This is a genomic window from Enterococcus sp. AZ156, assembly GCF_051714165.1.
Lineage (GTDB): Bacteria > Bacillota > Bacilli > Lactobacillales > Enterococcaceae > Enterococcus_B > Enterococcus_B pernyi.
This window is the reverse complement of sequence record NZ_JBIORI010000001.1, coordinates 2,980,687-3,066,791: the sequence shown is the minus strand read 5'-3', so window position 1 is coordinate 3,066,791 and position 86,105 is coordinate 2,980,687. Positions and strand designations below refer to the sequence as shown.

At 39.0% G+C, this 86,105-nt stretch carries 64 protein-coding genes, 10 tRNA genes, 3 rRNA genes and 1 other annotated feature (1 of these 78 running past the window's edge); of the genes, 56 read left to right on the top strand and 21 right to left on the bottom strand.

What is annotated here, in order from left to right:
• The first annotated feature begins 539 nt into the window (after nucleotides 1-539).
• The 4 genes from rpmH to jag all read left to right on the top strand — a co-directional run bounded on the left by rpmH (nucleotide 540) and on the right by jag (nucleotide 2,725).
• Nucleotides 540-674: a 50S ribosomal protein L34 gene (rpmH, locus tag IGJ95_RS14475; protein ID WP_002293121.1), complete on the top strand. Its 135-nt coding sequence runs from the start codon at nucleotides 540-542 to the stop codon at nucleotides 672-674.
• Between the two features lie 118 nt (nucleotides 675-792).
• A complete protein-coding gene (gene rnpA, locus IGJ95_RS14470; RefSeq protein ID WP_010734564.1) occupies nucleotides 793-1,149 on the top strand; it encodes a ribonuclease P protein component in 357 nt (118 codons plus the stop codon).
• Nucleotides 1,146-1,967 (top strand): YidC/Oxa1 family membrane protein insertase, encoded by an 822-nt coding sequence (locus IGJ95_RS14465; protein ID WP_010734565.1) that lies wholly within the window; start codon nucleotides 1,146-1,148, stop codon nucleotides 1,965-1,967. Before rnpA ends, IGJ95_RS14465 begins: the two co-directional genes overlap by 4 nt.
• Before the next feature lie 14 nt (nucleotides 1,968-1,981).
• Nucleotides 1,982-2,725: an RNA-binding cell elongation regulator Jag/EloR gene (gene jag, locus IGJ95_RS14460; protein ID WP_077152055.1), complete on the top strand. Its 744-nt coding sequence runs from the start codon at nucleotides 1,982-1,984 to the stop codon at nucleotides 2,723-2,725.
• Between the two features lie 160 nt (nucleotides 2,726-2,885).
• On the opposite strand, the gene IGJ95_RS14455 is transcribed toward jag, so the two are convergent.
• Nucleotides 2,886-3,224 carry a heavy metal-binding domain-containing protein gene (locus IGJ95_RS14455; protein ID WP_010734567.1) on the bottom strand — a complete coding sequence of 113 codons (339 nt, stop codon included), beginning with the start codon at nucleotides 3,222-3,224 and terminating at the stop codon, nucleotides 2,886-2,888.
• 339 nt (nucleotides 3,225-3,563) lie between these two features.
• Here IGJ95_RS14455 and mnmE point away from each other — a divergent pair, with 339 nt between their 5' ends.
• Both mnmE and mnmG read left to right on the top strand, forming a co-directional pair.
• A complete protein-coding gene (gene mnmE / locus IGJ95_RS14450; RefSeq protein WP_153830009.1) occupies nucleotides 3,564-4,961 on the top strand; it encodes a tRNA uridine-5-carboxymethylaminomethyl(34) synthesis GTPase MnmE in 1,398 nt (465 codons plus the stop codon).
• A 14-nt stretch (nucleotides 4,962-4,975) separates the two neighbouring features.
• Entirely contained in the window at nucleotides 4,976-6,877 is a 1,902-nt protein-coding gene (gene mnmG / locus IGJ95_RS14445) for a tRNA uridine-5-carboxymethylaminomethyl(34) synthesis enzyme MnmG (RefSeq protein WP_137073068.1), read from the top strand.
• A gap of 79 nt (nucleotides 6,878-6,956) precedes the next feature.
• On the opposite strand, the gene IGJ95_RS14440 is transcribed toward mnmG, so the two are convergent.
• Nucleotides 6,957-7,316 carry a VanZ family protein gene (locus tag IGJ95_RS14440; protein ID WP_438762182.1) on the bottom strand — a complete coding sequence of 120 codons (360 nt, stop codon included), beginning with the start codon at nucleotides 7,314-7,316 and terminating at the stop codon, nucleotides 6,957-6,959.
• 439 nt (nucleotides 7,317-7,755) lie between these two features.
• Between IGJ95_RS14440 and IGJ95_RS14435 the strand changes: the two genes are divergently transcribed.
• From IGJ95_RS14435 to guaB, 10 genes are all read left to right on the top strand, one after another.
• Nucleotides 7,756-8,274, top strand: coding sequence for a hypothetical protein (locus tag IGJ95_RS14435; RefSeq protein ID WP_023520590.1), 519 nt, complete (start codon nucleotides 7,756-7,758; stop codon nucleotides 8,272-8,274).
• Nucleotides 8,274-9,623 carry a lipase family protein gene (locus tag IGJ95_RS14430; protein WP_438762181.1) on the top strand — a complete coding sequence of 450 codons (1,350 nt, stop codon included), beginning with the start codon at nucleotides 8,274-8,276 and terminating at the stop codon, nucleotides 9,621-9,623. The genes IGJ95_RS14435 and IGJ95_RS14430 overlap by 1 nt, the downstream gene beginning before the upstream one ends.
• A gap of 286 nt (nucleotides 9,624-9,909) precedes the next feature.
• Nucleotides 9,910-10,623: a 16S rRNA (guanine(527)-N(7))-methyltransferase RsmG gene (gene rsmG, locus IGJ95_RS14425; RefSeq protein ID WP_010734577.1), complete on the top strand. Its 714-nt coding sequence runs from the start codon at nucleotides 9,910-9,912 to the stop codon at nucleotides 10,621-10,623.
• Between the two features lie 11 nt (nucleotides 10,624-10,634).
• Entirely contained in the window at nucleotides 10,635-11,402 is a 768-nt protein-coding gene (locus IGJ95_RS14420) for a ParA family protein (RefSeq protein WP_010734578.1), read from the top strand.
• Nucleotides 11,389-12,279: a ParB/RepB/Spo0J family partition protein gene (locus IGJ95_RS14415; protein ID WP_010734579.1), complete on the top strand. Its 891-nt coding sequence runs from the start codon at nucleotides 11,389-11,391 to the stop codon at nucleotides 12,277-12,279. Before IGJ95_RS14420 ends, IGJ95_RS14415 begins: the two co-directional genes overlap by 14 nt.
• Before the next feature lie 18 nt (nucleotides 12,280-12,297).
• Nucleotides 12,298-12,489, top strand: coding sequence for a DUF951 domain-containing protein (locus IGJ95_RS14410; RefSeq protein ID WP_010734580.1), 192 nt, complete (start codon nucleotides 12,298-12,300; stop codon nucleotides 12,487-12,489).
• A gap of 8 nt (nucleotides 12,490-12,497) precedes the next feature.
• Nucleotides 12,498-13,598: a redox-regulated ATPase YchF gene (ychF, locus tag IGJ95_RS14405; protein ID WP_010734581.1), complete on the top strand. Its 1,101-nt coding sequence runs from the start codon at nucleotides 12,498-12,500 to the stop codon at nucleotides 13,596-13,598.
• A gap of 80 nt (nucleotides 13,599-13,678) precedes the next feature.
• Nucleotides 13,679-14,374, top strand: a complete 696-nt coding sequence (locus IGJ95_RS14400; RefSeq protein ID WP_010734582.1) for a DUF1129 domain-containing protein — start codon at nucleotides 13,679-13,681, stop codon at nucleotides 14,372-14,374.
• A gap of 249 nt (nucleotides 14,375-14,623) precedes the next feature.
• On the top strand, nucleotides 14,624-14,956 hold the full coding sequence (locus tag IGJ95_RS14395; protein WP_023520588.1) for a hypothetical protein: 333 nt from the start codon (nucleotides 14,624-14,626) through the stop codon (nucleotides 14,954-14,956).
• Between the two features lie 277 nt (nucleotides 14,957-15,233).
• A complete protein-coding gene (gene guaB, locus IGJ95_RS14390; RefSeq protein WP_010734584.1) occupies nucleotides 15,234-16,718 on the top strand; it encodes an IMP dehydrogenase in 1,485 nt (494 codons plus the stop codon).
• Between the two features lie 69 nt (nucleotides 16,719-16,787).
• On the opposite strand, the gene serS is transcribed toward guaB, so the two are convergent.
• The 3 genes from serS to IGJ95_RS14375 all read right to left on the bottom strand — a co-directional run bounded on the left by serS (nucleotide 16,788) and on the right by IGJ95_RS14375 (nucleotide 20,230).
• Nucleotides 16,788-18,059: a serine--tRNA ligase gene (gene serS, locus IGJ95_RS14385; protein WP_010734585.1), complete on the bottom strand. Its 1,272-nt coding sequence runs from the start codon at nucleotides 18,057-18,059 to the stop codon at nucleotides 16,788-16,790.
• A gap of 51 nt (nucleotides 18,060-18,110) precedes the next feature.
• Nucleotides 18,111-18,316, bottom strand: a binding site (T-box leader).
• 32 nt (nucleotides 18,317-18,348) lie between these two features.
• Nucleotides 18,349-19,554 carry a sensor histidine kinase gene (locus IGJ95_RS14380; RefSeq protein ID WP_023520586.1) on the bottom strand — a complete coding sequence of 402 codons (1,206 nt, stop codon included), beginning with the start codon at nucleotides 19,552-19,554 and terminating at the stop codon, nucleotides 18,349-18,351.
• Nucleotides 19,541-20,230 (bottom strand): response regulator transcription factor, encoded by a 690-nt coding sequence (locus IGJ95_RS14375; protein WP_010734587.1) that lies wholly within the window; start codon nucleotides 20,228-20,230, stop codon nucleotides 19,541-19,543. The genes IGJ95_RS14380 and IGJ95_RS14375 overlap by 14 nt, the downstream gene beginning before the upstream one ends.
• A gap of 934 nt (nucleotides 20,231-21,164) precedes the next feature.
• On the opposite strand from IGJ95_RS14375, the gene IGJ95_RS14370 reads away from it, so the two are divergent.
• The 18 genes from IGJ95_RS14370 (at nucleotide 21,165) to gor (ending at nucleotide 34,052) form a co-directional block, all read left to right on the top strand.
• A 16S ribosomal RNA gene (locus tag IGJ95_RS14370) occupies nucleotides 21,165-22,725 on the top strand.
• A gap of 77 nt (nucleotides 22,726-22,802) precedes the next feature.
• Nucleotides 22,803-22,875 (top strand) — tRNA-Ala (locus IGJ95_RS14365).
• A gap of 181 nt (nucleotides 22,876-23,056) precedes the next feature.
• A 23S ribosomal RNA gene (locus IGJ95_RS14360) occupies nucleotides 23,057-25,971 on the top strand.
• A 90-nt stretch (nucleotides 25,972-26,061) separates the two neighbouring features.
• Nucleotides 26,062-26,177: ribosomal RNA gene (gene rrf / locus IGJ95_RS14355) — 5S ribosomal RNA — on the top strand.
• The 16S, 23S and 5S rRNA genes sit together here with 10 tRNA genes alongside, the layout of an rRNA operon.
• 12 nt (nucleotides 26,178-26,189) lie before the next feature.
• Nucleotides 26,190-26,262, top strand: a tRNA-Val gene (locus IGJ95_RS14350).
• Between the two features lie 3 nt (nucleotides 26,263-26,265).
• A tRNA-Lys gene (locus tag IGJ95_RS14345) sits at nucleotides 26,266-26,338 on the top strand.
• Nucleotides 26,339-26,345: 7 nt separating this feature from the next.
• Nucleotides 26,346-26,427, top strand: a tRNA-Leu gene (locus tag IGJ95_RS14340).
• Nucleotides 26,428-26,453: 26 nt separating this feature from the next.
• Nucleotides 26,454-26,526, top strand: a tRNA-Thr gene (locus IGJ95_RS14335).
• A gap of 10 nt (nucleotides 26,527-26,536) precedes the next feature.
• Nucleotides 26,537-26,608, top strand: a tRNA-Gly gene (locus IGJ95_RS14330).
• A gap of 17 nt (nucleotides 26,609-26,625) precedes the next feature.
• Nucleotides 26,626-26,711: transfer RNA gene (locus tag IGJ95_RS14325), tRNA-Leu, on the top strand.
• Nucleotides 26,712-26,721: 10 nt separating this feature from the next.
• A tRNA-Arg gene (locus tag IGJ95_RS14320) sits at nucleotides 26,722-26,795 on the top strand.
• A gap of 17 nt (nucleotides 26,796-26,812) precedes the next feature.
• Nucleotides 26,813-26,886: transfer RNA gene (locus IGJ95_RS14315), tRNA-Pro, on the top strand.
• A gap of 63 nt (nucleotides 26,887-26,949) precedes the next feature.
• Nucleotides 26,950-27,023: transfer RNA gene (locus IGJ95_RS14310), tRNA-Arg, on the top strand.
• Nucleotides 27,024-27,188: 165 nt separating this feature from the next.
• Nucleotides 27,189-27,656, top strand: coding sequence for a CtsR family transcriptional regulator (locus IGJ95_RS14305; RefSeq protein ID WP_010733901.1), 468 nt, complete (start codon nucleotides 27,189-27,191; stop codon nucleotides 27,654-27,656).
• Between the two features lie 7 nt (nucleotides 27,657-27,663).
• Complete coding sequence (locus tag IGJ95_RS14300) at nucleotides 27,664-30,138, top strand: ATP-dependent Clp protease ATP-binding subunit (protein WP_010733902.1); 2,475 nt, start codon at nucleotides 27,664-27,666, stop codon at nucleotides 30,136-30,138.
• Nucleotides 30,139-30,376: 238 nt separating this feature from the next.
• Nucleotides 30,377-31,300, top strand: a complete 924-nt coding sequence (locus IGJ95_RS14295) for a peptidase U32 family protein (protein WP_438762179.1) — start codon at nucleotides 30,377-30,379, stop codon at nucleotides 31,298-31,300.
• Nucleotides 31,301-31,318: 18 nt separating this feature from the next.
• The gene (locus IGJ95_RS14290; protein ID WP_023520582.1) at nucleotides 31,319-32,560 is read left to right on the top strand and encodes a peptidase U32 family protein; all 1,242 of its coding nucleotides are present in this window, start codon (nucleotides 31,319-31,321) and stop codon (nucleotides 32,558-32,560) included.
• Nucleotides 32,561-32,705: 145 nt separating this feature from the next.
• The gene (gene gor, locus IGJ95_RS14285) at nucleotides 32,706-34,052 is read left to right on the top strand and encodes a glutathione-disulfide reductase (RefSeq protein ID WP_010733905.1); all 1,347 of its coding nucleotides are present in this window, start codon (nucleotides 32,706-32,708) and stop codon (nucleotides 34,050-34,052) included.
• Nucleotides 34,053-34,134: 82 nt separating this feature from the next.
• On the opposite strand, the gene IGJ95_RS14280 is transcribed toward gor, so the two are convergent.
• On the bottom strand, nucleotides 34,135-35,565 hold the full coding sequence (locus tag IGJ95_RS14280; RefSeq protein WP_226077367.1) for a helix-turn-helix domain-containing protein: 1,431 nt from the start codon (nucleotides 35,563-35,565) through the stop codon (nucleotides 34,135-34,137).
• A gap of 394 nt (nucleotides 35,566-35,959) precedes the next feature.
• Between IGJ95_RS14280 and IGJ95_RS14275 the strand changes: the two genes are divergently transcribed.
• The 10 genes from IGJ95_RS14275 to IGJ95_RS14230 all read left to right on the top strand — a co-directional run bounded on the left by IGJ95_RS14275 (nucleotide 35,960) and on the right by IGJ95_RS14230 (nucleotide 51,391).
• On the top strand, nucleotides 35,960-37,381 hold the full coding sequence (locus IGJ95_RS14275; protein WP_153830625.1) for a helix-turn-helix domain-containing protein: 1,422 nt from the start codon (nucleotides 35,960-35,962) through the stop codon (nucleotides 37,379-37,381).
• Nucleotides 37,382-37,907: 526 nt separating this feature from the next.
• The gene (locus tag IGJ95_RS14270; protein WP_226077363.1) at nucleotides 37,908-40,718 is read left to right on the top strand and encodes a hypothetical protein; all 2,811 of its coding nucleotides are present in this window, start codon (nucleotides 37,908-37,910) and stop codon (nucleotides 40,716-40,718) included.
• A gap of 53 nt (nucleotides 40,719-40,771) precedes the next feature.
• On the top strand, nucleotides 40,772-42,469 hold the full coding sequence (locus IGJ95_RS14265) for a VirD4-like conjugal transfer protein, CD1115 family (protein ID WP_137073100.1): 1,698 nt from the start codon (nucleotides 40,772-40,774) through the stop codon (nucleotides 42,467-42,469).
• A gap of 412 nt (nucleotides 42,470-42,881) precedes the next feature.
• Complete coding sequence (locus IGJ95_RS14260; RefSeq protein ID WP_023520576.1) at nucleotides 42,882-43,109, top strand: hypothetical protein; 228 nt, start codon at nucleotides 42,882-42,884, stop codon at nucleotides 43,107-43,109.
• A 34-nt stretch (nucleotides 43,110-43,143) separates the two neighbouring features.
• Entirely contained in the window at nucleotides 43,144-43,968 is an 825-nt protein-coding gene (locus tag IGJ95_RS14255) for a hypothetical protein (protein WP_023520575.1), read from the top strand.
• A 9-nt stretch (nucleotides 43,969-43,977) separates the two neighbouring features.
• A complete protein-coding gene (locus tag IGJ95_RS14250; protein ID WP_023520574.1) occupies nucleotides 43,978-44,328 on the top strand; it encodes a PrgI family protein in 351 nt (116 codons plus the stop codon).
• Complete coding sequence (locus tag IGJ95_RS14245; protein WP_438762176.1) at nucleotides 44,325-46,667, top strand: VirB4-like conjugal transfer ATPase, CD1110 family; 2,343 nt, start codon at nucleotides 44,325-44,327, stop codon at nucleotides 46,665-46,667. The genes IGJ95_RS14250 and IGJ95_RS14245 overlap by 4 nt, the downstream gene beginning before the upstream one ends.
• 33 nt (nucleotides 46,668-46,700) lie before the next feature.
• Nucleotides 46,701-49,790, top strand: coding sequence for a lysozyme family protein (locus IGJ95_RS14240; protein ID WP_226077358.1), 3,090 nt, complete (start codon nucleotides 46,701-46,703; stop codon nucleotides 49,788-49,790).
• Between the two features lie 59 nt (nucleotides 49,791-49,849).
• Nucleotides 49,850-50,785: a hypothetical protein gene (locus IGJ95_RS14235; RefSeq protein WP_010733911.1), complete on the top strand. Its 936-nt coding sequence runs from the start codon at nucleotides 49,850-49,852 to the stop codon at nucleotides 50,783-50,785.
• Nucleotides 50,786-51,391, top strand: coding sequence for a hypothetical protein (locus tag IGJ95_RS14230; RefSeq protein WP_096081859.1), 606 nt, complete (start codon nucleotides 50,786-50,788; stop codon nucleotides 51,389-51,391).
• A 186-nt stretch (nucleotides 51,392-51,577) separates the two neighbouring features.
• Here the strand turns inward: IGJ95_RS14230 and menA are convergent, their stop codons facing one another.
• From menA to pplA, 3 genes are all read right to left on the bottom strand, one after another.
• Complete coding sequence (menA, locus tag IGJ95_RS14225; RefSeq protein WP_010733913.1) at nucleotides 51,578-52,531, bottom strand: 1,4-dihydroxy-2-naphthoate polyprenyltransferase; 954 nt, start codon at nucleotides 52,529-52,531, stop codon at nucleotides 51,578-51,580.
• Between the two features lie 12 nt (nucleotides 52,532-52,543).
• Nucleotides 52,544-53,641, bottom strand: a complete 1,098-nt coding sequence (locus IGJ95_RS14220; protein WP_010733914.1) for an FAD:protein FMN transferase — start codon at nucleotides 53,639-53,641, stop codon at nucleotides 52,544-52,546.
• A 230-nt stretch (nucleotides 53,642-53,871) separates the two neighbouring features.
• Nucleotides 53,872-54,825, bottom strand: a complete 954-nt coding sequence (gene pplA, locus IGJ95_RS14215) for an extracellular electron transfer flavoprotein PplA (RefSeq protein WP_438762173.1) — start codon at nucleotides 54,823-54,825, stop codon at nucleotides 53,872-53,874.
• A gap of 305 nt (nucleotides 54,826-55,130) precedes the next feature.
• Between pplA and IGJ95_RS14210 the strand changes: the two genes are divergently transcribed.
• The 4 genes from IGJ95_RS14210 (at nucleotide 55,131) to IGJ95_RS14195 (ending at nucleotide 59,306) form a co-directional block, all read left to right on the top strand.
• Entirely contained in the window at nucleotides 55,131-57,062 is a 1,932-nt protein-coding gene (locus IGJ95_RS14210) for an NAD(P)/FAD-dependent oxidoreductase (RefSeq protein WP_438762171.1), read from the top strand.
• A gap of 242 nt (nucleotides 57,063-57,304) precedes the next feature.
• The gene (locus IGJ95_RS14205; RefSeq protein WP_010733917.1) at nucleotides 57,305-57,715 is read left to right on the top strand and encodes a NusG domain II-containing protein; all 411 of its coding nucleotides are present in this window, start codon (nucleotides 57,305-57,307) and stop codon (nucleotides 57,713-57,715) included.
• Between the two features lie 12 nt (nucleotides 57,716-57,727).
• Nucleotides 57,728-58,294 (top strand): Gx transporter family protein, encoded by a 567-nt coding sequence (locus IGJ95_RS14200; RefSeq protein WP_010733918.1) that lies wholly within the window; start codon nucleotides 57,728-57,730, stop codon nucleotides 58,292-58,294.
• 22 nt (nucleotides 58,295-58,316) lie between these two features.
• Nucleotides 58,317-59,306 (top strand): polyprenyl synthetase family protein, encoded by a 990-nt coding sequence (locus tag IGJ95_RS14195; RefSeq protein ID WP_153830619.1) that lies wholly within the window; start codon nucleotides 58,317-58,319, stop codon nucleotides 59,304-59,306.
• A 627-nt stretch (nucleotides 59,307-59,933) separates the two neighbouring features.
• Here IGJ95_RS14195 and IGJ95_RS14190 read toward each other — a convergent pair.
• The 5 genes from IGJ95_RS14190 to IGJ95_RS14170 form a co-directional block, all read right to left on the bottom strand.
• Nucleotides 59,934-60,701 (bottom strand): hypothetical protein, encoded by a 768-nt coding sequence (locus IGJ95_RS14190; protein WP_438762169.1) that lies wholly within the window; start codon nucleotides 60,699-60,701, stop codon nucleotides 59,934-59,936.
• 226 nt (nucleotides 60,702-60,927) lie between these two features.
• Nucleotides 60,928-61,800, bottom strand: coding sequence for a hypothetical protein (locus IGJ95_RS14185; protein WP_153830618.1), 873 nt, complete (start codon nucleotides 61,798-61,800; stop codon nucleotides 60,928-60,930).
• A 597-nt stretch (nucleotides 61,801-62,397) separates the two neighbouring features.
• Nucleotides 62,398-62,964: a hypothetical protein gene (locus tag IGJ95_RS14180; protein ID WP_153830617.1), complete on the bottom strand. Its 567-nt coding sequence runs from the start codon at nucleotides 62,962-62,964 to the stop codon at nucleotides 62,398-62,400.
• A 35-nt stretch (nucleotides 62,965-62,999) separates the two neighbouring features.
• Complete coding sequence (locus tag IGJ95_RS14175) at nucleotides 63,000-63,434, bottom strand: hypothetical protein (RefSeq protein ID WP_153830616.1); 435 nt, start codon at nucleotides 63,432-63,434, stop codon at nucleotides 63,000-63,002.
• Nucleotides 63,435-64,664: 1,230 nt separating this feature from the next.
• On the bottom strand, nucleotides 64,665-65,648 hold the full coding sequence (locus IGJ95_RS14170; RefSeq protein ID WP_023520563.1) for a biotin--[acetyl-CoA-carboxylase] ligase: 984 nt from the start codon (nucleotides 65,646-65,648) through the stop codon (nucleotides 64,665-64,667).
• A gap of 478 nt (nucleotides 65,649-66,126) precedes the next feature.
• On the opposite strand from IGJ95_RS14170, the gene rpoB reads away from it, so the two are divergent.
• From rpoB to msrA, 3 genes are all read left to right on the top strand, one after another.
• Nucleotides 66,127-69,744, top strand: a complete 3,618-nt coding sequence (gene rpoB, locus IGJ95_RS14165; protein ID WP_010733925.1) for a DNA-directed RNA polymerase subunit beta — start codon at nucleotides 66,127-66,129, stop codon at nucleotides 69,742-69,744.
• Nucleotides 69,745-69,824: 80 nt separating this feature from the next.
• On the top strand, nucleotides 69,825-73,478 hold the full coding sequence (gene rpoC, locus IGJ95_RS14160; RefSeq protein ID WP_023520562.1) for a DNA-directed RNA polymerase subunit beta': 3,654 nt from the start codon (nucleotides 69,825-69,827) through the stop codon (nucleotides 73,476-73,478).
• Between the two features lie 287 nt (nucleotides 73,479-73,765).
• Nucleotides 73,766-74,290 carry a peptide-methionine (S)-S-oxide reductase MsrA gene (msrA, locus tag IGJ95_RS14155; protein ID WP_010733927.1) on the top strand — a complete coding sequence of 175 codons (525 nt, stop codon included), beginning with the start codon at nucleotides 73,766-73,768 and terminating at the stop codon, nucleotides 74,288-74,290.
• An 89-nt stretch (nucleotides 74,291-74,379) separates the two neighbouring features.
• Here msrA and IGJ95_RS14150 read toward each other — a convergent pair whose 3' ends face one another.
• A complete protein-coding gene (locus tag IGJ95_RS14150; protein ID WP_153830614.1) occupies nucleotides 74,380-75,054 on the bottom strand; it encodes a prepilin peptidase in 675 nt (224 codons plus the stop codon).
• A 56-nt stretch (nucleotides 75,055-75,110) separates the two neighbouring features.
• Between IGJ95_RS14150 and IGJ95_RS14145 the strand changes: the two genes are divergently transcribed.
• The 3 genes from IGJ95_RS14145 to IGJ95_RS14135 all read left to right on the top strand — a co-directional run bounded on the left by IGJ95_RS14145 (nucleotide 75,111) and on the right by IGJ95_RS14135 (nucleotide 79,531).
• The gene (locus IGJ95_RS14145) at nucleotides 75,111-76,664 is read left to right on the top strand and encodes a gluconokinase (protein WP_194180056.1); all 1,554 of its coding nucleotides are present in this window, start codon (nucleotides 75,111-75,113) and stop codon (nucleotides 76,662-76,664) included.
• 166 nt (nucleotides 76,665-76,830) lie between these two features.
• Entirely contained in the window at nucleotides 76,831-77,298 is a 468-nt protein-coding gene (locus IGJ95_RS14140) for a Dps family protein (RefSeq protein ID WP_034689491.1), read from the top strand.
• A gap of 202 nt (nucleotides 77,299-77,500) precedes the next feature.
• Nucleotides 77,501-79,531, top strand: a complete 2,031-nt coding sequence (locus tag IGJ95_RS14135) for an EndoU domain-containing protein (RefSeq protein ID WP_438762165.1) — start codon at nucleotides 77,501-77,503, stop codon at nucleotides 79,529-79,531.
• Between the two features lie 18 nt (nucleotides 79,532-79,549).
• Here the strand turns inward: IGJ95_RS14135 and IGJ95_RS14130 are convergent, their stop codons facing one another.
• From IGJ95_RS14130 to IGJ95_RS14120, 3 genes are all read right to left on the bottom strand, one after another.
• Nucleotides 79,550-80,524: a hypothetical protein gene (locus tag IGJ95_RS14130; RefSeq protein ID WP_153830612.1), complete on the bottom strand. Its 975-nt coding sequence runs from the start codon at nucleotides 80,522-80,524 to the stop codon at nucleotides 79,550-79,552.
• Nucleotides 80,525-80,682: 158 nt separating this feature from the next.
• Nucleotides 80,683-82,068, bottom strand: coding sequence for an argininosuccinate lyase (gene argH / locus IGJ95_RS14125; RefSeq protein ID WP_438762163.1), 1,386 nt, complete (start codon nucleotides 82,066-82,068; stop codon nucleotides 80,683-80,685).
• 101 nt (nucleotides 82,069-82,169) lie between these two features.
• Nucleotides 82,170-83,381 (bottom strand): argininosuccinate synthase, encoded by a 1,212-nt coding sequence (locus IGJ95_RS14120; RefSeq protein WP_438762161.1) that lies wholly within the window; start codon nucleotides 83,379-83,381, stop codon nucleotides 82,170-82,172.
• A gap of 377 nt (nucleotides 83,382-83,758) precedes the next feature.
• On the opposite strand from IGJ95_RS14120, the gene rplM reads away from it, so the two are divergent.
• Both rplM and rpsI read left to right on the top strand, forming a co-directional pair.
• Complete coding sequence (gene rplM / locus IGJ95_RS14115) at nucleotides 83,759-84,187, top strand: 50S ribosomal protein L13 (RefSeq protein WP_153830627.1); 429 nt, start codon at nucleotides 83,759-83,761, stop codon at nucleotides 84,185-84,187.
• 15 nt (nucleotides 84,188-84,202) lie between these two features.
• Nucleotides 84,203-84,595: a 30S ribosomal protein S9 gene (rpsI, locus tag IGJ95_RS14110; RefSeq protein WP_010733940.1), complete on the top strand. Its 393-nt coding sequence runs from the start codon at nucleotides 84,203-84,205 to the stop codon at nucleotides 84,593-84,595.
• 68 nt (nucleotides 84,596-84,663) lie between these two features.
• Here the strand turns inward: rpsI and IGJ95_RS14105 are convergent, their stop codons facing one another.
• The 3 genes from IGJ95_RS14105 to IGJ95_RS14095 form a co-directional block, all read right to left on the bottom strand.
• Nucleotides 84,664-85,704, bottom strand: coding sequence for a tyrosine-type recombinase/integrase (locus tag IGJ95_RS14105; protein ID WP_311877804.1), 1,041 nt, complete (start codon nucleotides 85,702-85,704; stop codon nucleotides 84,664-84,666).
• 96 nt (nucleotides 85,705-85,800) lie between these two features.
• Complete coding sequence (locus IGJ95_RS14100; protein ID WP_438762212.1) at nucleotides 85,801-85,992, bottom strand: DNA-binding protein; 192 nt, start codon at nucleotides 85,990-85,992, stop codon at nucleotides 85,801-85,803.
• An 18-nt stretch (nucleotides 85,993-86,010) separates the two neighbouring features.
• Nucleotides 86,011-86,105: the final stretch of a rolling circle replication-associated protein gene (locus tag IGJ95_RS14095; protein WP_438762210.1), read on the bottom strand. It continues 568 nt past the right edge of the window; the window shows 95 of its 663 coding nt (coding positions 569-663); its start codon lies off the right edge, out of view — the gene reads right to left on this strand; its stop codon occupies nucleotides 86,011-86,013.

Below are 86,105 nucleotides of genomic sequence, written 5' to 3'. Positions count from 1 at the left end.
ACAAGGCCTCCTCCTTCATTAAAAGTAAATAGCTAGTACTAATTTAGCATTTTTTACAAAAGTTTTCCACAGAAAGAAAAGAAAAAAATTTTTTATAACAATTATCCACATTATCCAGAAGAAAAAAAAAGAAGAAAAACACAGGGAGGAAAAAAAGATATCCACAAGAGTAATCAACAGGTGGATAAGTGGTACAAAACTAGAGATTTACCCAGTGGGTTGTGGATAAAAAAAGTAATAATGACAGTACTTACAGAAATTAATGCACAGGAAATTATGAAATTGTGGATTACTTATTTTCAGCTGTTTATTCTGTGTAAAAACCAAGGGTAAATTACTGTGGAAAACTTCTGTGTATAACTTTATCCACATTGAAAACACAGCGCGAAAAATACCGTTGTGGATAAAATGAGAGAATTATTTTCGAATAAAAGCTTTTTTTTATATTGACAAATCACCTAAGTACTCGTTATACTATCAAAGTATGTCTGTGTTTAATTCATGTACATGTAGATAAGAATTTCTGGAGGTGGAACAAGATGAAAAGAACATACCAACCAAATAAACGTAAACGTCAAAAAGTTCACGGATTCCGTAAACGTATGAGTACTAAAAATGGACGTCGTGTTTTAGCTAGCCGTCGTCGTAAAGGAAGAAAAGTTCTTTCAGCTTAGACCACTGGGGTTACAGTGGTTTTTTTTATGCCCTTTTTTAGAGGAAAAGGTGAAAGACTTATAGGAAATATGGTATGATTGGGAGCGTAAGTGAGAGATAGAAAAGGAAAGAAAACGAATGAAAAAAGCGTATCGAGTGAAAAAAGAACGAGAGTTCCAAGCGGTGTTTCAAACCGGCGCTTCCTTTGCTAACCGTAAGTTTGTCGTGTACCGTTTAGAAAAGAAGGAACAACCGCATTTTCGTGTTGGCTTATCTGTAGGTAAGAAAGTCGGAAACGCTGTATGTCGCAATGAAGTAAAACGAAAAATCCGTGCGGCGATCTATTCATTGAAAGAAGAGATCGAGCCGGAATTAGATTTTATTGTGATTGCTAGACCAAGCATCAAAGGACTGACTTACGATGAGATTCGCTCCAACTTAGTCCATGTCTTAAAGCTTGCAAAAATAATCGACAGAGAGGAAAAGAGTAAGTGAAGAAATACAAACGTTTACTTTTGATGGCCGGACTTGTCGGTCTGATCATCGTCTTATCCGGTTGTGGAACTGGAGAAGTCAGCGCACAAAGTACAGGAATTTGGGATCGCTACATTGTTTATTATTTTGCAGAAGCGATTAAAGCATTGTCATTTGGAAATGTTGGGATCGGGATCATTTTATTCACGATCATCATTCGCGTAATTTTATTACCATTAATGCATTTCCAAACAAAAAGTATGCGTAAGACCCAAGAACTTCAACCAAAACTAAAAGCGATCCAACAAGAATATAGTTCAAAAGATCCTGAAACACAAAGTAAGTTAAGAGAAGCACAACAACGGTTATATGCTGAAAATGGTGTAAATCCATATGCAGGTTGTTTGCCTTTATTAGTACAAATGCCAATCTTAATGGCTTTATGGCAATCAATTTCTCGTGTTCCTGCGTTGAGTCAAGGTCACTTCTTATGGTTGAACTTAGGGAACGCTGACCCAACCTTTATTTTACCAGTGTTGGCTGCCATCTTTACATTTGCAAGTACGTATTTATCAAGCATGAGCCAAGTGGAATCGAACGCTTCATTGAAAGTCATGAATTTTGCGATGCCAGTGATGATCTTAGTTATGGGGGTCAATTTAGCCAGTGGACTTTCATTATACTGGGTAGTATCAAATGCTTTCCAAGTGTTCCAAACACTATTGATCAATAATCCATTTAAAATCAAACGTGAGCGTGAAGAAGAAGCACAACGTATCCGTGAAAAAGAACGTGCTTTGCGTAAGGCACAAAGTCCTAAGAAAAAACGTAAAAAATAAGGGAGGGAATGCAAATGCCGATTTATGAAGCTGCAACCGTAGATGAAGCTGTTGAAATTGGATTGAATGAGTTAGGACTAGCAAAAGAGCAAGTCGCTATTGAGATACTTGATGAAGGAAAAAAAGGATTTCTCGGAATGGGAAAAAGAAATGCCAAACTTTCAATCGAACCGAATATCAGCGAAGTTGTCTCTGAAACGATCGAAGAAACCGTAGAAGAAGTGTTGGAAGAAACATCTGTTCAAACAGAAGATACGGGTGAAATCGAACCTGAGGACTTGATTGAAGAAAAAAGTGAATTAGGTGACGAAGCAGCTTTATCGGAATTAGCAACCTATCTCACTGAGATCTCCCAGCAACTAAATGCACCAGCTGTAGTAAAAATGACACGAGAAGCGAACTTGATCGTCTTCCATTTAGAAACGGATAAACAAGGTCTGTTGATCGGCAAACATGGAAAAACGTTAAATGCTTTGCAATATTTGGCGCAAGTGTTCATTCATCGAGTAGCCGGTAATAAACTCTCTGTCGTGGTAAACGTGGGCAACTATCGTGAAAAACGACAAGAGATCATCCAACGTTTAGCTGAGCGCACCGCAGAAAAAGTCTTGCGTACGGGACATCCTGTATTTTTAGAACCGATGCCTGCGTTTGAACGCAAACAAATCCACGCGGCATTAAGTAAACATGAGGGAGTACAAACCCACTCAGAAGGTGATGAACCATATCGTTACTTAGTTGTCGAACCAGCTAGATAGCGATTACGCAGAGAAGAACCAAAATCTTGCGATCAGATTGACAAACTTTTCCAAACAAAGTATATTTTATTAGAAATCATTCTTATCGGAGTATACGATGGTAGTCTTTACTTTGGTAGAAAAAACGTGCAGAGCGAAAGCTCTGCACGTTTTTTTGTGATCAGCCAATCGTTGTTTGGACAAATTGGATCACGGTACCGTAAGCAAAAAGTTCGATGATCTGTTTGCCATCTCGGGGTTTTTGTTGATATTCAAAGTGACAATTGATGACTGCATTTGCGCCATAATCTAACACTTTCTTTTTTAATTTTTGTTTTGTTGTCAAGAACATGTCATCACTATTGAATGTAGGGTCGAATAAGTCTCCTTCAATACATTCTGCGACAAATACGATATCTCTGACGATATATTTTTGATTGATATTCCCTGTCGATAACACCACTTCATTGATTCGTGGATCATCTACTCCGTCTACTGCACTAGGCTTAAATTGGGCCATAATTTTTGCTCCTTTCGGTAAAGAAAAAGTATGTAGATACCGTTACCATTTAAGTGTAACGTTTTTTGGAACAAAGATAAAGATATAAGAGTAGATTTACTTCTATAGAGAGTGATCTAATGATAGTTTCAGTCAAAAGAACCCTGTGCAGAAAAAGTTTAAGATTGATTAGTGACTCTCATAAAAATAAATAAAAAAGCTTGATTACTAGAATTAGATATGATAGTCTATGACCAGAATTTAAACAGAACAAGCAGTCAAAGTGCGAAGTTCACCATTTATTGCAAAGGGTGAAGTGGGCACTTTTTTTGTGCGTAAAATGAAAAAGGAAGTGAAAAAATGGCTGAAATAACCTTAGAATTTGATACGATTGCAGCAATCTCTACGCCACCAGGTGAAGGGGCGATAAGTATTGTGCGTTTAAGCGGTGATCAAGCGTTGACCATTGCCAATAAAGTCTATCAAAGTGGCAATAAACAGTTGTTGGATGTTCCTAGTCATACGATTCATTATGGGCATATCGTCGATCCCAAAAGTGAACAATTAGTCGATGAAGTCATGGTATCCGTCATGCGCGCACCACGAACATTTACCCGAGAAGATGTTGTAGAAATCAATTGCCATGGGGGCATCGTTGTCGTCAATCAAATTTTACAGCTTCTATTAAGAGAAGGCGCACGTTTAGCAGAGCCAGGAGAATTTACAAAGCGTGCCTTTTTAAATGGACGAGTTGATTTATCCCAAGCTGAAGCAGTCATGGACCTGATCCGTGCGAAAACAGACAAGGCGATGGGTGTCGCGTTGAACCAATTAGATGGAAATCTGTCTGCATTGATCCGTTCCCTTCGACAAGAAATTTTAGAGACATTAGCACAAGTCGAAGTGAATATCGATTACCCTGAATATGATGATGTCGAAGAATTGACGACAAAACTTCTATTAGAAAAAGCGCAGATGATCCAACAACGTATCGAAGTTCTTTTAGCAACATCACAACAAGGCAAGGTCTTACGAGAAGGATTAAGTACGGCCATCATCGGTCGTCCAAACGTTGGTAAGTCAAGCTTACTGAACCATTTATTACGAGAAGAAAAAGCCATCGTGACAGATATTGCGGGAACGACAAGAGATGTGATTGAAGAATACGTCAATGTTCGTGGCGTACCGTTGAAACTGATCGACACAGCAGGTATTCGGGAAACAGAAGATATCGTGGAACAAATCGGTGTTGCTCGTAGTCGTAAAGCTTTGGCAGAATCTGAATTGATCTTACTTGTCTTGAATCAAAGCGAGCCGTTGACGATTGAAGATGAACAGTTGTTGGAAGCAACAAAAGGATTGAAACGGATCATTCTATTGAATAAAACTGATTTACCGAAACAATTAGAGGAAGACAAGCTTTTATCATTGATCGAGGATGAACCAGTATTCGCTGTTTCGGTTGCCAATAATGAAGGATTAGACCGATTAGAAACGGCCATCTCTGAGTTGTTCTTTGGCGGGCAAACTGGCGAAAGAGATGCAACTTATGTATCCAATACCCGTCATATTGCCTTGCTCGAAAAAGCGGCCATCTCTTTACAAGAAGTGATCGCAGGAATCGATGCGGGTATGCCTGTTGACCTAGTTCAAATGGATATGATTCGCTGTTGGGATTACCTTGGTGAAGTCGTAGGAGATAGTGTCCAAGATGAATTGATCACACAATTGTTTAGTCAATTTTGTCTTGGAAAATAAAGGAGGAACAGTTCTTGAATCATTATCAAGCAGAAGAATATGATGTGATCGTTGTCGGTGCAGGACATGCTGGTTCAGAAGCCGCTTTGGCTGCTGCACGTATGGGGTCAAAAACGTTACTATTAACGATCAATTTAGATATGGTGGCATTTATGCCATGTAACCCTTCCGTCGGCGGTCCAGCCAAAGGCGTTGTCGTACGCGAGATTGATGCACTAGGCGGCGAAATGGGTAAGAATATTGATAAGACATACATTCAAATGAGAATGTTGAACACTGGGAAAGGACCTGCTGTCCGAGCATTACGTGCACAAGCAGACAAGCATGCCTATGCCAGTGAAATGAAACATACAATTGAAAAAGAAGAGAATTTGACACTAAGACAAGGAATCGTTGAAGAATTGATCGTTGAAGATGGGGTTTGTCATGGTGTAGTCACTTCAACCGGTGCAAGCTATCGTTCAAAAGCAGTCGTTATCACTGCAGGTACCGCATTACGTGGTGAGATTATTATCGGTGAATTAAAATATTCATCTGGTCCGAATAACTCACAACCATCAATTGGTTTAGCCAATCACTTAAAAGAATTAGGTTTTGCCATTGATCGTTTTAAAACCGGAACGCCTCCACGTGTGAAATCAAGTACGATCGATTACTCTGTTACAGAAGAACAACCGGGAGACAAGGAGCCAAATCATTTTAGCTTTGCCACACCGGACAGTGCCTATAACTTAGAACAAGAACCTTGTTGGTTGACTTATACAGGTGAAACGACCCATCAAATCATTCGTGACAATCTTCACCGCGCACCAATGTTTACAGGAATCGTTGAAGGCGTCGGCGCACGTTACTGCCCATCGATCGAAGACAAAATCGTCCGTTTTGCAGACAAACCACGTCATCAACTCTTTTTAGAACCAGAAGGATTGAATACAGAAGAAGTGTATGTTCAAGGGCTTTCAACTTCACTTCCAGAAGACGTCCAAGTGGATATGTTGCATTCGATTGCTGGATTAGAAAAAGCAGAAATGATGCGTACGGGCTATGCCATTGAGTACGATGTGGTCGAACCACACCAGTTACGTCCAACATTAGAAACGAAAGTCGTAGAAAATCTTTATACGGCCGGTCAAACCAATGGGACAAGTGGATATGAAGAAGCAGCGGGACAAGGGCTGATTGCAGGAATCAATGCAGCATTGAAGGTTCAAGGAAAAGAGCCATTAGTCATCAAACGTAGTGACGGCTATATCGGTGTCATGATCGATGATTTAGTCACAAAAGGAACGAATGAACCTTATCGCTTACTGACGTCCCGAGCAGAATATCGTTTACTTCTTCGTCATGATAATGCTGATCTACGCCTAACGGAAATGGGTCACCAGATCGGTTTAGTAAAAGAAGATCAATATGCTGCTTACTTGAAAAAGAAAGCAGCAGTTGAACAAGAAATCAAACGTTTGATGAACGTTCGTATCAAACCGACAGCAGAAGTCCAAGCCTTTTTAGCAGAATTAAATGCTGCACCATTAAAAGATGGTGTGCTAGCAAGTGATTTCTTGCGTCGCCCAGAAATCACCTATGCCGATCTATTACGATTTATTCCAGAAAATGCGGAGTTAACACGTAAAGAAATCGAGCAAGTTGAAATTCAACTAAAATACGAAGGATACATCAAAAAAGCATTAGAAAAAGTAGAAAAACTAAAACGGATGGAAGCCAAACGTATCCCAGAAAACATTGACTACGCTGCGATCAACGGATTAGCAACGGAAGCAAAACAAAAGCTTCAAAAAATCCGTCCAGAAACCATCGCACAAGCAAGCCGCATCAGCGGTGTCAATCCAGCGGACCTAAGCATCTTGATGGTCTATATCGAACAAGGGAAGATTGCGAAAGTGGAAACATCTGCTTAAATAAAGCACTAAACAAAAAAAGAGCCGACGAATGATTGATTCGTTGGCTCTTTTTTTGTTAGCAAGAACATAGAGTAAATTACTTATGTAAAAAAGAAGAAACCTGAATATCCCATCGACTGATCAGCCACCTATTTATACATGCACCAATAAGAAACCCACAAGTATTTACAAAAACATCCCCTAAATCAAAAATACCTAGGTAAAAGAAATATTGGATCCATTCAACGCCTAAGACAGCTGAAAGGACTAAGATAGTATTCTTCCAACTTACTGGTAAAATCCAGCCTAAAGGTAGAAACAGTAAAATATTAAACAGAACAATCATTGGATCTCCATAAATCAAATCCTTCACCCACGAAAATAGCTGAAATTCTAGGCCTCGTATCCCGATATTTTTTAAGAAAAGTAGATAAATAAGAAAGGTGATGTACAGCAAAGAAAAAAAGACCAGCTATTCCCGATAGATGTTTCTTGTGAAAGCACAGTGAAGACTGACATAAAGGAATAACGTAATGATTATCACTAAGAAGAAAGGAACCCAAAAATCGACAGGGCCAGATGGTGGAAAAAGCGTAATAGAATAATAATAGAGATAACGCATGAAAAACCATCGAGAAAAAAGCAGGCAAGAAAGTAGCATTAAAAATTTTAAAAATAACATTTTAATTTTATTTTTGATCTAAAAAACCTCCTTATTTTTGTTATAATCAATTGAGATTAACTTTATAAAAAATATACGTCACAACACTTGTCTTTCTCTCTATAAGTATACATAAAATAACTTAATATTGAAATGTGATCGCAGAATAAAATGAAATATACGTATCTTATTGTGAAGCATTGACAAAAATAGTAGCTAACTGAAAGGAGGATCTATGAACAAACGGCTTTGGTTAGGTGTATTAGTGATCATTATCTTAGGAGGAATCGGAGGAAAGATCTACATGGATAAAAGAGAAGAAGATCTTCAAGAATTGCTGGAAATACAGAAGGATCTGGCAAATTATGTGTATAACAATTATCGTCTCTATGTAAACAATCGGGAGAAAGAAGAAGAAATTTTCAGAAAGTATGACTGCGGACAAGGTGAAATGACCACGGAAGAATATTTGAAAGCATTGTTAGAGGTCAGAGAATATAAGGAGATAACTAAAATTGAATTTACTGGATATTCAGTGAGTCCGATGAATTTTTTGACCATTTATTTCACTGTTAATGGAGTATATGAGGAGGAAGTAAGTTTAAGTACTATTTCCGCAGAAACAAATAAACCTATATACATGATTTCTGATAGCACTGGAACTGGTCCTTATTATATTACAAAAAGAAAAGAAAAAATTAATTCGATTATGGCAGATGAACAAATTATCTATTACGAAGGAGGGATAGATTGATGGATCAAAATAGGTGGCTATCTGATTCTGTGTATAAAGTTGAAGATGGATTGATAAAAGTAAATCATCTAGTAAAAGAAATCCCTTATATAGTCATAAAAACAGTAGATACAAATAAAGAAAAAATCGGTAATGAATCTAAGCCAAAGAAAAATAGTATGCAAGCAATGGTAGTTGCTAAAATAAAAGAGGAATATCTTGGGTACAATGAAGAGCAATTAAAAAAAGTACCTGGCTTCCCTGACTCCGTCATCACCAAAAACCTTACGATTGCCTATGCTGGCACGACTTCGCTCAAAGATTGGCATACTAACCTTGAGGAAATTGGTCGAAGTAATAAACACTCAAATGGTGCATTTGCTTCTGCCTTGAACTATGCCCGTGAAATTGAAAAGCAGTATCCCAAATCAGATGGCTATACGATCTCAACGACAGGACACTCATTAGGTGGCGCTAAAGCACTTTTTGTCGCAGCGATCAATGGTTATGATAGTGTGACGTACGGCGCGGCAGGACCAGGGCTTGCACAAGCCTTATTCGATAATCACAACGGTACCCTGATCAATATCTACGACACTTCGGATGTCGTCACGAGTGGGCTTTTCACTGGTGGGAAAGGGATGCTTCCAATCAATAGTTTTGGGATTGATAACCCGGGGTGGCAAACAGCAGGGCATTCATTGGATCAATTCAGGGTTGATAAAGAAGGAAATTATATCGATAAGCATGGACAGATCATCGTATACGTCGATGGCAATGGGGGGATCTTGTTAGCCCCAACTTTGTGGCAACAAACGCTTTTGGAAAACGAAGCAATGATCAAACTACTAGCAGTCAGTGGCGAACATACGCTAGATGAAATCAAGCGTTTGAAAGAAGAAAATGAGTGGCTCAAGGTTCAAATCAAAGAATTCTTGACCTTAAAAGAGTTAGGTAAGAAGCTGACTGCAAGTGGCGGCGGACTTTCTCAATCAGAAAAAATTTATTTAGAGGATAGCCAAGCATTTGCTGTAGTACGGACCGCAGCAAGTAAATTTGATGAGGCGATGAGCAATGTTCGCGTGATTTACCAAAACGGGATCACGGAGTTGGAAGAGTTATGGAATGACTGGTTGGGAAGAGTACGCAATTATACCCCACATTTGACGTACAACGAGGTAATTGAAACATTAGCCGAAGTTAATTGTACAAAATGGGAGATTGTCGATGAGCCAACACAGGAATTTAGAGATAAAATCCGGCAGATCGATCAGATGTCAGAACAGTTTCAAACACTCGCCGATGAAATCACCCAAAAAATCAATGAAATGGTGGCACGTGACAAAGAATTAGCGAATCAATTGTTCTAACCCTTGCTACAAAAGTGAACGATCGATAAAAGCACTATTGAGAAGTGATTGTTGTCTAACTAAATAATAGAAAATAAAGGAGTGTGAGCAATGGGCAGCACACTCTTTTTGTGTTGTCCGAGGGCGGATTATTTTTTTATTGTAGAACAAGAATTTACCTACTTCCGAATTTGGCATAACCTCCTTTAAATTTATATATAGAAAGATTGCAACTCGACTCATTTTGCGTTAAAGTAGGAAGAGATTCTGTGAAACAATTAGCTGTTTCACAATGAAAGGAAAAATTATGACACCAGAAGAATTTCGCCAAGTCTTGGCAGAAAAAGACATTCATTTATCGGATAAGCAAATGGCGCAGTTTGACCGTTATTTTCATTTATTAGTGGAGTGGAATGAAAAAATGAATTTGACGGCGATCACTGATCGAGAAGAAGTTTATTTAAAACACTTTTATGATTCATTGACGTTGGCATTTGATGTTGATTTTTCAACTGGCCTGACTTTATGTGACGTCGGCTCAGGAGCTGGGTTCCCAAGTATTCCTTTAAAAATTGCTTTTCCTGAGTTACAAATAACGATTGTTGATTCCTTGAATAAGCGAATCACTTTTTTAACTGAGTTAACGAATCAATTAGAAATCGATGCATCTCTTTATCATGATCGTGCAGAAACATTTGGGCAAAATCCGCAATTCCGTGCATCATTTGATTTTGTGACTGCTCGTGCAGTGGCACGTTTGAATGTATTGACGGAACTGTGTTTACCATTAGTGAAACAAGAGGGCTATTTCTATGCACTGAAAGCTGCGAAAAGCGAAGAAGAATTGGCAGAAGCGAAACCAGCGATTGCGCAATTAGGTGGTAAATTTATCGGAGAGCAAGCAATTGAACTACCTAAAATCTCGGACAAACGCCACATTCTGATTATACAGAAGAAGAAACCAACACCGAAGAAGTATCCAAGAAAACCTGGGTTGCCGAATAAGCAACCAATCAAGTAGGAGGAGAAGAGATGGCACAAATTATATCCGTTGCAAATCAAAAAGGCGGCGTTGGTAAAACAACGACAACTGTAAATCTAGGTGCTTGTTTAGCAAGTTTAGGTAAACAAGTGTTGCTTGTAGATATGGATGCACAAGGAAATGCCACTAGCGGAGTAGGCATTCGTAAACCTGATGTGACACAAGATATTTATGATGTATTAGTCAATGAGTTACCAATTGCTGAAGCGACAATTGCTACTGAACATGAAAACTTGAGTATTGTGCCTGCCACTCTTCAATTAGCGGGAGCGGAAATTGAATTGACCTCAATGATGGCAAGAGAATCACGTTTAAAAAGTTCACTGGCTGAAGTCAACGATCAGTATGACTACATTTTAATTGATTGCCCGCCATCTTTAGGTCATCTAACCATCAACTCATTTACTGCAAGTGATTCGATTTTGATCCCTGTGCAGTGTGAATACTATGCGTTAGAAGGGTTAAGTCAATTGCTGAATACTGTTCGCTTGGTACAAAAACACTTCAACCCTGAATTGGAAATCGAAGGGGTATTATTGACGATGTATGACGCTCGAACGAATCTAGGGAATGAAGTGGTGGAAGAAGTACGGAAGTATTTCCGTGAAAAAGTGTATGACACAGTGATTCCTCGAAACATTCGTTTGTCAGAAGCACCAAGTCATGGAAAACCTATCATTGATTATGATCCGCGTTCCAGAGGCGCTGAAGTGTATCAAGCATTAGCAAAGGAAGTGGTCGATCGTGAAGAAAAGTAAAGGACTAGGCCGGGGAATCGACGCGCTGTTTCAAGATTTGGAAAATTTAGAAACAGTCAACGTGAAAGATGAAACTGTCATTCAGTTGCCACTAAACGAATTGCGTCCTAATCCGTATCAACCACGTAAAACATTTGAAGAAGTATCATTGCAAGAATTAGCGAACTCGATCGAGTACTCCGGTGTCTTTCAACCGATCATTGTTCGTCGTTCGTCGGTGAAAGGTTATGAGATCATCGCAGGTGAACGTCGTTTCCGGGCGTCTAAGTTAGCTGGCAAAGAAACGATTCCTGCAATTGTCAGAGATTTCGACGAAGAAGCGATGATGCAAGTTGCAGTTTTAGAAAACTTACAACGTGAAGACTTGAATCCTTTAGAAGAAGCAGAAGCTTACGAGATGTTGATGAAGAACTTAAAGTTGACACAAGCTGAAGTCGCAAGTCGTTTAGGGAAAAGTCGTCCTTATATCGCAAACTATTTGCGTTTATTGACATTGCCTGATTTGGTGAAAGAAATGGTCCAAGATCAACGATTATCTATGGGACAAGCTCGTACGTTACTTGGATTAAAAAATAAACAATTGATATTAAAATTAGCCAATCGTGTCGTAACAGAAAATCTAACGGTTCGACAATTAGAGCAGATCGTTTCCGAGCTGAATCAAAATGATGGGCAAGAAAAGAAAAAAATCCCACGTTTAGCAAAGGAAAAACCGTATTATATCCGTGAGAGTGAAGATCGCTTGATGGATAAATTTGGAACAAGTGTCGCCATCCAAGAAAAGAATGGGAAAGGTAAAATCGAAATCGAATATCTTTCACAAAATGATTTAACTAGAATTCTTGATATTCTAAATATTCAATTTGATGAAGAATAAACAGAGGGAGGCTATGTTATGTACGACTTACATGATATCGTAGAAATGAAAAAACCTCATGCTTGTCAAACGAACCGTTGGGAGATCATCCGAATGGGCGCTGATATCAAAATCAAATGTATGAATTGCGGTCATATCGTGATGATGACCCGTCGAGAATTTGAGAAAAAAATGAAAAAAGTACTTGAAAAAAATGTAGAGAAAGAGTGAATGAATTTATGGCATTAACTGCTGGAATTGTGGGTTTACCCAACGTAGGAAAATCAACTTTGTTCAATGCAATTACAAAGGCGGGAGCAGAGGCTGCCAACTATCCTTTTGCGACTATTGATCCAAATATTGGAATGGTTGAAGTACCTGATTGGCGTTTACAACGTTTAACAGAATTAGTAAAACCAAAGAAAACTGTACCAACAACCTTTGAGTTTACAGATATTGCTGGAATCGTTAAGGGTGCAAGTAAAGGTGAAGGATTAGGAAACCAATTTTTAAGTCATATTCGCCAAGTAGATGCAATCTGTCATGTCGTTCGTTGTTTTGACGATGACAACATCACACACGTAGAAGGACGTGTCGATCCTTTAGCAGATATCGATACGATCAATCTAGAGCTTGTCTTAGCAGATTTAGAGTCAGTGACGAAGCGCTATACACGTGTGGCAAAAATTGCAAAAACAAAAGATAAAGATGCAGTCGCTGAATTAGCGGTGTTAGAGAAAATCAAACCAGTATTAGAAGATGGACGTTCAGCACGTTCGATCGAATTTACAGAAGAAGAACAAAAAATCGTTAAATCTTTATTCTTGTTAACAACAAAACCGATCTTGTATGTTGCGAATGTGGCAGAAGATGAAGTAGCAAATGCAGATGCGAATGAATATGTTCAAGCAGTCCGCAATTTTGCTGCAGAAGAAAATGCAGAAGTGATTGTCGTTAGCGCCAGAGCAGAAGAAGAAATTGCTGAGCTTGACGACGAAGATAAAGCAGAGTTTCTTGAAGCATTAGGCATTGAAGAGTCAGGGTTGGATCAATTGATTCGTGCGGCGTATGACCTATTAGGATTAGCAACATACTTTACAGCAGGTGAACAAGAAGTTCGTGCGTGGACGTTCAAAAAAGGAATCAAAGCGCCACAAGCTGCAGGAATCATCCATACCGATTTTGAACGTGGCTTTATCCGTGCAGAAACAGTCTCATTTGAAGATTTAGACCAATACGGAACGATGCACGCAGCGAAAGAAGCCGGACGTGTACGATTAGAAGGGAAAGACTATGTCGTTCAAGATGGCGACGTTATGTTATTCCGTTTTAATGTATAAAAAGGCTATCATACGGTGTATGTGATATGTTAAAATGTCTTTTGTGACAACCGTCAGCGTCTAAGGAGGACTGTAAAATAATGGAAGCAGAACAGTTACGCGAAATCGTAAAAGAAAATGCGCAGTTAGAAGAACAACTAACAAAACGTAATCAACAATATATTTTTGACTTAAAAAAGTCGCTAGAAGCAGCGAATTTATCAGAAGAAGAAAAAGTAACGGCTTTGCATGAGATGTTACCCGTTTTAGTATCCGAACAAAAAGGTGGGAAAACAGCCCGCCAATTATTTGGAACGGTATCTGAAAGAACAGAAGCAATCATCAATAAACCGGTTGAAGTGAGAACTTCTTCGACACCAACGTTGATGTGGTTGGACAATACCTTACTCTTACTCGGATTATTGAGTGTCATGATCGCAATCACTGGATTGTTTTCACGTGAAACAACACCTGCTTATGGAATCACCACACTTGTACTAGGTTCAGCTATTGGTGGATGGGTCTTTTACTTGATGTACAAGTATATTTACCAGTATGAGTATCCAGGTGCTGATCGTAGTAAAAAACCTGGAATGGGTAAAACCTTGTTGATTTTGGGTGGAACGACATTGATCTGGGTCATTGCTTTTTCAGCAACAACCTTGTTGCCACCAATCGTTAACCCGTTATTAGATCCAGTGGTGATCATCATCATCGGTGCAGCAGCTCTTGCGTTGCGTTACTATTTAAAGAAAAAATATGGCATCGTTGGCAGTCTTTCTGTTCCAAGAAGATAATTTATTGGACTTAGAAATTATGTGACTTACGAGACGAACAAAAAAAAGAGAATGTGTTAGCATTACGCTGCACGTGCTCTTTTTTATTGTTTATTTCTATTGATTTGACAGTGACGACCATGATCTCAAAACGTTTTTTTTATTATTATAAAAAATAATAAAAGAGTGTTATTATCAAATAATAGAGATGATCACTGATGTTATAAAATATGTTGAGCGAGATAGTTAAACGATAAGGGGTGAATGAATATGAAAAAAGTCAAATGGATATTTTCTATCAATGCTGACGGAGTGCCTCTGTTTGGTTATGCCGGAATCAAAACTGGACAATTTATTCTTGGGCATGGAAAAAAGTTTCAAAAAGAAATGCGGTCTGTTTTAGGGCCAGAAATCGAGCTGGATTTCATTAGCTATAATACAAGAAACCCAGAGACACTAACTGCTGATTTATTTGTGTATACAGATGTCGATGAAAAGTATCTTGACGAAGAGACGAAGAAAAAAGGCTTAAGCATTCCCTATAAACTATATTATTTGAATGAAATTGAAAAGATCAAAGAATCGATCGAAGCAAATGTTTAAAAAGTGAATTGCATCTTTTCTTTCTTGAAGTGTACTCGTTTCAGTTTAGTAAAAATATTGAGTAAGAAAAAAGAACGTGCAGTGTAAGACGAAAGCGCTAACTAACATTTGATTTTGATCAAACATTAGGAGACGCTTCATTATGCTGGTACGTTCTTTTTTTAGGATTCACTGAGTAGTTCCTTAGAAAAAACAAGGGATTAGTAGAAGTTGTTGACTTACAAAAGAAAATCGATTATTTTAGTAGATAAACTAAACAAGAGGAGTGGTACTAAAAATGTCCAACTGGGAAACAAAGTTCACGAAAAAAGGATTTACTTTTGATGATGTCTTATTGATACCAGCAGAAAGTCACGTGTTACCAAACGAAGTGGATATGAGTGTACAATTAGCAAAAAATATCAAATTGAATATTCCTATCATCAGTGCAAGTATGGATACAGTTACTGACAGCAAAATGGCGATTGCTATGGCAAGACAGGGTGGTCTAGGTGTCATCCATAAAAACATGACAATCAGCGAACAAGCAGACGAAGTACGTAAAGTGAAACGTTCTGAAAGTGGTGTAATCATCGACCCATTCTTCTTGACACCACAACACTTGGTCGCAGATGCTGAAGAATTAATGAGCAGATACCGTATCAGTGGAGTTCCAATCGTCGAAACATTGGAAAATCGCAAATTAGTAGGAATCATTACAAACCGTGATATGCGTTTTGTTACAGACTTCCATATCGAAATCAGCGAAGTCATGACAAAAGAAAACTTAGTAACAGCCCCAGTAGGCACTTCTCTAAAAGATGCAGAAAAAATCTTACAACAACATAAAATCGAAAAACTACCGATCGTTGATGATGCAGGTCGATTAAGTGGTTTGATCACGATCAAAGATATCGAAAAAGTAATCGAGTTTCCAAATGCAGCAAAAGATGAACATGGTCGTTTGTTGGTAGCTGCCGCAGTTGGTGTCACTAGCGACACCTTTGAACGTGCACAAGCTTTACTTGATGCTGGCGCAGATGCCATTGTCATTGATACGGCGCATGGACATAGCGCAGGTGTAATCCGTAAAATCCAAGAAATTCGCACAACATTTAAAGATGCAACATTGATTGCTGGTAATGTAGCAACAGCAGAAGCAACAAAAGCGTTATACGATGTAGGTGTTGACGTGGTGAAAGTAGGTATCGGACCAGGTTCGATTTGTACGACACGTGTGGTTGCTGGTGTGGGTGTTCCCCAATTAACAGCCATTTACGATGCAGCTTCAGTTGCGCGCCAATATGGAAAAACCATTATTGCAGATGGTGGGATCAAATATTCTGGTGATATCGTCAAAGCTTTAGCAGCGGGTGGTCATGCGGTTATGTTAGGTAGTATGTTGGCAGGAACCGATGAATCTCCAGGTGAATTTGAAATCTATCAAGGTCGTCGCTTCAAGACATATCGTGGAATGGGTTCATTAGGCGCCATGGAAAAAGGATCAAAAGACCGTTACTTCCAAGGTGGCACGAATGAAGCCAATAAGTTAGTGCCAGAAGGTATTGAAGGCCGTGTAGCGTACAAAGGAAGCGTAGCAGACATTCTCTTCCAAATGATCGGTGGCTTAAAATCAGGGATGGGTTATGTTGGCTCTGCAAACCTAAAACAATTAAGAGATGATGCACAGTTCATTCAAATGAGTGGCAGTGGTTTGAAAGAATCTCACCCACATGATGTACAAATTACGAAAGAAGCACCAAACTATTCTGTAGAATCATAATCAAACTTCTTGAACATAAAAAAGCAGCTAAGCAATTCGTGCCAACGAATCACTTAGCTGCTTTATTGTTTATTTGATTACTTTTAGGTTCCCCATGTAAGGCACGAGTACTTCTGGAACTGTGACTGAACCATCTTCATTTTGATAGTTTTCAAGGATGGCAGCAACCGTACGGCCAACTGCTAAACCAGAACCATTCAATGTATGTGCATAATGGATTTTTCCATCTGCATCTCGGTAACGGATCATCGCACGGCGCGCTTGGAAATCTTCACAGTTTGAGCAAGAACTGATTTCACGATACGTATCTTGTGCAGGGATCCATACTTCTAAATCGTACGTTTTCGCTGCTGAAAAGCCCATATCTCCAGTTGATAATGTCATAACACGGTAAGGTAAGTGTAATTTTTTCAAAATGTCCTCTGCGTCAGCGGTCATTTTTTCAAGTTCTTCATATGAATGTTCTGCATCAGCGAATTTCACCATTTCTACTTTATTGAACTGATGAAGACGAATCAATCCACGAGTATCACGACCGGCACTACCTGCTTCTGAACGGAATGCTGGGCTAAGTGCAGTGAAGTAAACAGGTAAATCTTCTTTTGCTAAGATTTCATTGCTGTAGTAGTTTGTTAAAGGAACTTCAGCTGTTGGGATCAAAGTTAAATCTGTATCAGCTAATTGGAAAACATCTTCTTTAAATTTAGGGAATTGACCAGTACCAAACATGGCTTGGCTATTTACAGCGTAAGGCGTCATCATTTCAGTATAGCCATGTTCATAGACGTGTTGATCTAACATAAAATTATAAAGGGCACGTTCTAAGCGAGCACCTAATCCTTTATAGTAAACAAAGCGGCTTCCTGATACTTTTGCCCCACGTTCAAAATCAAGAATACCTAGATTTTCAGCAATTTCCCAGTGAGGTTTTGGTTCAAAAGCAAATTGACGAGGTTCACTCCAGCGACGAGCTTCCACGTTATCCTCTTCATCTTTACCTACTGGCACGGAATCATGAGGTAAATTAGGAAGAGTTGTAGCGATTTGTTGTAATTTTTCATCCACTTGTGCAACTTCTTCGTCTAGTGCTTTGATTTTCCCACCGACTTTTTTCATTTCAGCGATCTTCGCAGTTGCATCTTCTTTATTACGCTTTAATTGGGCGATTTCAGCAGATACATCATTACGGTATTTTTTCAATTCTTCACTTTCAACCAACAATTTTCTGCGAGATTCATCTAACTCCACAAACTCCGCTAAGACTTCTTTTTTAACGCCACGTGACGTTAATTTTTCTTGTACATAGTCAACATTTTGACGGATCATTTTAATATCTAACATTTCTTTTCCTCCTTTTTTTGTATAAAAAAAACCAGCTCATCCAAAGAAATATCTTGGGACGAACTGGTTTGAGTTTCGCGGTACCACCCAAGTTCAGTCTATCGAGACTGCACTTGTAAACAGATAACGGCTGTTACCGACCTTTCTTATTTCGAAAGGCACATTGGGTGAACTGGAACTTCGAAATTATTTTTTACTGATTTGCACCAACCATCAGCTCTCTTGAAAAAAATAAAATGTACTGGGTTCACTGTTTTCTTCTATTTGTATTCTAAGAATAGCGAAAAATTTAGTTTCCGTCAATATGTTCTGTCAGATTGCCGACTAACTTTTCATTTTTTTTAAGCGGGAAATGCATGATAAAAGACGTCCAATCTTGATCTGACTTCGCATAGATATAGCCACCGTGCAATGCTACGATACTTTGTGCAATGGCTAGACCAAGCCCTGTCCCGCCAGTTTCTTGTGAACGGGATTCTTCCACACGGTAAAATCGATCAAATAGATTGTCAATGGCTTGTTGAGGAATCATGGCACCATTGTTTTTGACAACAACGATGACTTCTGAACCAAGTTGTTCAATTTCAATGATGATTTTAGTAGCTCCTTTGCCATATTTTAGGGCATTGGTTAATAAATTATTGAATACGCGAACCAACTTTTCGGTATCACCATCCATGATCAGTGAATTGATTGGAGATTCAACAAAAATTTGAATATCCTTTTTAGAAGCTTCTAGTTCAAAATCAGCTGCCAATTGTTCAATCAATTGGATCAAATCAAATGCAGAAAAATTCACAGGAACCGCCGGCTGACGTACCTTGGTATACTCGAACAGATCTTCTACCAATGATTTCATTTGTTTCGCTTTGACATAAGCAGTGTGAGTATATTTCAACAGATCTTCTTCTGTTTGATATTGACCATCTTCAATAAGACCTAAATAGCCAATAATTGATGTTAAAGGTGTGCGAATATCATGACTGACGTTTGTAATCAGTTCGTCTTTTGATTTTTCGATTTTACGTTCGTCTTCAATCGCCGCTACCGTACTGTCCACTAAGCCATTGATACTTTTGACTACACGACTAAGATCGCCACTTAATTCGAAAGGGATACGATGGTCATAATTGCCATTAGCGATATAATGCAATTCACTAATAATGTGTCGTAATTGCATTTGTCGGTAGCGACGAATCAATCGCCAGTATAATACACCAACATCTAATAGAAAGAACACAGGAAAAATAAAATTTCGGCCATTCCAAAACAAATCACTATCTAAACGCTGGGCAAAGATATTTTTAGAATCCCAAATAGCGTTTGTCAAAGAAGGTGAACTACTGATGATCGAACTGATAATAACCAACATCGCTACATTCAATAGAAGCAGAAGGATGATCGTAATGATTCCTTCTGCTAATAATTCACTGATTTCTTTAGATGTCAGATTGATCCGGCGTCGTTTTTCGATCACTTTTTTATCTTGCATCAATTTTATAGCCCACTCCCCAAACGGTTTGAATGACTTTTTCTCCACCAGTTGCTTCTTCAATTTTATCTCTTAGATGACTAACATGAACCATTACTGTTTTAGCAGAAACGATACTTTCTTGTTTCCAGACACGTTCAAAGATCTCATCTGCACTGAATACATGGTTAGGATGACTTGCAAGGAGATATAGAATACCAAATTCTAAGGCAGTCAGTTGGATTTCTTTTCCATCGATTGTTTTGACTTCATGGGAATCTTTATTGATGATCAAGGCATTTACTTCTAGGACATCCGGTTGATCTGGTGTCACTTGCATTTTTGTGCGACGTAACAAAGATTTCACACGAGCCATTACTTCAAGAGGATTAAATGGTTTTGTTACGTAATCATCCGCTCCAGCTACTAATCCTTTGATTTTATCCATATCAGTCGTTTTCGCTGTTAACATGATGATCGGGATTTGTGATTCTTTTCTTAATTCTTTTACTACTTGCATGCCATCCATTTCAGGCATCATGATATCTAGAATAAGTAATTCAATATCAGGGATTGTTCGTACTTTTGATAATGCTTCTTTTCCATCATAGGCTTTTACTGCTTCGTAGCCTTCATTGTGTACGTAGATACTAAGTAATTCAACAATTTCCTTGTCGTCATCTGCGATTAATATTTTCATAAATAGATCCTCCATCGATTAATGTGTTTACTCTTAATATTTTAGCAAAAAAAAAGATAAATAGATAAAAGCAGCGCTTTGTTAAGGAAAATTTTAGAAGAAGAGGGGGTAGAAGAGGTGGAAACCTAAGATAAAGGAGGAAACAAAAATAGAAAGTGATTTAAATCAAGGAGAAACATCATTTAAACGAAGTAATAAATTGAGAACACTTATACAGCAATAGTAAGAAAAAATAAATTTGATCAAACAAACTAAAAGATGAACATTATCTCGGTGGAACTAGTTTAAACAGGAGAAAAAACACGTAAAAACGAATGATTTTGTGCTTCCTGTTTTTAATGATCGACTCTCTTAAAAATGTTGATAAATCAGCCTTTTTTTAGTTGACTTTCAAAATTGATGTTGGTATATTATTATTTGTTCGAAAGAACGGAAAACAAACAAATCGATTCTTAAAATTAGTGATTGACATGTTTGTTAACACATGATAAGATAACGAAGTTGCTTTTGAGTGATTCACTGATTGAAGTTAGTTTCGCAAAGAAAAAAACAAAAAAAGTGATTGACAAATAACAAACAACAAGTTATTATAAGTGAGTTGCTAAAACGACCTCGTGAAAAACGAGTTAAAAAAACTTTTAAAAAATAGTTGACAATCATCCGAGAGTTTGCTAAGATATAAAAGTTGCTACGGCAATCACAAACGATAAGTTGAGGCAGTTGTGTTTCAATTATCACGTAGACCTTTGAAAACTGAACAAAGTAAGACAAACCAAATGTGTAGGGCGTCTTGATTCAATTCAAGACAACAAACATTTTTAACAAGCAAGCAATATGCTAGCAAACAATTGAGCTTAACAAATGAACTATATGATGTTCGAAAGTAAATTTCGAACTACAGTTCCACATCAGCTTTCGCTGTGAGGAACTAGCATATTATGAGAGTTTGATCCTGGCTCAGGACGAACGCTGGCGGCGTGCCTAATACATGCAAGTCGAACGCTTCTTTTCCCACCGGAGCTTGCTCCACCGGGAAAAGAGGAGTGGCGAACGGGTGAGTAACACGTGGGTAACCTGCCCATCAGAAGGGGATAACACTTGGAAACAGGTGCTAATACCGTATAACAATCGAAACCGCATGGTTTCGTTTTGAAAGGCGCTTTACGGTGCCGCTGATGGATGGACCCGCGGTGCATTAGCTAGTTGGTGAGGTAACGGCTCACCAAGGCCACGATGCATAGCCGACCTGAGAGGGTGATCGGCCACATTGGGACTGAGACACGGCCCAAACTCCTACGGGAGGCAGCAGTAGGGAATCTTCGGCAATGGACGAAAGTCTGACCGAGCAACGCCGCGTGAGTGAAGAAGGTTTTCGGATCGTAAAACTCTGTTGTTAGAGAAGAACAAGGGTGAGAGTAACTGTTCACCCCTTGACGGTATCTAACCAGAAAGCCACGGCTAACTACGTGCCAGCAGCCGCGGTAATACGTAGGTGGCAAGCGTTGTCCGGATTTATTGGGCGTAAAGCGAGCGCAGGCGGTTTCTTAAGTCTGATGTGAAAGCCCCCGGCTCAACCGGGGAGGGTCATTGGAAACTGGGAGACTTGAGTGCAGAAGAGGAGAGTGGAATTCCATGTGTAGCGGTGAAATGCGTAGATATATGGAGGAACACCAGTGGCGAAGGCGGCTCTCTGGTCTGTAACTGACGCTGAGGCTCGAAAGCGTGGGGAGCAAACAGGATTAGATACCCTGGTAGTCCACGCCGTAAACGATGAGTGCTAAGTGTTGGAGGGTTTCCGCCCTTCAGTGCTGCAGCTAACGCATTAAGCACTCCGCCTGGGGAGTACGACCGCAAGGTTGAAACTCAAAGGAATTGACGGGGGCCCGCACAAGCGGTGGAGCATGTGGTTTAATTCGAAGCAACGCGAAGAACCTTACCAGGTCTTGACATCCTTTGACCACTCTAGAGATAGAGCTTCCCCTTCGGGGGCAAAGTGACAGGTGGTGCATGGTTGTCGTCAGCTCGTGTCGTGAGATGTTGGGTTAAGTCCCGCAACGAGCGCAACCCTTATTGTTAGTTGCCATCATTTAGTTGGGCACTCTAGCAAGACTGCCGGTGACAAACCGGAGGAAGGTGGGGATGACGTCAAATCATCATGCCCCTTATGACCTGGGCTACACACGTGCTACAATGGGAAGTACAACGAGTCGCGAAGTCGCGAGGCTAAGCTAATCTCTTAAAGCTTCTCTCAGTTCGGATTGTAGGCTGCAACTCGCCTACATGAAGCCGGAATCGCTAGTAATCGCGGATCAGCACGCCGCGGTGAATACGTTCCCGGGCCTTGTACACACCGCCCGTCACACCACGAGAGTTTGTAACACCCGAAGTCGGTGAGGTAACCTTTTTGGAGCCAGCCGCCTAAGGTGGGATAGATGATTGGGGTGAAGTCGTAACAAGGTAGCCGTATCGGAAGGTGCGGCTGGATCACCTCCTTTCTAAGGAATATTACGGAGACTACACACGTTTGTCGATACTTTGTTCAGTTTTGAGAGGTCTACTCAAAATTTAACTCGGGGCCTTAGCTCAGCTGGGAGAGCGCCTGCTTTGCACGCAGGAGGTCAGCGGTTCGATCCCGCTAGGCTCCATTAACAACGTATGTTGTTATATACTTGTTCATTGAAAACTGGATATTGAAGTAAAAATGTAAGTAATACAAACCGAGAACACCGCGTTGAATGAGTTTTTTAATAAGTTCAATTGCTTATTTTTCTTGATTGGACTTCTATCGCTAGAAGAAAGATCAAAACCCAACCGCAAGGTTGATAAGGTTAAGTGAATAAGGGCGCACGGTGGATGCCTTGGCACTAGGAGCCGATGAAGGACGGGACTAACACCGATATGCTTTGGGGAGCTGTACGTAAGCTATGATCCAGAGATTTCCGAATGGGGGAACCCAGCATCTTTTATAGGATGTTACGTATACGTGAATACATAGCGTATACGAGGTAGACGCAGAGAACTGAAACATCTAAGTACCTGCAGGAAGAGAAAGAAAATTCGATTCCCTGAGTAGCGGCGAGCGAAACGGGAAAAGCCCAAACCAATGAGCTTGCTCATTGGGGTTGTAGGACTCCAATATGGTAGTTCTTTCAGATAGTCGAATGACTTGGAAAAGTCAGTCAGAGAGGGTGAAAGCCCCGTAGATGAAATTTGGAAGGCACCTAGGAGGATCCTGAGTACGGCGGAACACGAGGAATTCCGTCGGAATCCGGGAGGACCATCTCCCAAGGCTAAATACTCCCTAGTGACCGATAGTGAACCAGTACCGTGAGGGAAAGGTGAAAAGCACCCCGGAAGGGGAGTGAAATAGAACCTGAAACCGTGTGCCTACAACAAGTCAAAGCCCGTTAATGGGTGATGGCGTGCCTTTTGTAGAATGAACCGGCGAGTTACGATTGCATGCGAGGTTAAGTTGAAGAGACGGAGCCGTAGCGAAAGCGAGTCTGAATAGGGCGTTTGAGTATGTAGTCGTAGACCCGAAACCATGTGATCTACCCATGTCCAGGTTGAAGGTGCGGTAAAACGCACTGGAGGACCGAACCCACGTACGTTGAAAAGTGCGGGGATGAGGTGTGGGTAGCGGAGAAATTCCAAACGAACTTGGAGATAGCTGGTTCTCTCCGAAATAGCTTTAGGGCTAGCCTCGGAATTGAGAATGATGGAGGTAGAGCACTGTTTGGACTAGGGGCCCATCTCGGGTTACCGAATTCAGATAAACTCCGAATGCCATTCATTCATATCCGGGAGTCAGACTGTGAGTGATAAGATCCATAGTCGAAAGGGAAACAGCCCAGACCACCAGCTAAGGTCCCAAAATATATGTTAAGTGGAAAAGGATGTGGGGTTGCACAGACAACTAGGATGTTGGCTTAGAAGCAGCCACCATTTAAAGAGTGCGTAATAGCTCACTAGTCGAGTGACCCTGCGCCGAAAATGTACCGGGGCTAAACATATTACCGAAGCTGTGGAGTACACCTTTAGGTGTATTGGTAGGAGAGCGTTCTAAGGGCGTTGAAGGTAGATCGTGAGGACTGCTGGAGCGCTTAGAAGTGAGAATGCCGGTATGAGTAGCGAAAGACAGGTGAGAATCCTGTCCACCGAATGACTAAGGTTTCCTGGGGAAGGCTCGTCCGCCCAGGGTTAGTCGGGACCTAAGCCGAGGCCGACAGGCGTAGGCGATGGACAACAGGTTGATATTCCTGTACTCGTTGTTTTTGTTTGAGCAATGGAGGGACGCAGGAGGCTAAGGAATGCAGACGATCGGAAATGTCTGTCCAAGCAGTAAGTCTTGATAGGAGTCAAATGCTTCTAACTTTAAGGACAAGCTGTGATGGGGAGGGAAATAATAGTACCGAAGTTCCTGACGTCACACTGCCGAGAAAAGCTTCTAGTGAGAAAACAACGACCCGTACCGCAAACCGACACAGGTAGTCGAGGAGAGAATCCTAAGGTGAGCGAGAGAACTCTCGTTAAGGAACTCGGCAAAATGACCCCGTAACTTCGGGAGAAGGGGTGCTGATCGTCAGATCAGCCGCAGTGAATAGGCCCAAGCGACTGTTTATCAAAAACACAGGTCTCTGCAAAATCGTAAGATGAAGTATAGGGGCTGACGCCTGCCCGGTGCTGGAAGGTTAAGAGGAGTGCTTAGCGTAAGCGAAGGTACGAATTGAAGCCCCAGTAAACGGCGGCCGTAACTATAACGGTCCTAAGGTAGCGAAATTCCTTGTCGGGTAAGTTCCGACCCGCACGAAAGGCGTAACGATTTGGGCACTGTCTCAACGAGAGACTCGGTGAAATTTTAGTACCTGTGAAGATGCAGGTTACCCGCGACAGGACGGAAAGACCCCATGGAGCTTTACTGTAGTTTGATATTGAGTGTCTGTACCGCATGTACAGGATAGGTAGGAGCCGTAGAAATCGGAACGCTAGTTTCGATGGAGGCGCTGGTGGGATACTACCCCTGCGTTATGGCCACTCTAACCCGCACCACTTATCGTGGTGGGAGACAGTGTCAGATGGGCAGTTTGACTGGGGCGGTCGCCTCCTAAAGAGTAACGGAGGCGCCCAAAGGTTCCCTCAGAATGGTTGGAAATCATTCGAAGAGTGTAAAGGCAGAAGGGAGCTTGACTGCGAGACCTACAAGTCGAGCAGGGACGAAAGTCGGGCTTAGTGATCCGGTGGTTCCGCATGGAAGGGCCATCGCTCAACGGATAAAAGCTACCCTGGGGATAACAGGCTTATCTCCCCCAAGAGTCCACATCGACGGGGAGGTTTGGCACCTCGATGTCGGCTCGTCGCATCCTGGGGCTGTAGTCGGTCCCAAGGGTTGGGCTGTTCGCCCATTAAAGCGGCACGCGAGCTGGGTTCAGAACGTCGTGAGACAGTTCGGTCCCTATCCGTCGCGGGCGTTGGAAATTTGAGAGGAGCTGTCCTTAGTACGAGAGGACCGGGATGGACTTACCGCTGGTGTACCAGTTGTTCTGCCAAGGGCATTGCTGGGTAGCTATGTAGGGAAGGGATAAACGCTGAAAGCATCTAAGTGTGAAGCCCACCTCAAGATGAGATTTCCCATTTCTTTAAGAAAGTAAGATCCCTGAGAGATGATCAGGTAGATAGGTCAGGAGTGGAAGTACAGTGATGTATGGAGCGGACTGATACTAATCGATCGAGGACTTAACCAAAATAAAATGAAAAACTCGGAGAGTTTCTTACTGATACTTCAAATCCAGTTTTGAGTGAACAAGATTTACTCAAACATAGATAACACCAAGTGTGGTGGCGATGGCGAGAAGGATACACCTGTAACCATGCCGAACACAGAAGTTAAGCTTCTTAGCGCCGATTGTAGTGAGGGGTTGCCCCTTGTGAGAGTAGGACGCCGCCACGCTTTGTTATCTTTGGAGGTTTAGCTCAGCTGGGAGAGCATCTGCCTTACAAGCAGAGGGTCAGCGGTTCGATCCCGTTAACCTCCATATGAGCCGTTAGCTCAGTTGGTAGAGCATCTGACTTTTAATCAGAGGGTCACAGGTTCGAGCCCTGTACGGCTCATATTTTTGCGGGTGTGGCGGAATTGGCAGACGCACTAGATTTAGGATCTAGCGCCTTACGGCGTGGGGGTTCAAGTCCCTTCACCCGCATCATATGATTGTTTCTATTTTTTTACGCCGGCTTAGCTCAGTTGGTAGAGCATCTGATTTGTAATCAGAGGGTCGAGGGTTCAAGTCCTTTAGCCGGCATCGTAAATACGCGGAAATAGCTCAGTGGTAGAGCACCACCTTGCCAAGGTGGGGGTCGCGGGTTCGAACCCCGTTTTCCGCTTTGCCAATGTACTACGCGCCGGGGTGGCGGAACTGGCAGACGCACAGGACTTAAAATCCTGCGGTGAGTGATCACCGTACCGGTTCGATTCCGGTCCTCGGCATTACAAATATGCGCCCATAGCTCAATTGGATAGAGTGTTTGACTACGGATCAAAAGGTTAGGGGTTCGACTCCTCTTGGGCGCGTAGTCTTTTTATTTTTTCGGGAAGTAGCTCAGCTTGGTAGAGCACTTGGTTTGGGACCAAGGGGTCGCAGGTTCGAATCCTGTCTTCCCGATTTTTTTTATTTGTTGCAAAGTTATACGTTCTATTGTATGATTATTTTTAATTAATTGAATATGCGCCCATAGCTCAATTGGATAGAGTGTTTGACTACGGATCAAAAGGTTAGGGGTTCGACTCCTCTTGGGCGCGTTGGAAAAACTGGGACTTCATTGAATTCCTAGTTTTTTTTATTTACATAAAAAAATTGTCGCTTATCGTTATTCTTCGAATCAAATATCTAACAAGCGTTCTCCTTTCATTCTACCTGTAAATTCGCTATAATTAAGGTCAATATTAGTCAAAGGAATGAGTGGGATGGCACAACAAAATACTTCGGATCTAATTGAATCATATATAAAAAAGATCCTGGAAAAAAACGAGATGATCGAGCTTCGAAGGATTGAATTGGCAGATCTATTTAACTGCGTTCCTTCACAAATCAATTATGTGATCAATACACGCTTTACGATTCAACGTGGCTATTTGGTTGAGAGTAAACGTGGTGGTGGTGGGTATATCCGCATTGCTAAAGTGAGAATGTCGGATAAAAAACAAATGCTTGAACGAATCAACTTGCTATTTGGCGAAACAATCAATGAAAAAAATGCCTACGCCATTATTCAGAAACTATATGAAGACCAAATCATTACCAAAAAAGAGGGAAACTTGATGTTGAGTGCGATTGCTAAAAATACATTGAACATCAACGAGACAGAAGATTATACGCGTGCTCGAATTCTACGAGCCTTTTTAGAACGATTAAGCTATGAAGATGGGGAGTGAAATTTAAATGGCAGAAATATTTACAGAAAGAGCACAACGTGTGTTAGAAATTGCCCAAGAAGAAGCAAAACGCTTCAAACATCAAGCGGTAAGTTCAGAACATATATTATTGGCTTTAGTGATCGAACCCAACGGGATTGCTGGGAAAGTATTACGAGATATGAAATTGAATGAAAAAGATATTTATGAAGAAATCGAGCATTTAGTCGGTTATGGTACAGTGAAAACTTATGCAAAAGGTGTATTTCTCCCTTATTCTCCTCGAATGAAACAAATTTTTGCTTTGGCAAATAGCGAAGTAAATAAAATGGGTGCACAAAAAGTGGGGACTGAGCATATTTTACTTAGTCTACTAAAAGATGAGAGTATCATGGCTACTCGTATCATGATCAACTTAGGAATCAGTTTGAGCAAAGTTCGTCAGTCATTGAAACGTACGATGGGTACGGACACGAGTACCGGTGGTATTCGCCGTCGAAATCCACAAGAAAAGCGAGCAATGACACAAGGTACTCCTACGTTGGATTCATTAGCTAGAGACTTAACTAAGTTAGCCAAAGAAAACAGATTAGATCCAGTCGTAGGGCGTTCAAGAGAAGTCAAACGGTTGATCCAGATACTTAGTCGCCGAACAAAAAACAACCCTGTTTTAGTTGGAGAACCCGGGGTCGGTAAAACTGCGATTGCAGAAGGATTGGCTCAAAAAATCATTTTAGGTGAAGTACCTGAAGAGATGAAAGCAAAACGTCTGATGATGTTAGACATGGGGGCGTTAGTCGCTGGGACGAAGTATCGGGGAGAATTTGAAGATCGAATGAAAAAAGTCATTGATGAAATTTATCATGATGGTCAAGTTATTCTCTTTATTGATGAATTACACACATTGATTGGTGCTGGTGGCGCAGAAGGTGCCATCGATGCATCGAATATTTTGAAACCAGCGTTAGCACGTGGAGAATTACAGACGATTGGTGCGACAACATTAGACGAATACCAAAAATACATTGAAAAAGACTCGGCATTGGAGCGACGCTTTGCACGTATCCAAGTAGATGAACCGACAGCAGATGAAGCGGAAGAAATCTTACGTGGTTTACGTTCACGCTATGAGGAACATCATCATGTGGAGATCACCGATGAAGCAGTACGAGCGGCAGTCAATCTTTCTGTTCGATATATCACTTCCAGACAGTTACCAGATAAAGCGATCGACTTGATTGATGAATCGGCAGCGAAAGTTCGATTGGAACAAGCGGACGATTTGTCAGAAACGACGATACTGAAACAAGAGATCGATCAAGTGAATAAAGAAAAAGAACAGGCGATTCAAAAACAAGATTTTGAAACAGCTGCGCATTTACGTAGACAAGAAAAAAGCTTAATGAAAAAACTAGAAAAACGTTTAGCGATTGAAGCAAAACATAAAAATGGTTTTGCGGATCGGGTGACTGAAGAAGATGTAGCTACAGTTGTTTCGGAGTGGACAGGTGTACCATTGCAACAGTTAGAAAAGAAAGAAAGTCAACGATTACTGGAACTAGAAGCATTGCTTCACGAACGTGTTGTTGGACAAGATGAAGCGGTCAAAGCTGTTTCTCGTGCGATCAGACGGGCGCGTAGTGGCTTAAAAGATCCAAATCGCCCGATTGGTTCCTTTATGTTTTTAGGCCCAACAGGAGTCGGAAAAACAGAATTGGCGAAAGCATTATCAGAAGTAATGTTTGGGGAAGAGGACGCATTGATTCGTGTCGACATGTCTGAATTCATGGAGAAGTATAGTACGAGTCGTTTGATCGGTTCGCCTCCAGGCTATGTGGGTTATGATGAAGGTGGACAATTGACGGAAAAAATTCGTCAAAAACCTTACTCAGTTATCTTGCTAGATGAAGTGGAAAAAGCTCATCCAGATGTCTTCAATTTATTATTACAAGTGTTAGATGACGGTCATTTAACAGATGCTAAAGGAAGAAAAGTAGACTTTAGAAATACGATCATGATCATGACTTCTAATATTGGCGCTACTCAAATCCGTGAGGAAAAAAATGTTGGATTCAACGTCCAAGATATTACTAAAGATCATCAAGCGATGCAAAAACGGATACTTGAAGAGCTGAAGAAAGCTTTCCGCCCTGAATTCTTGAACCGTATTGATGAGACAGTCGTTTTCCATTCATTAACAAAAGATGAAGTCCATGCGATTGTTCAAATCATGAGCCAATCGATCGTCAAACGGTTGAAAGAACAAGATATCTTAGTGAAAATCACGCCAGCAGCAGTTGATGTGATTGGGAAAGTCGGTTTTGATCCAGAGTATGGTGCACGACCACTAAGACGGGCATTACAAAAAGAAGTAGAAGATCGTTTGAGCGAAGCTTTGCTTGGAGGAGAAATCCATTTAGGCGATCAAATCACTGTTGGCGCTTCGAAGGGCAAAATCACAGTGAATGTGCGTGAACCTAAGAAAATAACTGTTAAAGTATAATGACAGAGTGAGATCGCAACAGAAATAGCTAGCTCTGATAGACAAGCCAGAAACCCAAAAATCATTTGAATTTTTGGGTTTTTTGGTTTTCTAAAGGAGTTATTTCTAAATCAATGGTGAAACAATAGATAAGCCAGAAATTATTTTACAGTATCGTTACAATCAATAATAAATGTAAGAAGTATTGGAAAGTTTTCAGAGCTGTGCTACTATTATGGAGTTGTAGGAGGAGGAAATGATGATCGAAATCATAACTACTATAGAATCAATGAAACAAGCAGAAGAATTGCTTGAAGCAGGAGTGGATACCTTATATTTTGGGGAAGAACGCTTCGGTCTACGCTTACCAGCTTCTTTTACAAGAGAAGAACAACGCGAATTAGTTGCGCTGGCACATCGTTACGGTAAAAAAGTAAATATAGCTGTCAATGGGATCATTCATCCTGAAAAAATGAAAAAAGTCCCAGAGTATCTGCAATTTTTAAAAGAAATCAATGTGGACATGATCACAGTTGGTGATACTGGGATTATCTATACAATGAGAAAAAATCCAGAGTTGAGTATCCCTTATGTTTTTGATGCAGAAACATTAGTGACGAGTGCACGTCAAATCAATTTTTGGGCAAAAAAAGGGGCGATTTCTGCTGTTTTAGCACGTGAAGTGCCATTTGATGAGATGAAAGAAATGGAAAATAAGTTACAGATTCCTGTAGAAACACTTGTGTATGGAGCTACATGCATCCATCAATCGAAACGTCCACTGTTACAAAATTACTATAACTACACGCAACAGGACGAAAAAAAAGATCGTGAAAGAGGACTCTTTCTCGCTGAACCTAAAAAAGAAGATACACATTATTCGATTTATGAAGATTCACATGGTACGCATATTTTTTCGAATAATGACATCAATTTAAGTAATGAACTCCCACAGCTTTATGCCCATCATTTCCGTACCTGGAAATTAGATGGCGTTTTTACGCCTGGTGAAGCATTTGTTGAGATCACTAAATTATTTGTTGAGGCAAAAAAAGCATTATTAGCAGACACATGGACAGAAACGTTAGCACAAGAAATGACGAATAAGATCAACGGATTACATCCAACGAATCGAGGACTTGATACAGGTTTCTTTTATATTGATCCTGAATCTATCAAGTAAGGAGTATGGTGAAATAAAATGACAACAAAAAGAAAATTAAAACGTCCGGAAGTTTTAGCACCAGCCGGTACGCTTGAAAAACTAAAAACAGCTATTCATTATGGTGCAGATGCTGTGTATATTGGTGGTAATGCTTATGGGTTACGTAGTCGCGCAGGAAACTTTACCTATGAAGAAATGGCAGAAGGCGTTGCATTCGCAAAAGAACATCAAGCGAAAGTGTATGTAGCAGCAAATATGGTCACACATGAAGGAAATGATGAAGGAGCCGGTGAATTTTTCCGTAACCTGCGCGATGTGGGGATTTCCGCAGTGATCGTCTCTGATCCAGCACTTATTGAGATCTGTGCTACAGAAGCTCCTGGCTTACCTATCCATCTATCGACTCAAGCTTCTGCTACCAACTATGAAACATTGGAATTCTGGAAAGAAGAAGGCTTGGAACGTGTAGTTTTAGCTCGGGAAGTTTCGATGGAAGAAGTCGCTGAGATACGTCGACATACGGATGTAGAGATTGAAGCATTTATTCATGGAGCAATGTGTATCTCTTATTCAGGACGTTGTACATTGTCGAATCATATGTCGATGCGTGATGCCAATCGTGGAGGCTGTTCACAATCTTGTCGTTGGAAATATGAATTGTATGATTTGCCATTTGGACAAGAGAGAAACTCTTTGACAGATGCTGGCGAGATTGAAGAAGAGTTTTCGATGAGTGCGGTAGATATGTCGATGATCGAACATATTCCTGACTTGATTGAAAATGGCGTAGATAGTTTTAAGATCGAAGGTCGAATGAAGTCGATCCACTATGTATCAACTGTCGCAAATGTTTATAAAGCAGCTGTAGATAGTTATATGGAAGATCCTGAAAACTATGTTTGCAAACAAGAATGGATCGATGAGTTATGGAAAGTGGCTCAACGAGAACTAGCAACAGGATTTTATTACGATACACCTAGCGAAAATGAACAATTATTTGGTGAACGTCGTAAGATCCCTGTGTATAAATTTGTCGGAGAAGTCTTATCTTATGACGAGGAGACGAAACAAGCGACAATCCGTCAGAGAAACCTCTTTTCTGTAGGGGATGAAATCGAATTTTATGGGCCTGGATTTACTCACTTTAGTCAAATGGTTGAGGTGATGCGCAATGAAGAAGGAGAATCCATTGATCGCGCACCAAATCCTATGATGATTTTGACCATGCCAGTCACACAACCAGTTAAACCTGGAGATATGATTAGAAAAAGAAAATAATTTTTTAAGCAATCAAGCGAAATGAGCATCTCGTCAACAGAATGACTAGAAACGTGCTACACTTATTTTTTGTAAGAGATGATAAAAAAGTTTATAGAAAAATAAGCGGTAGGATGTGGCATCAGCTGCTAAAAGGAGGAACAAGATGAAAACATATGATTATATTGTCATTGGCGGAGGATCTGGAGGCATTGCTTCAGCGAATCGTGCCGGTATGCATGGAGCGAAAGTATTATTGATTGAAGGCAATGAACTAGGTGGCACGTGCGTCAATGTCGGATGTGTTCCAAAAAAAGTCATGTGGCAAGCAAGTACGATTTTAGAAACGATCGAACGTGATGCTTCAAGCTATGGTATCCAAGCAGACGTCAAACATGTTGACTTTAAAGAACTGGTAGAGAAGCGTGAGAAATACATTGATTTCCTTCATGGCGCTTATCAAAGAGGCTTAGATAGTAATAACGTTGAAGCAATCAAAGGATATGCTCGCTTTGTCGATAGTCAAACCGTCGAAGTAAACGGTGAAAGCTATCAAGCGAATCATATTTTGATTGCAACTGGTGGTAAGCCAAGCAAAATGACGATTCCTGGTGGAGAATATGCCATTGATTCAAACGGCTTTTTTGCATTGGCAGAATTACCAAAATCGACGATCGTATTAGGTGCTGGTTATATTGCAGCTGAACTTTCAGGTGTGTTAAATGGCTTGGGAAGTGAAGTGATGTGGGCGTATCGTAAAGAACGTCCATTACGTACGTTTGATAAAATGTTATCTGATAACTTGATTGAGATGTATCAAGAAGCAGGAATCCACACTTATGCAAACTTTACGGCTAGCGAAATAACAAAGAACGGGGATGTCTACACCGTTACCTTTGAAAATGGGGAAACACTAATGGCAGAGTGTGTGTTATTTGCTGGCGGACGTGTACCGAATACAGATGCATTAGGCATCGAAAAAACGAACGTTGAATTAGATGAAAAAGGATTTATCAAAGTGGATAAATTCCAAAATACAACCGATTCACATATTTATGCTATTGGTGATGTCATTGGTAAAATCGACTTGACGCCAGTAGCGATTGCTGCAGGTCGTCGTTTGTCTGAGCGACTGTTCAATGGCAAAGAAAATTCTTATTTAGACTATGATTTAGTTCCAACAGTCGTCTTTACTCATCCACCGATTGCGACCATCGGATTGACCGAAGAGCAAGCGTTGACGACATACGGTGAAGGACAATTGAAAATCTATCGTTCACGATTCACGCCAATGTATTTTGCTTTAAACGATTATCGACAAAAATGTGAAATGAAATTGATCTGTGTGGGTGAAGAAGAAAAAATTGTTGGGCTGCATGCCATCGGTGTAGGTGTCGATGAAATGTTACAAGGTTTTGCAGTAGCGATCAAAATGGGAGCAACCAAAGCAGATTTTGACAATACAGTAGCCATCCATCCAACAGGCGCAGAAGAATTTGTTACAATGCGTTAAGTCGTTAGTAAGTTGCGGAAATACCCATATAGAAAAAGCAGACGGAATATACGTCTGCTTTTTCTGATTTATGCAGATAAAACTATGTATAAAGAACTGTTTCAATGTTATTCCAAAATGAGGTTGTTGGTATTTTAGAAATTTTGATCATTTTAGCTTTCGTTTTAGCTTGGTTCAGTTCGATGTCTGTTAAAACTAAATCATATTGATTGACTGTGTCGTAGTTTACTTGAAAAATGTTATCAGTATATGTATGGATACTATGAATCGCAGGGATTTTTTTGAATAACAGTTGCTTATACAGTGCAAGTGTTCTTTCTTCCTGATAAGAAACAATCAAGATAGACACCTTCTTCTTGTAAGGAAAAACGGTCGTCAGTAAAGCAGGTGATAATGAAATCAATTCTAATAGTAACTCTTCATAGAGTAATTGATTCCGTTTGATCATCATTAATCCAGCATGGTCAATGGCTTGATTATATGCTTTTAGTATCTGAGGCGAATGCGTAAATAGGATTTCAGATAAAATCTGTAGATATGTTGTTTTAAAGAATTGTCGGTTTTTATTGTAATTGATCAACTCACTCAATTTCTGAATACCTTCTTGATTCAAAGAGAAGTCTTGAGATAATGAACGATAAAAGTACTCTGAAAATTGTCGAATCCGTTGATATTCCCCCTGACTACTAGGTGCTGACTGAACACAAGGGAAATAGATTTTTTTGTCTAATAGATTTGAGACAGTTGTGGTTGTCACATTAAAACCGTATTCTTTTTCAATGATTGAACAAAACACTGTATTATTTTTTATTATTTCAAAAAAAGAAGGATCATTGATTGGATTTCCTTTATTTTCTGAGATCAAATGGCCTTGTCCGATCCGAATGATTGCTGTGTAAAGATAAAAACTATTTATAATCACTTTATATGTACTAATTGTTTGATGTGTTGCTTGCTTTTTATAGTAACGTTGTAACACATCGAATATGTGATAAAAATGGGGCAATTGCTGTGGCGTATATTGCTCACGAAACATACTACAGAAGAATTGCCTAATGTAACTTTCATCCCCAATGATTTTGAGTTTTGAGGAGATATGTATGGATAATGGCGCATTGATCTCGCAGAAGTAAGTATTGATATTTGCAATGATCCGGCGAATACTTGTTTCACTTAAATATAATTTATTTGCTAATTTAGATAACGTTGGCTCTACTTCAAAAATCACCTGTAGTATTTGTACATTCGTTGATTGATTGAGTATTTGTTTGATTAAATCTTCCAAATTGATTTCTGGTGGTAATAGTAAAGAAGCCACTTGATATTTATCGGTGTTGATGCAAACTGGTGTATATGTATGGTTAAAAAACGCAATATCGGTCAATAATGTTTTTTTTGTTACCTCAAGTTGTTCTGCTAAAGTCGAACAGTCAATAGCGGCCATGCCTAAGAGTAAAGCTAGTTTGATCTGCCTTTCAGAAGTCTTTTCAAGCATATTTGTTCGTTTTATCATACTTTTCAGATCTTCTAAAAATAGAAAATCTGTTTTTTCACATCCTTTATCCATGTTATAAACATTATTTTATCATACTTTTCTAATTATTCGAATTTTTCTTTTTATTATAATCAGTGGTTATTTAAAAGTGAAATTGCCTTCTTTATTTAATAAGTATTATTTAAAAAAACAACATATAATAATCTGAATAACTAGAAGTAGTCAATTGACACACGCAAAAGTAAAATTTTCTGATACATGTTTGTTTCACTTACAAATTCTTAACTATAACATCCGAGCAATGTGAGCATTGAACATGTTTTTTATAAAACAGAAAAACTAATATTAAGAAATTATCGAAAAAGCTGTACTATACATTATAGGTTTTTTAAAAGAAAGGAGCTTGTTGACTATGGGTGTACTTGAGAAACAATTAGAGAGACAAATCTCATTGCTTTATTTGCTAAATATTGAGTCATCGAATATTAGTAATCTAGCCAAAGAATTGAGTATTACAGATAAAACGATTGTAGCAGATATCGATAGTTTCAATACAGCTTGTTTTCCCGCTCGTATTGAAACTAATCAGCACAAAGAGGTATCGCTTTCGATACCAAAGAAATTGAATTTAGATGATATATTTGTCAGGATACTTAATAATTCAACAAATGTGAAAATTTTAAAGTACATATTCATTACAGAACCTTCTCTTTCTGAGATTGCGACAAAATTATTTTTAAGTAAAACGAGTATCCGCAGGATCGTCGCCAAAATCAATACATATTTCTTGAAAGAAAAAATCAATGTCCAAATTAATTTAGAGAACAAACTAACGATCACTGGAAATGAAATCGAGATTCGACGTTTATTTGCTAGTATGTTCAAGGAAATTTATAAAGTAAAAGAATTTCCTTATTTCGATACGATTTATCAGATGCTCAGACGTTGTTTGAAGGCACAAAAAAGAACGGTTAGTACACCAAAAGTGATGTATTCGGTGTATTATATTTATTCTTCGATTATTCGAATTGGTAATAAACATCTTATTCCTGAGAAAGAATTGATCCACAATGAGCAAATCGTGGGTACCATCTTGGAGATTATCCAAAGTGATACAGTTTTTTGTACGTTAATGAGTCAAAAATATAAATTCAACGTCACACAAAAAAATGTTTCTAATATTCTCACTTCCTATTTTGGTCTAATGTTTACAGAGGTCCAACATCGTGATCAGAGATTAGAGCAGAATATTGAAAAGTTTCTTCAAAGTTTTTACAGTCTATTAGCGATTGACATGTCGATCAACACTACGGAAATCGAATATTTTTTTGATTTTATCAATTTTTATAAAGAATTAGCCATTTTTAAAGTAAGCTATGCAGATATATTCTATAAAAAAATGATGGAGAACAACCCTAAGATCTGGCAAGCCTATCAAAAATCTTTGCAAATTGCGCAATTAAATTTTGTTGAGCAAAGCGAACTATTGCATAAAGAATTATTACTCGAATTAATCATTTTTTCCAATGATTTGTTACGGATGATTGAACCCAAAATACAAGAGAAGTCGATTTTATTATTAAGTTCTCAAGAAATTGGCTTATCTCTTTTATATAAAAATTTGATTTTACATAAGCATCCATTTTTAAAAAATATTGATATCTATGAGAAGGACGTTTTTTCTATTGATTACCAATTAATCAATCAATACGATTTGATCTTGACTGATCTATCCTTAAATTTTGATCGGATCACGTCCGAAATTTTGAAAATCTCTAAAGTTCCTACTTCGATTTTTTGGAATAATTTTGAGCAGTGTCTCTATTCTTCTTAACAGAAATCGTTTTGTTGAACGTTTTTTTCATCTTTTTATCAATTTTGAAAAAATAGATAGTAGTGGTAGTCGAAATTCAGGTACGCTTAAAGCAACCGCTAGTTGGTGTTGGATAGGATAGGCATTTTATGAGAAAGTGAGCTGGAAAATTCGTTGAATAAGTTAGCAATATTTTTACTGATTGGGGTATACAGTATAGCATTCAAGGCATTATCTTTAATATTTAAAATACTTTGGTTAGTCACCAAAGCACTTGGAAAGTTCATTGGAAAAATGGCTAGAAAGGGATGGGAAAAAAGGGCACAAAAAAGGCGCTTACACGTTCACGTGAAGTAGCTTCACAGCAAAGAGGAAATAACTTAGATCGTACGTCTATCCGTTCAAGCATATCGCAAGAGAGTCGATTGAATACGCGAGTATCACAAGCCCAACAACAAACGACTCGGCTGCGTACCTATTCTGGCCAATCTCTAACGACAGGACACTCGAGATAATACAAAGGAAAAGAGAGAGGAGTGAGTGATGGATGTCTATAGAAGATATATCTAAAGAAAAGATGCTTAGAGAAGACAAGCTTAAAGAAAATAATAAAAGTAATATCAATGAATCATTTCTATCTATATTTTCATATAAAAATGAAGCAATCATCAACAGAATCATTGGATCTCCAATTGATGAAAAAATCAGAAATGAAAGCAAAGACATAAATTTTGATACGACGCATAATGAGTTAATCCGTGATAAGAAAGAAAATATTACCAAAGAGCTTAAAATCCTTGATTACCAATTAGAAATTATTCGTCTACAACGAGACATAGCGACCATCAAGGGGATTGGAGCCATCAGCTTTTCTGAGCAACAGGCTATCGACGATGAGTATGCCGGAAAACACGCGGGGTTAAAAAAAGTTCAAACGACTCTGGAAAGTCATCAAAAAGAATTAGACAAATATGGAAGTGGTCAAAGTGTTTTAAAAATAAATACAAAAGACCAGCAAGTTGATTCAGCAATCGTTCTCGCATTGATCAAAAAAGACGAATTTAAAAAAGAATTGACCGCCCATAGAGTAGGACTAGTAGCAAAAGAAGATGAGGTCAATAAGTTAAGGGCTGAAATTGGAAAAATAAAGAAAAGTAAAAAGACAGTCCTTGAACAAAAGGTCCAATTAGCTGAAGAGAAAGTTAAAAAAATTGAGATCGTCCAAAAAGAATTAAAGGATAAGATAGAGAAAGTTGCGGTAGACACAGATCAACTAGAACCTTTGCGACGTTCCAATTCTTTTTCTGAATTTACAGTAAATAAAAATGATTCAGACGAAGTGTTAATGTCAAAATTTCAAGCAATTAGTGCAATAAAAGAAGGATATCAAAATGAAATTGCTGAAACAAAAGGCTTGATTGATTATACCGATAAGGTTGAAATAGAAATCGTTCGTTCGGTAGAAGTGAAAGCGGAGCAAGCAAAGGAAGCAGTTGTCCTAAGTAAGGCTGATCGTGAGGCGACTGTTGTTACACCTACGATTGAACGCGAGCCAACTCCAGTGATTGCGGAAGAACCAAAAAAAGATGAAGTCGATAGTGCTACTGTTGAAAAAAACCCGCCTCCGATAGAGGTCAATGTGATCGTGAACGAGGCGCCAGAAAAAACGAAGCTACAGAAAACAATAGTGGAAGAACCTAAAAAAGAATCTGTTGTAAGCGAAAATCTTGAAAGTAAAAAAGCAGAGCTTATCAAAGCGTATGTCGAAAATCTTCAAGCAAAAGTAGAGTTGATCGAAGCTAAAAACAAGAATACTGATGACTTATTAAAGCGGATCAAACAGAGCAATACGACCGAGGATGTGCAGTTTTTAAAGGAACTTAAAGCGGTTTTGGCTGATCCTGAAAAACTGCAAAAATTGACCAAAGATTTATCTACTGAAAGTGTAAAACAGATGGATAAAGATATCAAAGGCTTACAAGAAGAAACTCGTGGAATAAAAGAACAAACGAAAAAGTTGAGTGAATTAGATCATTCAAAATTAAAACAATCATTTTTCAGAAATTCCCGAAAAATCCGTGCAGCTAGATGGTTGTTGAATCTATGGCCGATTGCCATGTTACCATTAGGTATGTCATGGGTGGGTTCCATATTACCATCTACAGCTATGACTATTTTTGGGCAACAGTTTGTGAATGCTGCAGTTGGTTTTGTCACTGCCAGTTTTTTTGGTTCAAAAGCAATTATTTATGCGAAAAAGAAAATTCCGCAAGCATTCAATAAGTTAGTACAGAAGTTCCCAAGAGTATTTGGTCCAATTGCTCGTGGATTGTCGAAAGTACGCGAAAAATTGACTTTTGGAAAACAAAAACAGCCAGCGGAACAAATGAAAGATGCAACTCCAGTAAATGAGAAATTGGTAGAAGGAATAGAGAAATCTGAAGTAACAAAAGAAAGATTAGCTTCTAAGGATCTCAAAGGCAAAGTTGTAGCGATGGAAGCACCAACCAAAGAAGGTGCAAACATAGCTGAAATAGAAGAAAAACAGTCAAGAGCCAAACGTGCGTGGGAAACAGTCCGTCATGCGCCGAAGCGGATGTTTGATTATGTGATGAAAAATAAATTATCCTTATTTATCATGTTGGCTGTACCACTGGCTCTAGGGATAGGTGGAATGTTTGCCCTATCTGCGCTAGTGCCGATGCTTGCAACCTCTATGGCTGCGCCATTCTTGATGCAGTTAGGTGCCGTGGCTTTGATTGGTGTCAGTATTGGAATCGGTATCCAATTATTAGACAAGTTTGTGTTCAAACGAATTGAAAGTCGTGTAGCCAAAAGAGAGGATTTGGCATTTGAAAAAAAAGTTAACGAAAAAATTTTAGAAGGCCAAGAGTTAGGGAAGTGTCAATCTTTAGATTCAAAAGAATTTAGAGAGAAAGTATCTGCGATCGCTGGTCTTGATGAAAAAGCGAAAGCACCTGAGCAAGCCCTGACCAATGAGCAACAAAAAACGACAGAAAGATCTGAACGAACCACTGAGACGGCGAAAGAATCGAAAGTCATTGAGATGAAACCAAGAGATAGTACACAACCTCAGCTAAGTACATCGCAAACGAAGGTAGAACCAACACCCTCTGGCTCGAAAGAACCAGTCGCATTGACAAACAGAGGAAATCAGCTAATCGAACGTCGCGCAAGTTTTTCCGGTACGGGTCCAGACATCGGACGACAAGCAAGCTTTGAGTCATTAAGAAGAAACTCATTGCAATTATCAAATGAGCGAAATAACCGAGCACGTAGTCAGCAAACGCAGGTTCAAATTCAAAATAATAAGAAAACTATAACGACACAATTATAAAAAATAACTTTGACTGAAAGGAAATAAAAAATTTGAAAAATTCCCGGCAGCTTATGGTAGTGCATGTGTTAGTAATTGGTATTCTGCTTTATGTGAGTAATCGTATTGGTTATTTATTTTTAGCAGAGAATACGGGGAATTTATCATTTGCAGATAATTTACTAACGACATTCAACCGAACATTTGAAGAACTTTCTAGATTTGCTCCGCAATTTTCTTATGAACCGATATCATTAGGGATAGCAGCGGTTGTTGCTATTTCCTATGTACTTTTTATCTTATATAAGACGTTTGATGAGAAGAATACCCGCCCTAATGAAGAATATGGAAGTGCACGATGGGGAAAGTACAGCGACATCCGTGCATTTCTTGATAAGAAAAAAGATTTCAATATCTTGTTGACGAAGAGCGAAAGCTTATCATTATCAGGACGTATGAAGATTACACGAAACGATAATTTCAACCGAAATAAAAATGTCGTTGTGGTGGGAGGAGCCGGTAGTGGTAAGACGCGATTTTATGTAAAACCTAACTTGATGCAAATGCATTCCTCTTATGTCGTCAGTGATTCTAAAGGCTTATTATTAGCTGAAACAGGCAAAATGTTTGAAGAAGCGGGTTATCAAATCAAGATTTTTGACTTGATCAACCGAAGAGATACGCATCAGTACAACCCGTTTCAATATATTCAAACTGAGGATGATATCTTGAAAATCGTGAACAATCTCATCAAAAATACGACGAACCCGGATAAAAAAGGCGGAGACGATTTTTGGGAAAAAGCTGAAACAGCCCTATTGATGGCTATTTTTAGCTATTTGATTCAAGAAGTAACCGCAGAAGATCGGACGTTAGGAAACGTGATTGAATTAGTCCGTTTAGCAGATATTGAAGAAGATGTGCCTGGCTATGTCAGCCCACTAGATATTTTATTCAATGAGTTAGAACAAAAAGATCCGACAAACTTTGCGGTATCACAGTACAAGATTTTTAAACTTTCTGGTGATAAAACGACAAAAAGTATTTTAGTCAGTCTAGGCGTGCGGTTGTCACCATTTGATATTCCAAGTATCAAGGAACTCGTTTCGCAAGATACACTTGAGTTAGATACAGTTGGTGATGTCAAAACGATTCTCTATATTTTATTGCCTGATACAGATACCAGTTTCAATTTTTTAGCGAGTATGATGTATCAGCAATTGTTTGACATGTTAGTTTATAAAGCAGATAACGTTTATAAGGGACGATTACCTTGTCATGTCCGTTGTATCCTAGATGAGTTTGCCAATATTGGACAAATTCCTGATTTTGAAAAAGTGATTTCGGTTATTCGAAGCCGTGAAATCTCCACAAATGTCATTTTACAAAATATCAGTCAGTTAAAAACTTTGTATAAAGATACGTGGGAAACGATTATTGGGACCAGTGATGTCTTTTTATATTTAGGCGGAATGGAACAAAGTACGCACGAATATATCTCAAAATTGCTAGGGAAACAAACGATTGAACAAAGAAATACAAGCGTCACCAAAGGAAGCAATGGTTCTTTTAGTGAGAACTTCCAGAAATTAGGAAGGAACTTGATGGACCCCGATGAAGTAGCAAGTCTCAAAGGACAGGAATGTATCTTAAAAATTCGCGGAGTCCATCCATTTTTATCAAAGAAATATGATATTGTGAAACATAAAAACTATAAGAAGTTAGGCGATGTGACGGATTCCTATATGTATCAACGAAATCTATCTGCTTAACTAGTTCGATCAATGAATCACTCATAATAAATAGAAAGCACCTTCATTCGAATGATAGACTGAGAATGTGGTGCTTTTTATTAGCTAAAAAAGGCTGGTTCACTGAAAAGAACAGTGAAATTTGGCCATTTCATTCATCGTAGGTTGAAGCAATATAAAAATAGCCAGTAAGAATAACATATAATCGGTTTATTATCGAAGGTTAATTGTAAATGATGGTTCTAGTCCTAAAAATAAGATTCATTTGATAATAGGCGATTATCCAGTTTATCTCCTAAAGTAATGGTCGTAATTATTCTAAAATTTCTAATGGAAGAAATAACTGATACAAGTAAACACAGAATTTCGCATATACTAAATTTATGAAATAAGATAAAAAATTATTATTATAAAAAAGGAGATTAGCAAAATTATGAATGCACAATTATTAGAACAAGTATTTGGATTAGTTTCACAGTTTACATTAATTGGTGGTGGACTATGGTTGATTTGGGGAACAATTATCCTAGCTGGTGCGTTAAAAGATAAAAATGGCCCTCAATTACAACAAGGGATTTGGCAGATTGTTGGTGGTGGATTGATTCTAGTCGCTGCAGGTTGGTTTGCTACTTCATTTGATATTGGTTCGTTTTTACCATAATCGTTACGCAAAAAGAAGAGTAGGAGTATAGTATATGGAATCTGCAATTATGACCATCTTTGATCAAATCATGACATTTCTTAATGGGGACGATCTAAAAAATATTTTAGGAATGGATTTACGAAGTTACATATATGATGCCTACAGTTTAGTGGAACGACTACAGCAACACGTAGTTGGGCCACTTGCTTTATCCATTCTAGCAATTTTTATTCTATTAGAGTTTCAAAAAATCTCAACGAAAGTTGAAGGTGCAGGTGGAGCTCCCATGTTAGGATTTGAGATGATTATCAAAGCATTGATCAAATTCGTCATTTGTTACATAGTTATTTTAAGAATTCAAGACATTTTAGATGGTATGGTTATCATTGCTGGCAATTTAACCACTAGGATTTTAACGGTTGGAAATGCATCAGCTGTAAGAGATACAGCTGATGCAGTGAGACAGGCGGTCTCTCAACTAAGTTGGTGGTCACAATTAGTTGTACTACTCGTGATGTGTATCCTGTTTTTAGCATCCCTTGTTGTTCGCGTATTGGTTCAAGTAACTATTTATCTTCGTTTTTTGGAGATGTATATATTTTGTGCAATGGCACCAATTCCGATGAGTGCCTTACCAAGCCAAGAGTTTTCAGTGATGAGCAAGGGGTTCTTCAAGAATTTCGCTGCCCTCGGTCTGCAGGGCACATTCATCGCGTTAGTACTGGTGATTTATCCGACGATCTTCCATCGTATTATGGAAGAAGTTGGTTCAGGTATTTTTGGAATTATTTTAGGTTTGACAGTTTACATGATTGCTTTATTACTTTCTGTAAATAAAACTAAAGGATGGGCAAAAACATTGATGTCAGCATCGTAAGGAGGAACTATGGCAGTTGAGGTAAAGATACCAAAGGATATTAAAGAATATAAAGAAAAGGTAATTGCGGGAATGAATTTAAAGCAGCTGCTTTGTTTAGCTATTGCAGCTGGAGTAAATGTCTTGATCAGTTTGATTTTCATTGCAGGATTAAAGATTCCTATGGAAATCACAAGTTGGTTGATGATTCTTTCATCCATTCCAATCGTTTCATTTGGCTGGTTTAAAAGAAATGGCTTGACATTTGATATCTATCTTAAACAATTTTTCAAATACCACGTGGCACCAGGGACACGAAAAAAGAAGCCTAAGGAAGAAATGAATAAAGAAATTGAAGATGTAGGCGGGCAAGAAACATGATGAAGTTAAAAGCGCTCAAAGCGTTAAAACCAACTAAAAAACCAAAAGATGAGGAAAAAGAATTTATTAGCAAACCTAAATCGAAGAAGAAAGAGGAGATTGATCCTTTCAGAGATACGTTTAGATTTGAAGAGATTTATGAAAGTGGTATTTGTAAAATCGATGAATTTACCTATTCATTGACGCTTGAGTTACAAGATATCAATTATCAATTATCTTCTGACGATCATCAAATTGAAATTTTCTCTCAATACTGCGACTTTTTAAATTCATTGAGTAGTAAAACAAAGTTGCAACTCACTGTTTATAAAAAGAAACGACCGCTTGCTGATTTGCAATCGGTTCTTTATTACAAGGCAAAAAATGATTTCCTCGATTCATATCGTGAGGAAATGAATCAAGTCATTTCAAGGAAATTAGATGAAGAAAAAAATGGTTTCAAAAAAACGATCTTATTTACTTTTGTGCAGAAACATCCTACGTTGGAGATCGCGCAAAAAGAATTAGAGATGGTAGCAGATCGTTTTGAAATGTTTGCTAGTCGCTTAGGCAGTCAAGCAAAAAAGGTAGAAAAAATAAAATTATTACATATGATTTCCGAAATCTTATTAACGAATGACAAGACGGTTAAAACAGAAGTCGATGAGGTACTACCTGAAGTCATGGAATTTAAAGAAAACAAAAACTACGTAAAAATCGATGATCACTATGCAAAAACATTATATTTACAAGAATACCCTTCTGAATTATCAGATACGTTTCTTTTTGAAATGTTAGAAATCCCTCGTGAAATTGTTGTATCTTTACATATTGAACCAATGGATCAAGATGAAGCCTTTGATTTAGTGAAGACAAAATTGGCTTTTATGGAACAACAAAAAGTGGATGAGCAGAAGAAGGCGTTACAAAGTGGGTATGACTTTGAGATGCTCTCTTATGAACTCTCTTACTCACTAACAGAGGCTAAAGGTTTGGTGGATGATCTCCAAAATAGGGGACAAAAATTATACGCGATAACAGGATCTGTCTATTTCCATTCACCAACGAAAGAAAAATTGGCTGAAGTCCATGATGAAATAAACTCAGTGTCTCGTCGCTTTGGATTTAAACTCATTGAATTGGAGTTCATGCAAGAAAATGGCTTAAATGCGACATTACCGTTAGGAATCAATGCGATTCCATTAGATCGAACACTTTCAACAGCCAGTACCGCCATTTTTATCCCATTCACGATTTCGGATTTGATTCAAGAAAATGGGAAGTATTATGGTGTCAATGCGATCTCAAAAAATATTCTTTCTCTCGATCGAAAATTATTAAAAGCACCAAATGGATTTGTTCTAGGAACACCAGGTTCTGGTAAAAGTTTCTCAGTCAAACGCGAAATCGTTAATGTACTGCTACGCGATGCAGATGATGAAGTCATCATTATTGATCCTGAGCGTGAATATTCTGTCATTGGACAAAATTTCAATGGTGAGATCATCAAAATCTCTAGTGATTCACCGACAACGATCAATCCAATGGATATCAATGAGAACTACGGAGATGATACTGATCCGGTCGTGTTAAAATCAGAGTTTTTGATTTCGTTATTTGATCTGATTATTGGTGGGGCATTGGGGCTAAGTTCGGCACAAAAAACGTTGATTGACCGTGTTTGTCGTCGAACGTATGAAGTGTTGAATGACCGTACGCCTACCTTCATTGACTTTTATAATATTTTAAAAGAACAAGAAGAAGAAGAAGCCAAGCAATTGGTAATGGATCTAGAAATCTATATCGAAGGAAGTTTGTCGGTCTTCTCTGCAGAGACGAATGTCGACATTACCAAACGTTTAGTGATTTATGATATTAAGGATCTAGGAAAACAATTGAAAACGATGGGGATGCTAATTGTTTTAGACCAAGTATGGAATCGCATCACGACTAACCGTGAACGAGGTGTTCGCACGTGGTTGTATATTGATGAAATGCAGCTTTTGTTTACGAATGAATATTCTGAGAATTACTTCTTTGAGCTGTGGAGTCGTGCACGAAAATGGGGAGCGATCCCGACTGGCATTACCCAGAACGTTGAAACCTTACTATTGTCGGATTTAGCTCGACGGATGTTATCAAATAGCGATTTTATCATGATGTTGAATCAAGCAAAATCAGACCGTACACAGTTAGTTAGACTGTTTGATATTTCAGAAGAACAAGAAAAATACGTAATGAACTCTCCAGAAGGGTATGGTCTTATGGTGTTTGGGGATACAACGTTGCCCTTTTATGATCATTTCCCTAAAGATACACAGCTCTATAAGATGATGTCAACAAAACCTGGAGAAACTTGATAGGTATACGGATACGGGAAAGGAAACAGGAAAGTGGCTGATTCAAAAATTTTAGACAAGAACAGGGCAGGTAAGAATGCTACAACTACTAGTACAAATAATAAAAAAATGGTAGTAAGAAGTAGCAAACTATCTTTAAAAAAAGATAATTCTATCAGTACTTCTCGAAGAAAAAAACTGTTGAAGTTATTGAAGGGGAACAATCCTCGTATCAAAAGAAAATCCCAGCAAATAATTTTTCAGAGAAAACAAAGCAAAAACGATAAAAATAATGTGAATCAGGAACCTTTAGATAGCACGAATAAAAGCCAACCGGTCAACACTCAGAGCATTAGTCGACGACAAAGAATTCGAGAAAGTCGAAGAGATGAACTAAAGCAACAGCAACATGATTTAATGATGCGCCCTAATAAAGTCGATACAACCATCGCTTCTGCTCCTGTGACTAATAACGACACAGAACAAAAAAACGAAAAAACGAATACTCAAGTATTTTTGAATAGAAAAAACCGTCAGGAAAAAATTCGTAACCAACGAAAAAAAAGTAACACTTACAAAGGATATATCAGTAAAGTAAAACTAGAAAAGCAACAAGGACAACAAGAAAAAATTAGCACTAACACAACAAATTTACGTCATAAAAATCAAAAAAGAGCTTTGCATCTTTCTAAAAATGAACAGCTTGAAAAAAAGAAAAGAAACAATAAGCGAAAAGAAGGAAAAAAGAAGGTTGCAGCTAAAAGGAATATGCGGGCCAAATTAGATAATATGTTGAAAGATCAAATTTCGCCTAAAAATCCTTTTAAAAATAAAATCAAAGACTTAATTATCGATAAGGTTGGGCGAGATGAAGAGGGTAATTTGAATTTAGTTGGTATGCTTATCACCATGCTTATTATTCTAAAGTTACCTATCTTATTGAAATTGATCGTAATCATCTTGATTGTTGCAGTGGTCATTGCGATCATTTCGATCTTCGTTTCTTTTTGGACAACGATTTTAAGTTTATTTGTCGTAAAAACAGAGTCGATGATGATTACCGAAGCATACAACTATGTCACGTGGTTAGATACTTATAAAAACAAAGAGGTATATGATACGTACAATCGACTAGTTGATGATCCGGAGCATGATGAGGTCTATTTTGAAGTAAACGGGATAGAATCTGATCCAGAGCAATTTATGTATGTATCCAATGGAGATAACTATATCTACTACTTAAATGCAAAGTTTGAAGATTATGATATCGATAATACTGCCATTGTTACCTATCGAAAAAGAGTGGCTGAAAAAACAGGTGTCTGGATTCCATGGTCAGCGAGGGATAACACATATGCTGTTTTTCATGACGCACCACACCCATTATCACCTGAACCTATCAAAGTATTCACTGTAAAAGATGAAATCCATGCATTACATGACATGGTCTACAACTACACGACCGTCATTGAAAAAGACAAAGAAGTTGAAACTGTTGTGATAACGGTGGATAAAGAAACAGGTGAAGAGCATACAGAAGTAAAACGTGAGAAAAAAAATGTTGCTACCGTCAAAATCAATGTCCAAACAATTGGTGAAATGTTTGACTCGGATCCTGAAGTAGGAGTCTATGTGGCTAGGCGTTATTCAAGGGATGATGATTACTATGGACGAGTCATTGCTTTTGATGAAGATGAAGTAGATAAATATTACCCAATCATGGAGAAAGATCGCTTTGAAGATAAAATTTTCATGGCTAATCCATTTGGTAAGATGAACTACGCAAACGTGGTGGATAATTTTGGCTATCGTCGACGTAATCCCAATACCCAACATTACGAAATCGCTTTGGAAGCAGAACCTGGAACACCTGTTTATGCCACCACCTTTGAAACAGTGGAAAGTATCAACTATAGTTATCAGGCTGGTCATACAGATGGTTCAGCGCCTGTAACGACAGCAATAGAAACGGATACAGGTCTATATTATGCGTATTATGTCAATATTGATCCAGTAGTGAGGCCAGGCAGAACCTTAGAAGCAGGTGATTTGATTGGCTATACAAGAAATCAGTTTGATGGGAATTTATTAGTTGCAATGAAAGAATATCGCTTCTGGCATAAAGATCCTGATGTTTATCCAGCGATCTACATCAATAATTTAGTCTTTAGTACGGATACCAACTTAGCCTATATGCGTAATGGTGGCGGGTTACATGGGAATCTGATCAATCCCCCATTAGCAGTTACTAAATGGCAAAACAGAGTTGCGGAACAAACGAGCAAACATGGCATTGAAGCATTTACTAATGCCATTTTATCCATGATATGGGTAGAATCTGGTGGAAATGAAGCCATTCAGCCAGATATCATGAATGCGCAACTGGCACTATCATCTCCAGACCGAATCACTACGCCAGAGGAATCGATTGAAAAAGGCGTCGAATATTTTGCTTATCTGCTCAAAAAAGCACAAAGCAATAATCTGAATGGTCTGGCAGCGGTTCAAGCCTATAATTATGGCGAAGCGTATCTTGATGATCTGATCAAACGAAATGCGCCTTATTCCTTTGAAGATGCGCGCTTGTATGCGCAAATGAAAAGTAATAATCAAACCATTCCGTTCAATCATATCGTCGCGCAAGGATTGGGCTATAACTGGCGATACATCTTTGGCAATATGTTTTATACCGCCATGGTCACAAGAAATATCATGGCAGATACAGGCAGATTAGCTGAGCTTGCTAGAAGAGAACTTGGTAACCCGAATGGTGAGAAGTATTGGCGATGGGCTGGATTCAACAATCGAATGGAGTGGTCAGCTGTATTTGTTTCGTGGATAGCGAATGAAGCGGGATACTTGGAACAAGGACGAGTATTGAATACAGCAAATGTTCTTGATATGAAAGAATGGTTTGAGGCGAATGATAAGTTCAAAACATATGATGAAAATTATGTTCCTCAATCTGGTGATCTTGTATTTTTTGACTGGACTGGTGGAAGAACAGGAAAAGATCATGTAGGAATCGTTGAATATTCTGGCGGAAATATTATTCAGGTCATCGAAGGTAACTCTGACAATCTAGTAAGAAGAAGAACTTACGCCATTGGAAGTAATGTTATTTCAGGATATGGCCTGCCATAAGAAGATAACACTGAAAATAATTGACAGATGGTTTAGAGGATATCTTGAAAGGAGGAAGTATGTTAAAAAATTTTTTAGAAACAGAGTCAGGTAAAAAAATAATTATCGGACTTGGATTGTTTGTTGCTGTGGTTGCTGGACTCGTAGGGTATTCATTAATGAATACTGCACAAGAAAATACAGGTAAATCAACAGACTCAACGACAGAAGAACAAGCAACAACAGAGTCAAGAGATCGTTTTAACGCAACGATCTACAGTGGCACCTGGTATTCTAATCTACCAGATGATACAGAAATCGTATTAGCAACTGATGGAACCTATAAAGTCTCCAGTGATTGGTTTGAGTCAGGGACCTATTATTTAAATACAAGTGGTCAGGTAGTTTTAGAAAACGATAAGAAGCAAACCAAAGAATTTGCCTTACAAACTAAGATGGGAAACACGATCTTATATCGAGAAGATGATGGGGAAGATGTGTATCTTTATCCTACAGAAGAAGTAAAAGCCCAGTTAGAAGCAGAAATTTCTGAGCAGGTTGAAGCCGCACAACGAGCGGTTTCACAAATGTGGATGGATATCTTGATGCAAGGAACATGGGAAAATACGAACAATAGTCGTTCCTTTACATTAGAGTTTGGAGAAGACAAATTTACTCAGAAAAAAATTGAAGAAGGAAGATCAGATGAAGAAGTAACATTTGAGTATCGAATTGTTTCATTTGATACCGATCATGAAGGTGCCAACTTTGTCGTCAATCGAACAGACAGTGGGAATCTACAAAAAACAATCACTTTTAGAATCACTGAAGAAGCGAATCAATACAGGCTGCTTGGAAATGAAGGAAGCTTCCAATGGAACACTCTATTTGAAAAGCCGTATGAATCTGTACAAATGACACAAGATGGGACGAGTCGTTCAGACACCTCAAGAACACAAGAAACCACAGATGAAGAGGGCAATACAGTTATTATAACAGAAAGAGATGTGACCTAAATGAATAACGTAGATAAAGATCCAGAAATCGATAAGCTCGAAAATATTTTTAAAAGAATCTTTCAAAGAGGACCAATTTGGCTCTATAGATTCATAAAAAAAGTTGTTCAATTAGGAATGAAAGTATATCGAAAAGTTCAGGTATTTCGACAAAAACGTAAAGAAGCACGAGAAAATCCAAAAAGTAAAGATCTAAAAGAAAAAGGGATTCTAGCCAGAGCTTGGCATTTCTTGAGACAAAAATACAGAACGTATCAGCAAAATCGTGCAGATAGAAGAGAAAAGTTAATAGATAAAGAGTCAAAAGATAAGGGAACTTTATCTAAAGCCTGGAACTCTATTAAGCGGAAACTTGTTATCAGTAGAGACCATCTGACCAGAGAACAGGGGACTGCCTCAATGTCCCATGGACGAAGTTCAGCTGAAAAGCCCTTACTATCTAGAAGTAATTCAGCTGAAAAAGGCGGCACTCCAGATGGAAAGCCAAGACTATCCGCAATGACGAATAGAGCGAATAGACAAGCAAAACTACACAATGATGCATTAAGAACTCAGGGATTGACAAGAAATCCACTAGCAAAAGGTACACCATTACCAACGAGATAGTCTGTAGATCTAGAGAAAGAGGTCGGGAAAGAAGTGTTCAGTCTCGAGAAATAAGGCGCCATCCACGAAAATTGTTTTTCAAATTTTTGTGGATGGCGCCTTATTTCCGATGAGGTTACTTCTGTTCTCGCCGTTTATTCGGTTTTAGGTGGTACAAGAGGACTAATGTCCCAGACACTTTTATGTCTATAGTTGATTGAGAAGAATCGTTGCGAATAAACCAAGTGCATAACTACTGTTGAACAAAATCATATTTTTGATTGAATAGCTAAAACTGATAGGCTGCGGCAGACTCTCTTTGAATAGCTGAAGATTAAGATATATTTTTGGTAAAGTCAAGAAAGCCAGAAGGATCGGCCATTGAAAAATACCACTGATCAGACCTATTAAAAGAATCAGATAGCACGCATACATCAAAAGTTGAAAAAGCATGATACCGATGGGACGACCAATGTAGAAAACTAACGTGTACCGATGATTTTCAATATCTCGCTCCAAATCGCGTAAATTATTCGCTAACATAATATTGGCTATCGTAAAAACAAGTGGGAGTGCTGCCAGAAAGATGGCGGCTACAGCCCAGATATTGCCAGATAAATTGAAGGTGCCAGTTGCTAAAGACAGGGTTAAATCAAATAGATCGCTGCGATGAGTGTTGATATAGATGACCATCGTAAAGATCCCTAAACCCATGGTAAAACCGCTGAAAATCTCTCCTAATGGCATACGTGATAAAGGGATAGGACCAAAAGTATAAAAAATCCCAATAAAACAACAAATCATCCCCATCAGCAACAATAACCAACCAGTCCGCAATGTCAGTAATATACCGATGACTAAGACAAAAGCAATCATCCCTAAAATCATGTTTCGTACGAGTTTTGGTGAAATACCAGTCCGTCCAATGACGTTCTCTTCGTATTTATAAATTTCCGAATGTGCTTTTTCATAATCCATATAGTTATTGATTGCGGTAGTTGCTAAGTCAAAGACAAGCATACCAATAAAAAACAGTAAAGTGTTCAGCCACTGTATTTCGTGAAAAAAAGCGATAGAGAATAAAACCCCTATCGCAAAAGGAAATACACTAGCGACCTTCGTACGTAGTTCAACTACTTCTAAAAAGATTTTTAGTGTCATATCAGTTACTCCTTAGTTTAATTCAGAACGATCGCCCATAGTATATTTTGAATCTTCAGCGAGTTTGAAAGTATCTTTGATTGGATCTGTCACATAGACCTTATCATCTTTTGTCACAAAAATCGCCTCAGTTCCATCATTCAGTTTATCCTCGATGTACGCCAAGCCATCTTTGACACCCATGGCGAAGACCGCAGTAGATAGTCCGTCTCCATCAATGGATTGATCGGTGATGATCGTGACACCAGCGATGTCGTTGTCAAAAGGATAGCCGGTTTTAGGGTCGAACAAGTGATGATATTTCACGCCATCAACTTCCAAGTAGCGCTCATAGATTCCAGATGTGACCAATGTTTTATTTCGTTCTTTGATCGAGCCGAGGATCGTTCCACGGGCAAGATTCGGATCTTGGATACCGACTGTCCAATCTTGATCTTCTCCTCTAGGACTGTGTCCAAGAACATAGACATTCCCACCTAGATCGACGATCGCCGTCGTTACATCATGGTCTTTCAAGACTTTGACGACTTCATCAGTGATGAATCCTTTCGCAATGGCACCTAGGTCAAGGATCATGCCTTTTTCTTGCAAGTAAACAGTCTTTTCTTCATCATTGAATTGGACTTTATGATAATCCACTAACTTCAATGCTTCATCGATTTCTGCTTGTGATGGTTTACGTGCATCGTCAAAGCCGATACGCCATAATTGTGTGATTGGACCGATTGCCATATCAAAGCCTCCATGAGAGTCCTCGCTGTACTCATACGCACGTTTTAATAAACGGTACACATCGTCAGATACTTTGACTGGTTTGATTCCTGCTTGTTGATTGATTTCATCAACTTCGGAGCCGCTTTGATTGATCGTGATTTTATCGCCTAACTCTTTGACTCGGTCAAAAGCAGGTTTTAATACGTCTTCTTTCCCTTCATCGTAGATACGGATACGAACGTAAGTACCAAGCAAAAATTGTTCGTCTGTGTAAGGGTCAGAAAGCAGTGAAGTGTTGTTCTCTTGTTTTCCTTCAGTTGTTTGATCTGTGCTGCAACCCGCAATGGTCAGTAGGCACAAGAGCAAGACAAAAGGAAGTAATCGTTTCTTCAACATCTATTCCTCATTTCTTTTTATCTATTTCATGTTCCGCATAAAGAGAAATCTCTAAGCGAAATCAAAAGTAAGTTCATGCTTTGTATTCTAATATAATCTGGCAGGAATGAACATCTTTTTTTCGGGGGGATATGGCGTTTGCAGGGATAGCACAGAAAAAGAGATGTGACAGTTGCCACATCTCCAAAAGGATTATCGTAAAGGCAGATGAGCCTTCTGTTAGACAAAGTTTATTTTGTCACAATGTTATCGACTTCAATTGTTTGTGTATCGCCTTTTTCAGCAGCATTGACTAATTGTTGTGCATACATGATGAATGAATGTGCACTGTGAGTTGCGCCAGTTACTACTTCTACATCTGCTGGAGAACCATCTTCTTCGCCCATTGCTGAAATAAGTTCATCGTTTAATTCTGGGATGTAAGTTTGAGGGTCAGTACCAGATTTTTCTTTCATCTTTTCGTTGTACTCTGTATCATCTTGTTTTGATTTGCCATCTGCATCGATGTAATCAAAGTTTGATTCAGTGACTTTGCCATCTGCAACTGTCAATTCAAATTGCACACGATAGCCATTTGAATAGTTTTTCTCTTCTAACTTGTATGTGCCGTCTTTAAGTTCTGCACCATTATCGATTTCGATCGTTTCAGTGTTACCCGCTTGAGCCGCTTGGATCAATTGTTGTGCGTAGTTTTGGAAACTTTCTGATGAATGTGTCGCACCAGTCACAACTTCTACACCACTTGCGCTTTGTGCGCTTAGCAACTGTTCATTTAATTCAGGAATGAATGTTTCTGGATTTGTACCAGCTTTTGCTTTCATGTTTTCGTTGTATTCAGCATCATCCATTTTAGATTTGCCATCTTCGTTCACATTGTCATAATTAGACTCAGTGATCTTGCCGTCTTTTACGACCATTTCAAAAACTGAACGGTAACCATTAGAGTAGTTTTTTTCTTCTAACTTGTATGTACCGTCTTGTAATTCTCCACCAGCAACGATTTCTTTAGTTGATTCTGTTGTACTAGTTTCTGTTGTACTAGTTTCTGTTGTAGAAGATTGTGCAGTAGAAGTAGAAGAAGATGTACTACTTGAACTATCATTGTTATCTGATCCACAAGCTCCTAGCATCAATGTTGAGAATGCTAATACAGCAAACCCCGTAACAAACCGATTTTTCTTCATTTTTTAACCCCGCCATTTCATTTTTTGTCCACAAATTCCTTGTGATTCATTATACATTCTAATGGATATCATCAATAAGTCAACCGTTTTACAAAAATAACGACAGTGATTTAATTGAGCGTTTTCTTTCTGGAAATTTCGTGAAAAACAGGCGTTTTTATTGTAATAAAAAAAACATAAAAAGGTGTTAGACAAATATACAAAACATCTATATAATGTATAAAGATTGTGTAATCATTATCAAATTGAAAAAACGATCAACTATTAATAATTTATATAGATGAAAAATAAGGAGCGGATATTCAATGACAAAGCAAAATATTGTCGTTGTGGGTGCTGGTTATGCGGGTGTTTCAGCTACAAAACACTTAGCGAAGAAACTGAAAAAAGAAGACGTAACAATCACATTGATTGATCGTCATTCGTACCACACGATGATGACAGAACTTCACGAAGTTGCAGGCGGACGTGTGGAACCAGAGGCGATCCAGTACGATTTGCAACGATTATTTGCAAGACAAAAAAATGTAGATCTAGTGACTGATACAGTAATTGGCATCGACAAAGAGAAAAAAATCGTCAAAACCAAATTAGGCGCTTATCCATTCGATCAATTGATTTTAGGTATGGGTGGTGAACCAAATGATTTTGGTACACCAGGTGTTAAAGAAAATGGCTTTACTCTTTGGTCATTTGAAGATTCCGTTAAGATCCGTAAGCACATTGAGAAAACGGTCGAAAAAGCAGCATTAGAACCAGACGAAAAATTGCGTAAGGCAATGTTAACGTTTGTTGTATGTGGTTCTGGGTTTACGGGAATCGAAATGATCGGTGAGTTAGTGGATTGGAAAGATCGTTTAGCCAAAGACTACAAACTAGATGCAAATGAGATTACACTAATGGTTGTTGAAGCAATGCCAACGATTTTGAATATGTTGGATCGTAATGATGCAGCCAAAGCAGAACGTTATTTAAATAAAAAGAATGTTGAGCTATTGTTGAATGCGCCAATCGTTGAAGTCGCTCCTGACCATATCAAATTAAAAGACGGTCGTGAAGTGCCTACGCATACCTTGATTTGGACAGCAGGTGTTAAAGGAACAACCGATGCGGCTGATTTCGGATTAGAGACTGCACGTGGCCAACGTTTAGTAGCAAACGAATATATGCAAGCAAAAGGCTATGAAGAACAAAATATCTACATCATTGGTGATTTAGCGTATTACGAAGAATTCCCTAATACACCAACACCACAAATCGTTCAAGCCGCAGAACAAACCGGTCATACAGCTGCAGCGAATATCGTGGCTTCGATCAAAGGTGGCGAGAAACATAAATTTAAAGGGAACTACCAAGGATTTATGGTTTCTGTCGGCGCCAAATGGGGTGTAGCGAACTTATTTGACAAGATCCATTTAAGTGGCTTTTTAGCAATTATCATGAAGCATATCGTCAACTTGAAATATTTCTTTGATATCCGTTCAGGTTATTATATGTTCCAATATATGATGCACGAATTCTTCCATATCAAAGATGATCGCAATGTGACTCGTGGACATTCTTCTCGTTACGGCAATGTTTTATGGAGCGTCCCATTACGAATCTTCTACGGTCTCGTTTGGTTAGTTGAAGCTTCTAAGAAAATGATTGGTAACGGTGAAGTATTAAAACCAAGTACTTGGTTTGGTGAAGGTTCATGGTTTACTGGTAACAGTGTGTTCCCTTGGACTTGGGAATACAATGTAGCAGATGTAGCAAGTGGTGCTTCAGCAGCAGGTGATGCAACAACAGCTGCGAGCGGTGCAGGTGCAACAACTGGAGAAGCAGCAACACAAGTGGCACATTTTGGCTTGAGCTACGCATATGGTGAAGAACCAATGGCAGTGATCGATAAATCACCAGACTGGTTCAACAGCATCATGCAAGTCATCATGCCAAATAACGATGTAGCGATGTTCTTCCAAAAATTCATGGTCTTCTTTGAAATCGCGTTAGCGTTAGCATTGATTGCCGGTTTATTCACTTGGTTATGTAGTGCAACAACGATTGTTTTAGTTATCACATTCTGTATTTCTGGTATGTTCTACTGGGTAAACATCTGGTTCATCTTTGTGGCGTTTGCCTTGATGAATGGTTCAGGTCGTGCGATCGGTTTGGATCGTTGGGTGATTCCTTGGTTACAGAAAACACTCGGTAATTGGTGGTACGGGAAACCAAAGGCACGTTACGGCGAATAGAGAAAGTTAACAATTCAAATAATCCAAATGATTTTAGCAACTAAAATCATGATATGAGAAGAAATAAGGAGGAGCTTGGGGTGTGCAAACATTCCAAGCTCATCTTTTTCTTAAATAGGTTCGTATAAAGATGATGAATCGCTCAAATCCTTGAATTAGCTGTGTTGTGCCTCTCATTCACAACCTTCGTTATTCATGGTAAAATTGGAGCAATCAAACGAGGAGAAAAAGGGAGTGAGTACTTGAAAGAATTTATTCAAAAAAGTTTATTAAAACCTTGGGATATCATCATTATTCTTTTGTTAGTCATGCTCTCATTCTTGCCGGTTGTCATCTTTAGTTATCAACAAGTGGATGCAACACCAAATAAAGAAGCAGTGCTACGAGTCGATGGAACAGAAATCAAAACGTTTCCGTTGGTAACTGAAACCAAAGCTTATACCTATTTATACGAAGATGATCATGGCGACAAAAACGTGATCGAGATCGATGGGGAACGAATTCGGATCAAAGAAGCAGACTGCGACGACCAGATTTGCGTTCGCCGAGGATGGGCAACGAATAATGGTGAAACAATCGTTTGTTTGCCTCACAAATTAGTGATCGAAGTGCGATCAACAGACGGGAGTGGGGAAGACAGTCTGATTTATTAGACGGTTCACGTCATGAGTAAATTACAAAAAATGATCTATATATCTTTATTAGTTGCCCAAGGTGTGATCATCGGTTTATTGGAAAATATGATTCCTTATCCTTTCGCTTTTGCGCCAGGTGCAAAACTAGGATTGGCTAATTTGATTACGATTGTGGCAATTTTTACAATGAAAAAACGAGATAGCTTCTTATTACTTTGGTTGCGTTTATTTTTGACCACGTTATTAGGCGGCACGATTTCGACGTTTCTTTATAGTATGAGTGGTGCGTTGTTGAGTTATGTAGGGATGTTGATAGTCAAACAACTGGGTCCTAAAAGGGTTAGCATTATTGGCATCAGCGCGACAGGTGGATTTATGCATAATGTCGGTCAGTTATTGACCGCGTCATTTATCGCTCAATCATGGACAGTCATGCTCTACTTACCGATTTTGTCATTCCTAGGTATTCTATCAGGATTGGCCATAGGGATAGCTGCTAATTATCTGCTGAAACATGTGAGAACACTTCAGCGTTTCCAAGCAGACTATGATCGACAGACCAATAGTCAATGGCAATCGGTATTTCTGAAAAAATAAGCGTTATACAAGGAGTTTTTTTATGAAGTTACATCAAATGTGGGTGGACTATCCAACGATCCAAGTGGAATTGAACCAAACACTAAAAAAAATGGAAAGTGTTGTTCGGCTGAAAAACAAACCAGTAGAAGAAGCGATAAAAGAAACGATTCATGCAGGTGGGAAGTTACTGCGTCCGGCGTATCAACTATTATTTGCTCAATTTGGCCCGGAGCAAGATCGCGATAAAGCCATTTCGTTGGCAGCATCTATTGAGATGCTACACATTGCGACATTGATCCATGATGATATCGTTGATGAAGCTGACTTACGCAGAGGACAGCCAAACTTACGTAGCCGTTTTGGCAATAGTGTCGCTGTTTATGCCGGAGATTATTTATTTGTTTGTTGTTTTAAACTCTTGTCCGAATATACTTCTTCCTTAAAGAGTATGCAATTAAATGCAAGAAGTATGGAAAAAGTATTGAATGGCGAGCTCGGGCAAATGGATGATAAATACAATACCCAGTTGACGGTTGAAGAATACTTACAGAATATTTCTGGTAAAACCGCTGAACTTTTTCAACTGAGTTGTTTTGTAGGTGCATACGAAAGTGGCACAAGCGAACGTTTTGCAAAAAAAGCTGGGGATATCGGGTTAGCGATCGGTATGGCGTTTCAAATCATTGATGACATTTTAGATTATACAAAACAGAGCGATGACATCGGCAAGCCTGTATTGGAAGACATTCGTCAAGGGGTGTATTCTTTACCTTTGATCTATGCGTTACAAACAGACAAAAAAGCAGAATTACTTGAATATTTGTCCAAAGAAAAACAAATGACACAAGCAGAAGCTGAGAAGGTTCAACAATTAGTTATTGAGGCACAAGGGGTCGAAAGCGCCCAGAAGTTGGCAGAATCCTATACGAAACAAGCATTAAAAGAAATCAAAAAATTGCCAAATACCTCGGTACAAACAAAAGAAACATTAGAGACTTTGACGTCATTGATCCTAAGACGGGCAGACTAAGTTATATAAAAATGTGGTTGTGACAGAAGTGTTCAGCTCCGAGAAATAAGCGTGAAACCCAGAAAATTGTTCTTCAAATTTTTGGGGTTTCACGCTTATTTCTGAAGGGGTTGCTTCTGGAACACCGTTTATTCGGTTCTAGGAGATGCAAGGTCACTAATGTCCCAGGCTCATTTTTTTCTTTGCACAGAAAAAGTGGTTTTGCACCTTCTGAAAGAAAGAGGTATGCTAAATAATAGGTATCGCATGGTGACTGATTTCCATTTAGTAGTTCCATACGTATCAGTAGTTTGTTGCTCTTAAAAACATGAACCATCAATAGAATGGACATGGGTCGTTTATCGAACAGGGGCTTACATCGTTTTATTTATGGACGTAAGTACATAAAGTGACGGAGGAAGAATAAAGGAGGGAAATCAAAGCACATAAGAAATAATACATAATATTGAGTGAACCATGGACAAAACAAGTAGTTAAAACATTCATTTTTTTGTTTATTCTGACAATCAGTATCGTTAACATTTTGGGGGAAATGTCGCTGAATGACAAGAATAAATGAGTCAATAAAAACCAGTGAAAGCCTTATGCAGTCCTGACTGATAAGGAAATCACTGGATTTTTTATTTTTTATCTTCCAAGGCTCGGGCTAGTTTGTGGTCGATTGTTTCGCGAGTGGCTATCTTGTTTTAGATGATTGTTTTCTGTTTGGCGATGTGCATGATTGATCCTATCTTTCAATGTAAATTTCTGAGTCTCAGGTGAAATCTTTTTTTGTAATGATTGGGTCTGCACCTTATGATTAGCCTTCCCAACTTCTTTGTCTGTGTGATCGCGTTTTTGGGAAGGCTCCTCTTTATCCATTCCATTTATCAATGTTTTTGCATCAAACTTTATTTTTGGCTGTCGATTTGCATAAGGTTCTTTAGAGATATCTTTATGTGTTTCATTGAACTTACGATTCGCTTCCGTAACAGCATTTACCACTTCTTTTTTTGTTCGGTCACGTATTTCAGGGAGTGGCGCATCTTTTTCATTCCTTTTAGTATCACTAGGAATTGTTTCGTAGATCGGTTCAGCAGAGTCTGTGTATCGTTCGACAAGTTTATCTACTTGTTTTGGCAACAACTTGTCGATTTTATCAAGTAATTCTTGCGCTCTTTTTTCATTATTTTTGATGCCAGCTGTTAGTTCCCTATATTTTTTTGAAGATGTGGAATGATCACTAAGCTGTTCTCTTTTTTCCTTTAGCTCTTGGATTCTAGCTACTGTATTCATCAGGCTTTTTGTCAGTTGTTTGATTTCTGTAGCAGGACTTTTTGGTAGATGCTTACTTAATTTCCTAGAACGCTGTTTCATCTTTTCTACTGACATAATATTTTCTTTACGATTATCCATAATTAGTTCCTCATCTCTCATCTTTGTTACATAAACAAAAATAGCATTTTAATCTTCGTGTTTGATATCGATAATTTCTAAGTAAGGAAAATTAGTGTAAGCATTTGTTGCTCTTGAAATACGAGCGAGAAAGCAACGAGGAGGAAAGCTTGTTTGATAGCAGAAAAAGGATATTGATCATTTTTTGATCAATATCCTAGATTATTTTGTTTAGTGTGAAGTTGTTTTACTTTGAAAGAGCAGGATTAGTTTTTGGTCGATTGTTCAGTGTTGGATTTGCTTTTTCTTGGGCGTTCACTTTGACCTGTTCCTGTGCGTTAGCTAACTTCTCGGTCAATGACGGTTTCAGAATTCCTTTAACAGGCTCTCCGTTTATAATTTTAATTTGATCAATCAATAATTTTTTTTGGTTCATTAATTTTTCGTTATTTTTCCCACCAAATAAATTCATGATTCTGCCAACTAACCTCTTCTTTCTTTTTTGGAAAGTAGCTAGTTTTTTTTCCGTTTGATGCAACTTTTTCTCAGCTTTATCTAGCGTAAGTTTTTGACTCCTAGTATCCTTAATTGGTTTTTTTTTGATTTCGATTGTTTTCTCTCTTTTATCATATGACTTTGAAGATATATTTTTATGAGATTCGTTGAATCTAACATTAGCAGATTTAACAGCCGACTGAATTTCTTCTTTTGATCGAGCCCTTTTTAATGTGATTGGGACATCGATCTCTTCCTTCCTTTTTTTCCTAACTTCAGGAATGGTTTCATAGATTGGTTCATTCATGATTTTTTCATTGCTCTTCGTGACGCTTTTGTCTTGAGTGAAATGGTTATCTATGTATTTTTCCAATCTATCCGCATGTGCGGGTGAAATATTTTCGATTCTTCTATATAAAACATGAATTCTTTTCCTATGATTTTTGATAGCATCTGTCAGTTCCTGATATTTTTTTGAAGATTTTGAAGAATCTCCAAGCTCCTTTCGTTGTGCCTTGAATTTTTCGATCATATTCTCAGAGTCGATAATTTGATTCGAGAGGTGAGTGATCGTTGTTTTCCCCTCATTGTTTAATTTGGGTTTATATTGCTTGTTCTTAGCCATATCTATCTCCTTCTCTTATTGTTATATATAAATAAACATAACATCTTTTTATTGCTAATTAGTGTCAATAATTTCTATTAAGGAAAATTTTTGATATAAATGATGAGATAATAAAACGTTGTAAAATTGAAATTGAAGCAGGTGGACTGATCGAATGGCAGAGCTTTTTCATTATAATTTTATGTCTCTTTTTGTAATGAAATAAAGTATATAAAATAACTAAATATATGGATTTGTTGAACCACTTTAGCTAGAAAATCTTTATCTGTGTGGGCGATGATCATGATCTGCTAAAACTCGGTGATTGTGTTCGATCTCCACGCAGTTTTTGATTTTTCATTTATGGTTCTTTTTTATTATGAGCGTCAGTTACTTGTTTTTTAAATATTGGTTTTAGGATACCTTTTTACGGTTGTTCGAATTTGTTTATCAAATCGGTTTTTTTCCTTTAAACTTTGGATTTTTTTCTCTGAAAGCATTCGCAATCAGACCGAAAATATTTTTTGCGTTTGTGGTACTTTTGCAATTTGGCCTCAATTTTCTGCACATTTTTTTAGTTTCTTGAATAAACTTCTTATGTTCGGCTGTTCTCTCTTTCTATGAGAGGGTTTTACCTGTGTCTATTCTTAGCTTTTTGTTCATTTTAGGTTCAGGAGATAAGTTGCGGTAAGATTGATTGAACTTTTCATTGGCCTTTGCTACTTTGATTGCAGAGCTTTCTTTAGGTGTTAATGGACACGCGATTTTGCCATAAGGGGAAACAGCCAATTTTTTTTCTAACTTCGTTGCAGTTTTTGAATCAATCGTCTCCAGTTGACGGTAAAGATTATCTGCTTGTTTTCGATGAAGTTGGATGCCTTCAATATATATAACGATTTCTTCTTTTACGTTAGGGTGGCTAACGAGACCATCTCTTTCTTTTGCAAGCGCCTGTATTGTTTTCTCTGTATTTATGATCTTTTCTGTTAGGTTATCGATTTTTTCTGTTCGTTTTTCCTGTTGCTGTGCGAGTGATTGCCGAGGCCTAGAAAGCTTTTGTGCGACGGACTGACGAGGTTCAGATGTTACTTGAGAAACGGATTGTCGTCTCGGCGACTGATCGACAGATTCTCGGCGAACACTTTTCGTTTGCCGGCGTTCTTGTTCTTTTAGGACAAGCTTCATTGCGCGATGACTGTAGATGTTATTTTGATTATTATTTAGTTCTTTATTTGCGTTATTGAGTTTGGTTTTTGCCTTGTTATATTCATCCGGATTGGCTGTTCTGCTCGAAAGTTTTTTACTTCACTTTTAATTTCCCTGATTTGTTCATTTAACTCTCTGTCTTTTTCGTTTAAATGCTGAATTTTCTGGTTAATTTGTTTAGCAGACAACTGGATATTTTCAGCGGTGATCGATGCTGTTTGTTGTGAGAATTTTTTTACAACATCTAATTGTCTACTGATTCTCTGAAAAACGTTGTCAGAAAGATTCGGTGCTTTTAAATTTATAGTTAACGATTGTTCTTTGATCAATATGTGTAATCTCAAGCGAGATAAGCTTTCTTGACCGATTGCTTGTGGATTTAGAACACCATCTCTGATGGCTGTATTTAAAAATCTTGTCACCTCTATATTTTTTTTAGGTTTCTCCATTGTTTCTCCTTAATTATCTTTATTAATATATAAAAAAATATCATTTTTCAACTCGTGGTATGTACCGATTATTTCTATAATGTGTAAATTTTTAGTATTGATCTTTTCTAAAAGGTGTTATTTTGGATTGATTTGCAGAGCAGAGGTGACTTTCGTTCATGTTATGGATTAAATCACTCAAATGGATTGTTTTGTTTATTTAAAACAATCTTTTCTTGTTTTTGGAAAAAATTGTTCCCAGCAAGAAAAAATCCATGCTATATTCTGAATTAAAGAACGCTATGAATAAAGGAGAGTAGCTGTGAGAAAACAATATACATCAGAATTAACGCAATTAACGGTGATTGAGATCGTAACAAAACTAAGTGAGAAGAATAGAAATTTTTAATTTCGTGATATTGAAGAAGAGTATCAGCAACCTTTGTCTGCGGCAGATAAATTTTTGATCCGCTGTTTGATTATAAAAAAATTCAACTTGAAGATTGAATATTTTTCTTCTTCTAAAGCGAATCAATTACAATTTTGCAAAATTTGAGAATAGTCCATTGAGGTTGGGATGAGCCAGTAAGAGATCGCTGAATCTAATGTGAAAATAAAAAATGTTGTAATTCAATACAAAAGAATTCATTCATTTTTTTATGTGTTATGATACAAACAGAACGACAGCAAAACAAAAAAGGGGGCGTTAAATGGAAGAGGGTTTCGTATAGGAAGAAGTGGAGAAAGCGATCGTTGGTCTTCAATAGATAAGCTTATGAATGACTTAGAAGTAGTAAATAGAGGAAACAACACACATAGAACATCACTTGATTGCCGAAAACTATTTCGGGGAAAAATAGTTGCTCGGTCTCACTTGCTTGACGACGTGCATCACAGATTGCGACAGCGCATCTAGATAAAAGCGTAGGCAAATGTTATCAGGTGTCCATTAGTATTGACAGGCAGTAGTTTGATTGTTCTACTGCTACTGACAATAGCACATAGTACTATCCTATTTAAAAAGGATATTGAACATAGAGTTAAAACATAGAACAAACATAGAAATTAGATGTAGACACAAAAGTAAAATAAAACACACAATGTAGTACCTCAAACATAGAATCAAGCATATAGTAGAAAAATATAGTACATCGTAAAGAAGTTTGCATGTTTTCTCGTGACATCAAGCTTATGAAAAATAAAGCGAGCATGACAAACCCACCATTGATAAAAAAGAGGCTAGGAAACGAACTAGCCTCTTTTTGCTGATGGTAGCCCATCGATTTCTGTTAAGCTGACTTCACCAGAGAGTAGTTGGAAGCGCTGGTTTGGCGTATCTACGATCAGTTCTCCTTTTGGACCGATTGCCTGGGCAATTCCTTGATAAGATTTTCCTTTTCGGGTAAAGCTGACAGACTTACCTAGGACAAATGACCGTTCTGTGTAAAGATCAAAATAGGTGTGCGAATGGTCGGCTAAATACCTAAAGAAATGTTTCCAAATCGCGCAGATCAATTGATTTCTAGTCATCGATGCTTCACCATCAGGAAACAAGGAGGTCGCTTTTTGCTGGATCTCATCAGGAAATTGCGTGTGAGGGATCGAAAAATTCAAGCCCACACCAATAATCACCGAACGAATTTCACCACTTTCCATATCGCTTACCGCTTCAGATAAAATTCCACAAACCTTTTTCCCTTCAAGGTAGATATCGTTGACCCATTTGATCATGGCATGTTTTCCTGTCGTTTCTTGAATCGCTTTGACACATGCACTGGCAGCAATCAACGTATATTGTGGCAATTCCTCAAAATGCTTTTGTGGATGCAATAATAAGCTCATGTAGATTCCTTGACTTGGTTGAGCGAAAAAGGAACGTCCAAAACGTCCATGGGCTTGTTCTTGTGTATCCGCGATAAATAAACTAGGTTTCGTAGTATCCATATTAGATGCCGATTTAGCATCTTTCATCGTCGATTCCGATTGTGATAAAACGTTCACTTGAACGTCAAAAGAAGATAATGCTTGGGAAATCTCTACAGGATCCAATACATCAGAGGGGAGATAACGATACCCTTTCGCTTGATGTTCAAAGCGAAAACCTTCTTTTTCTAATTCTTTGATGGCTTTCCAAATACTCGTTCGGGAGACATTCAGTTGTTGGGCGATTTTTTCACCGGATAGAAATGTCGGAGTATTTTTTAAAAGGTGTAGTACCTTGGCTTTTGTCGTCATCGATCAAGCTCCTTTCTACTATTTATATATTAGCAGATTTACGATCGAATGAGGACAGCGCGTCATACTTTTTGTTTGAGTCGCTATAAAGACGAAAAGATTTTGTAAGGAAGAGTCACTCAATTAGGAATGGACGAAATTGGAACAAAAAAGAAAGATTAAGAAACAATTACTAAAATTTACAGGAAACGCCAGGAAGTGTTGACTTTTACGTTTAAACAGTGTATTATATGAAGTTGCAAAAACTATCTGATGAAGCGAAGGCAGAAACGAAATATTGTCCGTTTCGGCTTTAATATAAGGAAACAAAAGTAGAAGCTCACGTAGGCAAGTACTCAAGAGAACGTTCTATTTTTGGTTTTTTTTTGCCTAAAAGCCGCAAAAAATGTCTGTTGTTACCTAAATATAATATTTTTAATATTATTGTAACAATTGATCGGGTAGTCTTTTTGAATGACATTTTAGAGGGGTGAAGAGCTTGGCTGGACACGTAGTAAAATACGGAAAACATCGCGAACGTAGAAGTTTCGCACGAATCAGTGAAGTGTTGGAATTACCAAATTTGATCGAAATTCAAACAGACTCGTACCAATGGTTCTTGGATGAAGGACTAAGAGAAATGTTTGAAGATATTTTGCCAATCGATGACTTCAATGGCAATCTTTCTTTGGAATTTGTAGATTATGAATTGAAAGAACCAAAGTACACAGTAGCAGAAGCACGCGCACATGACGCAAATTACTCTGCACCATTACATGTGACTTTACGTTTAACAAACCGTGAAACAGGCGAAATCAAAGCTCAAGAAGTATTCTTCGGTGATTTCCCATTGATGACAGAGCAAGGTACATTCATCATCAACGGTGCGGAACGTGTTATCGTTTCCCAATTAGTCCGTTCACCAGGTGTTTACTTCCATGGGAAAGTAGACAAAAACGGTAAAGAAGGATTCGGTTCCACTGTGATCCCTAACCGTGGTGCATGGTTAGAAATGGAAACTGATGCAAAAGACATCTCTTATGTACGTATCGACCGCACACGTAAGATTCCATTGACTGTGTTAGTTCGTGCATTAGGTTTCGGTTCAGATGACACGATTTTTGAAATCTTTGGGGATAGTGAAACATTACGTAACACGATTGAAAAAGATTTACACAAAAATGCAAGTGATTCTAGAACAGAAGAAGGATTAAAAGATATCTACGAGCGTCTTCGCCCAGGCGAACCAAAAACAGCAGATAGTTCACGTAACTTGCTGAATGCCCGCTTCTTTGATCCAAAACGTTACGACTTAGCAAATGTTGGTCGTTACAAAGTAAACAAAAAATTAGACTTGAAAACACGTCTATTGAACTTAACGTTAGCTGAAACGTTGGTTGATCCTGAAACAGGCGAGATCATTGTTGAAAAAGGAACAGCTTTGACCCATCAAGTGATGGAAACATTAGCACCGTTCATCGACAATGGTTTGAACTCAGTGACTTACTACCCAACAGAAGATGGCGTAGTCACTGATCCAATGACTGTCCAAGTGATCAAAGTCTTTTCACCAAAAGACCCAGAACGTGAAGTCAACGTGATCGGTAACGGCTACCCAGACACAACAGTGAAAACTGTTCGTCCAGCGGATATCGTTGCTTCAATGAGCTACTTCTTGAACTTGATGGAAGGCATCGGCAACGTGGACGATATCGACCACTTAGGAAATCGTCGTATCCGTTCTGTCGGAGAACTTTTACAAAATCAATTCCGTATCGGATTAGCACGTATGGAACGTGTTGTACGTGAAAGAATGTCGATCCAAGATACAGAAACATTGACACCACAACAATTGATCAACATCCGTCCAGTTGTCGCAAGTATCAAAGAATTCTTTGGTTCTTCACAATTGTCTCAGTTCATGGACCAAACAAATCCATTGGGCGAATTGACACACAAACGTCGTCTTTCTGCCTTAGGACCTGGTGGTTTGACTCGTGACCGTGCCGGCTATGAAGTACGTGACGTTCACTACTCCCACTATGGCCGTATGTGTCCGATCGAAACGCCTGAGGGACCAAATATCGGGTTGATCAATAGTTTATCTAGTTACGCGAAAGTAAACAAATTTGGTTTTATCGAAACGCCGTATCGTCGTGTTGATCGTGAAACTGGCCGTGTGACAGAACAAATCGATTACTTGACAGCAGACATCGAGGACCATTATATCGTTGCCCAAGCAAACAGTAAGTTGAATGATGACGGTACATTTGCTGAAGAAATCGTCATGGCTCGTGCCCAAAGTGAAAACTTAGAAGTATCGATCGATAAAGTCGATTATATGGACGTTTCACCGAAACAAGTAGTTGCGGTAGCGACAGCATGTATTCCTTTCTTGGAAAACGATGACTCCAACCGTGCCTTGATGGGTGCCAACATGCAGCGTCAAGCAGTGCCATTGATCAATCCACAAGCACCTTGGGTTGGTACTGGTATGGAATATAAATCAGCTCATGACTCAGGAGCTGCGTTACTATGTAAACACGATGGTGTAGTTGAATTTGTTGATGCTTCTGAGATCCGCGTACGTCGTGACAATGGCGCATTAGACAAATATTCAGTAACAAAATTCCGTCGTTCAAACTCTGGAACAAGTTACAACCAACGCCCAATCGTTCATTTAGGTGAGAAAGTCGAAAAAGGGGATACCTTGGCAGACGGCCCATCAATGGAACAAGGTGAAATGGCTCTAGGACAAAACGTCTTAGTCGGTTTCATGACTTGGGAAGGATACAACTACGAAGATGCGATCATCATGAGTCGTCGTCTTGTCAAAGACGATGTGTACACATCGATCCATATTGAAGAATATGAATCAGAAGCTCGTGATACAAAATTAGGACCTGAAGAAATCACTCGTGAAATCCCGAACGTCGGTGAAGACGCATTGAAAGACTTAGACGAAATGGGGATCATTCGTATTGGGGCGGAAGTCCAAGACGGTGACCTATTAGTCGGTAAAGTAACACCAAAAGGGGTAACTGAACTTTCAGCAGAAGAACGTTTATTGCATGCGATCTTCGGTGAAAAAGCACGTGAAGTACGTGATACTTCTCTACGTGTACCGCATGGTGGAGGCGGGATCGTTCACGATGTGAAGATCTTTACTCGTGAAGCTGGCGATGAATTATCACCAGGTGTCAACATGTTAGTTCGTGTGTATATCGTTCAAAAACGTAAAATCCATGAAGGGGATAAAATGGCCGGACGTCACGGTAATAAAGGGGTTGTTTCCCGTATTATGCCGGAAGAAGATATGCCATTCTTACCTGATGGAACACCGATCGACATCATGTTGAACCCACTAGGGGTACCATCACGTATGAACATCGGACAAGTATTGGAATTGCATTTAGGGATGGCTGCGCGTCAATTAGGCATCCACGTAGCAACACCAGTATTTGATGGTGCAAGTGATGAAGACGTATGGGAAACAGTTCGTGAAGCTGGTATGGCTAGCGATGCGAAAACTGTTCTTTATGACGGACGTACAGGTGAACCATTTGACGGACGTGTGTCTGTCGGTGTGATGTACATGATCAAACTTGCTCACATGGTTGACGATAAGTTACATGCACGTTCAATTGGACCTTACTCACTAGTTACGCAACAACCATTAGGTGGTAAAGCGCAATTTGGTGGACAACGTTTTGGGGAAATGGAAGTTTGGGCACTGGAAGCATACGGTGCGGCTTATACCTTACAAGAAATCTTGACATACAAATCAGATGACGTAGTCGGACGTGTGAAAACATACGAAGCAATCGTCAAAGGTGAACCAATTCCAAAACCAGGTGTACCTGAATCCTTCCGCGTATTAGTCAAAGAATTACAATCACTAGGATTAGACATGCGTGTCCTAGATATCCAAGACAGCGAGATCGAACTTCGCGACATGGATGACGAAGACGATGATTTGATCACAGTGGATGCTTTGACAAAATTCGCTGAACAACAAACAGCAAAAGAACTAGAAAAACAAGCTGCTGAACAAGTCGAAGATGAAAGACAAGATATCATCCAAAACTTTGAAACCGCAGAAGATAATTTAGACTAATCCGGTCTGAGATACTGTGAGGCGGTCGAAGATCAGCCGCCTTACGGTTTTGCCATTAAACGAAATGGAGGGAACCCCTTTTGATCGATGTAAATAAATTCGAAAGTATGCAAATAGGTTTGGCTTCTCCCGAAAAAATCAGAAGCTGGTCTTACGGTGAAGTAAAAAAACCTGAGACGATTAACTATCGTACCTTAAAACCTGAGCGCGAAGGGTTGTTCTGTGAGCGGATTTTTGGTCCTACAAAAGACTGGGAATGTGCCTGCGGAAAATACAAACGTATCCGTTATAAAGGAATCGTTTGTGATCGCTGTGGTGTGGAAGTGACTCGTTCAAAAGTTCGTCGTGAACGTATGGGTCATATCGAATTAGCAGCACCTGTTTCACATATCTGGTATTTCAAAGGTATTCCTTCTCGTATGGGTCTTGTATTAGACATGAGCCCACGCGCATTAGAAGAAATCATTTACTTTGCCTCATATGTTGTTATTGAACCAGGAAACACAAGCTTAGAGAAAAAACAATTGTTGACTGAACGCGAATACCGCGAAAAACGTGAACAATATGGCCAAGAATTCCAAGCAGCAATGGGCGCGGAAGCAATCAAACAATTACTTGATAACGTTGATTTGGATGGCGAAGCAGCTGAATTGAAAGAAGAGTTGAAATCTGCACAAGGACAAAAACGTACACGCGCGATCCGTCGTTTGGACATTTTAGAAGCATTCCGTGCTTCTGGCAATGAACCAAGCTGGATGGTCATGGACGTTATCCCTGTCATCCCACCAGATCTACGACCAATGGTCCAATTAGAAGGTGGACGTTTTGCAACAAGTGACTTGAACGATCTATATCGTCGTGTGATCAACCGTAACAATCGTTTGAAACGTTTGTTAGACTTGAATGCACCAGGAATCATCGTTCAAAATGAAAAACGGATGTTACAAGAAGCGGTAGATGCGTTGATCGATAACGGTCGTCGTGGCCGTCCTGTCACAGGACCAGGTAACCGCCCATTGAAATCTCTTTCTCATATGTTGAAAGGGAAACAAGGTCGTTTCCGTCAAAACTTACTTGGTAAACGTGTCGACTACTCTGGTCGTTCAGTTATCGTCGTAGGTCCTTTCTTGAAAATGTACCAATGTGGATTACCAAAAGAAATGGCGATCGAATTGTTCAAACCATTCGTGATGCGCGAATTAGTTCAACGTGAACTTGCTTCAAACATCAAAAATGCGAAACGCAAAATCGAACGTCAAGAAGATGAAGTTTGGGATGTCTTAGAAGACGTCATCAAAGAACATCCAGTTCTATTGAACCGGGCACCTACGCTTCACAGATTAGGTATCCAAGCATTTGAACCAGTTCTTGTCCAAGGTCGTGCGATCCGTTTGCATCCATTGGTATGTGAAGCTTATAATGCCGATTTCGATGGAGACCAAATGGCCGTTCACGTACCGTTGAACGAAGAAGCACAAGCAGAAGCACGTATGCTGATGTTAGCTGCTCAAAACATCTTGAATCCAAAAGATGGTAAACCAGTTGTTACACCTTCTCAGGATATGGTTTTAGGAAACTACTACCTAACAATGGAAGAAGAAGGTCGTGAAGGCGAAGGAATGGTCTTTAGAGACCAAAACGAAGCAGTCATCGCATGGCGTAATGGCTACGTTCATTTACATTCACGTATTGGTGTGAACCCAACGACATTAGGGGACAAACCATTTACAGAATGGCAAAAAGAACGCACGATGATCACGACTGTTGGTAAGATCATCTTTAACGAAATCATGCCACCAGAATTCCCTTACTTGAATGAGCCAACTGACTTCAACTTGACTGTCCAAACACCGGACAAATACTTTGTTGAAGCTGGAACAGATATTCCTGCTCACATCAAAGAACAAGAACTAGTTTTACCATTCAAGAAGAAAAACTTAGGAAACATCATCGCCGAAGTCTTCAAACGTTTCAAAGTAACTGAAACATCTAAGATGCTTGACCGTATGAAAGACTTAGGATACAAACATTCAACACATGCAGGTATCACTGTAGGGATCGCCGACATCAGTGTCTTGAATGAAAAACAAGTGATCATTGACGAAGCACATAAACAAGTAGAGTCGATCACGAAGCAATTCCGTCGTGGATTGATCACTGATGACGAGCGTTATGAACGAGTAATCGCTGTTTGGAACGCTGCGAAAGACAGCATCCAACAAAAACTGATGGAAGGTTTGGAAGCGAAAAACCCAATCTTCATGATGTCAGATTCTGGTGCCCGTGGTAACATCTCCAACTTTACTCAGCTTGCTGGTATGCGTGGATTGATGGCCGCACCGAATGGACGTATCATGGAATTGCCGATCATTTCGAACTTCCGCGAAGGACTTTCTGTCTTGGAAATGTTTATCTCAACTCACGGGGCTCGTAAAGGAATGACCGATACAGCCTTGAAGACAGCCGATTCTGGTTACTTGACACGTCGTTTAGTTGACGTTGCCCAAGATGTCATCATTCGTGAAGAAGATTGTGGCACTGACCGCGGTCTTGAGATCCAAGCAATCCGTGAAGGAAATGAAATCATCGAATCTCTTGAAGATCGTTTGATTGGACGTTACACACGTAAAGAAGTTCGTCATCCTGAAACCAACGAAATGATCATTGCCGGAAATCAATTGATCTCTGAAGATGTCGCAAAACAAATCGTTGATGCAGGTGTTGAAACTGTAACGATCCGTTCTGTCTTCACATGTAACACAAAACATGGTGTCTGCAAACATTGTTACGGACGTAACTTGGCAACTGGTTCTGACGTTGAAGTCGGAGAAGCAGTTGGTACGATCGCCGCTCAATCAATCGGTGAACCAGGTACTCAGTTAACAATGCGTACGTTCCATACGGGTGGGGTTGCCGGAGATGATATCACTCAAGGTCTTCCTCGTGTCCAAGAAATCTTTGAAGCACGTAATCCGAAAGGGCAAGCAGTGATTACTGAAGTAACAGGGGATGTCATCGATATCTCTGAAGATCCTGCTACACGTACCAAAGAAGTAACAATCAAAGGGAAAACAGATACACGTACGTATACAGTGCCTTATACTGCACGTATGAAAGTCGCTGAAGGCGATATGATCCATCGTGGTGCACCATTGACAGAAGGATCAATCGATCCGAAACAATTGTTGCAAGTACGTGACGTTCTATCTGTTGAAAACTATCTATTACGTGAAGTACAACGCGTTTACCGTATGCAAGGGGTAGAAATCGGCGACAAACATATCGAAGTAATGGTTCGCCAAATGCTTCGTAAAGTGCGCGTCATGGACCCAGGCGATACAGAAATCTTGCCAGGTACACTGTTAGATATCGCAGACTTCAAAGACCAAAACTACAATACGTTAGTTGCTGGTGGCGTTCCTGCGACATCTCGTCCAGTCTTGCTAGGTATCACAAAAGCATCATTAGAAACAAACAGCTTCTTATCAGCTGCATCCTTCCAAGAAACAACTCGTGTCTTGACTGATGCTGCGATCCGAGGCAAAAAAGATCCACTTCTTGGTTTGAAAGAAAATGTTATCATCGGTAAGATCATTCCAGCTGGTACTGGTATGCCACGTTACCGCAACATGGAACCAAAAGAAGTTGGCGTTGCAAGTGAAAACGTGTATAGTATTTCTGACATCGAAGCACAAATGGCTGCCGAAGATGCAATGAATGAACAAACACGATAAACCATGAGTTCACATAAAGAAGGTCAAGTTCCTGTTTGAGGGACTTGACCTTTTTTTTGTGGATAAACTAGAATCAAGGAAGTAAAAGGTAACTGTGGATAAAAGAAATGGTAATAGATATCCACAGGGGATAATTATTATGTGTACCAAAATTTATCCACAAGTTTTCAAATATTAAAAGAAAAACAATAAAAATAGGCTAAAAATACCGGTAGGGGGTAAAATAAGCATATTACTATTTATTTCAATGAAAACGAGTATGATAAAACCAAAGGAGCTGATAAGAAATGGCAGTGAAAAAAGCTGTATTTGCAGGTGGCTGTTTTTGGTGTATGGTCAAACCGTTTGAAACACAACCAGGTATCCTCTCCGTTACTTCCGGTTATACTGGAGGACATGTACCAAATCCAACCTACGAACAAGTGACGACTGGAACAACAGGTCATACGGAAGCGGTAGAAATCGAATATGATCCTGAAATCATCACCTATGCACAATTGGTCGAGATTTATTGGCAACAGACCGATCCGACAGATGCTTTAGGGCAGTTTGCTGATCGTGGGGACTCTTATCGTCCGGTCATTTATTATAGTGATGAAGCAGAACGTGAAGCCGCAGAAAACTCAAAACAACAGTTACAAGCAAGTGGCCGTTTCGATCAACCGATCGTCACAAAGATCGAACCTCGTACGACCTTTTATCCCGCAGAGGAGTATCATCAAGATTACTACAAGAAAAACAAGATCCATTATCAGTTGTATCGTGAAGGCTCTGGTCGGGCGGGATTCCTTAGAAAAAACTGGAAAGACTAGCAGTATAAGTTACTAGAAAATATGAATTTTAAGTAATAAGAAAAGAGGAAGGTCGGACATTTTGTTCTAGATGCTTCTTCTTTTTTGTGCTATCGGAAATAGAGGACCAACCATAAGGCAATACTCAGAAAAGGAACGAAAGGGAGATGCTTTCTTTTCTTATGGAATAAAGCAGTGATACAAAAATAACTTAAACCAAGACAACTTGCGATAAACATAAGCATGAGAAAATGTGTGGAGGCTAACCCACCACTCCAACTAAGTAAGAGTAACGTATCGCCTGCGCCTAAATAAGCTTGCCCATAACGCAGCAAACCGTAACTGATCAAGCCGAACACTAAGCTGGTTTCTAAGTGAAACTGCTCAGTCAGCACCCAGTAGGCCCATAAGAAAGTCCATGAGAAATAGAGGATGCGAGTGTCGATCGCAAGGTAAAAAATATCCATCAACGAAAATAAAAAAGCAGTGAATAGCCAAATCAAATGAACTGTATCTGGCGAATAGCATCCTGCATACATAAATAGCGTACCGCTGATCAACTCTGCCAGTGGATACATGGGTGAAAGTTTGGTCTGACAAGAGCGGCAACGAAATCGTTGCATGACAATCGAAAGTAATGGAATCAACTCATACCAACGCAATGTTTGGTGACAGTTGACACAATGTGAACGAGGGGAAATAATAGAAAGGTCTTGAGGAACGCGTTGTGCGACTAAGCACAAAAAAGAACCAAAGCAACAACCAATGATAAAATAAAGAAACATCAGACCAACCTCCTTTTGATTAAGATACGCAAAAAAGGAGAAGAGAGGTGGAAAAAATAATGATTGCAGTCGGGGTCGATATCGGTACTACGCAAACGAAAGCAGTTGCATTCAATGAACAAGCAGAAGAAGTAGCTACAGCCTACTTTCATTACCCGCTGATCCAAGAAATTCAAGGCATGGCTGAACAAGATCAGGAATTGATAGTCCATGCAGTGTATACGGTCATCAATGAAGTGATCCAACAGTTACCCGCACAGACAATCCAATTCATTTCATTTTCAACAGCCATGCACAGCTTGATTTTATTAGATAAAAATAAAAAACCTTTAACTCGTATGTTTACTTGGGCAGACACTCGTGCCGTCAATGAAGCAGAAAAATTAAAAGCAACTGAAAAAGGTCGAGTGATCTATGAACGGACGGGTACGCCGATCCATCCAATGACACCATTGATCAAAATCAATTGGTTGAAAAACGAGTTTCCTGATTTATTTGAGCAAGCGGCTTATTTTGTAGGGATCAAAGACTATCTTTTTTATGAGCTGTTTGCTGAATTAGTCAGTGATTATAGTACTGCTTCTGGCACAGGGTACTTTGATATCTACCGTTTCCAATGGTCAGAGCCTATTCTTGAAGAGTTAGGGATACAAGAAGAGCAATTACCAAGAGTAGCACCTGCGACTACCCAGTTCACGAAATTAACAGAACAAGCCCGTACGAGATTTCATTTTGATCAAGAAATTCCATTTATTTTAGGTGGAGCCGATGGGCCATTATCCAATTTAGGCTTAGGTGCATTTGGTGAGACGACGGCAGCGCTGACTGTCGGTACCAGTGGCGCATTACGATTTATTTCGAATCGCCCAAAGCTCCATCCAACAATGGAAACCTTCTGTTATGTTTTGGATCAAACACACTGGGTCATCGGAGGAGCAACCAGTAATGGCGCAGGGATCTTTGATTGGGCGGTCCATACATTGATGCAAGATGTCGTTCAACGAGCTAAGGAACAAGGAGAAGATCCGTATCAAGCAGTCCTTTCGGAAATCGCTTTTGTCCCACCTGGCGCTAATGGACTGATTTTTCAACCGTATTTATTGGGGGAACGAGCACCTTTGTGGGATGCGGAGGCATTTGGAAGTTTTATTGGTCTACAACGATGGCATACGGAAAAAGACATGATGCGAGCGGTCCTGGAAGGGGTTTGTTTTAATCTCAAACGAATTTTGCGAGGTATCTGTCCACCCGATCAAGTCATTGAGTTACGTGCAACTGGTGGCTTCGCTCAATCAGTGTTATTTCGGCAGATCATGGCAGATGTATTGGGACAACCTATCCGTTTTCCAAAAGTTAAAGAAGCCTCAGCGTTAGGGGCAGTCATATTAGGTTGGCAGAGCCAAGGCAGAATCGAAACATTAGGTGAAGCTTCCGCATATATTGAATTAGCACAACAAGTGGCTGTTCAGAAAAAAGCCAGCCGCATGTACAACAAAATATATCCTTTATTTGTTTCGACACAACAAGAATTAAGCCGCTATTCTCAGTTATTTGCGGAACTACGAGAGACTCTATCAATAGAGATGATAGATGAAGAAGGCGAATCGTAAATGATGACATTAGTTATATTTTCTATTTGGTTGGCGGATTTTTTGCTATTTAAAAAAAGCATTACTCTGGGGATGAAAATCGTTCTCATCTAAAGGATTTTAGTGTACTTTTCCCTCAAAGTTTACTATGATTTTAATATAGGCAAATGCGAGGAGGCAGAATTACATGAAATTTCAACAAACCAAAGAAGTATTGAATCAATTAGTAGCAGATTTAAGCCAAATGTCGGTGATCGTCCACCAAACACATTGGTATATGAGAGGTCCTGGATTCTTGACATTGCATCCAATGATGGACAGCTTCATGGACGACTTGAATGAACAATTAGATGAAATCTCAGAACGTTTGATCACATTAGATGGTTCACCTTATTCAACGTTACGTGAATTTGCAGACAACACAAAAATCCCTGATGAAGTTGGTCGTTGGGATCGCACGATGGAAGAACGTTTAGAAACATTAGTCGCAGGTTACCGCTATTTAGCAGATCTTTTCCAAAAAGGAATCGAAGCTGCTGGTGAAGAAGGCGACGATCCTACGCAAGATATGTTTATTGAATTTAAAGCAGCAACAGAAAAACGCATCTGGATGATACAAGCACATCTAGGTAAAGCACCAGGAATCGACGCATAATCAATTTCATCACAACCATAAAGACACCCCATTTGCAGACAATGTGCTGGAATGGGGATGTCTTTTTTTGTTTAATAACAATTAGAATTTCTTATTCTTATTTTAGAAAAAGTCGTTTCATGAGAATTTTCACTTTTTATTAAGCGCTTTCTTTTCTTGGGATATACTCTCGGTGTCAATAAAAAAGAAAAGGAGTGGAAAAATGAAAAAGAAATGGTTCTCGTTGTTGATGGTTGTAATGTTGTTGTCGTCGGTTTTCCAACCGACACTCTTAGCCTTTGCGAGTGATCGATCCTTCAAAGAAGCAACCTCGCGTCCGGCTGTTGCGATTGATTTAAGTGGCACTTCGCCAGCAAAAGATGAAAAAACATGGAACGAATGGGCAAAACTCCGAGGATTTACGGATACCCTGACTGCCGAACATAACGTATTTGATAATTTAGTTCTAGCGGATTATTTAGACGTGATGGAAGGGCCAAGTACGTTACCCCTCAGTACTCGGTTTGCTCGTTCAAAAATTGCACCGATCATCCAAGCTACCGCCTTTGCTGAATTTACCCGACCCTACTTAAAAGAATCAACCAAAGAGACAGCTGTCAGCCAATTGTACCGTTTGACTTCGACAAGTATCCTAAGGCAGTCGATCAGCTTGCTCGGTGATGCCATTGATGCTCCAGAAGACCCCGTTGAGATTTATCCGACCACCAAAATCGAGTTGGCTAGCTGGATTACGGTCCAAAACCAGTTCCTTGAATACATACAAACAACACCAGAACTATCTGGATATGAGATGCGAACCGGCACGGACGGTATGAGCGGATTGTTCGTTCCTAAAGACACGAATGATCAAAGTCTATTAGTTTATCCAGATACTTCACTGAATGAATACTTACCGGGAAATGAAAAATTACCTCCACGGATCGGCGCCCTCAAGCAAATCAATTTTTCTCCATATAATGGTCCAGGAACACCCTATGTCAATGTGACCATGAGCTATACCGCCTATGACCATCGCCAACAATTATATACACAATATGATGTTCGGGGCATCACGATTCCCTTGGAGACGGACTTTGATACATTTTTAGCAGAAATCGCCACACCTGAACAAGCTCTGGAAGTGGTCAAAGAATACTCGTCCGTCCAATTTGGGGCAGTAGCCCCAACAGATGTTGATTCTGTCAATGACATCGGAAAAGAAATCACCCGTCAGATGATCGATGAGCGGGATGCGCTGATTGATCAATTACCTGATACGTTTCAGACCAATCTATTCCGAATCGCAGCGAAAGCCAATGACAAAGAAGTTGTCACTGATCGGGAAGGTGAGTTTGTGTATCGGGGAACGCAAGAAATTGTTCCCTTAGACCAAATCGACATCGGTTTTAACCAAGAAGTCATCTATACGATCCGCAAAGTGCAAAGCTTTTTCGGTGTCTATTGCAACTACTATGCGTTAGCCGATGGCTTGCTTGATGAAGAACGCACGAATTCTTTGCCAAAGAGTTTAGATGACACCACCATTGCAGCGATTTCTGAAGTCGGTGGCAGTGTATTGAAGCACTTACCAAATTACGAAAATACCGACTGGGTCATCAAGCAGTCCCAATTGAAGCTCGAACCAGTGGATATCTTGCTCATCGCCATGTGCTTACCATGGTCTGAAATGATTTCTGTCTTACAAGCAGTTGAATCCGAAGAAGTTATCCTAGCAGCGATTGAAGTCGAAGAAGCCGAAGCCGCTCGCGTATTGGAAGCGGAAAAGGCTCTAATCACCAAAGGCTGTCCAAATGAAGCCTTGGTAGAGAGGTTACCAACCACCGAATACTATAACCGTAAAGCCTTGCGACATGTGGCGGGGGAGGTAAGACCGGGGAGAGATGGGAGATTGATTATATCAGGAGCTCATTCGCGCCATCCTGATTTTTATAGTCCAGACAGTGGAGTAGTTTATGAACCAACTGGGATAGTGGTGGAAGGAAAACCTTTTGAGGCTAAAGTGAGTTATGGAACAAATTTTAAGGGTGCGAAGACTACCGTATTTCCTGATAATTGGAATGCAGAGAAAATTACGAGTGAAGTCGAACGTATAATTGAGGAGAAAGTTACAGATGTACCTGGACGACAAGACCTCATTGGGAAAGAAACTGGTGGAGTTTTTAGTATAAATGTCAGCGTAAATGTTAAAGCAAATGGAAAGGTCACTGTTGTAACAGCCTATCCAGTTGAATAGAAAAAGATTAGTCCTTAATTAACTTAAGGACCAATCTTTTTTGAACTTTTTAGATTTTATTTGGAAATCTTCTGGTGTATACTGTTCACGCCAATAATACATATTATAAAGTTTATACGTGTAAATAATTTTTAAAATAGTTTCATTGTGAGTCTTTCTTATTCCTAGGTAGTCTATCATCGGAATCCCCCCATTAAAAAAATCTCCGTGATATCCAAAGCTCAATCCATATGGGGAAATCCCAAATAGAGGAGTGTTTTCATAACAAATGACATATTCTTCATCCGATAAACCCAGTCTATCATCGTCTGGGTCGTCTTCTTCAGGATCATATGGACATTCCGCAAGAAAATGTCCATCTTTTGGGCCGAAATCAATAAATGAATCATCATGAGTCACAGTTAATCGAGAATCTAATTGATTTAGCTGAGTTTCTAGAAAATTCGTATTCTTTTCTACAGCAGCCAAAGGTCGATGCTTGGGGTCAGTGAATGTGATTAGTCGACTACTTTTTTTACCTTCACCGATCATCTGTGAAGTTCTTTGATAATGAGATGCGATTGTTTGTTGGAATTGTTCTTCTGGAAATAAATCCTTCCAGTAAGATAAGTTTTTTGCTTGATAAGTGTGAATAACAGTTAATATCAAATCGTCAATTGCTTGTAGCGTTTTTCGATCCGAATGATTTACTTTTCCGTAATGTTCATCAATTTGTTCGCCATAAGGTGTAAAACAATAGAGCGTATAAAATTGATATTTCAACCGATACTCCGAATACACAAAATGTTCCATTGGATGATCTGGCACACGAGGGTCCCAATAAATTTTCGATAGCTTTGGAAAGACCTCTGGACCATAATCAATAAAGTTATCATTATGTATCAAAGTCAAATCTGGATCGATTGCTTGAAATTTTTGTGTGAGTTCTTCTGTCATTTTTCTGATCTTGGCTTGCGGTCGACGATTGGGATCGACAAAGGGGAAGAAGGTCATAGGTATTATTCCTTTCTGTTTTAAAAAGTTTTTTAAACTAAAGTATGACATGTTTATTCTTGAAAGATTGAACTTTTTTTGCATATTTTTGAAAAATGTAAACTACAAAAAAGAACGTCTTGAGATAACGTGTGGAAACATTGTCTCAAGATGTTCTTTTAGTTCTTGTCTATTTTCAACTGATGTAGTGCTTGCTCAATCTGTATTTCTACCTGGTCAAAACCTGTACCACCTAATGAATTGCGACGTTTCACGGCAGTGTCTGGAAGTAAGGTATCGTAAAGATCAGATTCGATCAGCGGGCTGATTGCTTGGAATTCTGTTAGTGGGAGGTCTTGTAACGAGCAACCTTGCTGTGTACAATGTAAGACGAGTTTACCGACAATCTCATGTGCTTGACGGAAGGGGATGCCCTTTGCAGCCAAGTAATCGGCTAACTCAGTCGCATTGGAGAAATCTTTTTGCGTGGCTGCATACATTCGGGCTTTGTTCACTTCCATGGTTTTGACCATACCTTCCATGATCGAGAGACTAGCTAAAATCGTTTCACTCGTATCGAACATGCCTTCTTTATCTTCTTGGAAATCTTTGTTATAAGCTAAAGGCAAACCTTTCATCAACGTGAGTAAACCAAATAAATTACCATATACTCGACCAGTTTTTCCACGTATCAATTCCGCCATATCTGGATTTTTCTTTTGAGGCATGATCGAACTGCCTGTTGAAAAAGTATCCGAAAGTTCAATGTATTGACATTCGTAACTACACCAAAAAATGATTTCTTCACAAAAACGGGACAAGTGCATCATCAATAATGAAGCATTACTTAAAAACTCCAGAATAAAATCACGGTCACTAACGGCGTCTAAACTGTTTGCATAAACAGCAGAAAAGCCTAATTCATTTGCAGCAAAGGAACGATCAATCGGAAACGTCGTACCTGCCAATGCGGCACTGCCTAAAGGGGAAATATCGATTCGTTTCAGGCTTTCTGTGAAGCGTTCATGGTCACGAGTAAACATCTGATAGTACGCTAAGAGATGATGGCCAAAGGAAATCGGTTGGGCGTGTTGCAGATGAGTATATCCTGGCATGATCGTAGCCGTATGCTCTGCTGCTTTTTCCACGAACGTTTGACGTAACGAATGAAGCTTTTCAATCAGTTCAAGTACCGTATCTTTTAGATACAAGTGCATGTCTGTTGCGACTTGGTCATTACGGCTACGAGCAGTATGTAGTTTCCCGGCAACAGGTCCGATTTCCTCATGCAGGCATTTTTCAATATTCAAGTGGATGTCTTCATTTTCCACCGAAAAATGCAAAGTGCCATTCGTTAAGCGTGTTTGCAGTTTTTCCAAACCAGCGATGATCTGTTGCGCTTCTTCCTCGGACAAAATCCCAGTATGGGCCAACATTTTCACATGGGCGAGACTACCTAAAATATCTTGTTGAGCTAATTTTTGATCAAAGGAGATCGAAGCACCGAATGCATCGATCCATTGTTCACTTTTTCCTTGAAACCGTCCACCCCAAAGTTTATCCATGTGATTCCTCCTATGTTTTGAATGAAAGAAAAGCAGGTAAAAGGTCCTGTTTGAGTTCGCACTCAGCTTTTACCTTACTTTTCTTTTGATTGCTTTACTCGCTACTCTGATCCTACGGCTGTTTGTTGTTGCGTTTGAACTTCCGCATAGACTTTCGATGGTAGACCCCAAAGCTTGATAAAACCGACAGCAGCTTGTTGATCGAAGGTATCCGCTGAAGTATACGTTGCTAGTTCTTCGTTATATAGACTATTGGCTGATTTACGTCCTTCAACGATGACATTTCCTTTGAATAGTTTGACACGGACAGTCCCATTGACCGCAGTCTGTGTTGCTTTCAAGAAAGAGATCAACGCATCGGTCAATGGATTGAACCAGAGACCATCGTAAATCATTTGGCTCAACTGTTGCTCGATCATTGGTTTGAAATGTGCTAATTCACGAACGAAGGTCAAATCTTCCAGCTCTTTGTGTGCCTGCATCAAAGTGATCGCTCCAGGGCATTCATACACTTCCCGCGATTTGATCCCTACCAGACGATTCTCCACATGATCGATCCGTCCGATTCCATGCTTGCCGGCTAATTGATTCAAAGACAAGATCAATTCGGATAAAGGTAAACTTTCTTGATTCAAAGCAACTGGAACGCCTTGTTCAAAAGTGAGTTCAATGATATCCGGCTGATCAGGTGTATACTCCAACGCTGTCGTAATATCATAAGCACCTGCTGGCGGAGTCGCCCAAGGGTCCTCTAACACACCACACTCACAAGCACGTCCCCACAAGTTTTGGTCGATAGAATATGGATTCTCCAAATCTGCTGGGATCGGCACATCATTTTCTTTCGCATAGGCGATTTCTTCTTCCCGAGACCATTGCCATTGACGAACCGGTGCAATGATTTTCATTTCAGGTGCCAAGGCATTGATTGCTACTTCAAAACGAACTTGGTCATTGCCTTTTCCTGTACAGCCATGAGCAATCGTCGTTGCACCAGTTTTTCGAGCTAATTCCACTAATTTTTTTGCGATCAAGGGGCGAGAAAGCGCAGAAACCAGTGGGTAAGACTGCTCGTAAAACGTATGACCTTGTAGCGCGATCAATGCAAATTCTTGAGCAAATTCCTCTTTGGCATCGATGGCATAAGACGCAATTGCACCAACTTGAAGTGCTTTTTTTTTAATAAAAGCTGTATCTTTGCCTTCACCGATATCTAGGCAACAAGCAATCACCTCATAATCTTTTGCCAACCATTTGATTGCCACAGAGGTATCTAATCCACCTGAGTAAGCCAATATAATTTTTTCTTTCATAAAATCGCCCCTTTATTTTTAAGTGTTTTCAAAATAGATGTTTCAAATGATAACACCATAAAAATAAAAAAGCAATCAATAAATTAAATAAATATACATAAAAATAAATAAAATGAAAATAATATTCAAAAATAATGTAAATACACAACTTTTTATACATAACGAATTTCTTAGTCTAAAAGAAACTAAAACGATGAAAAGATAAAAATGAAAAAGAAATTTAATTTTTCAAAAGTATAGAAAAACGTTGACATTATCGGTATTTGCAGGTAATATGTTAAATGGTATTGTTTGCCCCACAAAGAGCCCCGGAAACTCGAAGTGTATGTCAAACATCAGAACTTAAATTGGAGGAAACTAACGTGCGTACAACATATATGGCCAAACCAGGCGAAGTAGAACGTAAATGGTATGTAGTAGACGCAACTGATGTTCCATTGGGACGTCTTTCAACAGTTGTTGCATCTGTACTACGTGGAAAAAATAAACCAACTTTCACCCCTCATTTGGATACTGGCGATTTCGTCATTGTTATCAATGCAGATAAAGTGAAATTAACAGGTAAAAAAGCGACTGATAAAATTTATTACCGTCACAGCAACTACCCAGGAGGATTGAAATCAATCTCAGCTGGTGAATTGCGTGCTAAAAATTCTCGTCGTTTGATCGAAACTTCTGTAAAAGGCATGCTACCTAAAAATACTTTAGGCCGTAAACAATTTACAAAATTGAATGTATACGGTGGAGCAGAACATCCACATGCAGCACAACAACCAGAAGTTTTAGACATCACAAACTTAATCTAATAGGAGGGAATTTCATTGGCACAAGTTCAATATATCGGCACAGGCCGTCGTAAAAATGCAGTTGCTCGCGTACGCTTAGTACCAGGAACTGGTAAAATTACTATCAACAAAAAAGATGTTGAAGAATACATTCCACATGCTGACTTGCGTGAAGTTATCAATCAACCTTTCGGCGTTACTGAAACAAAAGGCGCATATGACGTATTTGTTAACGTAAACGGTGGAGGCTACGCTGGACAATCAGGAGCTATCCGTCACGGAATCGCTCGTGCATTGCTAGAAGTTGATCCTGACTTCCGTTTAGCTCTTAAACGCGCTGGGTTACTTACACGTGACGCACGTATGGTTGAACGTAAAAAACCAGGTCTTAAAAAAGCTCGTAAAGCTTCACAATTCTCAAAACGTTAATCAATTTCTTATTGTATCAACGTTTACAAAGGTTTTTTGGTTCAAGTTGGTTCAAATCAGCTTGGACATTATAAAGAACTTAAAAGATTTAAAGCATCGGCATCTTGCTGATGCTTTTTTTCTGGCATTAATTCTAGATAGTAATTTTGTGTGGTTTGTATATTTATGTGTCCTAACCGTTTAGATACATATGCAATATCTATATCTTGGGCAAATAAGAATGATGCGTGCGTATCTCTTAGACCGTGAAAGGTTGTTCTTTTAATGTTTAATTCTGTTAATAATTCAGCTAAAAGCTCGGATTGTTTAAAGCCAGCAAAGCCGAAAATATAACCATTATCTTTAACGGGAATATTACGTACAAGCTCATAAACCTCTTTGTTTATAGAAACATCACGTTTTGCATTTTGTGTCTTTAATGAAGTATCGTCAGAAGTGGGACTGATTGAGTGTCTAACTTTTATCCCGTATTCATAAAGGCTTTCTGGTCGCGTTGCTAATAGCTCTCCACGTCGCATACCCGTTTCTAATGCAAGTAATACAAGTAGGTTAAATTCATCTTCTGGATGCTTTAAAACATAATTGCGGAGCTTTTTAAAGTCAGTGATGGATAATGCTCTGTTTCGCTTAGGTGGGTTTTCTCCACGTGTTTTAACTAATCGTGCAAAGTCATTAACAATATAACCGCGAGCATAGGCATCACGTAATGCCGTTTTGATTTTTAATAATACTTCATGTGTTGTTTTTCGAGAATGTGTTTTTGCATATTCATCAATTTTCTTCTGAACAACAATATCATTTAAATCTTTTAATTGAATGTCCTGAAATAAGTTCCTGATAACTCCTAAAGTACGAACGTAATTTTGAAAAGTCGTTTCTTTCACGTCATTTACTTTTACAAGGTAAATCCAATTATCGAAAAAATCCGCAAAGGTTGTTGTTCTGTGAGCAAGATCTTTACCTTCTCCTTTTGCTAACTCCATTTCTAAAGTCCAAAGTTGCGCTTCTTTCTTTGTTGGAAAAGTTTTAGAAAGCTTTTTATGTTTTCCTTGTTTGTATAAGGAAACTTGCGCTCGATACGATTTCCCTCTTTTTATAATACTAGCCATACTATCAATCCCTTTCATAAAAATAGTTGATAGATGCTAGTTGAATACAAAATCATTGTAAACATGTTCTAGCAAAGTATCAACCATTGGTAAGCTTTATATTTGGTTCGCTTTAATAAAATCAACTAAAGAATCGATAGTGAAACGCTCTTGCCTTCCAATCATAAATCTGTTTAGTTGTTCACTTTCTCGAATGTATTTATCAAATGACTTTGGATCAATCCCTAAAAAACTTGAAGCTTGTTCACGGGTCATAAGATAAGGATATCTGTTAATTTTATCTGCTATCATATATTGTCACTCCTATTAATCTAAATCATCATAAAATTCTGTAATATATGTTACTGGTCCAGTCTTAGCTTGATGAACTGTTTTTGTTGAGTAATTAGCTTTTCTATTTG

Coding starts and splice junctions, on each gene's coding strand:
- IGJ95_RS14420 (WP_010734578.1), top strand. CDS start 10,635: ATGGCACAAATTATATCCGTTGCAAATCAAAAAGGCGGCGTTGGTAAA.
- IGJ95_RS14200 (WP_010733918.1), top strand. CDS start 57,728: ATGAGTAAATTACAAAAAATGATCTATATATCTTTATTAGTTGCCCAA.
- IGJ95_RS14135 (WP_438762165.1), top strand. CDS start 77,501: ATGAAAAAGAAATGGTTCTCGTTGTTGATGGTTGTAATGTTGTTGTCG.
- IGJ95_RS14275 (WP_153830625.1), top strand. CDS start 35,960: ATGGGTGTACTTGAGAAACAATTAGAGAGACAAATCTCATTGCTTTAT.
- rsmG (WP_010734577.1), top strand. CDS start 9,910: ATGACACCAGAAGAATTTCGCCAAGTCTTGGCAGAAAAAGACATTCAT.
- IGJ95_RS14230 (WP_096081859.1), top strand. CDS start 50,786: ATGAATAACGTAGATAAAGATCCAGAAATCGATAAGCTCGAAAATATT.
- IGJ95_RS14300 (WP_010733902.1), top strand. CDS start 27,664: ATGGCAGAAATATTTACAGAAAGAGCACAACGTGTGTTAGAAATTGCC.
- IGJ95_RS14210 (WP_438762171.1), top strand. CDS start 55,131: ATGACAAAGCAAAATATTGTCGTTGTGGGTGCTGGTTATGCGGGTGTT.
- mnmE (WP_153830009.1), top strand. CDS start 3,564: ATGGCTGAAATAACCTTAGAATTTGATACGATTGCAGCAATCTCTACG.
- jag (WP_077152055.1), top strand. CDS start 1,982: ATGCCGATTTATGAAGCTGCAACCGTAGATGAAGCTGTTGAAATTGGA.
- menA (WP_010733913.1), bottom strand. CDS start 52,531: ATGACACTAAAAATCTTTTTAGAAGTAGTTGAACTACGTACGAAGGTC.
- IGJ95_RS14410 (WP_010734580.1), top strand. CDS start 12,298: ATGTACGACTTACATGATATCGTAGAAATGAAAAAACCTCATGCTTGT.
- IGJ95_RS14270 (WP_226077363.1), top strand. CDS start 37,908: ATGTCTATAGAAGATATATCTAAAGAAAAGATGCTTAGAGAAGACAAG.
- pplA (WP_438762173.1), bottom strand. CDS start 54,825: ATGAAGAAAAATCGGTTTGTTACGGGGTTTGCTGTATTAGCATTCTCA.
- IGJ95_RS14260 (WP_023520576.1), top strand. CDS start 42,882: ATGAATGCACAATTATTAGAACAAGTATTTGGATTAGTTTCACAGTTT.
- IGJ95_RS14185 (WP_153830618.1), bottom strand. CDS start 61,800: ATGGCTAAGAACAAGCAATATAAACCCAAATTAAACAATGAGGGGAAA.
- IGJ95_RS14170 (WP_023520563.1), bottom strand. CDS start 65,648: ATGACGACAAAAGCCAAGGTACTACACCTTTTAAAAAATACTCCGACA.
- IGJ95_RS14250 (WP_023520574.1), top strand. CDS start 43,978: ATGGCAGTTGAGGTAAAGATACCAAAGGATATTAAAGAATATAAAGAA.
- rnpA (WP_010734564.1), top strand. CDS start 793: ATGAAAAAAGCGTATCGAGTGAAAAAAGAACGAGAGTTCCAAGCGGTG.
- IGJ95_RS14265 (WP_137073100.1), top strand. CDS start 40,772: ATGGTAGTGCATGTGTTAGTAATTGGTATTCTGCTTTATGTGAGTAAT.
- IGJ95_RS14175 (WP_153830616.1), bottom strand. CDS start 63,434: ATGGAGAAACCTAAAAAAAATATAGAGGTGACAAGATTTTTAAATACA.
- IGJ95_RS14375 (WP_010734587.1), bottom strand. CDS start 20,230: ATGAAAATATTAATCGCAGATGACGACAAGGAAATTGTTGAATTACTT.
- IGJ95_RS14190 (WP_438762169.1), bottom strand. CDS start 60,701: ATGGATAATCGTAAAGAAAATATTATGTCAGTAGAAAAGATGAAACAG.
- IGJ95_RS14195 (WP_153830619.1), top strand. CDS start 58,317: ATGAAGTTACATCAAATGTGGGTGGACTATCCAACGATCCAAGTGGAA.
- IGJ95_RS14105 (WP_311877804.1), bottom strand. CDS start 85,704: ATGGCTAGTATTATAAAAAGAGGGAAATCGTATCGAGCGCAAGTTTCC.
- IGJ95_RS14455 (WP_010734567.1), bottom strand. CDS start 3,224: ATGGCCCAATTTAAGCCTAGTGCAGTAGACGGAGTAGATGATCCACGA.
- IGJ95_RS14245 (WP_438762176.1), top strand. CDS start 44,325: ATGATGAAGTTAAAAGCGCTCAAAGCGTTAAAACCAACTAAAAAACCA.
- gor (WP_010733905.1), top strand. CDS start 32,706: ATGAAAACATATGATTATATTGTCATTGGCGGAGGATCTGGAGGCATT.
- IGJ95_RS14255 (WP_023520575.1), top strand. CDS start 43,144: ATGGAATCTGCAATTATGACCATCTTTGATCAAATCATGACATTTCTT.
- IGJ95_RS14180 (WP_153830617.1), bottom strand. CDS start 62,964: ATGAAGCTTGTCCTAAAAGAACAAGAACGCCGGCAAACGAAAAGTGTT.
- guaB (WP_010734584.1), top strand. CDS start 15,234: ATGTCCAACTGGGAAACAAAGTTCACGAAAAAAGGATTTACTTTTGAT.
- IGJ95_RS14435 (WP_023520590.1), top strand. CDS start 7,756: ATGAACAAACGGCTTTGGTTAGGTGTATTAGTGATCATTATCTTAGGA.
- rplM (WP_153830627.1), top strand. CDS start 83,759: ATGGCCAAACCAGGCGAAGTAGAACGTAAATGGTATGTAGTAGACGCA.
- IGJ95_RS14395 (WP_023520588.1), top strand. CDS start 14,624: ATGAAAAAAGTCAAATGGATATTTTCTATCAATGCTGACGGAGTGCCT.
- IGJ95_RS14400 (WP_010734582.1), top strand. CDS start 13,679: ATGGAAGCAGAACAGTTACGCGAAATCGTAAAAGAAAATGCGCAGTTA.
- IGJ95_RS14305 (WP_010733901.1), top strand. CDS start 27,189: ATGGCACAACAAAATACTTCGGATCTAATTGAATCATATATAAAAAAG.
- IGJ95_RS14295 (WP_438762179.1), top strand. CDS start 30,377: ATGATCGAAATCATAACTACTATAGAATCAATGAAACAAGCAGAAGAA.
- argH (WP_438762163.1), bottom strand. CDS start 82,068: ATGGATAAACTTTGGGGTGGACGGTTTCAAGGAAAAAGTGAACAATGG.
- IGJ95_RS14120 (WP_438762161.1), bottom strand. CDS start 83,381: ATGAAAGAAAAAATTATATTGGCTTACTCAGGTGGATTAGATACCTCT.
- msrA (WP_010733927.1), top strand. CDS start 73,766: ATGGCAGTGAAAAAAGCTGTATTTGCAGGTGGCTGTTTTTGGTGTATG.
- IGJ95_RS14235 (WP_010733911.1), top strand. CDS start 49,850: ATGTTAAAAAATTTTTTAGAAACAGAGTCAGGTAAAAAAATAATTATC.
- ychF (WP_010734581.1), top strand. CDS start 12,498: ATGGCATTAACTGCTGGAATTGTGGGTTTACCCAACGTAGGAAAATCA.
- IGJ95_RS14430 (WP_438762181.1), top strand. CDS start 8,274: ATGGATCAAAATAGGTGGCTATCTGATTCTGTGTATAAAGTTGAAGAT.
- serS (WP_010734585.1), bottom strand. CDS start 18,059: ATGTTAGATATTAAAATGATCCGTCAAAATGTTGACTATGTACAAGAA.
- rpmH (WP_002293121.1), top strand. CDS start 540: ATGAAAAGAACATACCAACCAAATAAACGTAAACGTCAAAAAGTTCAC.
- IGJ95_RS14280 (WP_226077367.1), bottom strand. CDS start 35,565: ATGATAAAACGAACAAATATGCTTGAAAAGACTTCTGAAAGGCAGATC.
- IGJ95_RS14140 (WP_034689491.1), top strand. CDS start 76,831: ATGAAATTTCAACAAACCAAAGAAGTATTGAATCAATTAGTAGCAGAT.
- IGJ95_RS14130 (WP_153830612.1), bottom strand. CDS start 80,524: ATGACCTTCTTCCCCTTTGTCGATCCCAATCGTCGACCGCAAGCCAAG.
- IGJ95_RS14220 (WP_010733914.1), bottom strand. CDS start 53,641: ATGTTGAAGAAACGATTACTTCCTTTTGTCTTGCTCTTGTGCCTACTG.
- IGJ95_RS14150 (WP_153830614.1), bottom strand. CDS start 75,054: ATGTTTCTTTATTTTATCATTGGTTGTTGCTTTGGTTCTTTTTTGTGC.
- IGJ95_RS14290 (WP_023520582.1), top strand. CDS start 31,319: ATGACAACAAAAAGAAAATTAAAACGTCCGGAAGTTTTAGCACCAGCC.